99 protein-coding genes and 2 pseudogenes are annotated in these 101553 nt (G+C 67.3%); 29 read left to right on the top strand and 72 right to left on the bottom strand.

Annotated elements, in window-relative coordinates:
* Positions 1 to 274 (bottom strand): annotated as a pseudogene (locus A5694_RS25300) (hypothetical protein); the annotation flags it as partial.
* Here A5694_RS25300 and A5694_RS15065 point away from each other — a divergent pair.
* Both A5694_RS15065 and A5694_RS15060 read left to right on the top strand, forming a co-directional pair.
* Positions 158 to 595, top strand: a pseudogene (locus A5694_RS15065) (cytochrome P450); the annotation flags it as partial. The pseudogenes A5694_RS25300 and A5694_RS15065 sit on opposite strands and share 117 nt — an antisense overlap.
* 75 nt (positions 596 to 670) lie before the next feature.
* Positions 671 to 1879: a cytochrome P450 gene (locus A5694_RS15060; protein WP_064922615.1), complete on the top strand. Its 1209-nt coding sequence runs from the start codon at positions 671 to 673 to the stop codon at positions 1877 to 1879.
* An 88-nt stretch (positions 1880 to 1967) separates the two neighbouring features.
* Here A5694_RS15060 and A5694_RS15055 read toward each other — a convergent pair whose 3' ends face one another.
* A complete protein-coding gene (locus A5694_RS15055) occupies positions 1968 to 3524 on the bottom strand; it encodes an aldehyde dehydrogenase family protein (protein ID WP_064922614.1) in 1557 nt (518 codons plus the stop codon).
* Positions 3525 to 3581: 57 nt separating this feature from the next.
* Here A5694_RS15055 and A5694_RS15050 point away from each other — a divergent pair, with 57 nt between their 5' ends.
* Positions 3582 to 4796 carry a CaiB/BaiF CoA transferase family protein gene (locus A5694_RS15050; RefSeq protein WP_064922627.1) on the top strand — a complete coding sequence of 405 codons (1215 nt, stop codon included), beginning with the start codon at positions 3582 to 3584 and terminating at the stop codon, positions 4794 to 4796.
* Here A5694_RS15050 and A5694_RS15045 read toward each other — a convergent pair.
* The gene (locus A5694_RS15045) at positions 4793 to 5596 is read right to left on the bottom strand and encodes a thioesterase family protein (RefSeq protein WP_064922613.1); all 804 of its coding nucleotides are present in this window, start codon (positions 5594 to 5596) and stop codon (positions 4793 to 4795) included. The genes A5694_RS15050 and A5694_RS15045 overlap by 4 nt on opposite strands.
* Positions 5593 to 6612 (bottom strand): NAD-dependent epimerase/dehydratase family protein, encoded by a 1020-nt coding sequence (locus A5694_RS15040; RefSeq protein WP_064922612.1) that lies wholly within the window; start codon positions 6610 to 6612, stop codon positions 5593 to 5595. The genes A5694_RS15045 and A5694_RS15040 overlap by 4 nt, the downstream gene beginning before the upstream one ends.
* A gap of 111 nt (positions 6613 to 6723) precedes the next feature.
* On the opposite strand from A5694_RS15040, the gene A5694_RS15035 reads away from it, so the two are divergent.
* The 3 genes from A5694_RS15035 to A5694_RS15025 are packed head-to-tail and all read left to right on the top strand — an operon-like array spanning position 6724 to position 9537.
* Positions 6724 to 7149, top strand: coding sequence for a Zn-ribbon domain-containing OB-fold protein (locus A5694_RS15035; protein ID WP_064922611.1), 426 nt, complete (start codon positions 6724 to 6726; stop codon positions 7147 to 7149).
* Entirely contained in the window at positions 7146 to 8291 is a 1146-nt protein-coding gene (locus A5694_RS15030; protein WP_064922610.1) for a thiolase family protein, read from the top strand. The genes A5694_RS15035 and A5694_RS15030 overlap by 4 nt, the downstream gene beginning before the upstream one ends.
* A 16-nt stretch (positions 8292 to 8307) precedes the next feature.
* On the top strand, positions 8308 to 9537 hold the full coding sequence (locus tag A5694_RS15025) for an amidohydrolase family protein (RefSeq protein ID WP_064922609.1): 1230 nt from the start codon (positions 8308 to 8310) through the stop codon (positions 9535 to 9537).
* Between the two features lie 105 nt (positions 9538 to 9642).
* Here the strand turns inward: A5694_RS15025 and A5694_RS15020 are convergent, their stop codons facing one another.
* The 10 genes from A5694_RS15020 to A5694_RS14975 are packed head-to-tail and all read right to left on the bottom strand — an operon-like array spanning position 9643 to position 19335.
* Complete coding sequence (locus A5694_RS15020) at positions 9643 to 10137, bottom strand: nuclear transport factor 2 family protein (RefSeq protein ID WP_064922608.1); 495 nt, start codon at positions 10135 to 10137, stop codon at positions 9643 to 9645.
* A complete protein-coding gene (locus A5694_RS15015) occupies positions 10137 to 10559 on the bottom strand; it encodes a Zn-ribbon domain-containing OB-fold protein (RefSeq protein ID WP_064922607.1) in 423 nt (140 codons plus the stop codon). Before A5694_RS15015 ends, A5694_RS15020 begins: the two co-directional genes overlap by 1 nt.
* A 6-nt stretch (positions 10560 to 10565) precedes the next feature.
* Positions 10566 to 11774, bottom strand: a complete 1209-nt coding sequence (locus A5694_RS15010) for a thiolase family protein (protein ID WP_064922606.1) — start codon at positions 11772 to 11774, stop codon at positions 10566 to 10568.
* Between the two features lie 15 nt (positions 11775 to 11789).
* On the bottom strand, positions 11790 to 14015 hold the full coding sequence (locus A5694_RS15005) for an acyl-CoA dehydrogenase (protein ID WP_064922605.1): 2226 nt from the start codon (positions 14013 to 14015) through the stop codon (positions 11790 to 11792).
* Positions 14012 to 15019 (bottom strand): NAD-dependent epimerase/dehydratase family protein, encoded by a 1008-nt coding sequence (locus A5694_RS15000; RefSeq protein WP_064922604.1) that lies wholly within the window; start codon positions 15017 to 15019, stop codon positions 14012 to 14014. The genes A5694_RS15005 and A5694_RS15000 overlap by 4 nt, the downstream gene beginning before the upstream one ends.
* Before the next feature lie 12 nt (positions 15020 to 15031).
* Positions 15032 to 15472 (bottom strand): nuclear transport factor 2 family protein, encoded by a 441-nt coding sequence (locus tag A5694_RS14995; protein WP_064922603.1) that lies wholly within the window; start codon positions 15470 to 15472, stop codon positions 15032 to 15034.
* Positions 15469 to 16308 carry an IclR family transcriptional regulator gene (locus A5694_RS14990; protein WP_234787933.1) on the bottom strand — a complete coding sequence of 280 codons (840 nt, stop codon included), beginning with the start codon at positions 16306 to 16308 and terminating at the stop codon, positions 15469 to 15471. The genes A5694_RS14995 and A5694_RS14990 overlap by 4 nt, the downstream gene beginning before the upstream one ends.
* Before the next feature lie 58 nt (positions 16309 to 16366).
* Positions 16367 to 17200 (bottom strand): SDR family oxidoreductase, encoded by an 834-nt coding sequence (locus A5694_RS14985; RefSeq protein ID WP_064922602.1) that lies wholly within the window; start codon positions 17198 to 17200, stop codon positions 16367 to 16369.
* Positions 17201 to 17213: 13 nt separating this feature from the next.
* Positions 17214 to 18029, bottom strand: a complete 816-nt coding sequence (locus tag A5694_RS14980) for an SDR family NAD(P)-dependent oxidoreductase (protein ID WP_064922601.1) — start codon at positions 18027 to 18029, stop codon at positions 17214 to 17216.
* Between the two features lie 43 nt (positions 18030 to 18072).
* Positions 18073 to 19335, bottom strand: a complete 1263-nt coding sequence (locus tag A5694_RS14975) for an amidohydrolase family protein (protein ID WP_064922600.1) — start codon at positions 19333 to 19335, stop codon at positions 18073 to 18075.
* A 25-nt stretch (positions 19336 to 19360) separates the two neighbouring features.
* Between A5694_RS14975 and A5694_RS14970 the strand changes: the two genes are divergently transcribed.
* Positions 19361 to 20179 carry an AraC family transcriptional regulator gene (locus tag A5694_RS14970; RefSeq protein ID WP_064922599.1) on the top strand — a complete coding sequence of 273 codons (819 nt, stop codon included), beginning with the start codon at positions 19361 to 19363 and terminating at the stop codon, positions 20177 to 20179.
* Positions 20180 to 20298: 119 nt separating this feature from the next.
* Here A5694_RS14970 and A5694_RS14965 read toward each other — a convergent pair whose 3' ends face one another.
* The 9 genes from A5694_RS14965 to A5694_RS14925 all read right to left on the bottom strand — a co-directional run bounded on the left by A5694_RS14965 (position 20299) and on the right by A5694_RS14925 (position 29617).
* Positions 20299 to 21480 (bottom strand): acyl-CoA dehydrogenase family protein, encoded by a 1182-nt coding sequence (locus A5694_RS14965; RefSeq protein ID WP_064922598.1) that lies wholly within the window; start codon positions 21478 to 21480, stop codon positions 20299 to 20301.
* 12 nt (positions 21481 to 21492) lie between these two features.
* Positions 21493 to 22545, bottom strand: coding sequence for an acyl-CoA dehydrogenase family protein (locus A5694_RS14960; RefSeq protein ID WP_064922597.1), 1053 nt, complete (start codon positions 22543 to 22545; stop codon positions 21493 to 21495).
* Between the two features lie 13 nt (positions 22546 to 22558).
* Positions 22559 to 23377 (bottom strand): amidohydrolase family protein, encoded by an 819-nt coding sequence (locus A5694_RS14955; RefSeq protein ID WP_064922625.1) that lies wholly within the window; start codon positions 23375 to 23377, stop codon positions 22559 to 22561.
* Positions 23374 to 24996 carry an acyl-CoA synthetase gene (locus A5694_RS14950; RefSeq protein WP_064922596.1) on the bottom strand — a complete coding sequence of 541 codons (1623 nt, stop codon included), beginning with the start codon at positions 24994 to 24996 and terminating at the stop codon, positions 23374 to 23376. Before A5694_RS14950 ends, A5694_RS14955 begins: the two co-directional genes overlap by 4 nt.
* Before the next feature lie 12 nt (positions 24997 to 25008).
* Positions 25009 to 26208, bottom strand: coding sequence for an amidohydrolase family protein (locus A5694_RS14945; RefSeq protein WP_064922595.1), 1200 nt, complete (start codon positions 26206 to 26208; stop codon positions 25009 to 25011).
* 29 nt (positions 26209 to 26237) lie between these two features.
* Positions 26238 to 27056 carry an enoyl-CoA hydratase gene (locus A5694_RS14940; protein ID WP_064922624.1) on the bottom strand — a complete coding sequence of 273 codons (819 nt, stop codon included), beginning with the start codon at positions 27054 to 27056 and terminating at the stop codon, positions 26238 to 26240.
* Positions 27057 to 27236: 180 nt separating this feature from the next.
* Positions 27237 to 28034 carry an SDR family NAD(P)-dependent oxidoreductase gene (locus A5694_RS14935; protein WP_064922594.1) on the bottom strand — a complete coding sequence of 266 codons (798 nt, stop codon included), beginning with the start codon at positions 28032 to 28034 and terminating at the stop codon, positions 27237 to 27239.
* Positions 28035 to 28037: 3 nt separating this feature from the next.
* Positions 28038 to 28808 carry an SDR family oxidoreductase gene (locus A5694_RS14930; RefSeq protein ID WP_064922593.1) on the bottom strand — a complete coding sequence of 257 codons (771 nt, stop codon included), beginning with the start codon at positions 28806 to 28808 and terminating at the stop codon, positions 28038 to 28040.
* Between the two features lie 47 nt (positions 28809 to 28855).
* The gene (locus A5694_RS14925; protein ID WP_064922592.1) at positions 28856 to 29617 is read right to left on the bottom strand and encodes a crotonase/enoyl-CoA hydratase family protein; all 762 of its coding nucleotides are present in this window, start codon (positions 29615 to 29617) and stop codon (positions 28856 to 28858) included.
* A 151-nt stretch (positions 29618 to 29768) separates the two neighbouring features.
* On the opposite strand from A5694_RS14925, the gene A5694_RS14920 reads away from it, so the two are divergent.
* Positions 29769 to 30527, top strand: a complete 759-nt coding sequence (locus tag A5694_RS14920) for a TetR/AcrR family transcriptional regulator (protein WP_064922591.1) — start codon at positions 29769 to 29771, stop codon at positions 30525 to 30527.
* A 2-nt stretch (positions 30528 to 30529) separates the two neighbouring features.
* On the opposite strand, the gene A5694_RS14915 is transcribed toward A5694_RS14920, so the two are convergent.
* From A5694_RS14915 to A5694_RS14905, 3 genes are all read right to left on the bottom strand, one after another.
* Positions 30530 to 31705 (bottom strand): thiolase family protein, encoded by a 1176-nt coding sequence (locus A5694_RS14915; RefSeq protein WP_064922590.1) that lies wholly within the window; start codon positions 31703 to 31705, stop codon positions 30530 to 30532.
* 72 nt (positions 31706 to 31777) lie between these two features.
* Positions 31778 to 32656, bottom strand: coding sequence for an enoyl-CoA hydratase/isomerase family protein (locus tag A5694_RS14910; protein ID WP_064922589.1), 879 nt, complete (start codon positions 32654 to 32656; stop codon positions 31778 to 31780).
* A complete protein-coding gene (locus A5694_RS14905; protein ID WP_064922588.1) occupies positions 32653 to 33345 on the bottom strand; it encodes a hypothetical protein in 693 nt (230 codons plus the stop codon). The genes A5694_RS14910 and A5694_RS14905 overlap by 4 nt, the downstream gene beginning before the upstream one ends.
* 72 nt (positions 33346 to 33417) lie before the next feature.
* Here A5694_RS14905 and A5694_RS14900 point away from each other — a divergent pair, with 72 nt between their 5' ends.
* The 7 genes from A5694_RS14900 (at position 33418) to A5694_RS14870 (ending at position 41868) form a co-directional block, all read left to right on the top strand.
* Entirely contained in the window at positions 33418 to 34251 is an 834-nt protein-coding gene (locus A5694_RS14900; RefSeq protein WP_082952683.1) for an enoyl-CoA hydratase/isomerase family protein, read from the top strand.
* A gap of 17 nt (positions 34252 to 34268) precedes the next feature.
* Positions 34269 to 35075, top strand: a complete 807-nt coding sequence (locus A5694_RS14895) for an enoyl-CoA hydratase/isomerase family protein (RefSeq protein ID WP_064922587.1) — start codon at positions 34269 to 34271, stop codon at positions 35073 to 35075.
* Positions 35072 to 35863 carry an enoyl-CoA hydratase/isomerase family protein gene (locus tag A5694_RS14890; RefSeq protein WP_064922586.1) on the top strand — a complete coding sequence of 264 codons (792 nt, stop codon included), beginning with the start codon at positions 35072 to 35074 and terminating at the stop codon, positions 35861 to 35863. The genes A5694_RS14895 and A5694_RS14890 overlap by 4 nt, the downstream gene beginning before the upstream one ends.
* Positions 35863 to 37323, top strand: coding sequence for a class I adenylate-forming enzyme family protein (locus A5694_RS14885; protein ID WP_064922585.1), 1461 nt, complete (start codon positions 35863 to 35865; stop codon positions 37321 to 37323). The genes A5694_RS14890 and A5694_RS14885 overlap by 1 nt, the downstream gene beginning before the upstream one ends.
* Complete coding sequence (locus tag A5694_RS14880; RefSeq protein ID WP_064922584.1) at positions 37313 to 38845, top strand: class I adenylate-forming enzyme family protein; 1533 nt, start codon at positions 37313 to 37315, stop codon at positions 38843 to 38845. Before A5694_RS14885 ends, A5694_RS14880 begins: the two co-directional genes overlap by 11 nt.
* A complete protein-coding gene (locus A5694_RS14875) occupies positions 38838 to 40364 on the top strand; it encodes a class I adenylate-forming enzyme family protein (protein WP_064922583.1) in 1527 nt (508 codons plus the stop codon). Before A5694_RS14880 ends, A5694_RS14875 begins: the two co-directional genes overlap by 8 nt.
* Before the next feature lie 115 nt (positions 40365 to 40479).
* The gene (locus A5694_RS14870) at positions 40480 to 41868 is read left to right on the top strand and encodes an HNH endonuclease signature motif containing protein (RefSeq protein WP_064922582.1); all 1389 of its coding nucleotides are present in this window, start codon (positions 40480 to 40482) and stop codon (positions 41866 to 41868) included.
* A 167-nt stretch (positions 41869 to 42035) separates the two neighbouring features.
* Here A5694_RS14870 and A5694_RS14865 read toward each other — a convergent pair whose 3' ends face one another.
* The 4 genes from A5694_RS14865 to fabG are packed head-to-tail and all read right to left on the bottom strand — an operon-like array spanning position 42036 to position 45873.
* Positions 42036 to 42722 carry a GntR family transcriptional regulator gene (locus A5694_RS14865; protein ID WP_064922581.1) on the bottom strand — a complete coding sequence of 229 codons (687 nt, stop codon included), beginning with the start codon at positions 42720 to 42722 and terminating at the stop codon, positions 42036 to 42038.
* A 3-nt stretch (positions 42723 to 42725) separates the two neighbouring features.
* Positions 42726 to 43919: an acyl-CoA dehydrogenase family protein gene (locus A5694_RS14860; protein WP_064922580.1), complete on the bottom strand. Its 1194-nt coding sequence runs from the start codon at positions 43917 to 43919 to the stop codon at positions 42726 to 42728.
* Positions 43916 to 45136, bottom strand: a complete 1221-nt coding sequence (locus A5694_RS14855) for an acetyl-CoA C-acetyltransferase (RefSeq protein WP_064922579.1) — start codon at positions 45134 to 45136, stop codon at positions 43916 to 43918. Before A5694_RS14855 ends, A5694_RS14860 begins: the two co-directional genes overlap by 4 nt.
* Positions 45133 to 45873 (bottom strand): 3-oxoacyl-ACP reductase FabG, encoded by a 741-nt coding sequence (gene fabG / locus A5694_RS14850; RefSeq protein ID WP_064922622.1) that lies wholly within the window; start codon positions 45871 to 45873, stop codon positions 45133 to 45135. Before fabG ends, A5694_RS14855 begins: the two co-directional genes overlap by 4 nt.
* Positions 45874 to 45978: 105 nt before the next feature.
* Here fabG and A5694_RS14845 point away from each other — a divergent pair, with 105 nt between their 5' ends.
* Complete coding sequence (locus A5694_RS14845; protein WP_064922578.1) at positions 45979 to 47142, top strand: acyl-CoA dehydrogenase family protein; 1164 nt, start codon at positions 45979 to 45981, stop codon at positions 47140 to 47142.
* A 22-nt stretch (positions 47143 to 47164) separates the two neighbouring features.
* Complete coding sequence (locus A5694_RS14840) at positions 47165 to 47986, top strand: mycofactocin-coupled SDR family oxidoreductase (protein WP_064922577.1); 822 nt, start codon at positions 47165 to 47167, stop codon at positions 47984 to 47986.
* Positions 47987 to 47989: 3 nt separating this feature from the next.
* Here A5694_RS14840 and A5694_RS14835 read toward each other — a convergent pair whose 3' ends face one another.
* The 11 genes from A5694_RS14835 to A5694_RS14790 all read right to left on the bottom strand — a co-directional run bounded on the left by A5694_RS14835 (position 47990) and on the right by A5694_RS14790 (position 57598).
* Entirely contained in the window at positions 47990 to 48376 is a 387-nt protein-coding gene (locus tag A5694_RS14835; protein WP_064922576.1) for a hypothetical protein, read from the bottom strand.
* A gap of 15 nt (positions 48377 to 48391) precedes the next feature.
* Positions 48392 to 48997: a hypothetical protein gene (locus A5694_RS14830; protein ID WP_234786543.1), complete on the bottom strand. Its 606-nt coding sequence runs from the start codon at positions 48995 to 48997 to the stop codon at positions 48392 to 48394.
* Positions 48998 to 49083: 86 nt separating this feature from the next.
* Positions 49084 to 49212, bottom strand: coding sequence for a hypothetical protein (locus tag A5694_RS24960; protein ID WP_267887754.1), 129 nt, complete (start codon positions 49210 to 49212; stop codon positions 49084 to 49086).
* A gap of 15 nt (positions 49213 to 49227) precedes the next feature.
* Entirely contained in the window at positions 49228 to 50022 is a 795-nt protein-coding gene (locus A5694_RS14825; protein ID WP_064922574.1) for a CbbQ/NirQ/NorQ/GpvN family protein, read from the bottom strand.
* A gap of 16 nt (positions 50023 to 50038) precedes the next feature.
* Positions 50039 to 51547, bottom strand: coding sequence for a nitric oxide reductase activation protein NorD (locus A5694_RS14820; RefSeq protein WP_064922573.1), 1509 nt, complete (start codon positions 51545 to 51547; stop codon positions 50039 to 50041).
* A 140-nt stretch (positions 51548 to 51687) separates the two neighbouring features.
* A complete protein-coding gene (locus tag A5694_RS14815; RefSeq protein ID WP_064922572.1) occupies positions 51688 to 52386 on the bottom strand; it encodes a hypothetical protein in 699 nt (232 codons plus the stop codon).
* 78 nt (positions 52387 to 52464) lie between these two features.
* Positions 52465 to 53079, bottom strand: a complete 615-nt coding sequence (locus tag A5694_RS14810) for a TetR/AcrR family transcriptional regulator (RefSeq protein WP_064922571.1) — start codon at positions 53077 to 53079, stop codon at positions 52465 to 52467.
* Positions 53080 to 53167: 88 nt separating this feature from the next.
* On the bottom strand, positions 53168 to 53344 hold the full coding sequence (locus A5694_RS14805; RefSeq protein WP_064922570.1) for a (2Fe-2S)-binding protein: 177 nt from the start codon (positions 53342 to 53344) through the stop codon (positions 53168 to 53170).
* A 6-nt stretch (positions 53345 to 53350) separates the two neighbouring features.
* Positions 53351 to 54805, bottom strand: coding sequence for a FadD3 family acyl-CoA ligase (locus A5694_RS14800; protein ID WP_082952682.1), 1455 nt, complete (start codon positions 54803 to 54805; stop codon positions 53351 to 53353).
* Between the two features lies 1 nt (position 54806).
* Positions 54807 to 55997 carry an amidohydrolase family protein gene (locus A5694_RS14795; protein ID WP_064922569.1) on the bottom strand — a complete coding sequence of 397 codons (1191 nt, stop codon included), beginning with the start codon at positions 55995 to 55997 and terminating at the stop codon, positions 54807 to 54809.
* Between the two features lie 35 nt (positions 55998 to 56032).
* The gene (locus A5694_RS14790) at positions 56033 to 57598 is read right to left on the bottom strand and encodes an AMP-binding protein (RefSeq protein WP_064922568.1); all 1566 of its coding nucleotides are present in this window, start codon (positions 57596 to 57598) and stop codon (positions 56033 to 56035) included.
* 57 nt (positions 57599 to 57655) lie between these two features.
* On the opposite strand from A5694_RS14790, the gene A5694_RS14785 reads away from it, so the two are divergent.
* A complete protein-coding gene (locus A5694_RS14785; protein ID WP_064922567.1) occupies positions 57656 to 58378 on the top strand; it encodes an enoyl-CoA hydratase/isomerase family protein in 723 nt (240 codons plus the stop codon).
* Here the strand turns inward: A5694_RS14785 and A5694_RS14780 are convergent.
* Positions 58375 to 59022, bottom strand: a complete 648-nt coding sequence (locus A5694_RS14780; RefSeq protein WP_064922566.1) for a TetR/AcrR family transcriptional regulator — start codon at positions 59020 to 59022, stop codon at positions 58375 to 58377. The genes A5694_RS14785 and A5694_RS14780 overlap by 4 nt on opposite strands.
* Positions 59023 to 59162: 140 nt before the next feature.
* Here A5694_RS14780 and A5694_RS14775 point away from each other — a divergent pair, with 140 nt between their 5' ends.
* From A5694_RS14775 to A5694_RS14765, 3 genes are read left to right on the top strand one after another with little or no spacing between them, the layout of a single operon-like run.
* On the top strand, positions 59163 to 60461 hold the full coding sequence (locus tag A5694_RS14775) for a cytochrome P450 (RefSeq protein ID WP_064922565.1): 1299 nt from the start codon (positions 59163 to 59165) through the stop codon (positions 60459 to 60461).
* A 25-nt stretch (positions 60462 to 60486) separates the two neighbouring features.
* Positions 60487 to 61692 carry a cytochrome P450 gene (locus A5694_RS14770; protein WP_064922564.1) on the top strand — a complete coding sequence of 402 codons (1206 nt, stop codon included), beginning with the start codon at positions 60487 to 60489 and terminating at the stop codon, positions 61690 to 61692.
* Positions 61693 to 61748: 56 nt separating this feature from the next.
* Positions 61749 to 62588: a mycofactocin-coupled SDR family oxidoreductase gene (locus A5694_RS14765; protein WP_064922563.1), complete on the top strand. Its 840-nt coding sequence runs from the start codon at positions 61749 to 61751 to the stop codon at positions 62586 to 62588.
* Between the two features lie 28 nt (positions 62589 to 62616).
* Here A5694_RS14765 and A5694_RS14760 read toward each other — a convergent pair whose 3' ends face one another.
* The 10 genes from A5694_RS14760 to A5694_RS14715 all read right to left on the bottom strand — a co-directional run bounded on the left by A5694_RS14760 (position 62617) and on the right by A5694_RS14715 (position 73554).
* Positions 62617 to 65004 (bottom strand): CaiB/BaiF CoA transferase family protein, encoded by a 2388-nt coding sequence (locus A5694_RS14760; RefSeq protein ID WP_064922562.1) that lies wholly within the window; start codon positions 65002 to 65004, stop codon positions 62617 to 62619.
* A 3-nt stretch (positions 65005 to 65007) separates the two neighbouring features.
* Positions 65008 to 65973, bottom strand: a complete 966-nt coding sequence (locus tag A5694_RS14755) for an enoyl-CoA hydratase/isomerase family protein (RefSeq protein WP_064922561.1) — start codon at positions 65971 to 65973, stop codon at positions 65008 to 65010.
* Positions 65974 to 65988: 15 nt separating this feature from the next.
* Positions 65989 to 67110 carry a M24 family metallopeptidase gene (locus A5694_RS14750; RefSeq protein WP_064922620.1) on the bottom strand — a complete coding sequence of 374 codons (1122 nt, stop codon included), beginning with the start codon at positions 67108 to 67110 and terminating at the stop codon, positions 65989 to 65991.
* 2 nt (positions 67111 to 67112) lie between these two features.
* A complete protein-coding gene (locus tag A5694_RS14745) occupies positions 67113 to 68363 on the bottom strand; it encodes a M24 family metallopeptidase (RefSeq protein ID WP_064922560.1) in 1251 nt (416 codons plus the stop codon).
* Positions 68363 to 69535 (bottom strand): amidohydrolase family protein, encoded by a 1173-nt coding sequence (locus A5694_RS14740; protein ID WP_064922559.1) that lies wholly within the window; start codon positions 69533 to 69535, stop codon positions 68363 to 68365. Before A5694_RS14740 ends, A5694_RS14745 begins: the two co-directional genes overlap by 1 nt.
* 24 nt (positions 69536 to 69559) lie before the next feature.
* Positions 69560 to 70780 (bottom strand): cytochrome P450, encoded by a 1221-nt coding sequence (locus A5694_RS14735; protein WP_064922558.1) that lies wholly within the window; start codon positions 70778 to 70780, stop codon positions 69560 to 69562.
* A gap of 21 nt (positions 70781 to 70801) precedes the next feature.
* Positions 70802 to 70999 (bottom strand): ferredoxin, encoded by a 198-nt coding sequence (locus tag A5694_RS14730; protein ID WP_019736489.1) that lies wholly within the window; start codon positions 70997 to 70999, stop codon positions 70802 to 70804.
* Complete coding sequence (locus A5694_RS14725) at positions 70996 to 71679, bottom strand: TetR/AcrR family transcriptional regulator (RefSeq protein ID WP_019736490.1); 684 nt, start codon at positions 71677 to 71679, stop codon at positions 70996 to 70998. The genes A5694_RS14730 and A5694_RS14725 overlap by 4 nt, the downstream gene beginning before the upstream one ends.
* A gap of 17 nt (positions 71680 to 71696) precedes the next feature.
* The gene (locus A5694_RS14720; protein ID WP_064922557.1) at positions 71697 to 72521 is read right to left on the bottom strand and encodes an SDR family NAD(P)-dependent oxidoreductase; all 825 of its coding nucleotides are present in this window, start codon (positions 72519 to 72521) and stop codon (positions 71697 to 71699) included.
* Between the two features lie 112 nt (positions 72522 to 72633).
* Positions 72634 to 73554, bottom strand: a complete 921-nt coding sequence (locus A5694_RS14715; RefSeq protein ID WP_064922556.1) for a TIGR03619 family F420-dependent LLM class oxidoreductase — start codon at positions 73552 to 73554, stop codon at positions 72634 to 72636.
* A 52-nt stretch (positions 73555 to 73606) separates the two neighbouring features.
* Between A5694_RS14715 and A5694_RS14710 the strand changes: the two genes are divergently transcribed.
* The 3 genes from A5694_RS14710 to A5694_RS14700 are packed head-to-tail and all read left to right on the top strand — an operon-like array spanning position 73607 to position 76170.
* Entirely contained in the window at positions 73607 to 74218 is a 612-nt protein-coding gene (locus A5694_RS14710; protein WP_064922555.1) for a TetR/AcrR family transcriptional regulator, read from the top strand.
* Between the two features lie 36 nt (positions 74219 to 74254).
* Positions 74255 to 75739 (top strand): aldehyde dehydrogenase family protein, encoded by a 1485-nt coding sequence (locus A5694_RS14705; protein ID WP_064922554.1) that lies wholly within the window; start codon positions 74255 to 74257, stop codon positions 75737 to 75739.
* On the top strand, positions 75736 to 76170 hold the full coding sequence (locus A5694_RS14700; RefSeq protein WP_019736495.1) for a nuclear transport factor 2 family protein: 435 nt from the start codon (positions 75736 to 75738) through the stop codon (positions 76168 to 76170). Before A5694_RS14705 ends, A5694_RS14700 begins: the two co-directional genes overlap by 4 nt.
* 182 nt (positions 76171 to 76352) lie before the next feature.
* Here the strand turns inward: A5694_RS14700 and A5694_RS14695 are convergent, their stop codons facing one another.
* From A5694_RS14695 to A5694_RS14655, 9 genes are read right to left on the bottom strand one after another with little or no spacing between them, the layout of a single operon-like run.
* Positions 76353 to 77177, bottom strand: coding sequence for an alpha/beta fold hydrolase (locus A5694_RS14695; protein WP_019736496.1), 825 nt, complete (start codon positions 77175 to 77177; stop codon positions 76353 to 76355).
* 11 nt (positions 77178 to 77188) lie between these two features.
* Positions 77189 to 77947 carry an alpha/beta fold hydrolase gene (locus A5694_RS14690; RefSeq protein WP_019736497.1) on the bottom strand — a complete coding sequence of 253 codons (759 nt, stop codon included), beginning with the start codon at positions 77945 to 77947 and terminating at the stop codon, positions 77189 to 77191.
* A 20-nt stretch (positions 77948 to 77967) separates the two neighbouring features.
* Positions 77968 to 78957 (bottom strand): cyclase family protein, encoded by a 990-nt coding sequence (locus A5694_RS14685; RefSeq protein WP_064922618.1) that lies wholly within the window; start codon positions 78955 to 78957, stop codon positions 77968 to 77970.
* Positions 78945 to 79775, bottom strand: a complete 831-nt coding sequence (locus A5694_RS14680) for a coniferyl-alcohol dehydrogenase (RefSeq protein ID WP_064922553.1) — start codon at positions 79773 to 79775, stop codon at positions 78945 to 78947. The genes A5694_RS14685 and A5694_RS14680 overlap by 13 nt, the downstream gene beginning before the upstream one ends.
* Positions 79772 to 81082 (bottom strand): LLM class flavin-dependent oxidoreductase, encoded by a 1311-nt coding sequence (locus tag A5694_RS14675; RefSeq protein WP_064922552.1) that lies wholly within the window; start codon positions 81080 to 81082, stop codon positions 79772 to 79774. The genes A5694_RS14680 and A5694_RS14675 overlap by 4 nt, the downstream gene beginning before the upstream one ends.
* The gene (locus tag A5694_RS14670; RefSeq protein WP_064922551.1) at positions 81079 to 82815 is read right to left on the bottom strand and encodes an FAD-binding protein; all 1737 of its coding nucleotides are present in this window, start codon (positions 82813 to 82815) and stop codon (positions 81079 to 81081) included. The genes A5694_RS14675 and A5694_RS14670 overlap by 4 nt, the downstream gene beginning before the upstream one ends.
* The gene (locus A5694_RS14665) at positions 82812 to 83741 is read right to left on the bottom strand and encodes a 3-carboxyethylcatechol 2,3-dioxygenase (RefSeq protein WP_234787932.1); all 930 of its coding nucleotides are present in this window, start codon (positions 83739 to 83741) and stop codon (positions 82812 to 82814) included. Before A5694_RS14665 ends, A5694_RS14670 begins: the two co-directional genes overlap by 4 nt.
* Positions 83698 to 85380 (bottom strand): bifunctional 3-(3-hydroxy-phenyl)propionate/3-hydroxycinnamic acid hydroxylase, encoded by a 1683-nt coding sequence (locus A5694_RS14660; RefSeq protein WP_019736503.1) that lies wholly within the window; start codon positions 85378 to 85380, stop codon positions 83698 to 83700. Before A5694_RS14660 ends, A5694_RS14665 begins: the two co-directional genes overlap by 44 nt.
* Position 85381: 1 nt before the next feature.
* Entirely contained in the window at positions 85382 to 86245 is an 864-nt protein-coding gene (locus A5694_RS14655; RefSeq protein WP_019736504.1) for an alpha/beta fold hydrolase, read from the bottom strand.
* Between the two features lie 137 nt (positions 86246 to 86382).
* Between A5694_RS14655 and A5694_RS14650 the strand changes: the two genes are divergently transcribed.
* The 5 genes from A5694_RS14650 to A5694_RS14630 all read left to right on the top strand — a co-directional run bounded on the left by A5694_RS14650 (position 86383) and on the right by A5694_RS14630 (position 90885).
* Positions 86383 to 87084 (top strand): IclR family transcriptional regulator, encoded by a 702-nt coding sequence (locus tag A5694_RS14650; RefSeq protein ID WP_043336171.1) that lies wholly within the window; start codon positions 86383 to 86385, stop codon positions 87082 to 87084.
* 29 nt (positions 87085 to 87113) lie between these two features.
* Positions 87114 to 88736 (top strand): FAD-dependent oxidoreductase, encoded by a 1623-nt coding sequence (locus A5694_RS14645; protein WP_064922550.1) that lies wholly within the window; start codon positions 87114 to 87116, stop codon positions 88734 to 88736.
* A gap of 217 nt (positions 88737 to 88953) precedes the next feature.
* Complete coding sequence (locus tag A5694_RS14640) at positions 88954 to 89379, top strand: hypothetical protein (protein ID WP_234786590.1); 426 nt, start codon at positions 88954 to 88956, stop codon at positions 89377 to 89379.
* A gap of 85 nt (positions 89380 to 89464) precedes the next feature.
* The gene (locus tag A5694_RS14635) at positions 89465 to 90259 is read left to right on the top strand and encodes a VirB8/TrbF family protein (protein WP_064922548.1); all 795 of its coding nucleotides are present in this window, start codon (positions 89465 to 89467) and stop codon (positions 90257 to 90259) included.
* On the top strand, positions 90256 to 90885 hold the full coding sequence (locus A5694_RS14630; RefSeq protein ID WP_064922547.1) for a hypothetical protein: 630 nt from the start codon (positions 90256 to 90258) through the stop codon (positions 90883 to 90885). The genes A5694_RS14635 and A5694_RS14630 overlap by 4 nt, the downstream gene beginning before the upstream one ends.
* Positions 90886 to 90910: 25 nt before the next feature.
* Here A5694_RS14630 and A5694_RS14625 read toward each other — a convergent pair whose 3' ends face one another.
* From A5694_RS14625 to A5694_RS14575, 11 genes are all read right to left on the bottom strand, one after another.
* Positions 90911 to 91378, bottom strand: a complete 468-nt coding sequence (locus A5694_RS14625; RefSeq protein ID WP_064922546.1) for a hypothetical protein — start codon at positions 91376 to 91378, stop codon at positions 90911 to 90913.
* A gap of 33 nt (positions 91379 to 91411) precedes the next feature.
* Positions 91412 to 91831, bottom strand: coding sequence for a hypothetical protein (locus tag A5694_RS14620; protein ID WP_185746578.1), 420 nt, complete (start codon positions 91829 to 91831; stop codon positions 91412 to 91414).
* A gap of 17 nt (positions 91832 to 91848) precedes the next feature.
* Entirely contained in the window at positions 91849 to 92355 is a 507-nt protein-coding gene (locus tag A5694_RS14615) for a hypothetical protein (RefSeq protein WP_064922545.1), read from the bottom strand.
* 17 nt (positions 92356 to 92372) lie between these two features.
* The gene (locus A5694_RS14610; protein ID WP_064922544.1) at positions 92373 to 93917 is read right to left on the bottom strand and encodes an MCE family protein; all 1545 of its coding nucleotides are present in this window, start codon (positions 93915 to 93917) and stop codon (positions 92373 to 92375) included.
* A complete protein-coding gene (locus A5694_RS14605; RefSeq protein WP_064922543.1) occupies positions 93918 to 95078 on the bottom strand; it encodes an MCE family protein in 1161 nt (386 codons plus the stop codon).
* Complete coding sequence (locus A5694_RS14600; RefSeq protein WP_064922542.1) at positions 95075 to 96532, bottom strand: MCE family protein; 1458 nt, start codon at positions 96530 to 96532, stop codon at positions 95075 to 95077. Before A5694_RS14600 ends, A5694_RS14605 begins: the two co-directional genes overlap by 4 nt.
* The gene (locus A5694_RS14595) at positions 96529 to 97623 is read right to left on the bottom strand and encodes an MCE family protein (protein ID WP_064922541.1); all 1095 of its coding nucleotides are present in this window, start codon (positions 97621 to 97623) and stop codon (positions 96529 to 96531) included. Before A5694_RS14595 ends, A5694_RS14600 begins: the two co-directional genes overlap by 4 nt.
* A gap of 46 nt (positions 97624 to 97669) precedes the next feature.
* Positions 97670 to 98698, bottom strand: a complete 1029-nt coding sequence (locus A5694_RS14590; protein WP_064922540.1) for an MCE family protein — start codon at positions 98696 to 98698, stop codon at positions 97670 to 97672.
* Positions 98695 to 99996: an MCE family protein gene (locus A5694_RS14585; RefSeq protein WP_234786593.1), complete on the bottom strand. Its 1302-nt coding sequence runs from the start codon at positions 99994 to 99996 to the stop codon at positions 98695 to 98697. The genes A5694_RS14590 and A5694_RS14585 overlap by 4 nt, the downstream gene beginning before the upstream one ends.
* Before the next feature lie 21 nt (positions 99997 to 100017).
* The gene (locus tag A5694_RS14580) at positions 100018 to 101187 is read right to left on the bottom strand and encodes a thiolase C-terminal domain-containing protein (RefSeq protein WP_064922539.1); all 1170 of its coding nucleotides are present in this window, start codon (positions 101185 to 101187) and stop codon (positions 100018 to 100020) included.
* On the bottom strand, positions 101184 to 101553 hold a 370-nt coding region (locus tag A5694_RS14575; protein ID WP_207516016.1), incomplete at its 5' end, for a Zn-ribbon domain-containing OB-fold protein. The genes A5694_RS14580 and A5694_RS14575, both read right to left, overlap by 4 nt.

Raw genomic sequence — 101553 nt, 5'->3', positions numbered from 1 at the left:
ACTCCTCGACCGCGGCGTCGATCCGATTGTCGAAGTCGGCCAGCAGCCACGCGCGCTGCTCGGGGTGATCGACGAGGGCCTTGAACGCGTGCGTGGTGGCCTGCTTGGTGGTGTCGTTGCCGGCCGAACCGAGCAGCACCATGAACGAGCCCAGCTCCTCGTCGATCACCCCGAGCAGCGCGCGTGGCTGCTGGCCGACTTCGACAATCGGATCGACGCCGCGGTCGAGGAGTTCGTGCGGTGGGCGACACCGGTGATCGCTTTCGCGCGCCACGCGGTGGTCGACACCGAGGTGGCCGGGACCGCGATCAAGGCCGGCGAGAAGGTCGCGTTGTTCTACTGCTCGGCCAACCGCGACGAGACGGTGTTCGACCGTCCGCATGAATTCGACATCACCCGCGCCACCAATCCGCACCTGGGGTTCGGTGGCGGTGGAGCGCACTACTGCCTGGGCACGCACGTCGCCCGGATGGAGCTGCGGCACTTGTTCTACGAGCTGCTCACCCGGCTGCCGGAGGTCACGCTCGGCGAACCGGAGTACCTGCACAGCACGTTTGTGCACGGCATCAAGCGAATGCCGATCAGCCTCGCCTGACGCTGGCGCGATGCCCGCCCGATCATTTACTGTAATGCTTACAGTAAATTGCCCGAGCCAGACGGGAGACCAGCCGTGGAGAGCCAGGTCGACGACATCGCCGCCGCACTCGACAAGCCGGCCGGCTACCTCACGAACCCCTACCCCTACTTCGAGAGCAAACGCGCCCAAGCAGGGATCTTCCCCGGCACGGTCATGGACTACTCCAAGACCCCGGCGTCACTGCGGCCCGAGACGCAGTTCGCCGCCGTCTCTTTCGATGCCGTGAACCAGGTGTTCCGGGAAGCGGATTCGTTCAACTCGCACATCTACGACGTCACGATCGGGCTGTTCCTCGGGCCGACCATCCTGGCGATGGAGGGCGAGCCGCACCGCAAGCATCGCAATCTGGTGTCCTCGGCCTTCAAACGGAAGTCGTTGGTGCACTGGGAACCCGACGTGGTGCGGCCGATCTGCAACAGGCTGATCGACGAGTTCATCGAGGCGGGTTCTGCCGACCTGGTGGCCGGTTTCACCTTCGAGTTCCCCACCCGGGTCATCTCGAGACTGCTGGGGCTGCCCGAAGAGGATCTGCCGTGGTTCCGTCAACGGGCGATCGAGCTGATCAGCTACACCGTCAACTACCAGCGCGCGTTCTCCGCGTCGGCGGCATTGAAGGACTACTTCCTGGCGCAGATGGACAAGCGCAAGTCCCATCCGACCGAGGACATCATCGGTGACCTGGTCACCGCGGAGGTCGACGGCGAGAAGCTCAGCGACGAGGCGATCTACTCGTTCCTTCGCCTGCTGCTGCCGGCCGGACTGGAGACCACCTACCGCGCCACCAGCAACCTGCTCTACCTGCTACTGACGCACCCCGAACAGTTCGCCGCGCTGCAGGCCGACCACGACCTGATCAGCCCCGCGATCGAGGAGGGTCTGCGCTACGAGACACCACTGACCACCGTGCAGCGCACCGCGATCCGCGACACCGAGGTCGCCGGCGTCGCCATTCCGGCCGGCGCCGTCGTCGACGTCTGCATCGGATCGGCCAACCGCGACGAGGCCCGGTGGGAACGCGCGGAAGAGTTCGACATCTTCCGCAAGTGGATTCCGCACATCACGTTCGCCGCCGGCGAGCACACCTGCATGGGCCTGCATCTGGCTCGGATGGAGATGCGGGTGGCGATGGAGTGCCTGCTCGAGCGGCTCGGCGAGATCACGCTGGTGACCGACGACAATCCGCACATCTACGGTCAGCCGTTCCGCTCCCCGCGCTCGCTGCCGGTGACGTTCACGGCCTAACGCCCGCCGATTGTGCGGTTTCGTACGCGACTCACCGATGAGGGCGTACCAAACCGCACAGTCGATGACCGAACCGCGGAGGTTGCCTCTACGCCCCCCGCGGTTTCCGATAACCGATGGTCTTGGTCTCCAGGTACTGCGAGAACCCCTCGATCCCGCACTGCCGGCCCCAGCCGCTGTTCTTGTAGCCCCCGAACGGTGCATCGGCGCCGTAGTACATGCCGCCGTTGACGCCGATCGCCCCGGTGCGCACCCTGCGGGCCACGGCCATGGCCCGCTCGGCGGACGCCGAGACCACCGCGCCGGCCAGCCCGAAGGGGCTGTCGTTGGCGATGCGCACCGCCTCGTCGTCGTCGCCGAACGGCAGGATCACCAGCACCGGCCCGAACACCTCCTGTTGGGCGATGGCCGCGCGGTTGTCGACGCCGACGATCACCGTCGGTTGCACGTAGTGCCCGCCGCGCAGGTCCTGCGGCAGGTCGACGTATTCGCCACCACCGGTGGTGATCTCCGCCCCGTCAAGCCGGGCCTGCGCGATCACGTCGAGTACCCGCTGCTTCTGCTGCGCGCTGATCAGCGGGCCCACCAGGGTCTGCGGCAGCGCGGGGTCGCCCACCGGCACCGCCGCGAACGCCGCGGTCACCGCCTTGACCACCTCGTCGAACATGCAGGTGTGCACCAGCATCCGGGTGGTGGCAGCACAGGCCTGCCCGGCGTGCACGCACACCCCGACCGCGCCGGGGATGACCTTGGCCGGGTCGGCATCGTCAAGCACGATCAGCGCCGACTTGCCGCCCAGCTCAAGGAAAGTCCGCTTCATGGTGTCGGCGCTGCGCCGGGCCAGCAGCTTGCCGACGGCGGTCGAGCCGGTGAACGAGATCATGTCGACCCGCGGGTCGGTGCCCAACAGGCCGGCGACCTGATTGGATCCGGTGGGCACCACGTTGATCACCCCGGCGGGGATGTCGGTGTGCTCGGCGACGAGCCGCCCCAACCGGGTGGCGTTCCACGGCGTATGCGGGTCGGGCTTGAGCACAACGGTGTTACCGGCCGCCAGCGCCGGCCCCAGCTTGTTCAGGATCACCTCGACCGGGAAATTGGACGGGGTGATCGCCGCCACCACCCCGACCGGCTCCTTGACGACGGTGCGCACGTTGCGATCGCCGAACAGTCCGCCACCCTCGATCACCCGCTCCCACTCGAACTCGTCGATCAGCCGCTGCGGGTACCGCAGTGCGTCGGCCAGCGGCCAGTCCAGCTGTGCCAGTTGGGTAGTCATCACCGGGCAGCCCACTTCGGCGATCAGCTCGGTGCGTAGCTCTTCCTTCTCGGCCTCCAGCGCCGAGTGCAACTGCCGCAGGCAGTGTTTGCGCAGTTCGCGGTTGGTGGACCAGTCGGTGTCGTCGAAGGCGCGCCGGGCCGCGCCGATCGCCCAGCCCATGTCGATGTCATCGGCGGACGCGGTGGTTCCCAGCACCCGCCCGGTGGCGGGGCTGACATTGTCGAACTCCGCACCGGAGGCCGCTGCCACCAGCTTGCCGTCGATGAGCATGCGCGGCTCCGCCGTCGCAGCGGCCCGTTCGCCGATCTCAACACTGGTCGCCTCGACGTCGTCGGCGTCTTTAGGATGCCCAACGGTAACCATTACAGTAGAATACTCCAATGGGTCGGATGTCAGGAGCGCGCTGAGTTGATCAAGGTGATGGACGGCTTCCGGGTGCTCGAGGTCGCGCAGTTCACGTTCGTGCCCGCCGCCGGCGCGATCCTGGCCGACTGGGGCGCTGACGTCATCAAGGTGGAGCACCCGGTGCGCGGCGACACCCAGCGCGGGTTCATCCGGATGGGCGGCTTCGAACTCAACCCCGACCGGCACCCGCTGATCGAACACCCCAACCGCGGCAAACGGAGCGTCGGTATCGACGTCTCTTCACCCGAGGGCCAGCAGGTGCTCTACGAACTGGCCGCCACCGCCGACGTGTTCTTGACCAACTACCTTCCGCGGGCCCGGCAGAAGAACAAGTTCGACGTCGAGCACATCCGGCAGGCGAACCCGAACATCGTCTACGCCCGCGGCAGCGCCTACGGCGACAAGGGACCCGAACGCGACATCGGCGGGTTCGACGGCACGGCGTTCTGGACCCGCAGTGGCGTCGGCTACGCTCTGAGCCCCGAGGAACTCGGCGCACCACTGTCCCAGGGGATTCCGGCGTTCGGCGACTCGGTCGGCGGCATGAACATCGCCGGCGGTATCGCCGCGGCGTTGCTGCATCGCGAGCGCACCGGGGAGGCCCTTGAGGTCGATGTCTCGCTGTTGTCCACCGCGTGGTGGGCGGCCGGCGCCAGCGTCACCCAGGGTATGGAGACCGGCGAGGCCATGCGTGCGCTGATGCCGCAATCCGGTGGCTCACCGGCGAATCCGTTCCTGGGCAACTACGCCACCTCCGACGGCGGCACCATCAACCTGTGCATCGTCAGCCCGACCGGATACATTCGGGACACCTTCGAGCACTTGGGAATTCCTGAAGCCGCCGATGACCCCCGCTTCTGCGACGTGCTGCCGCTGATGGAGAACGCCGACGCGGCCAGCGAACTGATCGTCGCGGCGATCGGCGCCAAGCCCTTCGAGTACTGGCGCCAGCACCTCAAGACGATGAAAGGCCAATGGGCGCCGTTTCAGAGCCTGGTCGACCTGGGCTCGGACGAGCAGGCGATCGCCAACGACATGATCGTCGAAGTCGAAGCCGGTGACGGCGGCCCGGCGTTCAAGGTGGTCCGTGGCCCGGTCCAGTTCAACCACGAACCACTGGAGACCACCCGCGCCCCGCAGGCCTCCGAGCACACTGAGGTCGTGCTGATGGAGCTCGGAATGGACTGGGACCGTATCGAAAAGCTCAAGGAATCCGGCGCTATCGCCTAGCCGGCCGTCGAGTCTTCCCGCCGGTTGCCGGGGTCGAAGTTGAAATTCGCGATCGCGGTCGACACCCCGCTGCCGATCGGGCCGCGGGTGTCGAACAAGCTCGCACTTCCGGTCGCTACTCCGGCGTCGCTGTAATGGGTCAGCGCCGCCAACCCGATATAGGGCCCCACCGGTAGCCGGCTCAGGGCCAGGGTGTAGTCGGCGTTGATGAAGGCCAAGCCCTTGGTGCTGAAATTCGTCAACGAGGCGGTGACGTCGACGGCCATCGCCGCCCGCACGAAGGGCGTGAGCTCCTCGCCGTCGACGAGATCGCGGATCTCGCGGATCCAGGCGTATCGCGGTCCGGAGTGTTGCCACGGAAAGCGATCGCCGACGTCGCCGCCGTAGGCCCGGATGAACATCGGTACCGACTCGTCGAAGCGGGCCGGCTCCTCCGGGACCGGCGGAAGCGTTATCGCGGTGGTGAAGAAGTCACCGTCGGGCTGCACGCCGCGGCGCAGATACAACGCCGAGGCGCGGGCCACCAGCTCGCCGTCCTGCGTCATGGCGGCGTCCACGGCCCGCATCCGCGACCCGGTGCGGACCACCGCGGCGGTGACTCGCAGCGGCGCACTGGCCACCCGGCGCAGGATTTCGACGGTCAGCCGCGCCGGCTGCAAGTCGTCGCCGCCGACGTGCTGCTCGATGGCGCGGGCCAGTAGGCCGCCGACCACCTGGCCGCCCAGCGTCGGCCCCCACCCGCCGTGAGCGATGGCGTTCGGCACCAGGTCGTTGTCACGACGAACCACGAATGGGATCATGTCGTGCTGCGCTCCAGGTAGAACTTCGCGGCGCGGCGGATCGCATGCTCAGTCGGTTCCGGGTGCCAGCCCAGTTCCCGGGTTGCCTTGCTGTGATCGGCAGGAGAGGTCAATGCCATCAGGCGTGCCCCGGTCGCGGTGAAAGCGAAGTCACGGCGCAGCAGTGCTCCCACCGCGCCGACGAGGTGCCCCAGTAGGTGCACAACCGTCATCGGCACACCGATGCGCGGCGGTTGGGCTCCGACCGCTTCGGCTGCGATGGTGAACATCTCGCGCTGCGTCATGTACCGCTCGGAGATGATGTAGCGCTCACCGATCCGGCCGCGCTCCGCGGCCAGCAGCATTGCCCGGGCGGCGTCATCGATCCCGACCACCTCGGCGCCGACGCCGCGCACGTAGGCGGGCAGCTTGCCCAGCGCGGCGAGCTGAATGAGCATGCCTTGCCGCGGCTGCCAGTCCGGCGGCCCGTAGGGATTCGACACGTTCGCCACGACGGCCGGCAGGCCGCGGTCGGCGACATAGGACAGTACCAGCCGCTCGGCCTCGCGCCGTGAGGCGATGTAGCCCCCGCCCTGATCGGCCCAGTTGAACGGCGTTCGCTCGTCCACCGTTTCGCCGTTGCGGCCCACCGCGATGGTGCCGATGGTGCTCAAGAATACGAACCTGTTGAGGTCGGCCTGCGCCGCGACGTCCAGGACGTTGCGCAGCCCGTCGACGTTGGTCCGAAACAGCGGTGCGGGGTCGCGCAGTTCGGCCCGGGTGTCGACGACGCAGTAGTACACGACGTCCCGGTCGGCCATGGCGGCGGCGACCGCCTCGGTGTCGAAGATGTCGCCGTAGCGCCGCTCCACATCGAGCCCGTCGATCCCCTTGGTGGAGCTCGAACGGCGCAGCAACACGCGCACCTCGTCGCCGCGGGCGACCAACTGCCGGGTCACGCAGGCGCCGACGTTACCGCTGGCGCCCATGACCAGAGCTCGCCGCCCATTCGCCGCGGATCCGTTGTTCACTGTCATACCTGCAGCCTTCGCCGTGATCGCCGGTGCCCGGAAGCCCCGCTGGTCAACTGCGGCGATCATACTTTACTGTAAGCATTACAGTTAGCTGACCCGTTAGGCGGAGGCCCCATGCAGAAGGCGCTAGCACCCGACATCTCGACGTGGCCGGAAGAGAACCCCCAGTTGGTCGGCAGCCGCTGCGCGGCCTGCGACGCCACCGTCTTCCCGGCCCAGCCCCGTTGTCCGAAGTGCAGCGGCGATCAGATGGTCCGGGAGTTGCTCCCCCGCAGGGGAACTCTGGTGGCTTGGACCACCCAGGGCTTCCCACCCGGCCCACCGTATCTGGGCCCGGCAGGTAACGACTTCGTGCCGTTCGGCGTGGGGCTGGTGCAGCTCGGCGACGTCGTCCGGGTGGAGGGCCGGCTCACCGTGAACGATCCGGACAAGCTGCAGTTCGGTATGCCGGTGGAGCTGACCATGGTGCCGTTCGCCGCTGACGCTGACGGCAACGAGATCGTCACCTTCGCCTTCCGGCCGACGGGACAGCGCTCATGAACGACGTCGCCATCATCGGGGTCGGTCTGCACCCGTTCGGGCGCTTTGAAGGCAAGTCGGCGATGGAAATGGGCGTCGATGCCATCTTCGCCGCGGTCGCCGATGCCAGAGTGGCCTGGGCGGACATCGGCGCCGCCACCGGCGGCAGCTGGACGGTGGCGAACCCGGATGCGATCGTCGGCATGGTGGGTCTTTCGGGCATCCCGTTCACCAACGTGTTCAATGCCTGTGCCACCGCGGCCAGCGCAGCCAAGGTCTGCGCCGACGGGATCCGGCTCGGCGACTATGACATCGGGATCGCCGTCGGCCTGGACAAGCACCCGCGCGGGGCGTTCACCGAGGACCCGGCGCTGGTCGGCATGCCGCGCTGGTATGCCGAGAACGGCCAGTACCTGACCACCCAATTCTTCGGCATGAAAGCCAACCGGTACCTGCATGATCACGGCATCTCGCAGGCGACGTTGGCCAGGGTCGCAGCCAAGAACTTCCGCAACGGCGCGTTGAACCCGAATGCCTTCCGGCGCAAGCCGATTTCCGAAGAGGAGATCCTGAGCTCGCCGATGCTGAACTATCCGCTGACCCAGTACATGTTCTGCGCGCCGGACGAGGGCGCGGCCGCGGTCGTCATGTGCCGGGCCGATATCGCGCACCGCTACACCGACAAGCCGGTGTACCTGCGGGCGGTGGAGGTGCGCACCCGCCGCTACGGCGCCTATGAGGTCAATACCACGTTCGCGCCGGTCACCGAGGATGTCGCGCCGACGGTGTACGCCGCGCGTGCTGCGTTCGAAAAGGCCGGGGTGGCACCCGAAGACGTCGACGTGGTCCAACTGCAGGACACCGACGCCGGCGCGGAGATCATCCACATGGCCGAATGCGGTTTCTGCGCCGACGGCGACCAGGAGAAGCTGCTCGCCGAGGGTGCGACCGAGATCTCCGGCTCGCTGCCGGTCAACACCGATGGCGGGCTGATCGCCAACGGCGAGCCGATCGGCGCTTCCGGGCTGCGCCAGCTCCACGAGCTGGTGCGCCAGTTGCGCGGCGAGGCCGGTGACCGCCAGGTCCCCGGCGAACCCAAGGTCGGGTTCGCCCAGCTCTACGGCGCACCGGGCACCGCGGCGGCAACAATCCTGACCCGTTAGCGACAAGAGACCCCCAATGAGCCAGTTCAAAGACGCGCCGATCTTCGATGCCGACCAACACATGTACGAAACCCCCGAGGCGTTGACGAAGCACCTGCCGGAGAAGTATTCCCGGGCAGTCCAATTCGCCCAGATCGGCCGCCAGACCCGGATCATCATCAACAATCGCGTCAGCGACTTCATCCCGAATCCGACCTTCGAGCGGGTTGCCGCGCCGGGTGCGCACGAGAGGTTCTTCGCCGGTGAGAACACCGAGGGCCTGACCCTGCGCGAGATGCAGGGGCGTGCGATCGAGGCACCGGCAGCCACCCGCAACCCCGCTGACCGGGTGCAAGAACTGGACCGCCAGGGCGTGGTGGAGGCGCTGAACTACCCGACGCTGGCCAGCCTGGTGGAACACTCCGCAGCCGACGACCCGGAGCTCACCCTCGCGATCATTCACGCGCTGAATCAGTGGATGGCCGAGCACTGGAGCTACAACTACCACGGCCGGGTGTTCTCCACGCCGATCATCAACCTCTCCGAGGTCGACGCCGCCCAGCGCGAGCTGGACTACATCCTGTCCCAGGGCGCCGCGGTGGCGTTGATCAAACCCGGCCCGGTCAACGGTGTCCACGGCTGGCGCTCACCGGCGCTGCCGGAGTTCGATCCGTTCTGGCGCGACGTGGAGGCCGCCGGTCTACCCATCGTGCTGCATGCCAGTTTCCCGCCGCTCGATGACTACGTCGGCCGGTGGGAGCCGCCCTACACGCAGAATTTCATGACGCAGAGCGCTTTCCGCTGGATGGTGCTGGGACATCGGGAGATCGCCGATATGATCACCGCCCTGATCTGCCACGGCACCTTGACCCGATTTCCCAAGCTGCGCATCGCCAGCGTCGAGAACGGCAGCTCATGGATCGCGCCGCTGTTTCACGACTTCGGCGACCTGTACAAGAAGATGCCGCAGAACTTCCCCGAGCATCCCCACGACGTGTTCCGGCGCAACATCTGGGTCAGCCCGTTCTGGGAGGGCTGCATCTCCGATGTCGTCGAGACCGTCGGGTGGGACAAGGTGTTGTTCGGCTCGGACTACCCACACCCCGAAGGCCTGGCCGAGCCGAAGGGATTCTGGAAGTACGCCGAGGGCATGGACGTTCGGCGCACCTATGACTTCATGGGTGACAACGCCCGCCGATTCATGGGGCTGCCGATCACGAACCCGGATCCGGCGGCGGTCAATCCGCCGGCGCCGGCGAGTGTATGAGGTTTGCCCGCCTTATAGCGACACCGCCCGTCTATCCCCCACCACCACAGCAGTTGTCGCTACAAGCCGGGCACAACACCCTATGGTCCAGCAGGCGTCTGGACCTCATTTCATCAGCCGCTCGGCGACTCTGCCCACCACCGCGCGAATCCGCGGCGAGATATACACCGCCACCAGACCGTTGAACACGTCCTCGCGCAGCCGGGTCAGTGTCGAGGTCTTGATCCGCCACTCGCCGTCGACCTTCTCGTAGGTTTCGGTGTAGTGGCCGTAGCCGCGCAGGTTCACGCCCGGACCGAAGCGCACCACATCTTCCAGCGCCCACACCCCTTTGGCCGCCGTGGATGAGGTGAGCTCGATATCCGGCGCATGCACCTGATGCACGGTGGCCTGGGAGCGCAGGCTCTTGCGGGTGAACGCCACGAAATCATCAGCGCCCGCGATGATCTTCCCGCCGGCGCGAGAGGTGTCGCTGACGAAGTCGTCGGCGAAGAGGGCGCGCCAGGCGGTCCAGTCCTTGGTGTCCAGGTAGCGGCAGTAGCGGGACTTGAGCCGTTTGATCGCCTCGATCTCGAGCAGCACCGCAGCGTCGTCCGCCATCAAGCCACCTCGTGCGCGGGTTCGTAGCGCAGCATCGTCACATCGTGTTCGGGGTAGTCGCAGAACACCGGCCGCACCCGCATACCCACCACCAGCTCGTCGGGATCGACGTTGACCAGTTCGGTGGAGAACCGCGGCCCCTCATCCCATTCCACGATCGCCAGCAGTTGCGGGACGGCGTCGGCGAAATGCAGACCCACCGGCCGGCGGGCCACCGTGAAGGAATACAGCGTGCCCATTCCCGAGATCTCTCGCCATTCCAGGTCATCGGCCAGGGTGCGCGGCGCCCGCACCCGCGGGTAGAAAACGTAGCGATCGGTCGATGGCGAGTACTGGATCACGATGCGGTGGTCGGCAAGCGCATCCCAGAACGGTGCGGTGGTCGGTGTTTTGACCGGCATCGGGCGTTCGAAGGTGGTCATCGGCGTTCAGTCCCCTACCAGGATGAGGGTGGTCTGTTCGGACAGGATGCCGCCGTTTCCGGAGACGAAGGCCCGATTGCAGTCGGTGACCTGGGCTGCGCCGGCACGGCCCATGATCTGGCGGGCGGCGTCGCAGACGTGGTGCATGCCGCCGGCCAGACCGGCCTGCCCAAACCCGAGTTGGCCGCCGGCGGTGTTGAGTGGGAAGTCGCCGCGGAAGGTCAGGTCGTGGTCGGTGATGAACTGCATACCCTTGCCCTTTTCGCAGAATCCGGCATCCTCCAGGGACAGCAGCACCGTGATCGTGTAGCAGTCGTAGATGGAGACCATGTCCATGTCCGCGCGGGTCAGATTCGTCATCGCAAAAGCGGTATCGGCGGCCTCGCGGATCGGGGTCGCCAGCAGATCTGCGGCGTAGGTCGGGGTCTTGAACGGCACGTGCTCACCGAACCCCTTGATCCACACCGGACGATTGCGTGCTCGCCGCGCGATGTCGGCCGAGGCGATCACGACGGCGGCACCGCCGACGCAGGGCATCACGATCTCCAGCATGTGCAGGGGGTCGGCGATCACCGGGCTGGCCAGCACGTCGTCGATGCTCAGCGGGGTGTCGCGCCAGATGGCACCGTCGGTGTGGTTGGCGTTGACGCGTTGGTCGACGACGATCTTGGCCATGGCCCGCTCGTCGTAGCCGTAAACGGCACCGTAGCGGGTGGCCACCTGCCCGTAGGGTCCGTTCTGGCCGAGGTTGCCATACGGGATCTCGAATTCCGCCTGCGGAGAGCCGTATTGGTTGCTCGACGAGCCGAAGAACATCGCGTCGACCAGTGGTTTGGGCTTGCGCTCCGACATCGGGGTGATGTAGCGGGCCGGCAGCGCGCACAGCACCACATCGCAGATCCCGAGTTCGATCGCCGCCGCCGCGCGCCACACCATGGCGGCTGCGCTGGCACCGCCCAGGTCGACGATCTCAGCGAATCGGGCCGGCATCCCGAGGTATTCGGCGATGGTCGAGGGAACGAAGATCTCCGACTCGCCCAGGTGCGAGGTGACGATCCCGTTGACGAGTTCGCCCGGCAGTCCGGCGTCAGTCAGCGCGGCCGCACCCAGCTCGGCCCATTGTTCGAGGGTGAATGGGGCCACGGCGGCCTTGTTCATCCGTTCCGGGGGCAGCTCGACGTAGCCGACGATCGCGGCCTCTCCACGTAATCCCATGTGCGGTCCTCTATCTCACTTGCGGGGAAGGCCGAGGATCATCTGCGCGATGACGTTCAGCTGAATCTCGTTGGTGCCGCCGCCGATCAGCTCGGCGGGCGAGAGCAGATAGGGTTCGACGACGGCGGGGTCGGAATCGGCGGCCATCGCCAGGCGCCCGACGGTGGCCAGGGTGGCCCGGAAGGTGCGGCGCAGCAGGACGTTCATCGCGACCTTGGCGATGCTCGACGCCGCGCCGAGGCCCTGTCCGTCCAGCAGCCTGATCGTCTCACGCACCCCGAGCGCCTTGATCGCATTGGTGTAGGCGTCGAGCTCGCCCAACGCCCGCACCGCGTCGTCGCGCTGGTCACCGCCGGCGGCGGCGATGCACCGCAAGGCAATCGCTCGATCGTTCTCGACGTATCCGCTGATGGCTGACCGTTCCTCGGCCATGGTGGCGATGGCCAGCTGCCAGCCTTCGGTGGGCTCGCCGAGCAGCATCTCGTCGGGAACGAAGACGTCGGTGAGGAACACTTCGTTGAATTCAGCAGCCCCGGTGGCCATCACGATCGGCTGGATCTCGATGCCTGGCGAGCGCATGTCCACGATGAAGTAGCCGATGCCGCGATGTTTGGCTGCCGCGGGGTCGGTACGAGCCAGCAGTGCACCATAGTCGGCGCGCTGCGCCGCCGATGTCCAGATCTTGTGCCCGTTGATACGCCATCCGCCCTCGACCTTGACCGCGCGGGTGGTCAACGAGGCCAGGTCGGAGCCGGCGCCCGGCTCGGAAAACAGTTGGCACCAGGCAAGCTCGCCGCGTTGCGTCGGGGGAATCAATTGCTGCTGCAGGGCATCCGGTGCGGCACGTACCAGCGACGGCAGAATCCATTCGGCGATGCCCAGTGACGGCCGGACCAGCCCGGGCCGCTTGGCGAACTCTTCGATGATGATCAACTGCTGCAATGGGGAGGCATCCAGTCCCCACGGTGCGGGCCACTGCGGGGCGATCAGCCCGGCTTCGGCAATCAGTGTGCGTTGCGGGCCGGTTTGGAAGTGCGGGTAGTCGCCTTGGCGTCCCGGGCCGTCGTTGTCCAGCGCCGCGGCGGCATCGAGCGTCGCGACGACGCTCGCCCGGAACTCGGCTTCGGCACCGCCGAGGTCGACGGTGAAATCCCGCTGCTGCGTGGTCGCCAGCTCGCCGAGGCGCCGTGCCCAGCCGGTGGCGGCACCGATCGATGCGGCGACGCTGGTGGCGCGGCGCCAGTACAGATGCAGGTCGTGTTCCCAGGTGAATCCGATGGCGCCGAACATCGTCAAGGTGTCCAGGACGGCATCGGGGCACGGCGTGATCGCCGTCAGTGCCGCAGCAGCGGCGGCCATCTGATGCTGGTCGGGGGTGTCAGTGGCTGCACGGACCGCGTCCCAGGCGGCGGCGCTGGCCAGTTCGCTGTGCACCAGCAGCATCGCCGCCCGGTGTTGCAGTGCCTGGAAGGTGCCGATCGGTTTGCCGAACTGCTCGCGGGTGCGCAGGTGTGCGGTGGCCGCCTCGACGCACCACCCGGCGATCCCGGCGGAGACCGCCGCGGCGAGCCCGACGGCGAGCCATTCGGTGCGCCCGGGCTCGATACCGGTCAAGACGTCGGCTGCCGTTGCCGGGTAGCCGGTAAGTGTGAGGGTGCCCAGATCGGTGAGGAGATCGGTGCCCGCGACCGGATCCACCGACACCTGCGGCCGTGACAGGTCGATGGCCAGCCAGATCTCCGCACCATCCACGCGGTCGGCACCGACCAGCGCGACCCGCGCCGAGCAGGCACCCGAGACCAGGTCGGCGACACCGTCGATCAGCCACCCACCGTCTATCGGACGGGCGGTGAGCGTTGCATGCTGCGGCAGGACCACCGTCGCCGGCGCGCCGGCCGCCACTGCGCCCAGCAATGCCTCCCGGGCCGGCGTCGCCTGAGCGAGCAGCCCGACCGCGCCCGCGACGACCGTGGGCAGAAGCGGCCCCGGCAGGGACGCCTTGCCGGCAGCTTCCAACACGCACGCGGCATCGAGCAGCCCGCCGCCTTGCCCGCCACACGACTCGGGCAGATGGATGGCGTGAAAGCCGTTGGCCACCAGCTCTGGCCACCAGCCCGGCAGCTCTCCGGCGGCCAGCGCATCGAACGCTGTGCGGGTGTCGGCGATCGGTGCATGCCGGGCGGCGAACCGCCGCAGCGACTCGCCGACTTCGCGTTGTTCAAGGGTCAGTGCCACGCTCACGAGCTCTCCAGATTCTTCGTGCGCCCTCTGCTGCGGAAGAAGACAGCGGCTTCGGCCAAGGCCTCGGTGGTCGGCCGGGGTGCCCAGCCCAGTTCTCGCACCGCCTTGTCGTGACTCATCGGCGACATGATGTGCAGCAGTCGCATCGACAGCGGGGTCAGCGCCGTGTCGCGGCGCCGCAGCCGCGCGGCGAACTGGCCGATATGCCCCAGTGCCGACATCACCGTGACCGGAACACCGTATCGGGGTGGCTCGACATCGACTGCGGCACAGGCGGCACAGTAGATGTCGCGAGCGCTCATAAACCGTTCGGAGATGATGTAGCGTTCGCCGGGACGTCCATGCTGGCCGGCCAGGATCAGGGCGCGGGCCGCGTCGTCGATGCCGACGACCTCGGCTTGTGCACCGGAGACGTAGAACGGGAGCTTGCCGCGGACGGCCGCGGCGACCAGCCCACCGTGCGGGGTGGGCTGCCAATCGCCGGAGCCGTAGGTGTTGGCGACACACATCGCCACCGCAGGCAGGCCCTTGTCCCGGTGGTAGGCCAGTACCAGGTTCTCCGCCTGCACCCGGCTGCGGATGTAGTCACCGCCCACCTCCAGCCAGTTGTGGGCGGTGCGTTCATCGGCCAGGCCGTGATCGACGCGGCCGATGGTCCCGATCGAGCTGGTGAACACGAACCGGTCCAAGCCGGCTTCGACCGCGGCGTCGAGGACATGGCGCAGGCCCTCGACATTGGTGCGATACAACGGTTCCGGGTCGCGCAGCCAGGCTCGCGCATCGACCACGCAGTAGTAGACGACGTCACATCCGCTCATCGCCGCGCGCACCGCGTCCGCGTCGAAGATGTCTCCGTGGCGGATCTCGATGTCGAGGCCGTCGATGCCGCGCGTCGAGCTGGTGGCGCGGATCAGCACCCGGACGTCTTCGCCGGCGGCGACGAGTTGCCGGGTGACGTGGGAGCCGAGAAACCCGCTGGCCCCGATCACCAATTTCTTCAGCATTAGGAGTCCGCTCTAATCGGCTTGCGGGGCACGCAGATCGAAGCTGCTCAGCATGCGCGTCTGGGTGAAGATCCGTCGCGCGATGCGCCATCCCTGCGGTGACAGCACCAGCTCGTCGCGGTATTGGCCGACCGCATCCACCCACTGCTGGGGATCGGCGGCCAGAGCCTGCACGGTGTGCACATAGGTCACCGCGGTGGCACGGCCGGCGTTGGCCACATCGATGACCATGTTGTGCAGCATGTGCTTGGCGTCGCTCATCGCCTCATGCACCGTCGCCATGAACTCGGTGATGGATGCCGCATCAGACCACTGCCCGATCTCGCCGTAGTCGGCGACGACGTCGTCGGTGAAGCAGGTCCGAAACAGCGCCCAGTCCTTGGTGTCGATCGCGGTCGCATACCGCAGCAGCACCTCGCTGATGCCGGCTTTCGCGTCGGCGTGCTCGGTCATGCTGGATCCTTCCTTGCCGCCCATAATGATTCGATGCGTGTCGCGGTCTCCCGCACGGCCGCACCGAGGTCGCTGACCTCGGCCGGGGTCAGCGTCGCGAACGGGGACGCACCCACCGACATGGTGACGGTGCCGTCGGTGTCGTGGATCGCCGCGGCCACATTGGCGACCCGGTGCTCGGCGGGATCGAGCTCACCGGGCAGGTAGTCGACGACGGTCAGATCGGCGAAGGCACTGGCGAGCCGGGCGGTGATCTCGTCGGGCTCGCCCTCGGCGGCCAGTGCTTGCAGCGCCGAATAGACCCGGACATACTCGCGGCTCATCCGCTCGATCGCATAGCCGCGGCTGCGGACTTCGTCGAGCACCGCGCTCAGCCGTCGGCGCAGTCGCGGTGAGGGGGCGCCGAGCCCGCCCAACCACTCCCGTCTGACCTGCTCGCCCGCCTCGGCGACGAACTCCCGGCAGAACGGGGCCACGATCGGCATCCGGAACCCGACACTGACTTGCGGTGCGGCCAGCGACTCCCCAACGGTGTCGGTCACCACCACCGTCGGCCCCTGCCGAGCGCCCAGGATGACCTGCATGCCGACCGTGTCGGAGAGCCGCTGCAACTCCGGTCGGAACGCCTGCTTGTTCACCGGCCGGGTCAGCGCGGCGAGTGCGGGCCCCCACGAGTAACCGCCCGAGTGGCGATCGCGCACGATCCACTGCCGAGCCGCCAGGGTCGTGACGATGGCATGGCAGGTGCCGTGGCTGATATGCAGCAGCCTGGCGATCTCCGACAGCGAGAAGCCGCGATCGGGATCCGAGGCCAGCAGCTCCAGGATCCTGATCACCCGTTCGGTCGGGGGCGAAGAAACGGGAGTGCCAGGCACGCCGGTATTCGTGGTCATATCAAGCGTTTCCGGCGGCCAGTCGGGCACGCTCGCGCACCGAGGCGACCACCCCGCCGTCGTTGAGGATATCGGTCCCGGTGAGATAGCCTGCCGCGTCGCCCGCACAGAACGCCAGCAGTGCCGCCATCTCTTCGGGCTTGCCCCACCGTGGCACGGCGGCGTCGACAACCAGCGCCCCGGCACCGGCCCGCTCCTCGAGCCGGCCCATCTCGGTGTCGGTCGAGCCCGGCGACACCGAGACGATGCGCAGCCCGCGGCCGTTGAATCGTTCGGCCTGCGCGCTGCTGTACCAGCGGACGAACGCTTTGCTCACCGCGTAGGCGAAGCCCGAGCGCGCCTCTGCCGGAATCGGGTCGCACACACCTGCCATGGCAGCCAGGAAGGCGTGGGCATCGGTCAGCGCCAGCGGGAATTGTCCGGTCGGAATCAGTTCCTCCGGCAGCAGGTGCGCGGCCATCGATGCCACGTTGACAATGGCCGCTCCCTCGTCGGCGGCGTCATAGAACACTTCGTTGACGTTGACCGCCCCGACCGCGTTGGTTCGCATGATGTAGTCGGCGTCACCCATGCTCGGACTGACGCCCGCGGTGTGGATCACCGACGCAATCGGCCCGATGGCGGCCGCGGTGTCGAAGAGCTGTAAAACGGCATCCCGGTCCGTGACGTCACCGTGGACGAGCGTGACATCAACGTCTTTCAGCGCAGCGCCGGCGCTATCCAACCGGTCTTGCCGGACATCGCAGAGCACCACCACGTGGTCCCGGCCGACGATCCTGGCCGTGGCCGAACCTATCCCGCCCGCCCCGCCGGTGATCACCGATACCCGCGCCATGGCTCCTCCTGCCTCACTTGCCCATTGCGGCGTTGATCGCCTGCGCCATGAACGCCACCGCCTCGTTGCGGCCCAGTGAAGACAGCAGTTGCGCGGCGCCGGTGACCTGGTCACCGACGTACACCGTGGGCCCGTTGCCGAGGTTGTCCAGCGCTGCACGCACCGCTTGCTCGACCGGCTCTGCCCCGGCCGGAACCTGGTCTGTCGAGGTGATCTGACCGCGTTGGTACTCCAGCCGGCGCAGCGCCGGGGTGTCGGTCTTGCCGAGGATCAGGCCGATCACGTCGACGCCGGTGTGCTGCAGCTCGCTCCAGAGCGCCTCGGCGAATACCATGTCGAAGGCTTTGGACGCCCCGTAGGCCACCATGTTGGGGCCGCCGACGAATCCGGCGCCCGAGCCCACGACCACGATGGCGCCCGCGCCGCGTTGGACCATGGGCGGTGCCAGGGCATGGCAGAGTTGCATCGGTACGACGCAGTTGCGCTGCACCATGGCTTCGGCCGCCGAAATAGTGTTCGCCAAAAAGGGTTTGAAGTCCGGATCGGCGCCGGCGCAGTACACCAGAAAACCGACGGCCAAGCCCTCCACCGCCTGAAGCAGCGTGCGCGCCGCCTCGGGTTCAACGAGATCGACTGCCACCGTGCGCGTTTGGACTCGATACCGCGCTGCGATGCCGGCGGCGACTTCGTCGAGCAGCGCCTGCCGGCGCGCCACCAGCACCACGTTGAGCCCGCCCGCGGCCAAGGCATCAGCGAATGCGGCGCCCACCCCGTCGGAGGCGCCGACGATCAGCGCCCACGGCCCGTACCTGCCCACGCCCTGCGTCATATTGTCGAACGATACGTCGAATATTCGACGTGGGCAAGACCGCCTAGGCCTTGGCCAGTTGCTTCTCCGCATACCGCCGCGCCCACTCGGCACGCGACCGGATCGAGGTATCCACGTCGGTCGCGGTGGCCCGCAACGCCCCCACCGTCGCCTGTTCGCGAGGCGTGTGGGCGAACGGATCCCAGCTGAAGAACCGGGCCGAGTTCTCCCAGGTGATCTTGTTGATGTCGGAATCACTGGCGCCCACCGCATCGAGTTCGGCGAGCACCTGTTCGGGGGCATCCGGCCAGAAGCAGTCCGAGTGCGGGTAGTCGCACTCCCAGGCGATGTTGTCGATGCCGATCTCGTGGCGCAGCTTCAGCGACGTCTTGTCGGTGACGTAACAGGCCAGCGAGTGCTCCCGGAACACCTCCGAGGGCAGTTGAGAGCCGAAGTCGCGGCGCAACCACTTCTGGTTGGTGTAGTGCCGGTCGCTGCGGTCCAGGTAGAACGGGATCCAGCCGATGCCGCCCTCGGAGAACGCGAACTTCAGGTCCGGGTAGTTGCGCATTGCCGGGCCCCACAGCAGATCCTGGGCGCACATCGCCGAGATCTGGGTGGCCAGGATGATCAGGTTGTCGATGGGGGCGTTCGGGGCCATGCTGATCGCCCCGAACCCGGTGCCGATGTGTAGGCACATCACCACGTTGCACTCCGAGAGCGTGGTGAACACCGGCCCCCAGTACTCCTCGTCGTGGTAGCTGGGCAGCCCTTCCAGGTGCGGCAGTTCGGGCATGGTGACCGCTCGGCAGCCCTTGGCCGCCACCCGGCGGATCTCGGCGCACATCGCTTCGGGATTCCAGGTCGGCAGGATTGCGATCGGGATGAACCGGCCCGGATACGAGCCCGCCCACTCATCGATGTGCCAGTCGTTGTAGGCGGACACCATTACCAACGTGACGTTCTCGCGAGTCATATTGAGATGCCGCGCGGAGAATCCGGTGAAGGTCGGAAAGCACATCGAGGCCAAGATGCCATTGCGGCTCATGTCCCGAACCCGCTCGTGCACGTCGTAGACCCCGGGACGCATCTCGGCGAAACCGGCGGGGTCCCGGCCCCATTCCTCGGCCGGCCAAGAGACCACGGCGTTGAGCCCGCTGACGCCTTGCGGCCGGCCCTGATACATCCACTGGTCGACGCCCTTGTCATCGGTGACGACGATCGGGGCCTCCGCCTTGTACTTGGCCGGCACATGGCGCAGGAACATGTCGGGCGGCTCCACCACGTGGTCGTCGATGCTGACCAGGATCAAGTCGTCGATGTTCATGCCTCTACTAGTACCCTGGAAAGTCATGACCGTCTCCGCGCGTTCGGCCACAGATTTTGCAGAACCGGCCAACATCGATCTGCGCCGGGGTGGCCGTGCCCGGGCCGGCAGCTACCTCTACGAGGGCCGGCACCTGATCACCGGGTGGCACTCCCACGACATGCACCAGATCGAGTACGCGGTCGGTGGGGTCGTCGAAGTAGAGACCGCCGCGGCGCACTACCTGTTGCCCCCGCAGCAAGCAGCCTGGATTCCGGCCGGGCTGGAGCATCAGGCCACCATGCGGCCCGAAGTCCGTACCGTGGCAGTGATGTTCGACCCCGAGTTGGTGCGGCACGCCGGAGACCGGGCGCGCATTTTGACCGTCTCACCGCTGATCCGGGAGATGATGCTGCATTCGCTGCGCTGGCCGATCGAGCGGGCGTGCGGCGATACGGTCTCCGACGACTTCTTTCGCACCCTGGGCCATCTGGTCGCCGACGCGCTGGACCACGAGGCACCGCTGAGCCTGCCTACCTCCGATCACCCGATCGTCGGGGCGGCGATGGACTACACCAAGGCGCACCTGGCATCAGTGACCGCGGCGCAGGTGAGCCACGCCGTCGCGGTCTCCGAGCGCACCCTGCGCCGCCAATTCGAAGCGGTGATCGGCATGTCGTGGCGGACCTATCTGCTGCATGCCCGGATGCTTCAGGCGATGGCGTTGTTGGCCGCACCCGATCAAGGGGTGCAACAGACCGCGACCGCCGTCGGTTTCGACAGTCTGAGCGCCTTCACCCGGGCGTTCACCAAATTCGCCGGCGAGGCGCCGTCGAGCTACCACCGCAGGATCACGGCGGTTTAGCCGCATCAACCCGGCGGTTTAGCGAGGCTCGACGCAGGAGAGCCGAAGCTGAAACCGCCGCATCAACCCGGCGGTTTAGCGAGGCTCGACGCAGGAGAGCCGAAGCTGGAACCGCCGCATCAACCCGACGTCTTGACCACCGGCGGCGAATAGTTCGGCTTGCCCAAGCCCAGTACGTACTGGGCGATCATGTTGCGGAACACCTCCAGGGTGCCACCGTAGATGCCGACCAGCGGGGCAAAGCGGTAGACGTAGTCCGACGCCCCGTTGTCTATGGAACCGTCGGTGCCGATCGGCAGCGCCGACGCGCTGCCCAGCAGATCCATCAGATCCGGTGAGATATCGCGCATCGCCTGAGCAAGCGCGACCCGGCCGAAGATGGATGGCGCCGACAGTGACGCCTCCACCCGCGCCGCGGCGCGTCCCAGCCGGTAGGCGACTGAGCGGTCGTCGATGCGCCCCGATGTCTCGACGACCGCGCCCGCTTTGTCGACGGCCTCCGCCATGAAGTTCGCCTGGTGCATCATGATCGAGACGTCTTGCAGCCCATCGGGATCAGCCGCGACGGCGCCGTGCTCGACGTTGAGCGGTTCGCGCAGTACGGTCCAGCCGCCGTTGACCTCTCCCAGCCGGTATTTGTCGTCGACCCGCACGTCGCTGTAGTAGACGATGTTGGTGCGGTCGCCGTCGACGGTGCGCAATCCCTGGATCTCGATGCCGGGCGTGTCCAGCGGCACCAGGAACATGGTCAGGCTCTGGTGTTTCTTCGCCTCGGGATCGGTGTTGGTGATCAAGAAGACGTACTGGCAGTTGTGCGCGCCGGTGGTGAACATCTTGGAGCCGTTGATGACCCAGTGGTCGCCGTCGCGCACCGCGCGGGTCTTGCACGTCGCGACGTCGGAGCCGCCCTCGGGCTCGGTGTAACCCAGGCAGAGCCGGATGTGACCGCTGAACACACCGGGCAGGATCTCCTCACATAGTTCAGGAGAGCCGAACGACGCCACCGAACGGGCCACCATCGCGGTGGTTCCCCAGGTCACCCACGGTACGTGCGCGCGGCGCTTCTCCAACTCCCAGATGCGCCGGCGCACCCGGGAAAAGCCGCCGTCCGCTTCGGGTTTCCACTCCGCCTCCAAGTAGCCCGCGGCGCCCAGCGCCAGGTGCACGCCTTCGTCGAAGTTGTCGCCGGTCTCGCGGTCGCGGCGTTTGACCTCCTCGGTCACGTGGGTGGCCAGGAAGGCGCGTACCTCCTCGAGGAAGGCCTGGTCGTCGTCGGTCAATTGCGGTCGTGAGAAGTCCATGATGCTCCAGTTCTAAACGGCTGCGCGGTCGGCGGTTTCGCGGCCGGCGACGATCTCGGCGATGCGGCAGGCGCTGGCGCCGGGATCGCCGCCGGCCAGTGGCCAGCCGCGGGCCCGCACCAGGTACGCCGTGGCAGCGGCTTCCGCCGAAACACCGAGGCCACCTTGGATGTGCACCGCCATGGTGGCGGCCTTGGCGGCTTCCTCGGTCATGAAGACGAACGCCGACGCCGCCAGCTCCGGCCGCTCGTCGGGTTCGTTGTCCATGAACCATCCGGCCCGATAGGCAAGATTGCGCCCGCTCGCAACCGTGATCGCCATGTTCGCCAGCGGGTGAGAGATGGCCTGCAGGGTCCCGATCGGCACCCCGAGGGTGTAGCGGGTCTTGGCGAATTCCGCGGCGATGGTCATGGTCTGCTCCACCATGCCCACCAGCGCGGCGGCGGTCAGCAGTCGCCATTCATCCAGTGCCCGCTGGTATTCGGCCAGTGCGGAGCCCCCGCTGGCCAGCACTGTCCGGGCGTCGACGGCGGCCGGGTCGATCCAGGCCATCGGCAGCCGGCCGATGTTGTCCACTTTCGTGGGTCGGGTGACGAACGTCAGGCGAACGATGTCGTCACCGTCGCGGACGATGATCGCATCGGCGATCGAACCGGTGGGCAACAGACGCGGCCCGTCGGCCGCGTCCTGGTGCGGGTCGAACGCGGCCAGGTGGCTACCGCTCACGACGTCCGCGTCCACCGCGCCAAGACGCGCCAGCAGCCGCGCCGCGCACACGTGATCGATCCACGGCACCGGCGCCAGTGACCGGCCGATCTCTTCGGCGACCAGAATGAGATCCACCAGGGTGGCGCCGTCGCCGCCGACCGATTCCGGCAGCGCCATCGTGGTCGCGCCCATCGCGCACAGCCGCTCCCACAGGTTCTTGTCGAACCCGGATTCCTCAGCGACGCGGACGGTTTCGATATCGCAGTGGGTCGCAAAGAACTGCTTATAGGCGGCTTGTAGCGCCTGATGGTCCTCGGTCAGGCTGTAGTCCAACCTGCGCAGTTCGAAACGATCCATTCGTCATTGCTCCTTAGTGGTCACCGAAGAAGAAATCGCGGGCGTTGTTGTAGAGGTAGTTGTCCATCACATCGGCCGGCAGATTCAGGCCCAGCGCTTCGGGCACGACCCGGTTCATCGGCAGCACCGGCCAGTCCGAGGCGAAGATGATCTTGTCGGCGCCGCGAGTGCGCATGAAGTGCAATAGGGCTTCCGGCAACCGTTTCGGCGACCAAGCCGACGTCATCAGCCGCAGGTTGCGGTACTTGATCAGCATCCGGATCGCGACGTCCCACCACGGGTCGGCGCCGTGGATCATGCACAGCCGCAGTTCCGGGAAGCGCACGCAGACCCGGTCGAGGTGTATCGGGTTCTGCACCTCACCGGGGATCGGCGGTCCCGGAATGCCGGTGTTGACGCACAGCGGCAGATCCAGCTCGGCGCACTTGGCATACAGCGGGTAGTAGACAGCATCACTGGGCGGGTACTGGCCGTCGCCCCAGAAGCTCGGCCCCACCACGGCGTAGACCACCGGCAGGTCCTTGACGACGGCGCTGAGGTCGCGAAGTGCCGGAACCGGACGCAGCAGGTTCACCCCGCCCATCGCCAGCACGAACCGGTCCGGCCTGGCCTCTACGAACTTTCGCGCGGTCACCGACGGTGTGGCCAGGTTGTCCATCAGCACGGCCTTGGTCACACCGTTGGCGTCCATCTCCTCGAGCAGCGCCGACATGTCGGCGGGCTCGAACATCGACTTCGGACCCTTGAAGTAGTCGTCCCGCGTCTTGGCCATCCAGGCGGGCTGTTCGCGTTCGCCGAAGTGAACATTGACCAGACAATCGATCGCTCTCATGAGTTTGCGCATACCTCTTCACCCACTTGGCTTTTCGCCCACCGGTAATCGGCCTTGCCGTTGCCCAGCCGACGGACCTCCGGCACGACGACGAACTCCTTGGGCACCTTGAACCCTGCCAGGGACGTCCTGCAATGCGCCGCGAGCAGATCGCCGTTGACGTCGGCTCCGGTGCGCAGCGCCACCAGCGCGGCCAGCTCTTCGCCCCACCGATCACTGGGCCGGCCCACCACCAGCGCATCCGCCACCGCTGGGTGGGCTCGCAACACTTCTTCGACCTCCTCGACGAACACCTTCTCCCCACCGGTGTTGACCACCAGGGCGTCGCGGCCGAGCAATCGCAGCGTGCCGTCTTCCTCGACGGTGGCCCGATCACCGGAGATCACCACCCGCACACCGTCGATCTGGGCGAAGGTGCGCTGGGTGGCCTCGGCGTCGTTGAAGTAGCCGAGCGGGATCCGCCCCGTCCGCACCACCCAACCGATCTCGGGTTCGCCGGGTTTCAGGAATCGAGCGAGGTCCTCGGAGACCACGGCTCCGCCGGTTCGCAGCTCGAACGTGTCGCGCCGCGCCGCGCGCTGGCTGCGGCCGAACCCCATGTTGCCGGTCTCCGAGGAGCCATACCCGTTGATCAGAGTGATCTGCGGAAGATGCTCGAGCAGTGCCGCCTGATATTTCGGGTTGGTGGCAGCACCGCCGGTCCCGATGGCGTAAAGCGAAGGCAGGCCGTAGACTCCCCTGCCGAGCTCTTCCACCAGCGGTGCCGCGTAGGCGTCACCCACCATCGTCATCAACCCGACCTGTTCGCGCTCAACGGTTTCCAGCACCGAACGCGGGTCGAATCTGGTTCGGGTGTCGTTGAGGATCACGGTCTGTCCGCTCAGGATTGCCGAGAACGCGGTCCACATCCCGGCCGCGTGCATCAGCGGCGACAGCGCGAACCAGGGCGAACCCGCGGTGCTCACCTTCTGGTGGATCTCCGCGGCGGAGGCGTGGTCGGCGCCGACCATCGAGGAGACGTAGATGTCGCTCTGCCGCCACAGCACGCCCTTGGGGCGACCGGTGGTGCCGCCGGTGCAGATCATCAGCAGGTCGTCCGGGGACGCCAATAGGTCCCGATCGGTGTCCCCCTGCGCCAGTGCCTCATCGAGCGGTACCGCGCCGGGGAGGTCGGGGATGGTACTGCCGTCATCGACGCAGATCCGCAGGTCGATTCCGGCCGCAGCGACGATGTCGGCGAACTTTGCCCCCAGTGCCCGGTGGTAGATGATGCCGCGGGGCCCGAGATAGCGGAGCAGGTCGGCGATTTCGGCCGGTGCGTAGTAGAAGTTGACGTTGACCGGTACGGTGCGCGCTTTGAGGCAGCCGATCACCATGTCGGGGTACAGGTCGTTGTGCATCAGCAGCGCGACCCGGTCCTGTCCACATTCCCAGTTGCGCAGCTCCGCGCGCTCACGCCGGGCGCCCAGGCCGCGGCCGGCCAGGAAGTTGGCCAGCCGGCGGGTGCGCTCCGCTGATTCGGCGAACGTGCTGCGCCGGTCCCCGCAAACCGTCATGGTCCGGTCGGGAACGGCCACGGCGATCTCGTCGAGGACCGCGCCGATGGTCCACTCGCTCATAAAGGCAGCGACCTAGGCTGCCGACGCGACGGTGACGCCCAGCAGGTCCAAGGCGTTGTCGCGCATGATCTTGCGGATGTCACCAGCGCTGAACGCCGAAAGCTCCTCGGTGAACGCCACCGGATCTTCCAGTCCCTCGCCATGCGGCCAGTCCGAGCCGAACAGAATCTTGTCGACACCGATGGTCTCCGCTAGCAGCGGCAGGTCATCCTCGTAGTACGGGGCGATCCAGACGTTGTTGCGCAGCTGCTCGACGGGGTCTTCGGCGAAGTGCCGCGGCTGGCTGTTGGCGGCCTTCTTGAGCCGTTTGATCAACCGGTGCACGAAGTACGAGCCGTTCTCGATGCTGGCCACCTTCAGGTTCGGGTGTCGGCTGAACACCTGGTGCACGATCATCGATGCCATCGTGTCGTGGATGGCGCGGTCATCGAGCAGAACCGTGTCCAGCGGATCCTTGGCGCCGAATCCCTCAAAGGTCGATTGGCCGCCCCACATCGCCGCGATGTGCAGATAGCCGCTGTCGGACAAGTGGAATCCGACCGGCACCCCGGCTTCGGCCAACCGCGCCCACACCGGATCATGGCTGGGATCGCCCAGTGAGCGCGGCTTGACCACACCGGGCACCGGCGCGGGCCGCACCAGCACCATCTTGGCGCCCTTGGCCAGAACCTGGTCGACTTCGGCCACCGCGGCGACGGGATCGGCGAGCGAGATGATCGGCGCCGCGATGATCCGGTGGTCGGGCCGGTCGAAACCCCAGTCCTCGTCGAGCCACAGGTTGAAGGCATGCACCGAGGCCATCGTCGCTTCGATGTCGTGTTTGAGAGCCTCTTCGACGCCGCAGGCGAAAGTCGGCAACATGAACACGGTTTCGATGCCCTGAGTGTCCATCACCGTCACCCGGGCGTCGCGATTCTGGTACTCGGGGTGTTGGGCCAGCCGCTCGACCTTCATCAGCGACGCCGGGTCGACGCCCTCGGGGATCTCGCCGCGGAACAGCAGGTCCAAGCAGCCGGGCACGATGATCGGGTCGAACGTCGGGTTGGGGATGAAGTGGTTGACTTTGTCGCCGATCACCGCCTGGGTGCGCTTGCCGTCGGTGAGCATCTGCACACCGCGGCGCTTGAACTTCTTGTCCAGGTGTCGGGTGAACGAGTCCAGCGGCTCGTAGTAGTGGTTGTCGACGTCGATCGCTCGGTAGTCCAGCGTCATTAGCGTGATCCTCTCCCTGCGTTAGTCATTCACGTCAGCGGCGGGAAGTTCGGCGGCCGCTTCTGGAGAAAACTCGTGATGCCCTCGATGAGGTCGGGCCGTGTCAGCGATTCGTACATCAACTTCTCGGCACGCGCGCTCACCGCGGCGACGTCATCGAGCGCGTCGCGGTAGGCCTGCGCCTTGATCACCGCCAGTGATGCCGGTGAGCAGTTCGCGGCGAGGTCATCGGCGTATTCCAGGGCGCGTTCCAACACTGTGTCGGGAGGCGTGACGTGGTTGACCAGCCCGAGTTCGCGGGCCTCCTCGGCCAGGAAGGTTCGCCCGCTCAACAGCAGATCCATCGCCGCACCCCAGCCGGCGAGCCGCGGCAGAATCCAGGTGATCCCGTATTCGGCGATCAATCCGCGGCGGGTGAACGCGGTGGCGAACTTGGCTCCGGCCGCCGCGAACCGGATGTCGCACATCAGCGCATGGGTCAGCCCGATGCCGACACAGGCGCCGTTGATCGCGGCGATGACGGGTTTGCGCAATTCGGTCAGGAAATGCGGGTGACGCTCCCCGACTACTTGAGCCACATCGGTTTTGGCGGCGTCCGGACCCGTCTCGCCGGAGTTTGGTACGGGTCCCAGGTTCGCGCCGGCACAGAAACCGCGCCCGCTGCCGGTCACCACGATCGCCCGCACCGCCGGGTCGGCCTCGGCGCGGTCGATCGCCGCGTAGAAGCCGGCCGCGATGTCGGGCCCCCACGAGTTGAGTCGCTGCGGACGGTTGAAGGTGATCACCGCGACGCCGCCCCGCACCTCGGAGAGCACCGCAGCGTCATCCGGGGCGCCGGTGTCAGCCAGCGTGCCGTCCTCGGCAGCGGTCACGACCCCGCACCTCCTCGCCTCGGATCAACTCGGCCGCCGTAAGAAGCCCGGCTGGAATCTCTCTTACTGTATACCTTTCGGTAGCGCGTTCCGCAACCCTCGCGCGTCCGGCGAGAACAGCTAAGTCAGCAGGTCAGGCGCGGATTTTTGGGCGAGTCAGAGGAAATCGGAGCCGCCGTCGACATTGACGTTGGTTCCGGTCATATAGGAGTTGCGGCGCGAGGCCAGAAAGGCCGCAACCGATCCGACCTCGTCCGGCAGCCCGGCCCGCGGCAGGTGCGCCGGATGACCGAAGTGCTCGGTGATGGCTTCCATCAATCGGTACGGGTCATCCCCATCAACACCGACCGAGCGGGCCCAGCCGACCAGCGCCTCGGAAGCCACACTGCCCGGAGAGATCACGTTGACCAGGATCTCATCGGGAGCCAGCAGCAGCGACAGGTTCTTCGAGATGCTGTTGACCATCGTCTTGGCGGCGGTGTAGGCGGCCAGCACCGTGCTTTGGCGCTGGGTCGAATGCGCCGAGAAATTGACGATCCGGGCCCATTCGGCCTTGCGCAGCAAGGGAAGTGCGGCGCGTACGGTGTGCACCATCCCCATCGCGCCCTGGTCGACGGCCCGGCGCCACTGCTCGTCGGTGAGTTCGTCGAAGGTGCCCCGTACGTCGGGTCCGGCCGCGTTGATGAGGATGTTGAGCTCGCCGCCCCAGCGCCTCCCCAGCTCGGCGAAGACCTCCTGCACGCGCCGCTCGTCGCTGGCGTCGGCGACCAAGCCGACCGCGTCGGGGCTGCCGCGCCGGGTCAGGTCGTCGGTCGCACGGTCGAGGTCGGCGGCCGAGCGCGCCACGACGGCGACCCGCGCACCGTCGTCGGCCAGGCAGCGGGCAGTGGCCAGCCCCATCCCGCGTCCGCCGCCGACGACGACGGCGGTCGCGTCCTGCAGGCCCAGGTCCACGTGTCAGCGCGGCTGGAATCGTTGCGCACCGTCGATGCGCACGACTTCGCCGTTGATGTAGGTGTTCTCCAACAGGTGCTGGGCCAGGCTGGCGTACTCGTCGGGTGTGCCGAGCCGCTTGGGGAACGGCACCGTTTCGGAGAATTTCGCCAGCATCGCGTCGGTGGCGCGTTCCATCGCCGGCGTCCGGATGGTGCCCGGCGCAATGCTGTTCAACCGGATCCCGACCGAGCTGAGATCCCGGGCGCCGCACAGGGTCAACCCGATCACCCCGCCTTTGGCGGCCGCGTACGCGGACTGGCCGATCTGCCCCTCGATGCCGGCGATCGACGACGTCATCACGATCGCGCCACGCTCACCGCCTGAGCCGGGCTCGGTGGTGGCGATCTTGGCCGCCGCCAGCCGCAGCACGTTATAGGTGCCGGTCAGATACAGCGCGATGGTCTTGGTGAAGCCCTCCATCGGGGCGGGGCTGCCGTCGCGGGCGACGATCTTGTCCGCCACGCCGAAGCCGCCGTGGGCGATCACCGCGTAACGCAGGGTCCCCAGTTCGTCGGCCTTGGCCAGCGCCGCCTGCACGTCGTCGTCGTTGAGCACATCGGTGCGCACGTAGACGGCCTTGTTGCCCAGCTCGTCGGCCAGCTTGGTGGCCTTCTCGTCGGCGACGTCGGCGATGACGACCGCCGCACCGGCTTCGTGGAGCCGACGGACCGTGGCCTCACCGAGACCACCAGCGCCTCCGGTCACCAGAACCACTTCACCTGCGAAAGACATGACTACTCCTCACTTTCGATCAACGAGTTCGGGCTGTGGGGCCGGGATCAGGACCCGGTCCAGTTGGGGGCGCGCTTCTCGGCAAAGGCAATGGCACCTTCCTTCGCGTCGTTGGACGCGAACACCGGAGCAATCAGCTCGCCCTGCTTCTGCCACATCTGGTCGGCGGACCAGTCCGCGGACTTGACCATGATGTCCTTGGTCACCGCCACCGCGAGCGGTCCGTTGGCCGTGATCCGCTCGGCCAACTCGAGCGCCCCGTTCAGCGCCTCGCCCGGTTCGGTCAGCACATTGACGAAGCCCCACGACTCCCCTTGCTCGGCGGTGAAACTCTCACCGGTGAGCGCCAATTCGAGTGCCTTCTGGTAGGGGATCCGGTGCGGCAACCGCAACAGGCCGCCGCCGGCCGCCACCAGGCCTCGCTTCACCTCGGGAATGCCGAACTTCGCACCCTTGGCGGCCACCACCAGGTCGGTGGCCAGTACCAGCTCGGTGCCGCCGGCGACCGCGTGACCCTCCACAGCGGAGATGAGCGGCTTGCGCGGCGGGCGCTCGGTGAAGCCAAGGCCCCGCCCTGGGACATACGCCAGTTCTCCGGCTGCGAACGCCTTGAGATCCATTCCCGCGCAGAAGTTTCCGCCGGCTCCGGTCAGCACCGCCAGCGACAGTTCCGGCGTGTCATCGAGTTCGTCGCAGGCGGCAGCCAAGCCTTCGGCGACCGCCTTGTTGGCCGCGTTGCGGGCCTCCGGACGATTGATCGTGATGATCAGGGTTCGTCCCCGACGTTCGGTGAGCACTTCATCTGGCACGGGCAACCCCTCCAGCGGTGTGACAAGTTATACCAAAATGCTTACCATATGCTTTACGGTAAGAGAAGCTCAATACCGGGTGGCAACGACGCGCACCGGTAGGTTTGACGGCGACAAACCGGCCGCGCATCCAGAACTGGAGGTACCCGCAGTGGCAAAGCAGCCTGTCGCCGAGAAGCGTCAGCGGCGCGAACGCGGATCGATCAACCCCGACGACATCATCGACGGCGCGTTCGAGCTCGCCGAACAGATCGGGGTCGACAATCTGAGCATGCCGTTGCTCGGCAAGCACCTCGGTGTCGGGGTGACAAGCATCTACTGGTATTTCCGCAAGAAGGACGACCTGCTCAATGCCATGACCAGCCGCGCCTTGCGGCAGTATGTGTTCGCCACCCCCTACGTAGAGGCCAAGGACTGGCGGCAGACCTTGCGCAACCACGCCCACACCATGCGCGCGACGTTCTTGGGCAACCCGATCCTGTGCGACCTCATCCTGATTCGGGCCGCCCTGAGTCCGCGCGCCGCGCAGCTGGGTGTCCAAGAAGTCGAGCGGGCGATCGCCAGCCTGGTGGAGGCGGGGTTGTCGCCGCAGGATGCCTTCGACACCTACTCCACGATCTCGGTTCATATTCGCGGATCGGTGGTGCTGCGTCGTCTCTACGAGAAGAACCGGGCCTCGGACGCCGAGGGCCCCTCGGACTTCGAGGAAGCGCTCGTCATCGACCCCGAGGTGACCCCGCTGCTGGCCCAGACCACTGAGCAGGGTCATCGGATCGGCGCGGCCGACGACGCCAACTTCGAGTACGGGCTCAACTGCATCCTCGACCACGCCGAGCGACTGATCGAGCAGAACAGCAAACCGGCGCGGCGTCGCGGTAGCACCTCGGCCAAATCCTCGAAGGGCCGCTAGGGCTAGACCTCGATCACCACGGCGCCGCCCTGGCCGCCGCCGGCGCACATCGCCGCCACGCCGATCCCGCCGCCGCGCCGCTGCAGCTCATAGGCCAACGTGGTCACCATCCGCGCTCCGGAGGCAGCAATCGGGTGGCCGAGGCTGCATCCGCTGCCGGAGAAGTTCACCAGCTCCTCGTCCAGGCCGTACTCGCGGCACGCCGCGATCGGCACCGACGCGAAGGCCTCGTTGATCTCCCACAACGCCACGTCCCCCGGGGACAGCCCCGCCCGCTGCAACACCTTGCCGATCACCTTGACCGCTCCCAGGCCGGTGTCGCGAGGGGCGACGCCGGCCGACGCCCAGGCTTTGATGGTGCCCATGACGTTGAGTCCCCGGGCCTGCGCGTAGTCGGCGTCGACGAGTGCGACCGCGGCCGCGGCGTCGTTGGTGCCGCTGCTGTTGCCGGCGGTGATCGAGAAGCCTTCGATCTCGGGGTGCAGGACCTTCAACCCGGCCAGCTTCTCCACTGTGGTGTCGCGGCGGGGATGCTCGTCCACGCTGAACTCGGTCACCGTGCCGTCGGGCAATTGCACCTTCAGCGGCACGATCTCGTCGGTGAACTTGCCCGCGTCGATCGCGGCGATCGCCCGCTGGTGCGACCGGGCCGCCCACACGTCCATCTCCTCGCGGCTGATGCCGGCCGCCTGAGCGGTGTTCCAACCCACCGTGATCGACATGTCGCGGGTGGGAGCGTCCACCGTCTCGGGGTGGGTCGGAGGCATCCACGGCTCGGCGAAGGTGAGCTCGGGGCCGGGGATGCGCATCTTCATCACCGGCAGCATCGACAGGGTCTGCACCCCACCGGCGATCAGCACCCGTTCCATCCCGGAACCGATCTGCGCGGCGGCGTTGCCGATCGCGGTCAGGCTGCCGGCGCAGTGCCGGTTGACCGCCTGGCCGGGCACCGACTCCATCCCGCAGGCGGCTGCGGCGAAGCGCGCCATATCGCCACCGCCATAGTGGGATTCGGCGAAGATCATGTCGTCGATGTCCGCGGGCGCGATCCCGGCCCGGCGGATCACCTCGGGCACCACCGTGGTGATCAGCGTCTCCGCGGAGGTGTTGGCCAGCGTTCCTTTGAATGAGCGTCCGATGGCCGTGCGAACGGCACCGACGATGACAGGCGTAGGCATGCTTTGACCTTACATTATTCGTTCTTTTTGTAAAGGTGCCGGTGGGCGGCAGGTTGGCGTCCCGGAAGCCGCTCAGGGCTCCGGCACGTGAAAGTGCTCATCACGCAGCCGGAACGCCTCCTTGGTGCCGTGCTGCGCCCGCGTCTTGACGAAGTTGAACTCCCCCGGCGCGAACTGCAGGTTGGTGCCGTAGGCGTGAAACAGATAGCTGGCCACCTCTTCGCCCTGATAGGCCTGGCTCTGCTCGACGAGCCGGAACGCCTCCTTGGCGATGACGACACCGTCGGCCGGCATCTTGGCCGCCTTGGCCGCCCAGTACCGCGCCCGTGCCGTCACCGCCGCGGGATCGCAGGTCTCGGTGAACACGCCCAGATGTTCGACCGCGGCGGCTTCGATGATGTCGCCGGTCAACAGCAGTCGTCGCGCCAGCACCGGGCCGAGGCGATGGAAGAACATGTGCAGGCTGCCCAGGGCCGGGCCCAGGAAGCGGGTGGCCGGCATGCCGATCCGGGTGTTGCGGGCGATCACCGAGATGTCGGTCATCAGCGCCATCTCGAAGCCGCCCCCCAGGGCGTAGCCGCTGATCTCGCCCACCGTGACCTTCGGAAACCCCATCAGGTTGTGGTAGAAACCGAACGACTTGCGGTCGACGGTGAGCCGGCGACGCTGGCTCGGCCGGCCCTTGGCCGCCGCGCCAGCCGCCTGGCCGCCCTCGCCGTACCAGCCGTAGGCGTTGTTCATGTCCGCGCCCGCGCTGAAGACGCCCTCGGCGCCCCGCAGCAGCACCACCACGACGTCGTCGTCCTCGGCGACGCGGTCCAGGTAGCGGGCGATCGCATCCCGCATCGCGGCGTCGTAGGAATTACGCCGCCCTGGATTGTTCAGCGTGATGGTGGCGATCCGCCCGTCGGGATCGACATCGAAGAGCACGCGGCCGTCGGTATCGCTCATGGCTGGGACTCCTCACTGGGCCGTCTGCGGCCGAATCGGTTGGCGCTCACCTGCTCCGGCGGCATTGCCGCGGTGGTGACTTCGCCGGTGCACAGCACCTCGCCGCGGTGGAGCAGTCGCGCGGTGGAGGTGATGCCGCGCTCGACCTCGGTTCGCACGATGTCGAAGTTCAGCTCGGTGAGAATGGGCGTCGGGCGGCGGTAGGTGACCAGCAGCGAGCGGGTGCGACCGGCCAAACCCGCTGCGCAGCTCTGATGCTGGGTCACGCAATCGAAGAACACGCCGAGAAAGCCGCCGTGCACCAGTCCGGGAGGGCCTTCGTACACCAGCGGGAAAGCGACTCGCCCCGAGGCGGTTTCGGCGGCAAGGTGGTCGAATCGGTACTCCGGGAAGCAGGGGTTGAACGCCCCGACGTCGAAAGCATGGGTGAGGTAGACCCGACCGCCGCGCTCGGACCGCAGGCGCGGTATCGGGTCAGCCGGGGCGTGGGCCGCCAGCTGCCGCTCCCAATCGGCGCAGCGTTCCAGCATGTCGTCCACTACCGGGTGCGGGTGCTCGAGCGCAAGCAGCAGGCCCGCTAACCGGCGGATGGCGCCGGCCGCCGCCACGGTCTGCTCCAGCGGCGGCTCGCCGAAGCGCGCGCCGCCAGCTGAAACCGCTGAGCTCGCCGAACCGTCCGCCATCGGCATCTCCCTGTCGAATCCGCGTCGAATCGCGCAATCGTATAGCCTACTGTAGCCCTCACGATATACGGTTGAGCGGTGGACACCACAGTGGCCGAGTCCCCCGATTCCGGGCCCGGCGCCGACGGCTCAGTGACGGCGGTGCGCGACGGCGCGCTGCTCCGGCTCACCCTTGTTCGCCCCGATCACCGGAATGCGCTCAGCCCACCGATGACCGAGACGCTGATCGGCGCCCTGACCGAAGCGGCCCGTGATGATGCCCTGCGCGCAATCCACATCCAAGGCGCCGGTGCCGACTTCTGCGCGGGAGCCGATTGGGTCGCCACCAACTCGACCGGCGCGCGGCCCCGCACCGGTGACCTGGTGCGGCGCATCCCGCACGCCGCGCACCGGGTGATCGAACTGCTGCACACCATCCAGTTGCCGGTGGTGTGCAGTGTCCGCGGGTGGGCGGTGGGGCTGGGCTGCAATCTGGCGCTGGCCGCCGATTTCACCGTCGCCGCAACCGACGCCGTGTTCTGGGAACCGTTCCTGGCGCGCGGATTCAGCCCCGACTCGGGAGCCACCTGGTTGCTGCCGCGCCTGGTCGGGCTGGCCCGGGCCAGACGGATGTTGCTGCTCGGCGAGAAGCTCAGCGGTGCCATGGCGCAGGACTGGGGGCTGATCCATCAGGCCGTGGATTCCGCGCAGGTCGACTCAATCACCGAAGAGCTGCTGGCGCGCCTGGCCGACGGGCCCACGGTCGCGATCGGACTGACCAAGCAAGGACTGCACTACGGGCAACACGCGACGCTGCCCCAAGCCATGACGCAGGAGCTGTTCAACCTTGAACTCAGCTGCCGCTCCGCGGATTTCAAAGAGGGACTGGCCGCGTTCACCCAGCGGCGTCCGCCGGATTTCACCGGCCGCTGAACAGAAGGGAATCGGCTATGCCGACGTTCGACACCATCACCTATGAGCTCGACGGGCACACCGCGACGATCACGCTGAACCGCCCCGAGGCGCTCAACGCGCTGAGCCCGCACATGGTCACCGAGCTGCGGGCCGCCTACGCCGAGGCCGAGAACGACGACCGGGTGTGGCTGCTGATCGTGACCGGGACCGGGCGGGCGTTCTGCACCGGCGCCGACGTCAAGGCGATCCCCGGTGACGGCAAGGTGGTCAACGAGCGGCCGTACCTGTCCACCTACGAGCAGTGGGAGGCCCCGCAGGAGGGCACGCCGCCATTTCGGACGATGGCCAAGCCGGTCTTGGCCGCGATCAACGGAATATGTTGCGGCGCAGGCCTGGACTGGGTGACCACCGGTGACATCGTCATCGCCTCCGAGCATGCCACCTTCTTCGACCCGCACGTCTCGATCGGGCTGGTCGCCGGCCGTGAGGTAGTGCGGTTAGCCCGAGTGCTGCCCCGGTCGGTCGCGCTGCGCATGGCGATGATGGGCAAACACGAGCGGATGGACGCCCAGCGTGCCTACCAGCTCGGGATGATCAGCGAGGTGGTCGAGCACGACCGCCTGCTGGAGCGCGCGCACGAGATCGCCGGCGTCCTCAACTCCAATGCGCCGCTGGCGGTGCGCGGCACCCGGCTGGCGATCCTCAAGGGCCTCGACCTGCCGCTGCACGAGGCCGAGATGCTCGCCGAATCGTTTCGGGAACGCAACCTGCACACCGAGGACTCGCTGGAGGGCCCCAAAGCGTTCGTCGAGAAGCGCGCACCGGAGTGGCAGTGCCGATGAAACCGCTGAATTTCGAGACCATCCTGCTCGACGTCGATCGCACCGATCGCGTCGCCACGATCACGCTGAACCGGCCGGATCGGCTCAACGCCTTCAACCGCACCATGTGCGAGGAGATGGTCGCCGCGTGGCGCATCGTCAAACTCGACACCGACGTCAACGCCGTCGTGCTGCGTTCCGCCGGTGACCGGGCCTTCAGCGCCGGACTGGACATCAAGGCCTCCTACGGGCAGCCCGACAACGTCTGGAATCACGAGGATCCCGGTGAGGCGCTCAGTCCCAAGTGGCAGAAGATGTTCAAGCCGGTGGTCTGCGCGGTGCAGGGCATGTGCACCGCGGGCGCGTTCTACTTCGTCAACGAATCCGACGTGGTGATCTGCTCGCAGAGCGCAACGTTCTTCGACTCCCACGTCTCGGCCGGGCTGGTCTGCGCGCTGGAGCCGATCGGGTTGATGCGCCGCATCGGGTTGGGCGAGACCCTGCGGATTGCGCTGATGGGCAACGACGAGCGAGTCAGCGCCGACACCGCGCTGCGCATCGGACTGGTCTCGGAAGTGACAGCTCCCGAACACCTTTGGGCGCGCGCACATGAGATCGCGGCCACCATTGCGGCAAAGCCGCCGTCGGCGACCCAGGGCACGGTCAAGGCCGTCTGGGAGTCATTGGACAAGCCCTACCGCGCCGCCTTGGACCAGGGCCTGATCTACACTCGGCTGGGCAATCCCCTCGGCAAGGCCGAGCTCGACGCGCGCTCACCCCGCCCGGTGACCGAACCGCGGATCCGCTGATGGCGCACCCGCTCAGCGCACGGATCGCCGCGGTGCTCGCCCTGCAGCCCGACGCGCCGGCGGTCGAGTACGCCGGCCAGTGGTTTTCCTGGGCGCAGGTCGGCGTCATGGCCCGGCGCATCGCGGAATTGACCTGCGGCGGCAAGGTCGGGATCCTGCTGCGCAACCGTCCCCCGCACCTGGGCGCGCTGCTCGGGGTGCTGCTGGGCGGGGGGTGCGTGGTGGTCATCAATCCCGCGCGCGGGGATGACCGCACCCGTGCGGACATCGCCGCACTGAAACTGCCGCTGATTATCGGCGAGCCCGACGATCTGGCCGCGCTGGTCACGGCCGCACCGCACACCACGACGGTGGCCATCTCCGACCTCGATGCCGAACCCCAGGTGGCCCCGGCCGCAATCCCCGGCCTGCAAGCCGGCTCGGAACCCAGCCGTCCCGGCGTGGCGGTGTGGATGCTCACCAGCGGCACCACCGGACCGCCCAAGCGCGTCGACCTGAGCTACGACATGCTGGCGCACAGCGTGCTCGGCCCGGCACCGGCCGAGCTGCGGCGCGGTATCGCGATCGTGAACGCACCGCTGGTGCACATCGGCGGGGTGTTCCGGGTGCTGCAGAGTGTCGCCGAGGCGAGATCCTTCGTGCTGCTGGACCGCTTCGAGCTGGACCGCTGGGCCGATGCGGTGCGCAAGTATCGGCCGCGTGCGGTGTCCCTGGTGCCCGCGGCGCTGCGGATGGTGCTGCACTCGACGCTGGGCCGCGAGGACCTGTCCAGCATCCGTGCGGTCACCTCGGGTACCGCACCGCTGTCGGCCGACGACGCCGATGCGTTCACCGAGAAGTTCGGCATCCCGGTACTCACCTCGTACGCGGCAACCGAATTCGGGGGCGGAGTGGCCGGGTGGACGCTCGTGGACTACCGGCGGTTCTGGCGGGACAAGCGCGGCAGCGTCGGCCGGGCCAGCCTGGGGGCGCAACTGCGGGTGGTCGGCGACGACGGTGTTCCGCTGAGACCCGATGAGCCTGGCCTGCTCGAGGTCAAGCCGGGTCAGCTCGGTCCCGACACGGCCTGGATGCGCACCACTGACCTGGCGCGCATCGACGCCGACGGCTTCCTGTGGATCCTGGGCCGGGCGGATCAGGCCATCATCCGCGGCGGGTTCAAAGTGATGCCCGACGACGTCCGGGCCGCACTCGAGGCCCATCCGGCGGTCAGAGGTGCTGCCGTGGTGGGGCGTGCGGATGACCGCCTGGGCCAGACCCCCGTCGCCGCAGTCGAGCTGCGGGCCGGTGCTGCCACCGACGCCGAGACACTGGTCGATTTCCTGAGCACCCGCCTGGCGCGCTACGAGATTCCCACCGACATCGCCATCGTCGACGACCTCCCACGAACGCCCTCGGGCAAGGCCGACCTGGGCGCGGTGCGGGCCCTGATCGGAGCGCCAGGACAGCATGGCCGCTGACGCGCTCGACACTCTGCCGGAAGTCCTGGCCGCCCAGGCCCGTTCGCGCGGCCCTCACCCCCTGCTGATCTGCGACACCGAGCGGATCAGCTACGCCGACGCCGAGCAGCGCTCCGCGGTCTTGGCCGGACACCTCATTGCGCTCGGGGCCGGCAGGGGCACCCATGTCGGGCTGTTGTATCCCAACGGTGCGGCCTTCGTGGTAGGCATGTTTGCGGCAGCCCGCATCGGCGCGGTGGTGGTGCCGTTCCCCACCTTCGCCACCGCGCCGGAGCTGCGCCGCCAACTGGCCCACAGCGATGTGCAGATCCTGCTGGCCGCCGAAACGTACCGGTCCCACGACTATCGCCGGCGCCTCAGCGAAGCGCTCTCCGACGCCGACATCGCCGGCGCGGCACCGTTGTTCAGCGCCCATACCCCGCAGCTGCGCCACGTGGCGTTCGACGCCGATGCGGTCGGCATTGACGTTCCGGCCACGCTGAAAGCCCTCGAAACCGATGTCGACGGCAGCGATCCGCTGGCCATCGTCTACACCTCCGGGTCGTCCGGCGCGCCCAAGGGGGTGATACATACCCATGCCGGTCTGCTCGGCCACCAACGCAACCTCAACGAGCTCCGCCGGCTCACCGCATCCGACATCTTGTTCTGCAATTCACCGTTCTTCTGGATCGGGGGCTTCGCCTTCGCACTGCTGGCCACCATGCTGGCCGGATCGACGCTGCTGTGCTCCAACGCCACCGACCCCGGCGCCACGCTGGATCTGCTGGAGGTTGAAAAGCCCACCGTGACCAATGGTTTCGTCAGCGGGATTTCTGCGTTGGCGCAGCATCCCAGTATGGCCCGTCGGGACCTGTCGTCACTGCGCCGCGGCAACCTGTACCCGCTCATGGCACCCGAGACCCGTCCCACCGACCCGGAGCTGCGGCACAACATGCTGGGGTCGACCGAGACCGGCGGCCCGGTGCTGCTCAGCGAGGACGACACCGACCAGCCCGAGCACCGGCGCGGCAGCTACGGCCGACCGGCGCCCGGGTTCGAGTGCCGCGTCGAGGCCGGTGAGTTGTTGGTGCGCGGGCGCTACCTGATGCAGCGCTACCACAAGCGCAGCCAGGAGGAGTCCTTCGACGCCGACGGCTGGTTACACACCGGGGACCTGGTCCGCGTGGACGCAGACGGCTTCTACTACTACCTGGGCCGGCGGGACGCGCTGATCAAGACCGCCGGTGCCACTGTGTCACCGGCCGAGGTGGAACGCGCCATCGCGAAGGTGACCGGCGGCACCGTCGCCCACGTGGTCGCTATCCCCGACGCCGACCGCGGACAGCTGGTGGCCGCCGTCCTCGAGTGCGACACCGAGATCGACGAACAATCGCTGCGCGAACGGCTGAAAGCGCAGCTGTCGGTGTACAAGATCCCCCGCCTGTTCGCCACGATGCCGGCCGCCGAGGTCCCGCTGTTGTCCAGCGGCAAGGTTGACCGGCACCGGCTGGCGCAGCTGTTTTCGCGGAGCTCCGATGTCTGACACCGTCGACGCCCTGGTCCGCGCCCGCGCGGCCGCCTTCCGGGACAAGCCTGCGGTGATCGATCCCGTCGACCGGATCGGCTACGCCGACCTCGACGCGTCCTCACGCGACCTGGCGGCGGTCTTGGTGGCGGCCGGCGTCGGCAAGGGCACCCGGGTCGGGCTGATCATGCCCAACGGCGTCGACTGGGTGCGGACCGCCATCGCGCTGACCCGCATCGGAGCGGTGCTGGTTCCGCTGAGCACGCTGTTGACCGCACCCGAGCTGACCGCGCAGCTTCGCGTCGCCGCGGTGCAATTCCTGGTCAGTGTGGAGGAATTCCGCCGGCGCCGTTACCTCGACGGCCTCGAGGCAGCGCAAGCCGAACTGCCTGCGCTGCAACGCCTCTGGACCGCTGACCGGTTGGCGTCGACCACGCCCGAGGCCGATCCGGCACGGATCGTCGACGCACTGGCCGCAGCCGTCACGCCCAGCGACCCGCTGGTGATCATGTTCACCTCCGGCAGCAGCGGCCCGCCGAAGGGCGTACTGCATTCGCACGGCAGCGCCTTGGGCGCCGTCCGCGCCGGGCTGGCGGCCCGTTGCATCAACGCCGACACCCGGCTGTATCTGCCGATGCCGTTCTTCTGGGTCGGCGGTTTCGGCGGCGGTGTGCTGTCGGCGCTGCTGGCCGGGGCGACGCTGGTCACCGAACCGATCCCAAAACCGGACACCACGTTGCGGCTGCTGGAAACCGAACGGGTGACGCTGTTTCGGGGCTGGCCCGATCAGGCTGAGGCACTGGCCCGCCACCGCGGCGGCGCCGATCTGTCGGCGCTGCGGCCCGGAAGCCTGGAGGCACTGCTTGCTCCGGAGTTGCGCTCCGCACCCGGGGCGCGGGCCAACCTGTTCGGGATGACCGAGTCGTTCGGCCCGTACTGCGGCTACCCGGCCGACACCGACATGCCACCATCGGCCTGGGGTAGCTGCGGAAAGCCGTTCGCCGGCATGGAGGTTCGGATTGTCGACCCCGAGACCGGTGTGCCGGTGCCGCCCGGGGCGATCGGGACGATCCAACTGCGCGGACCGCACATCCTGCGCGGCATCTGCCGCCGCAGCCGCGAAGACACCTTCACCGTCGACGGCTTCTACCCCACCGGCGATCTGGGCCGCCTCGACGACGACGGATTCCTGTTCTACCACGGCCGATCCGACGACATGTTCAAGGTCAGCGGCGCCACCGTGTACCCGAGTGAGGTGGAGAAGGCACTACGGGCCATCGACGGTGTCGAGGCCGCCTTCGTGACCAACGTGTCCGACGGCGACCGGGACCGGGTGGGGGCGGCCGTGGCCTGCGATGCGCTGACCGTCGAGCAGTTGCGCGCGAAGGCCAGTGAACTCCTGAGCCCGTTCAAGGTGCCATCGGTGTGGCTGTTGGTCTCGGGTCCCGAGGACGTTCCGCGCGGGCCGACCGGCAAGATCGACAAGGCCCGCCTGCGGGAGATGCTGACCGAATCAACTGCCGAAACGCCCAGGTGAGCGCGAGCCCCCATCGGGCACCGGCCCGGTTCGCGGTTATCCCCAATTGCCGGTCTATCCACAATTGACCCGCGGATGGAGGTCCTATCGCTCATCTGTTCGATAGCGTGACGTCATGTCGATCAGCGATGAGGTCTTGCTCCCGCAGGAGGCCGCGCGTGCCGCTGTCCGCGCTGATCTGGACCTCGTCGATGCCGCTTACGCGCGGATGCGGGCCGCCGACACCGACATGGTGGGCAATGCGTTTCGTATCGAGGTCGCCGAACGGCTGGAAACCCAGCACCGGGTCAACCGCGGCTTGTCCTACCGCATGTTCGGAGAGATCGAGCAACCTATCGACAGCTTGGGCGAAGCCGAACTGCCACCGCACACCAGCGCCCGTGATGCCCTTCGGCAGCGGTTACGGATCACGCGCGGCGAAGTCCGGCGCCGCTTCGCCCTCGCCGCGCGCATTCGGCGCCGCCGCAGCCTCACCGGCCCCACTCTGCCACCCGCCCTACCCGAACTGGCCGCCGCCATCGAGAACGGTGAGCTCGGTGAAGACCACATCACCACCATCACCAAAGCCCTCGACCACCTACCTGCCAAGGCCACCAGCGCGGACCACGAACAGGCCGAACACCTCTTGGTCGCCAACGCCCGCCGCCAGGACTCCCCGTTCGTGGCCGCCGTCGGGCGCAGCATCGCCGACACCATCGCCGAACGCCTCGGCCACTACAGCGACGTCGACCGCGCACGGCGGCGCACCCTGAGTCTGGGTCCCCAACAGCACGATGGCATGAGTCGCGTTTCGGGCTGCATCGACCCCGAAACCCGGGCCTACCTCGAAGCCGTCATTGCCGCTGTGCGGCCGGGGCACCACCTACCCGACGCCGACACACCGGACCTGCGCAACGAAGGCCAGCGCGCTCACGACGCCCTCAAGATCGCACTGCGCCACGCCATCGAATCCGAAAAGCTGGGCACCCACCGCGGTACCCCCGTCACCGTCATCGTCTCCACCACCCTGACCGAACTCGACCAAGCGGTCCACGCCACCAAGGACCTCTCCGTCGCCATGCCGGCGGCGGCACGTACCGGCGGCGGCTCTCGGCTGCCCATGCGTGACCTCATCCGTATGGCCGCCAACTCGATTCACTACCTTGCGGTGTTCGATGACCACTCCAACCGCCCGCTGTACCTGGGACGCAGCAAACGTATCGCCACCGCCGACCACCGCATCATCTGCCACGCACGAGATCGGGGCTGCACGAGACCGAACTGCACCCAACCGGGGTACCGCTGCGAGGTACACCATTGTCCCGGCTGGGCCGGTGGTGGACGCACCGATGCCGACGCCCTCTGGTTCGCGTGCCCTCACGATCACGCCGGCGAAACCAACGGCCGCTATACCACCACGCCCCATAACGGACGCCTCGCATGGAGCGACGGTAGTGGCCCACCTGAGATCAACCACGCCCACCACCCCGAGGAACTCCTCAACGACCCCGACGGAGTTCCCTAGCGGCGCCGAGATGGTCAGCCGTTCCGCGGATCTCGCGTACGGACTGTCACTGCGAGGCTACGGTGCGGTGCATTGTGCGTCGGCCGCCCGACTGGCCGATGACACCGTCGTCGCCGCATCCGGTCACCAATACCTACTGTCGGCATGACCGAGCTGGGCATAGCAACTTACGACACCGGGCGGTCTTGATCCACCACACCGCGTTCGACGAGGTGATCGATCATCGGCGCCGCCCCGGCGGCCAGGTGGTCAGCCATCGCGGCGCGCGCCAGCTGCTCATCCCGCTTGGCCAGTGCCGCCAACACCGCGCGGTGGTGCCGGATCGACTTCGCCGGCCACCCCGCGACCGTGGGAAACACCGATTCTGGTGCGTAGCGGGTGATCTGGTACATCAGCTGAGCGAGTTTGGGTGAGTCGGCCGCGACGTTGATGGCGCGATGGAACTCGTGGTTGAGCCGGACCGCGGCCGCTTCGTCATCACCGGCGTAGGCGGACTCGAGTTGGTCCTGGATCTCTTCGAGCTCGCGCAACTGGTCATCGGTGATATTGGCCGCCGCCCGCGCCGCGAGCTCACCGCCGATGTGCGCCTGGACATCGGAGACATCGGTGATATCGCGCCGGGTCACCGGAAGCACCACGAAGCCGCGGTGCGGCTGCTGGTCGAGCAACCCTTCGGCGCGCAGCCCGAACAGCGCCTCACGCACCGGCGTCACGCTGACACCCAGCTCGGCCGCCAGTTGGTCCAGCCGCACGTACTCCCCGGCGGCATAGTCCCCGTTGAAGATCCGCTTGCGGACGAAACGGGCCACCTCCTCGGAGAGCTGTGACCGCGCCGGGAAGTCGGGGGCACTCACTTGTCAGACCCGGTAGTCGGCAAGCAGCCGCTTGCTGATGATCTGCTTCTGGATCTCACTGGTGCCCTCACCGATGAGCAGGAACGGGGCGTCGCGCATCAGCCGTTCGATCTCGTACTCCTTGGAGTAGCCGTAGCCGCCGTGAATCCGGAAACTCTGCTGGGTGACCTCCGCGCAGAATTCGCTGGCGAGGTACTTGGCCATCCCGGCGGCGACGTCGTTGCGCTCCCCGGAATCCTTGAGCCGGGCCGCATTGACCATCATCAGGTGTGCCGCTTCGACTTTGGTGGCCATCTCGGCGAGCTCGAAGGCGATCGCCTGGTGCTCGGCGATCGGCTTACCGAAGGTCTCGCGCTGCTGGGCGTAGCGCACCGCAAGCTCGAACGCCCGGATGCCCACCCCGCACGCCCGCGCCGACACATTGACCCGGCCGACTTCGATGCCATCCATCATCTGGAAAAAACCCTGCCCCGGCACCCCACCCAGGACGTCGTCGGCGGCGGCAGCGTACCCGTCGAAGATCAGCTCGGTGGTGTCGATGCCCTTGTAGCCGAGTTTGTCGATCTTTCCCGGGATCACTAGTCCCGGCAGGACTTCGCCGAAGCCGACTGGCTTTTCGACCAGGAAGGCGGTCAGGTTCCGATGTGCTCGCTCGGCTCCCTCTTCGGTGCGCACCAGCACCGCGATCAGGGTGGAGCTACCGCCGTTAGTCAGCCACATCTTCTGGCCGTTGATGGTGTATCCGCCGTCGGCCTCCCGGGTGGCACGGGTGCGGATCGCCGCGACATCCGAACCCAATTCGGGCTCGGACATGGAGAACGCGCCCCGGGTCTCGCCGGTGGCCATCCGCGGCAGGAAGCGCTGTTTCTGCTCGACGGTGCCGTGCTGGCGCAGCATGTAGGCGACGATGAAATGGGTGTTCAGCACGCCGGAGACACTCATCCAGCCGCGAGCCAGCTCCTCGACGCAGAGCGCGTAGGTGAGCAGTGATTCGCCGAGTCCGCCGTATTCCTCGGGGATCATCAGCCCGAACAGGCCCATCTCGCGCATCGCGTCGACGATGGCCTGCGGATAGGTGTCGGTGCGCTCCAACTCGGCCGCCGCCGGAATGACTTCCTTGTCGACGAATCGGCGGACAGTGGCCAGGATTTCGGTCTGGAACTCGGTGAGACCGAGGGTTTGGGCGAGTCGTGTCATGGGCCGACCCTTTCGAAGATTGCGGCCAGCCCCTGACCGCCGCCGATGCACATCGTTTCCAGCCCGTAGCGGGCACCGCGCCGGTTGAGCTCGCGGGCCAGCGTGGCCAGCATCCGCCCGCCGGTGGCGCCGACCGGATGCCCCAGCGAGATTCCGGAACCATGCACGTTGGTCCGGTCCCGGTCGGCGTCGCCGAATCTCCACTCGGCCATCACGGCCAGCGCCTGGGCGGCGAACGCCTCGTTGAGTTCGATGAGGTCGATGTCGGCCAGACGAAGCCCGGCCTTCTGTAGAGCGACGTCGGTGGCCGGCACCGGACCGATACCCATGATGTTCGGCGGGACTCCGGCAACGCCCCACGACACCAGCCGCACCAACGGTGTCAGGCCCAGCTGCTCGGCCTTCTCCCGCGTGGTCACCACGCACATCGACGCGGCGTCGTTCTGGCCGCTGGAGTTGCCGGCCGTGACAGTGGCCTCTGGATCCTCCTTGCCGAGAACGGGTTTGAGCTTGCTCAGCGACTCCACCGAGGTGTCGGCCCGCGGGTGCTCATCGGTGTCGATGCGTTCCTCGCCGGCGCGGGTGCGCACGGTGACAGCGATGATCTCCTCGGCGAGCACGCCGGCCCGCTGAGCGGCCACGGCGCGCCGGTGCGAGGTCACCGCCAACTCGTCTTGGTCCTCGCGAGAGATGCCGTACTCCCGGCGCAGGTTCTCGGCGGTCTCAAGCATGCCGCCCGGCACCGGGTGGTGCCGGCCGCCCGCGGTCGTGCGGCCGCGAGCAAGCCCGTCGTGCACCCGGATACCGCCGCGGGCCCCGCCCCAGCGCATGTCGGTGGAGTAGAACGGCACGTTGCTCATGCTCTCGGCGCCGCCGGCAATCACCACCTCGCAGTCGCCGCTGCGGACCTGGAGGCAAGCCTGCAGCATCGCTTGCAATCCCGAACCGCAGCGGCGGTCGACCTGCATACCCGGAACCGTTACCGGCAGACCGGAATCCAACGCGACGACCCGTCCGATGGCCGGCGCCTCACTGCTGGGATAGCAGTGCCCCAGCACTACGTCGTCGATGTCGTCGGCGGGCAGCCCGGTACGGTCCAGGAGACCCTTCAGCGCGGCGACCCCGAGCTCGACGGCGGTCAGCGAGGCGAACATCCCGCCGTAGCGACCGATCGGAGTACGGACCGGTTCGCAGATCACCGCTTCCCGGGCACTCACAGGTGCCTGCCGCCGGTCACTTCCAGCACCGTTCCGGTCATATACGACGACAGGTCCGAGGCCAAAAACAGCGCGACGCTGGCGACCTCCTCGGGCTCACCGGCCCGGCCCAAGGGCACCTCGGCCACCTTGGAATCCCAGATGCGTTGCGGCATCGCCTCGGTCATCGCCGAGCGGATCAGGCCGGGCTGGATCGCGTTCACCCGCACGCCCAGGTACGCCAGCTCCTTGCTGGCGGCCTTGGTCATGCCGACGATGCCGGCTTTGGCCGCCGAGTAATTCGTCTGGCCCACCATGCCGACCTTGCCGGAGATCGAGGACATGTTGACGATCGCGCCGCGCTTCTGCTCGCGCATGATCGCCGCCGCCGCACGCAGCCCGTTCCAGGTGCCCTTGAGGTGTACGGAGATGACCTGATCGAACTGCTCTTCGGTCATTTTGCGCATGGTGGCGTCGCGGGTGATGCCCGCGTTGTTCACCATGATGTCCAACCCGCCGAACGTCTCCACCGCGGCGGCCACCAACGCGTCGACCTCGGCGGAGCTGGTGACATCGCAGCGCACCGCCCGGGCCACATCGGATCCACCCAACTGGGCGACGGCCTCCTCGGTGGCCGCCAGGTTCACGTCACCGAGCACCACCCGGGCGCCTTCGGCGATGAATCGCTGCGCGATGGCGAAACCCAGCCCCTGGGCGCCGCCGGTGACGACCGCCGTTTGACCGGTCAGCAAGGACACTGACATCACCCGCCTTCTCTGAGATGTTTCGAGCATCATATTTCATATATGATCGTCGGCGGCAACCGGTCGTTCCGTGTCGGAGGTAGAGGAGAAGCGGCGTCGATGAGTGAAGTCAGCGACGAGGATTTCGCCGAAATCCTGGCCCAGACCCGCCATTTCGTCCGCACGTCCGTGGTACCGCGCGAGGCCGAGATCCTCGCCGACGACCGGGTCCCCGACGACCTGCGCGAGCGGGCCAAGACCATGGGCCTGTTCGGCTACGCCATCCCGCAGCAGTGGGGCGGGCTGGGGCTGGATCTGCGTCAGGACGTCGAGCTGGCCATGGAGTTGGGCTACACCTCGCTGGCGGTGCGCTCGATGTTCGGCACCAATAACGGCATCGCCGGTCAGGTCTTGGTCGGGTTCGGCACCGAGGAACAGAAATCGCGGTGGCTGGCACCGATCGCCACCGGTGACGTCGTCGCCTCCTTCGCGCTCACCGAGCCCGGTGCCGGCTCCAACCCGGCCGGGCTGCTCACCAAGGCGGTCCGCGACGGTTCGCACTGGGTGATCACCGGCCAGAAGCGGTTCATCACCAACGCGCCGACAGCCAATCTGTTCATCGTCTTCGCGCGCACCCGGCCGGCCGACGACCAGGGCGCCGGTATCGCGGTCTTCCTGGTTCCCGCCGACGCCGCCGGCGTCGAAGTCGGGGCCAAGGACGCCAAGATGGGTCAAGAGGGCGCCTGGACTGCCGATGTCGGTTTCACCGGGGTGCGCGTTTCCGACGCGGCGCTGGTCGGGGGCAGTGAAGACCTCGGCTACCGGGCGGCACTGACCTCGCTGGCGCGTGGCCGGGTACATATCGCCGCCCTGGCGGTGGGCGCCGCGCAGCGTGCCCTCGACGAGTCGGTGGCCTACGCCGCCGCGGCCACCCAGGGCGGTACCCCGATCGGGAATTTTCAACTGGTGCAAGCAATGCTTGCCGATCAGCAGACCGGGGTGCTGGCCGGCCGGGCCATGGTGCGCGACGCGGCGCGCATGTGGGTCACCGAAGAGGATCGGCGGATCGCCCCGTCGGCGGCCAAACTGTTCTGCACCGAGATGGCCGGCAAGGTCGCCGATCTGGCGGTGCAGATCCACGGCGGCACCGGCTATATGCGCGGGGTGCCGGTCGAGCGCATCTACCGCGATGTCCGGCTGCTGCGCCTGTATGAGGGCACCAGCGAGATCCAGCGGCTGATCATCGGCTCGGGGCTGGTCAAAGCGGCGCAACGCCAAGCGTGAAACATCTACGGAGGGAACAGGAATGACGGGACGACTGACCGGCAAGGTCGCGTTCATCACCGGCGCGGCGCGTGGCCAGGGTCGCGCGCACGCGGTGCGGATGGCTGCCGAGGGCGCCGACATCATCGCGATCGACGTCGCCGGCAAACTCCCGGGCTGCGTGCCGTACAACCCGGCGACGCCTGAGGACCTGGCCGAAACGGTGCGGCTGGTCCAGGGCAGCGGCCGGCGCATCGTGTCCGCCGTCGTCGACACCCGCGACTATGACGGCTTGCGGGAGGCCGTCGCCGACGCGGTGAACACGCTGGGGCGGCTGGACATCATCGTCGCCAACGCCGGGGTCGCTGCCCCGCAGGCCTGGGATGCGATCACCCCGGCGGACTTTCGCGATGTCCTGGACATCAATGTGACGGGCACCTGGAACACCGTGATGGCCGGCGCGCAGCAGATCATCGACGGGGGCCGCGGCGGCTCGATCATCTTGATCAGCTCCGCGGCCGGCATCAAGATGCAGCCGTTCATGGTGCACTACACGGCCAGCAAGCATGCCGTCACCGGGATGGCCCGCGCGTTCGCCGCCGAACTGGGCAAGCACGGGATCCGGGTCAACAGCGTGCATCCCGGCCCGGTCAACACCGACATGGGCACCGGCGACATGGTCAGCGCGCTGGGTCAGGCCATGGAGACCAATCCGCAGTTGTCAAACATGCTCACGCCGTTCCTGCCCATCTGGGTGGCCGAACCCGAGGACATCGCCGGGACGGTGTGCTGGCTGGCCAGCGATGACTCGCGCAATGTCACCGCCGCCGCGGTTCCGGTCGATCAGGGCTGCACCCAGTACTGAGGCCTATTTCGCGTCGCGGGCAAGCCGCTCGTCGTGAATGCGCACCAGTTCACGGAAACCCAGCCGGTGGTACTTGGGCACCGGCTGAATCCCCCACTCGTCCTGCGCGGTGTCCTTGCCCTCGGCGCCTTCGGGCGGACCCAACGGCGGGTAGGGGAACTTGCACTCCAGGGTGTCATCGGAGAAGCGGGTCTTGAGCAGTTCACTGCAGATCTGGGTGAGGCTCAACGTCGGGTAGCCGTAGTAGACCGCCATGAACGGCAGGGTGAAGGCCCCCTCGATGACCAATGCCACCAGGCACACCAGCGTGGCGCGCTTGATCCACTTGTGCATCCGCGCGTAGTACGGCGTGGTGCCCGGGGGCAGCTGATCGGTGACGGCACTGTCCATCGTTGTGCTCCTTAGTCAGTCGGAGAAGATTTCGCGGTTGACGGTGTGCAGATACGGGATGGCCAAAAACGGTGTGATGTAGAAGATGTCGTAGATCCACCAGCCGATCACCGGGAACACCACGCCGGCATAGCGCACATCGGCGTACATCGTCATGTTGAACACGTAGCCGATCCAGATCACCACGCCCATCCAGCAGGTCACCACCATCCACTGATGACCCCACCGCTTCATCTGCAAAAAGCCGATCGCCGCGGCGCAGCGCATCGCGAACACGGTCAGGATCAGGCCGGCCACCCAGGCCTTCTCGCCGGGGCCCGCGGAGCCGCCGATCCACAGTTCGTTGTAGTGCCAGAAGTATCCGGCGTCGAACATCGCGCCCCAGCCGACCATCAACACCCGGTTGATCAGGGTGTGGTTGGCAACCAGATCCAGTGCCCAGCCGAGGCTGTTGAGCGCACCGTCGATGAGCACCAGGTAGCCGATCAAGGTGACGATCATCGGCCGGACGGCCAAGCCGGCGTGCAGTGCGTGCCGCTGTAGCCAGACGCCACGCAGGAAGATCGGCAGCCCGATGATGCCGGGCACCCACATGCCCATCAGCGCGGCACCGGCGATCATCCAGCGGTCGGCGCGCCACTGGGCGGCCCGGGATTGCTCCTGATGCTCCTCGAGGCCGAGGAACTCCGCGGTGGAACCGCTCGCAGTCACAACAGCCACCAACCGCGAGCGAAGGACATGTACAGCTGAATGCCGAACATGATGAGCAGATAGCCGTAGATGAAGACCTGGAAGGCGATCAGCGCTCTCTTGCGTTTCTGCTCTTGTGAGTCCATGGACGACTTCCCTTCCTAGAGCGGATTTTTCGGCGGAGCGAACAGGCTGGCCGCGACCTCACGCAGCCCGTCGTGGATCCCGCCGTCGGTGCTCAGCGGCGCCAGGATGCACGCTTCGGCGGCCTCCATCTCGCCGGCTCCGTCGGCGACCAGCTGCGCCGCAGTGACCAGCGCGCGGGTGGACGGCGGCTCGAAGTGGAAAGCGTGGTCGGCGGTGCGCAGTGATGTGGCGCAAGCGACGAGCCGGTCGGCGACCGCTGCGTCGACGCCGGTCTCGGCGACGATCACCTGAGCTTCGCGCTGAGCCGGCAAGTAGTCCATCGCGAGCGTGACGAAGCGCTGCCGAAAGGACGGCTTGAGGTCCTTGAGCGAACTCCGGTAGGCCGGGTTGTAGGAACAGACCAGCATGAAGCTGTCGGGGGCGGTGACCACTTCGCCCGCGCGGTCCAGGTACAGACAGCGCCGGTGATCGGTCAGCGAATGCAGGATGGCCAACGAGTCGTGCCGCGCCTCGACGACTTCGTCGAGGTAGCAGATCGCGCCCGTCTTGACCGCTTTGGTCAGCGGTCCATCGGTCCACACCACGTCACCGCCGGCGACCATGAAACGGCCGACCAGGTCCGAGCTGGTCAGGTCGTCGTGGCAGCTGATGGTGACCACCGGACGCCCCAACAACACACCCATGTGCTCGACCAGCCGGGTCTTGCCGCACCCCGTCGGCCCGGTGAGCATCACCGGCATGCGCCTGCGGTAGGCCCGCTCGAACAGCTGCACTTCGTTGCCGTTGGCCAGATAGATATCGCTTGTCATCGGTGCCTCCGTCCGGTCATGCGGCGACCAGCTCGCGGTGTACGTGGGCCAGCACTCGGGGAAGGTCCTCGATGCGCCGGATGCGCTGGGAGCAGCGCGCTCCGAACACCTCCGGCAGGGGATCGACGCGGACCGGCCCGACGCCGACGTAGTAGACGTGGACGCCGGCCTCGTTGGCCTCTTCGACCGCGTGCGCCACATCCGCCCAGGCGTAGCGGCCTTCGTAGCCTTCGTCGGACATCAGTCCGTCGCCGATCACGATCAGCAGCCGCCGCCCGGACGGTTGCGCGACCAGCCGGCTGGTCAGGTGACGCAGCGGCGCGCCCAGGCGGGTGTAGCCGCCGGTCGGCAGACCGAGGTCGCTGGGGGCCACGAACCGTCGGTCGGGGAAGTCCTTGAGGCAGTGCACGGCCACGTGGTGGCGGGTGTTGCCGGTGAACGCGAAGACCCCGTGCCGCTGACGTGCGCGCGTCATCGCCGCCGACAAAGCGTCCGCGCAGGCCAGTTCCAGGCGGAAGAGCCGACCACCGTGCACGCCCAGCGATGAGCTCGCGTCGAGCAGCAGCGCGGTCGTGACGTCGCGGCCCGCGGGAAGCAATTCGCGGAAGATCCGCGGTTCGTCGGCTTCGCCGGTCAGCGCGTCGAGGTGATAGCTGACGTAGGCGTCGACGTCGAGGGCGGATCCGTCCGGCAGGCCGTTGGTCATCGCCCGAAGGGTGTGCTGTTCGAACCACTTCCGCAGATCCGGCCGGGCGGCGGCGGGTTCGCGGCGGCGCGCGACCCAGGCGTGCTCGACGACGGCGACGTGCCCGGGCAGGAAGCTGCCGCTGTGCATATTCCATTCCGGGTACGGGATGCCCGGCCGCCGCTCGGCGCTGGTGTGGCGATCGTCGTCGTCCGGTCGGCTCGGCGGCGGCAGATTGGGGTTGCGCACCCCGCCGTCACCGCCGACCGGAACGGAATAGGCTCGCGGCCGGCGCTTCTGGGTGCTCGACCACGGCATCCGCCCCAGTCGGCGCACCGAGTCGGCGAGAGTTTCCGGCGCCGTCCAACCCCGCGGCAACGTTCCCACCAAGGGGTGCCAGTCCAGCTTCCGCCGGGACCGCGCCAATTCGATAGCGCGATCGAACATCTCGGACGCCGCCAGGTCGGGGTCCGCCGGATCAAGATCCCCCAGCACCCGCTGCATCTCGGTCATCAGACCGGGCCACCGGTCGGCCACCCACCCCAGTGCCACCTGGGCCTCTACGTAGGTCAGGGCCCGCAGTTCGCGGGCCGACAGGTCGGCCAGCCGGTAGCCGGCGAGGCGCTCCTTGGAGGGTGAGCATTGCAGTGCCACACCGCAAGTCAGCGTCCGGCGGGTCCAGCCCGCTTCTCCCGGGTGCGGCACCTCGACGGTGGACAACGTCGCGCTCACGCCGAATCCGCGTTCGGCCCCGGTGATCAGCCGTGCGCCCTCGCGGCGCCGATCGCTCAATGCGATCGCCGTCAGTGCGCAGCTGCTCTCCAGCTCCAACGGGTGCATGGCGCCTTGAGCCCGCTCAGAACGTTCCGATGCTGGAGAACATCCAGTACCAGAACGCGATGATCAAACAGGTGCCGCCCCACGCGGCGACGTAGCGCAGAATCTCCCAGAGCCAAGTCATCCGATCGTCCTATCGTTGGTCAATCCGAGAAGATTTCGCGGTTGACGGTGTGCAGATACGGGATGGCCAAAAACGGTGTGATGTAGAAGATGTCGTAGATCCACCAGCCGATCACCGGGAACACCACGCCGGCATAGCGCACATCGGCGTACATCGTCATGTTGAACACGTAGCCGATCCAGATCACCACGCCCATCCAGCAGGTCACCACCATCCACTGATGACCCCACCGCTTCATCTGCAAGAAACCGATCGCCGCCGCGATCCGCATGGTGAACACGGTGAAGATGAGGCCCACCTCCCAGCCCTTCTCACCGGGGCCGGCCGCACCGCCGACCCATAGCTCGTTGAAGTGCCAGAAGTATCCGGCGTCGAACATCGCGCCCCACCCGTTGAGCAGCACTCGCGCCAGCAGGGTGTGATGGCCCACCAGATCCAGCGCCCAGCCCACGGCATTGATCGCGGCATCGATGATGACCAGATAGCCCAGCAGGGTGACCAGCATCGGCCGTACCGTCAGCCCGTCATGCTGTGCCCGCCGCAGCAGCCAGATCCCGCGCAGGAATAGCGGCAGGCCGAACACCCCGGCGGCCGCCGTGCCGATGAGCATGCCGCCGGAGATGAGCCACCGGTCGGCGCGACGCTGGGCGGCCCGAGACAGTTCCAGATGCTCGTCGAGGCCGAGCCCGTCGTGCGGATGCTGCGCTGCGATAGCCAATCGCCATCTCCCTTATCGTGCCGAGAACCGCCTATGACGGTAGGCACCTCACTGACTGAAGTCAATGACTTTTTGGGATCAGCGTGCGGCCCGCAAGCCCCGCATCGTCCGGGTCAGGTAGTCGTTGACCAGCTCCGGCCGGGTCGGCCAGTCGTGGGTGGTGATCAACAGTGCGTACAGGCCGAGCAGGAAGAACACCGCACTGTTCATGGCGACGACGTCGTCGTCGACCTCGCCGCGCTCCCGCGCGCCCTCGATCCGCTCGGCGACCAGCACGATCAGCGGGTGGTGTTCCCCGCCCTCCGCTGAGGGTCGGGTCGGCGAGAAATGCAAGGCCAGAAAATCCCGGAACAACGCCTCACCCAGGCGGGTTTCCAAGTCCATCACCATGCGCGCCGCTTCGGCCAGATCCTCCGAGAGCTCGTGACGCGTGGTGAGATACCTGCGGAACTGCTTGGCTATCCGTTCTTCTTCACGGCGCTCGAGCTCGAGCAGCACATGCTCCTTGGTGGGAAAGTGGAAGAAGAATGTGCCGTGCGCCACGCCGGCGGCGGCGACGATCGCACCGACGTCGGCCTGAGCCATCCCGGTTCGCTTGAACTCAGCGGTTGCCGCGCCCAACAGGCGCTCGCGCGTCTGCAGGCGCTTGGCTTCGCGCGCCGTCATCTTGCCCGACTTGCTCGCTACCGCCATGCCTGATCCCTCTTGCTGCCTGCCGTGACCATCCGCCGGCCATGACAGTACCGCCTGTGCGCAGGCATCCGGACTGCGATGACTTAAGTCAGTAACGAGGACCGGTCGGTGTCCGCGTGATCAGCGCGCGAATGTTGTTCTTGCAGCGTCCGCAGACGGTGCCCGCACCGGTGCGTTCGCCGACCAGCTTGGTGCTCGAGGCGCCGTCCTCGACGGCGTCGATCACCTGCTGACTGGTCACCCCGGCACACAGGCAGACGTACATGACGCCTCACGCCCCGGGCGCGGTCCCCAGTCGGGCCTTGTCCACCTTGCCGGTGGCGTTCAGCGGCAAGCGGTCCACGAACGACACGAACCGCGGGGCCTTGAAGCCGGCCATCCGGTCTCGGCACCAAGCGATCAGCTCCGATTCGGACGTGTGCGCGTGGGCGGGGTCTTTGACCACGAACGCCTTGCCCACCTGGCCGAGGCGCTCATCGGGCACGCCGATCACCGCGACCTGTGCCACGGCGGGATGTTCCAGCAAGAAGCCCTCGATCTCGGCGGGATAGGCGTTGAAGCCGCCGACGATGAACATGTCCTTCTTGCGTCCGACGATCCGCAGCCGACCGGCGCAGTCCAGTGTGCCGACGTCCCCGGTGTGCAGCCATCCCTGCGCGTCGATCGCCTCGGCGGTCGCCTGCGGGTCATCGAGGTAGCCGGCCATCACGTTGTAACCGCGCACCAAGACCTCGCCATCATCGGCGATTTGCAACTCGATGTCCTGGCAGGCCAGACCGGCCGTGGTCGCGATGTCCTCGAATGAGTCACCGCGGCGCGAGGCCGTCACCGTGCCGGCTTCGGTGAGCCCGTAGCCGGTCATGATGGACTGGAACGGCAATTCGCTGCGGATCCGGCGCACCAGATCCACCGGGATGTCCGCGGCGCCGGTGACCGCCGCGCGCAACGATGACAGGTCACGCTCCGACGGCGCGTCCAACAGCGACTGATACAGCGTCGGCGGTCCCGGAAGCATGGTGATGCGTTCGGTTTCAATGAGTTCCAGCACGGCATCGACGTCGAAGACGCGGACCGGAAACATCGTGGCTCCCCGGATGCACGCGGCGATGCAGCCGGCCTTGTAGCCGAAGGTGTGGAAGAACGGATTGACCATGAGATAGCGGTCGCCCTCCCGCAGATCGGCTAGGTCGCACCATTCGGCGTAGAGCCGCAGATTCTGCCGATGGCTCATCATCACGCCCCTGGGCCGGCCGGTCGTACCCGAGGTGAAGATGATGTCGGCGATATCATCACCGTCGACCGTGCGCTGCATGGGCGAACCGGAACCCAGGAAGCCTGATTTGAGGTCGATCACCGGAATGCCGGGCGGCGCAGTGAAATCCAGTCCCAGGAAACCCTTTTCGACCAGCACTAGCTTGGCTCCACTGCGCCGGATGACGTCGTCTGCCTCGGCCGCCTTGAATCGGGTGTTGACCGGGACCAGTACTCCCCCGGCGGTCAGCAGCCCGAAAGCCGCGATGATCCACTCCGCCGAGTTGGGCGCCCAGATCGCCGCCCGGTCACCTCTGCCGATACCGGCATCGGCGAAGGCTCCTGCGGCGCACAAGATCCGGTCAGCCAGCTGCGCGAAGGTGAGCCGTAACGGACCGTCGGCGATCGCTTCGGCATCTCCGAAGCGATCGCCGACGCTCAAGACCATCTCGGGAATGGTCTGCCAGCGGGTCACCCTAAACGGTGACGAGGCGACCGAGGTTGCCGCCCATGATCTTGGCCTGGTCTTCGACCGGAAGGTGCTGCAGCGCCGTCACATAGTGGGTCGGTTCGGCAAGACCCTCCGGGTGCGGCCAGTCGGAGCCGTAGAGCACCTGGTCCACACCGATCAGGTTGATCAGGTCGTCGATGCCCTCTTCGTAGAACGGGCTGACGTAGATGCGGTTCTTGATCTCCTCCATGGGGTTGCCCACGAAGGCTTCCGGCGCCTTCTTGTACACCTCGGCCATGGAGTCCAACAGCGGGAACATCCACTTCGAGCCGGCCTCGACGATGCCCACCTTGAGCTTCGGGTGCCGGAACAGCGCACCGTGAATCACCCAGGAGGCCACCGCGTCCTGGATCGGGCGCCACTCGTTGAGGATCGCCATGGCGTTGGTCTGGAACGGCAGCATCTCCTGGGCGGCACCGTCCCACTCGGAGGTGTAACGCGAGTAGCCGCTGTCGGACGAGTGCATGCCCACGAAGACGTCGTACTCGACGCACTTCTCCCAGAACGGGTCGAACTCGGGCAGCGCGAAGGACCGCGGCCCACGGAAACCGGGCACCGGCGCCGGGCGGATCAAGATCGCGCGAGCGCCGCGCTTGACCACCCAGTCCAGCTCCTCGATGGCCTTCTCGACGATGGGCAGGGTGATCACCGGCGTGGTGAAGATCCGGTTCTTGTAGTTGAAGCCCCAGACCTCGTCCAGCCACTGGTTGAGCGAGTGGATGATGACGTGGATCGCGACCGGGTCGTCGCGCAACCGCTCCTCGATCAGGCTGGCCAGGGTCGGGAACATCAGCGAGCGGTCGACGCCGAGCTCATCCATCAGCTCCAGGCGCGGCCCCGGCTCGAAGAACGCCGGAATCGACTTCATCGGCTCGCCGAACAGCTCACGCTTGCTCTTGCCCTCGGGGTTGCCGAATTTGAAGTACTCCTCCCAGGCGCCCGGCTTGGCCACCACCGAGAAGGTGGGATTGGGGATGTACTCGCTGATCTGGCCGCGGATGGCGATTTTGGTGCGCCCGTTGATCTCCACGTACTGGACGATGTCCTTGTACTCCTTGGGCAAGTACTTGGTCATCGCCTCCGGCGGCTCATACAGGTGGTTGTCGGCGTCGAACAACGGGAAAGGAATCTCGACGCGGTGTGACAGTTGACCCATGAAATGCTCCTTTTCAGCTTGTGAGAATCATATTCTCACAAGCGTGTCGGTGCAACCTTGTCGGCCAGGTGCTGGCGCACCACGTACTTCTGCACCTTGCCGCTGGCGGTGCGCGGGAAATCGCCGACCTCGTGCAGCTCCTCGGGCCATTTCTGCGGCGCCACGCCGGTGCGCTCGAAATGGGCCCGCAGCTCCGGCATGGTCGGCAATGCGCACCCGGGTCTGAGGCGAACGACCGCCGCAGCCCGCTCTCCCAGTCGGGCGTCGGGCACCGCGACCACTACCGCCTCGGCGACGGCCGGCAGTGCCAACAGCACCTCTTCGACCTCGACGGCGCTGATGTTCTCGCCGCCGCGGATGATCACGTCGGCCTTGCGGTCGGTGATGGTCAGATAGCCGTCGGCATCGAGCACACCGACGTCGCCGGTGTGATACCAGCCGTCGGCGTCGAACGCCGCCTCGGTCAAGGCGTCGTCGGTGTAGCCAAGGCACAGGTCCGGGCCGCGGCTCAGGATCTCGCCGTCGGCGGCCAACCGGATCTCCACACCGGGCCGCGCGTCGCCGTCGGTGAACAGTCGCTTGTCCTCCGGGGCGTCCGGCCGTGAACCGGTGATCGACGGGTGTTCGGTGCTGCCGTAGGACCGGAAGACGAAGATCCCCAGATCCGCCAACCGGCGGGTGACCGCGGCGGGCACCGTCGATCCGCCCAAGCCGACGTGGCGGATATGGCGCAGGTGTTCGGCGGTGAAATCCGGATGGTCGAGCAGGCTGGTGACGAAATACGGTGGCCCGCCGCCGATCGACACGCCCTCATCGGCCATCAAGGCCAGCACCGCCGCAGGATCCCACGTATCGGCGAGGTCGATCGGCGCGCCCTCCAGTACCGGGATCAGAAACGCTCCCAGCATGCCGATGAAGTGCCCGACCGGGGTTGCGGTCAGCTGCCGGCCCCGGTCTTTGGGGTAATTGGCGAGCAGCTGGCGCGTCTCGAAGCACAGCGTCTGGTGAGAATGGATGACTCCCTTGGGGTTTCGCGTCGTTCCGGAGGTGTAGGCGATCAGCGCCGGTGCGCCCGGATCGGTGGCGAGCGTCCCGGCCATCGGCTCGGCGGCCAGCAGATCCTCGAAGTTCGGTCCGGTGACGGGCGCGCCCACTATCCCCACTATCGGAACATCGCCCACGAGTTCGGGCGCAAACCTCATCCGCCCGAACTCATCGGCGCTGATGAACACCTGCGGCTTGCTGGCAGCCAGGATGTAGCCCACTTCCTTGGGCCCGTAGAAGTGCACGATCGGCACCACCACCGCCCCCAGGAAAGCCGCCGCCCAGAAGGTCGCGGCGGCCTCCATCCAGTTGGGCAGCTGAAACGCCACCACGTCACCGGGGCCGACGCCGCGGGCAGATAGCCCGGCCGCCAAGCGGCGCGCGGTGCGCTCCACCTCACCGAAGGTGCCGAGCCATGGGCGGACCGCCGAGTGCACCTCGAATCGGCCGTCCGGCGTTGCGGCGAGACACGAAGTGAGCAGGTCACCGAGGGTCTCTTGGGTCCACCAGCCGTTGGCCTCGTAGCGCCGCGCCAAGTCGTCCGGAATCTTTCGCATGACGCCCGTGATGTTATTCTCCTAATCCGAGAATGCCAATATCTTCATTGGAGAGTCATGGTTGATGTCGAGCTGGATGAAGGATTGGCGGTCATCACGATCGATCGTCCCCAGGCACGCAACGCGATCGCGCCGGAGACGATGGATCAGCTGGATCGTGCGCTTGACGCAGTAGCCGCGGCACGGGCGCTGGTCATCACCGGCGGCGGCGACCGCGCCTTCGTCTCCGGCGGTGATCTCAAGCAACTCGCGGCCATCCGAACCGAGCCCGAGGCGCAAGTCATGGCGTGGCGGATGCGCTTGTTGTGCGACCGGATCGCGGCTTTCCCGGCACCGGTGATCGCGGCGCTGAACGGCCACGCACTCGGCGGCGGGGCCGAGGTGGCGGTTGCCGCCGATATCCGGATCGCCGCCGCCGACGTCAAGATCGCCTTCAACCAGGTTTCGCTGGCGATCATGCCGGCCTGGGGCGGCGCCGAGCGGCTTGCCGCACTGGTCGGCCACAGTCAGGCGCTGTTGCTGGCCGGCACCGGAACCATGCTCGACGCCGCAGCGGCCGAACGGATCGGGCTGGTGAACCGGGTGGTGCCCCGGGAGTCGTTTGAGGCCGAATGGCGCGGGCTGGCACGGTCGTTGGCCAATCCGTCGGCCGGTGAGATCAAGCGGGTGCTCGCCGGAGCGTCGGCCGACGAGGCGGTGGCGGCGTTCGCTCGGCTGTGGGTCGCCGACGAGCACTGGGCGGCCGCCGATCGGCTGCAGCAGAACCGGGCGCAACGCTAGTGCGGCGCGTGCCCCGACGACACCGCGACGCCGGTCCGCGGGGCTCCCGGTTCGCCCTCGAGACGGTGCAGCCAGCGCTCGACGAACTCCACCGTCTCGGCGTGGCCGAGGGTCATGCCCAGCGCCTCGTGCTCGATGATCAGCATCCGCGACGCGCTGGTCATCAGCACCATCAGCACCGTCGCGGGAAACTCCTCGGCGTCGATGCCGTAGCGCGCCAGCAGCCCGGCCACCGCGTCGATCTGTTCGGCGCGAAGCCGCTCGGCGTAGGTCGCGATCTCCGCCCGCAGGGCCTCACGCTGGTTGGCCAGCGCGATGAACTGCATCGTCAGCGCCGTCCATGCCGAGTCGGTGTTGAATCGCCACAGCGCCCACAACGGCTGCGGCGACGCGAGTGCCGCGGCCTGTTCGATCAGCCCCTGGTCGCCACGTCGGCGGAACATCGACAGGAACAGGTCGTCCATGGTCCGGAAGTAGTAGTGCACGAGTTGGTGTTTGAGGCCGGCCTGCTCGGCCACCCGGCGGGAGCTCACCGCGCCGTGACCGGCGGTCAGCAACAGCTGTTCTGCGGCATCGAGCAGCAGGGTCCGGTTCTTCGCATCCGGGGCGCCAATTCTGCGCTGCCCCTTAGCCGATTCGGCCATACCGTGCGCTCCGCATCGTCGTCATCCACCTTTACATGTCCGGCGGCCATAGTAATGCCGCGCCAACCCTTGACCCCCGGTCCCACCCATGCTAAGCAGATGCTCAGCACCTGTCAGCCCATTCTGCAGAGAGGTCCACGTTGACCGACTTCGACACCATCGACTTCTTCACCGACCAGTCTTTGATTCCCGACCCGCACCCGTACTTCGATTACTTGCGGGCCCAGAGCCCGGTCACCCCGCTGAACGTCTACGGCGTGGTCGCGGTGACCGGTCATGAAGAAGCGAACGAGATCTACCGCGACTCCGACACCTACTCCAACCTGGTCGCGGTCGGCGGACCGTTCCCGCCGCTGCCGTTCACCCCCGAGGGCGACGACATCAGCGAGCAGATCGAGGCGCACCGCCACCTGATGCCGATGTGCGAGCACATGGTCACCATGGACCCGCCGACGCACACCAAGGCCCGGTCGTTGCTGAGCCGGCTGCTCACCCCCAAGCGGCTCAAGGAGAACCAGGACTTCATGTGGCAGTTGGCCGATCGCCAGCTGGACTACTTCATCGACAGCGGCAGCTGCGAATTCCTGACCTCCTACGCCAGGCCTTTTGCGCTGCTGGTGATCGCCGACCTGCTCGGTGTCCCCGACGAAGATCGGCCGGTGTTCCAAGAGGTGCTGGGCGCGCCGCAGCCTGGTGCGCGCATCGGCGCGCTCGATCACGAAGAACTGGCCCACGACCCGCTGGCTTGGCTGGACGACAAGTTCAGCCGTTACCTGTCCGACCGCCGCGAGACGCCGCGCGGTGACGTGCTGACCGACCTGGCCACCGCCACCTACGAGGACGGGTCGATCCCCGAGATCGCCGACGTGGTCAAAAGCGCCACCTTCCTGTTCGCCGCCGGGCAGGAGACCACCACCAAGCTCCTCAGCGCGGCGTTGCGGTTCCTGGCCGAGGACCCCGCCCTGGTGGACCAGTTGCGCGCGGACCGCAGCAAGATCCCGAACTTCCTCGAAGAGACCCTGCGGATGGAAAGCCCGGTCAAGACCGACCCCCGACTGGTGCGCAAGACCACCACCCTGGGCGGGGTCGAGCTGAAGGCCGGCACCGTCGTGGTGGTGTTCCCCGGGGCGATCAACCGCGATCCCCGCAAGTTCGACAACCCGCACGAGTTCCGCATCGACCGGCCCAATGTGCGTGAGCACCTGGCGTTCGCCCGCGGCAGCCACACCTGTCCGGGCTCTCCCCTGGCCCGCGCCGAGAGCCGGATCTCGCTGGAACGCATCTTGGACCGGATGACTGACATCCGGCTCGACGAGTCGCAGCACGGCCCGGCCGGTGATCGCCGATTCACCTTCGAGCCGACGTTCATCCTGCGCGGCCTGACCGAACTGCACCTGGAATTCACCCCGGTAACGGCTCCCGTCCCCGCCGGCCTCTGACCGCAGCGACCAAGGACGGATAACCATGACGGTGACAACCACCAGCGCAGCGCACTACGACCCGTACAACGTCGAACTCAACAACGATCCGTACCCGATGTTTCGCCGGCTGCGCGAAGAGGCGCCGCTGTACTACAACGAAGAGCACGACTTCTACGCGTTGAGCCGGTTCGATGACGTGCACGCCGCGTTCGCCGACTACCAGACGTTCAGCTCGGCCAAGGGCGCCGTTCTGGAGATCATCAAGTCCGGCATGCAGATTCCGCCGGGGATCCTGATATTCGAGGACCCGCCGATCCACGACATCCACCGCAACCTGATGTCGGGGATGTTCAGCCCACGCCGGATGAACGCGCTGGAATCGCAGATCCGGGAGTACTGTGCGCGCTGCCTGGACCCGCTGGTGGGCACCGGGCGGTTCGACTTCGTCAACGACCTCGGGGCCCAGATGCCGATGCGGGTGATCGGGATGCTGCTGGGTATCCCCGAAGACGACCAGAAGCGCGTCACCGAGCACGGCGATGCCACCATTCGCACCGCGCCCGGTCAGAAGATGACCGACAACCCCGACGGGCCGATCGCCACCGGCGACGTGTTCGCCGACTACATCGACTGGCGGGCGAAGCATCCCTCCGACGACCTGATCACCGAGCTGATGAACGCTGAGTTCGAGGACGAGACCGGCACCCGGCGGAAGATGGGTCGGGAGGAACTGCACCTGTTTCTCACCGTGCTGGCGACCGCGGGCAGTGAGACCACCACCCGGTTGATCGGCTGGAGCGGCAAGGTGCTGGCCGAGCACCCCGACCAGCGGGCGGAGATGGCGGCCAACCCGGCCCTGATCCCGCGGGCGGTCGAGGAGCTGGTCCGCTTCGAGCCGCCGGCACCACACGCAGCCCGTTACGTCACCCGCGACGTGGAGTACTACGGCCAGACCGTGCCGGAAGGCTCGGCGATGCTGCTGCTGATCGGTGCCGCCAATCGGGACCACCGCCGGTTCCCGCCGGACGGCGACGTGTTCGACATCCACCGGGAACGCCGGCCGCACCTGGGCTTCGGCCACGGCACCCATTTCTGTGTCGGCAACGCGCTGGCCCGGTTGGAGGCGCGGATCGCCCTCGAGGAGATCCTGAAGCGCTTCCCCGAGTGGGAGGTCGATCTGTCGGCGACGCAGATCTCCCCGACGTCGACGGTGCGGGGCTGGGTCTCCATGCCGGCGATCATTCCGTGAGTTGATCCCCCTATGTACCCCAAGGTTTTCCGGTAATTGAAAGAAGTGAGGTTTCCATGGCTGGACGTGTTGAAGGCAAGGTCGCATTCATCACCGGGGCGGCTCACGGTCAGGGCCGCAGCCACGCGGTCCGGTTGGCCGAGGAGGGCGCCGACATCATCGCGATCGATGTCTGTAAGCCGATCGTCGAGAACTCGCCCATTCCCCCGGCCACCCCGGAGGAACTGGCCGAGACCGCCGATCTGGTCAAGGCGCGCAACCGCCGGATTTTCACCGCGCAAGTCGACGTGCGCGACTTCGATGGGCTCAAGGCGGCAGTGGACGCCGGAGTCGAGGAGCTGGGCGGCCTGGACATCATCGTCGCCAACGCCGGCATCGGCAACGGTGGCGACACCCTGGACCAGTGCAGCGAACACGACTGGCAGGAGATGATCGACATCAACCTGTCGGGCGTGTGGAAGACGGTCAAAGCCGGTGTGCCGCACCTGATTTCTGGAGGCAAGGGTGGTTCGATCATCCTGACCAGCTCGGTCGGCGGGTTGAAGGCCTATCCGCACTGCGGCAACTACGTCGCCGCCAAGCACGGCGTGGTGGGCCTGATGCGCTCGTTCGCCGTCGAGTTGGGCCAGCACATGATCCGGGTCAACACGGTGCACCCCACCCATGTCAGCACCGGAATGATCATGAACGAGGGCACCTGGAAGATGTTCCGCCCCGACCTGGAGAACCCGGGTCCCGACGACATGGCCCCGATCTGCCAGATGTTCCACACCCTGCCGATTCCGTGGGTGGATGCGGTGGACATCAGCAACGCTGTGCTGTTCCTGGCCTCTGACGAGGCGCGGTACGTCACCGGCGTCACGCTGCCGGTCGATGCCGGAAGCTGCCTGAAGTAGCGCGAGCAGGCCCGCCCTGGGCGCTGACTCAACGAGTAGGTGCGCTGCCGATCACGCCGTGCGCCTCCAGCGCCGCGATCTCGGCGTCGGACAGGCCCAGCTCGCACAGCAATTCGTGGTTGTGCTCGCCGAGCAACGGAGCCGGCCGGCGATGGAATCGATTGGGCCCGTGTGTCGACCGCACTGGCAGGGTGCTGTGCCGCACCGCCGGGTTGACCGGATGAGTGACCACTTCGAAGAAACCCCGGTAGCACAGCTGCGGCAACTCGGCCTGCCGGTGCGGCTGCACCGCCTTGGCCACCGGGACCCCTAGGGGCCACAGCAGTTCGACGATCTCGTCACCCCCGCGTTCGGCGCACCAGGCACCGAGGTGGACGTCGATGAGGTCGTGCTGGGCGCGGCGCCCGGCGACACTCGCCAGCTCCGGCTGCATCGCCCAGCCCGGTCGGCCCAGCGCGTCGCGGAGCGCCTCCCACTGTCCGTCGGTCGCGATCGCAATCGCCACCCAGCAGTCCAGCCGGCCGAATTCGTCGATATCGGCGGTGCGGTAGAGGTTTTGCGGGGCGGCAGTCGGCCCGCGGTTGCCGTCGCGTTGCAGCAGCGCTCCGTAGGCCGAATATTCGATCACCTGCTCGGCGGCGATGTTGAGTGCGGCATCGACCATCGCCGCTTCCACCAACACACCCTGCCCGGTGCGGTTGCGGTGTTCCAGGGCCAGCAGCAGCGCGTTGAGCGCGTGGACTCCGGCGTTCGGGTCACCGATCGAGTACGGCTCGTAGGGGTTGCGTTCGGGGAAACCGGTCAGCCAGCTCACCCCGGATGCGGCCTCGATGACATAGGCGAACGCCGGGTTGTCTCGCCAGGGACCGTCCAGCCCGAAACCGGGCATTCGCAGCATGATTGCAGTGGGTTGCACCGCACGGACGGTGTCGAAGTCCAACCCGATCTGCTCGAGGACCCGCGGGGTGAAGTTCTCCACGATCACGTCGGCGGTCGCGATCAGCTTCCGCAGCACCTCGCGGCCCGCCTCGTGCTGCAGGTCGACGGTGAGGCCCCTTTTGTTGGTGTTCAGCGCCGAAAAGATCGGCGAGCGTTCCCACCATTGCGGTTCGCTGACCGGGATCCCGGCGATCAAGCGGGTTCCATCCGGTCTGCGGGTCGACTCCACATGGATGACGTCGGCGCCGAGCATCCCCAGCGGATGCGTGCAGCTCGGGCCGGCCCAGAACGTGGTCAGGTCGAGCACCCGTAGGCCGCTGAACGGCAGGACTTCCGGCCGGTCCTGAGCCGGCGCCGGGCGGGCCGGCATCACCGACATCTGGTAGGCCTCGGTGTGTTCACCGAGACGTGGTGCGGGCTGCGGCGGGCGAAGCGAGGCGGGGGTCAGCCGGTAGGGATGGCCCGGCTGGGTGAAGCCGTCGCGGGGGTTGGTGACGAAAGAGCTGCGGTACTGGAAGTGGTCGAGCTCGGTGACATTGGCGCCGTTGGCAACCGGGGCGTTCGGGATCCGGAACGCAGTGGCCAGGTCGCGGATCTCCTCGACCGTCTGCTCTTTCACCCAGGCGTAGATCGCCTCGGCCTTCTCGTTGGCCTGCTGGGTGATCGACAGCGGCGAGTCCTCGTCGATCCACTCTGGGTGTCCGGTCATCGCGCACAGATCGAACCACTGCTGAGCGGTGCCGCACCCGACGTCGACAAGACCGTCTTTGGCGCTGGCGATTCCGGGGACCGTGACCTTGCGGGCGTCGCGCCAAGGCCGGCCGAGCATCTCGAAGTAGCTGACCGGGTAGTAGGTCAGACCCAGGATCTGAGTCTCCAGCATCGACAGGTCCAGTAGATCCCCGACCGCGCCGTTGCGTCGCGCGTACCACGAGGCCAGTGTCATCGCGCTCGCGTACGCGCCGGCGAGGTACTCGCCGACTTGTCCGCCGACGAAAGCCGGAGGCAGGTCGGGTGATCCGCGGCCGATCCCGAAGATCCCGCCCGACCAGGCCTGCAGGGTGAACTCGGTGGCGGCACGGTCGCGCCACGGCCCGTCGAGCCCGAACGGGGTGATCGCGGTGACGATCAGGTGCGGGTGGTCGCGGCGCATCCGTTCGGGGGCGAAGCGTTCGGCCACCGCCGAGCCGCGTGACCACACCACCGCATCCGCCCCGGCCAGCAGGGCGCCGACGAAATCGTCGTCGGAGTCGGCTGGATCGGTGACGACACTGTGTTTGCCGCCGGCCAAGAAGCTGAACAATGCGCCATCCGCGCCGGTGGCGGCCCCGGATGCCGACCAGTACCGCAGGGGATCCCCCTGTGGCGGCTCGACTTTGATGACCTCAGCGCCGCCGTCGGACAGCAACTTGGTGCAGTAGGCGCCGGCGATTCCGGTGGACACATCGACGACGGTGAAACCGTCCAGCGGCAGCACGGGCTAGTTGTCCTCGTCGCGGCTGGACTTGCTCAGCCGGAAATCGGGCGGGAACCTCGCATCGTTGTCCTTGACCGCGCCGGACAGCCCGGAATCGATGGCGTCGTCGAGCATCAGGTCGTCGGAGTCCGGTGCCACCCCCGAGCCCATCGACTCGAAGAACGCCGACAACAGGCTGCCCATGTACTCGCCCTGATGCTGCTTGTACACCTCGAAGAACATCTTCTGCATGAACACCGTGTCGACCGGGCGGTTACGCGCGCAGGCCAGCGCGTACTTGTCGACCTCGGCTTCGAGCTCATCGCGGGGCACCACCTTGTTGAGGAAGTTGCACTTCTCCATGTCCGCGGCGGTGAAAGGGCGTCCGGTGAAAACCATTTCGGAGAACTTGCGCAGCCCCATCATCTGCACCCAGGTCCACATCCGTGGCCCCCAGCCGTAGTAGCGGAACGACGGGTGGCCGAACAGCGCATCGTCGGACGAGATCACCAGATCGGCGTCGGCGGCCTGGTAGAAGTGCCAGCCATAGCAGTACCCCTTGGCTTCCACGATGCTGATCTTCTTCAGCTCCTGCAGCGGCCGGTTACCGGCCTGCACGTTGGCATACCAGGCACTGATGGTGGCGCCGTTGCGGAAGGTGCCCTGGGGCGGATAGGTGACATCCATGCCTTCCAAACGCAGTTCCGCCAAGCGCTTTTCGGGCTCGTCAACACCTTCCATGAACTCCGGCAGGTCAGCTCCGCTGCCCAGGTTATCGCCGACACCGCGGATCACCACCACCTTGACGTCGTTGTCGACGCTGGCCCCGCGCAGCAGGTCCGCGTAGCGCAATCGTGCCGCCGACGTGGGCGCGTTGAGGTATTCCGGCCGGTCGAAGGTGATCGTGGCGATCTTGGTGGCCGGGTCCTTGTGGTAGCGGATGATCTCGTCGGCGGAAGGCCGTGGCGATGAACCTGGTGTGCCAGACATTGGCGATCTGCTCCTTCAGCAACCGGTGGCGAACGGGCTGGTGGTCAAGACTTCGTGGCCACCGTCGGTGATCAGCACCGCCTCCCGCCCGAAGACCGCGCCCACGCCGGGCTCGAACACATAACCGGTGACCGATAGCACCATCCCGGGCTCCAGCCGCTCGGCGGCGGCGGTGTTGCGAAGCTGAGGCGACACCACCGGCGGATCGAATCCCAGTCCCAGGCCGTGAGCTACCGGCACCGGCGGCAGGGGTTCGCCGGCGTCGGCGTAGGCGGACAGCAATTCACTGCACGTCGCGCCGGGCCGGCAGGCACCAGCCAGCCTCTCCCACAACGTGTCCCATCGCTGGTACAGCCCAGCGGCGCCGGGAACAGTACCGACCGGGTAGGTGCGTCCCACTTCGGCGACGTAGCCGCCGGCCAGCACGCCCGCCGAGAACGCCACCAGGTCACCGGTGTGCACCCGCCCGTCGCCGACCGCGCGCCGCCACGGGTGTTCCCGCGAGGTCACCCAGGCAACGTCCTGGTTGGCCGGGGTGCTGACCCCACCTGCTGTCATCGCCTCCATCAGCACCCCGGTCAACGTCTGTTCGCTGACGCCGTCTTGCAGGGCGCCCACCGCCGCCGCCAGCGCCGACTCGGCCACCGCGACCGAGGACCGCAGCGCCGCCACTTCCTCAGCGGTCTTGATCGCCCGGGCCGCCCGCATGGCCAGCTCGCCATCGACCAAGTCCGCGTTGGGAAACGCCATCGGCAGCAGCTGGGCGAACAAAGGTGACATGGCGTCGGTTCCGACCCGCCGCGCGGTGCCGGCTCCTTCGATACGCGCCAGCGCCGCAATGGTGTTGGTCGGATTCCAGGAGATCCCGTACAGATTGTCGTGCGGGATGTCCTCCGGAATCCCCTCATCCCAGGTACTGAGCAGATGGATGGCACCGGTTTCGCGCACCAGCACACAGGTGGGGCCGAACGGGCGGGTGCCCGCCACCCATAGCTGCGGCGCCCCGGTGACATAACGGACATTGGCCTGCCGGCCCAGCACCAGTACGTCGAGATCGTGGGCTTCCATCTGCGCCAGCGCCCGCTCACGGCGCCCACCGCGCAGTGCGAGGCGGTCCGGCAGAACCTCAGTCGTCATCGTCATGATCCTTCGCCATAGGGGGCATAGGGGTAGTCGCTCAACGAGATCCAGCCGTCCTCGGTGACGACGACCACCTCTTCACCCCGGTACCCGCCGGTGCCGTCCTCCCACACCACCGGCTCGAGCACCAGGACCATGCCCGGCTCGAACACGAAGTTGTTGTCGAACTCATCGCCCAAGTCGGTGCCGATCATCGGCATCTCGGCGGCGTTCACGCCGATACCGTGGCCGAGGTAGAAGTGCGGCAGCCAGGGCCGGGTGCCATCGCCGTTCGCGGCGATGGCCGCGCGGGCCAGATCGCCGGAGGTCACCCCGGCCCGCAGCACCCCGCGCACGGCGTCGAGGATCTCCCGCCAGCGCCGGTACTGCGCCTGCTGCCGAGGTGTCGGATCGGCGCCGGTGACCCAAGTCCGACCGAAGTCCGAGCAGTATCCCCCGTAGGTTATCGACACGTCGGTCCACAGCACGTCACCGGCCGTCAGCTCGCGCTCGGTGGTCAGCAGCGGTAGCGCCAGGTCACCGTGGGTGGTCCACACCCCAGAGGCCCTGCTGTCGGGCATCACCTGCCAGATCGGCTCCAACATGCTGGCGCTGGCACCTAATTCGAATGCGTGCCGCAGGAATTGGGCCGACAGATCCATCTGGCGGATACCGGGCGCCAGCGCCGCCTGCACGTCGACCATGGCCTCATCGGTGATCCGGCACGCGGTACGGATGCAGGCCAGCTCATCGGGGGTCTTGATCACCTTGGCCGCACTGACCACCTGCGCCGCATCCACCGGCCGGCCGCCGGGAAACAGCAGCTGCTGGGCGCGGCGCATCGCACCGGTGTACTCGTCGATGCCGACCACCGCGTTGCCGGGAATCAACTCGCCGAGCACCCGGGCGAAATGCTCTACGCCTTCGTCGAATTCGAGATAAACCGGACCGTGCACATGATCGGCGGGCAGGTCGGACTCCCCGGATGCACCTTCCCGGAACGGCAGAAACAGATGCGGCCATTCGTCGTCGGCCAGCACGACGGCCACCGGCCGCTCGACGTGGGACAACCCGGCATCACCGAGGCGCCAACTGGTCCCGGTGGCGTAGGTGACGGCATTGTTGCCCAGCAGGACCAGGGCGTCGACGCCCCGGTCCGCCATCGCCGCGCGGAGCCGGGTGCCGGTTTCCCGGCGCAGCCTCGCCCGGTCGACGACGTCGGGGATCGCGATGCTGCCGGCGGCTTGCGACACCGAGGCCAACGCACCCATCACACCCCCAGGAACGCTTTGATATTGCCGCTCACCACTTTCGCCGCATCCTGCGGTCCGAGTGCTTCGACGACATGGGCCAACGACTTCTCCGAATAGCCGAAAGTGCTCTCGTTGTGCGGGTAGTCCGACGACCACATCACCTTGTCCACCCCGATCCGGTCGATCAGCCGCAGACCCAGCGGATCGACCATGAACGATGCGCTCATGTTGGTGTCCCAGTAGTGCTGGATCGGATGCTGTAGCTGGTGGTTGAACATGTGCTGGTAGGAGGCGAGCAGGTGTTCGGCGTCCTGCAGCGCCGACGGCACCCAGGCGATGCCACCTTCGAACCAGCCGACCCGCAGGCCCGGGTTGTGGTCGAGGATGCCGCCGAAGATGTACTTGGAGAACATCTCCCGGAACGAGTCGACATTGATCATCATGCCCACGACGACGCTGTTGACCTCACACGGGGTTTTCGGCGGCGTCTCGCCGATGTGGTGGGTCACCGGCAGCCCGGCGGCCTCGATCTCGTCCCACACCGGGCGCATCGCGGTGCTGGAGTAGTCGATCACCCCGCCGTCGTCGTCTTTGCCGGGGTTGAGCGGCAACAGGAAGGTCTTGAGTCCCAGGGATTTCAGCTCGGCCAGGGTGCGGCGAGTGCCGGCCGGATCCCACCAGTTGATCAGGCCCACCCCGTAGAAGTGGCCATTCGACCGCTCCTGCAGCTCGGCCATGTGCTCGTTGTAGATGCGGAATACTCGCTCGCGCAGCTCTTTGTCGGGGAAATGAAACAATGCCAGTACAGCGTTCGGAAACGCCAATTCCTTGTCGACGCCGTCGGTGGCCAATTCCTGGATGCGGGCCTCGATGTTGCTGCTGGCGGCGCCGGCCAGGTCGTCGTACTGCATCAGCACCGCCGAGAAGTCACCCGGCAAAAAGGTCTGCCCCTTGCGCCCGACCATGTATGCGCCGTCTTCGTACCAGATCCGCGGCGCCTTGTCGCGCAGCTCCTCGGGGAACTTCTGATAAAAGATGTCGTCGGCCAGTGAGATGTGGTTGTCGGCGGAGAACACCTCAGTTCCTGGGGGCAGGCCGACGTCACGGCGGGCTTGGCCGCGACGATCCTTGGGTGCACCGTATCCGCCCGGCGGATAGAACTCAGCGGTTCGCGTTGCGCTCGTTGACATGTCGATCCACTCCAATCGGGCGGGTTACCAGGTGACCGGGAGCTCGTAGACGCCATAGGCGAGTCGGTCGTTTTTGAACGGGATCTCGTCGATGCCCACCGCCAGTTTCAGCGTCGGGATGCGCCGGAACAGGGTGCGGAAGGCGATCACCATCTCGGCGCGGGCCAGCTGCTGCCCGACGCACTGGTGCGGCCCGAATCCGAACGCCATGTGCTGGCGGGCCGGCCGGAACAGGTCCAGCACCTCTGGCTCCGGGAAGACCGACGCGTCCCAGTTGGCCGGCGCCAGGTCGATGATGATGCCCTCGCCGGCCCGGATCGTCTCACCGGCGATCTCGATATCGTCCAGCGCAACCCGGCGCTGGCCGGTGTGGATGATCGACAGGTAGCGCAACAATTCCTCGACGGCGTTGGCGATCGCGGCATCGTCGTCGGCGCGGAACACCGCGGTCTTCTCGGCGATCTTGTCAGGCTCGTGCAGCAGCGCCACGATGCCCAGGCCGATCATGTTCGCGGTGGTCTCGTGGCCGGCGATCAGCATCCCGGTGCCGAGTTGGGTGGCCTCGCGTATCGACAGCTCCCCGTTTTGCACTCGCTGGCCCAGCGCGGAGACCATGTCGTCGGCCGGCTCGGCCATCCTGGTCTCCAGTAGCCGGACCAGGTACTTCGACAGTTCGCTGGCGCCCTCGGCGAGGTCGTCGGAGGTGGCGTTGCGGTCCACGCCCATGGTGGCGTGCTGCTGGAAGAACGCGTGGTCCTCATACGGAACGCCGAGCAGTTCGCTGATCACCAGAGACGGAATCGGCAGCGCGAATCCTTCGATCAGGTCGGCCGGTTGCGGGCCGGCCAGGATCGCGTCGAGGTGTTCGTCGGTGATCCGTTGCGCGACCGGGGTCAGCGCCTCGACACGTTTCATGGTCAGGGCCGGGGACAGGATCCGCCGGTAGCGGATGTGCTCGGCGCCGTCGGTGGTGAACACCGACTTGGGGCGGTGATCGACGCTGGCGCGCATCATCTCGTTCCAGTGCGGGAAGCCGGGCTGGTGATCATCGACGCTGACCCGCGGATCGGAGAACAACGCCCGCACCGCTTCGTATCCGGTGACCAGCCAGGGGGTGCTGCCGTCCCAGATCCGCACCCGGCTCAGCGGCCGCTCGGCGGCCAGCGCCATGGTCTCCGGCGGCGGGGCGAACGGACACCGGCCGTCCCTGCTCATCGGGTACTCCGGCGTTGCGGTGGCCGCCATAGTGGATGCGTCGGTCACGCTTTACTCCTCAACGACTGTGATGGCTCGGGACGGACAGACGGCGGCCGCTTGGCGAACGGCTTCGGCGAGTTCTTCCGGGGGGTTCTCGTCGAGCACGACCACGACGCCGTCTTCGTCGCGCTGGTCGAAAACCCGGGGGGCCAGTCCGACGCACTGGCCCGAGGAGGCGCAGATGTTCTGGTCGGCGGTGACTTTCACGCCGCACCTCCGGTAACCGGGGCCCGCCACAATCCGACGATGGCGTCGATGAGGTTCGAGCTGGCTTGTTGCCAGTTGGTTCGCGCTTTGCCGCCGGCGGCCAACGTGCGTTCCCAGTCGGCGCAGGTGTGCATCAGCAGGTTGCGGGCCATCACGTTGCGGGCGGCCCGGACGTCGGCCGGCAGGTCCGGGAGGCAACGGCTGATCTCGTCGACCACCTTGACCAGCGACGGTGAACTCAGCGCATCCTTGACGACGATGTTGTGGTAGGCCGGATCTGCCATCACCTGTGCGGCGAATCGCGCGTACCAGGTCGGATTGCCCAGCGCGGCAAGGTGATCGGTCAGCGGTCGGACCAGACACGACACCCAGTCCCGCAATTCGGTGGAATCGGCCGCCGCAGCCACCATCTCTTCGCGCAGGCGCTCGACGGGCAAGCGGTGGCGGCGTTCGATCTCGCGGACGAGGTCGGTCTTGGTGCCGAAGTGGTAGCCGACCGCGGCGTTGTTGCCCTGGCCGGCGGCTTCGCTCACCTGGCGGTTGGACACCGCGAACACCCCATGTTCGGCGAACAGCCGTTCGGCGGCGGTCAAGATGGCTTCCCGGGTGGAGTTCGCCCGTTCGGCCCGCACAGCCCTATCAGCGGTGGTCACCGGGTCAGTCAACCGCGAGGCGGCCATTAAGTCAAGCGATTGATTTAATTCGGCTCGGCCGGCTTCGCGCGGCGGCGAATCGCCTTACCGGCGACCGTCCCACCGTCGACCGGCAGCACGACGCCGGTGACATAGCGGGATCGTTCACCAGCGAGATACAGCGCGGCTTCGGCGACATCGTCGGCGGTGCCTTCGCGCTTCAGCGGCCGATCGGCGCGCATCGTCTCGCGGATCGCCGCTTCATAGCGCGCGACGGCCTCGGAGTCCAGATTCGCCGCAGCCGACGACGCCACGAACGGTGTCGGGATGTTGCCGGGGGCGATGGCATTGACCCGGATGTCATAGTGCGCCAATTCGATTGCGGCAGACTTGGTGAACTGGATGACCGCGGCCTTGGAGGCGCGATAGGTCATCACCCCGCCGCCAGCCTGGATGCCGCCGATCGAGGTCAAGTTGATGATCGCCCCGCCGCCGGCTTTGGACATCTGCCGGGCGGCATCGCGGGTACCGGCCATCACGCCGAGCACGTTGACCGCCATGATGCGATGGAAATCGGCCAGGTCGTCGTCGAGGAAGCGGTTGTGCATGGTTCCCGAGACACCGGCGTTGTTGACCATGATGTCCAGCCCGCCGAACGTTTCGACGGCGAACTCGACCAGCGCGCCGACCTGTTGCGGGTCGGCGACATCGGCGGCCCGGAACGTCGCCTCGGCACCGAGCTCCGCCGCGAGCGCCTCGCCGCGCTCGGGATCCAGATCGGCGATGACCACTCGTGCCCCCTCGGCGAGAAAACGTTCCGCGATGCCGCGGCCGAGACCCGATGCTCCCCCGGTGACGATCGCCGTCTTGCCCGCCAGCTCGTTGCCCATCGACCACCCTCCGCCCGGAACATCACAGCGGTTCGACTCAACCCGCTTCAGCCCGCTCAGTCAAGCGACTGAATTAATTCGGGACCCGCCTACGGTTTGAGCGCCGGCGCCATCACCGGACCTTCGGTTTGATCTCCTCGATCACCCACTGGGCATAGTCGAGGTATTCGTCGACGCCGCGCACCGCCGGCAGCGGTACCGAACTCACCGTGACCCCCTGCTCGCCCAGCCAACTCAGCCGGTCGATGATCTCCTGGCCGCTCATGCCAGAGCGGGCGTGCGGGTCGTGGCGGCGGACGTGGCCTTCGCCGACGCGCGTGGTCGCCATTCCGTGCACCACGTCGAAGGCGCGCCCGTCGTACTCCGGCTGGGATTTGATGAAGTCCACCCGCTCGGCGATCTGCTCCGGCGGCGTCAGGAAACTCCACCACCCCGAGGCGAACTTGGCGGCCCGGCGCAACGCCGCATCGGCGTCGCCGCCGATCCAAATCGGAAGATGGGGCCGCTGCACCGGTTTCGGCTCGAACGCCACGTCGCTGAAGGAGACGTAGCGACCCTCGAACCGCGGCGACTCGCAGGTCCACAGCTCGATGATCGCCGCCAGAAACTCATCGGCGATCCGTCCGCGCTCACCGAATGGCACGCCGAGTACCTCGAATTCGCGTTGGAGCCATCCCACCCCGAACGTCACCATCATCCGGCCGCCGCTGAGCCAGTCGGCGGTGGCGAGTGCTTTGGCGAGCACGATCGGCTGGTGCAGCGGCAGCACCGTGACGCAGGAGTTGAGCATGATCCGCTCGGTGGCACCGGCCAGGTAGGCCTGGGCGATCGTCGACTGGAAGTAGTGCGGCCCGGAGAGCTCGACGTGCTCGGCCGGGATGACGATGTGCTCGGGGACCGCGATCATGTCGTAGCCCAACTCATCGGCGCGCTTGGCCATCCGGGTCTGCTCGGCTCCGGTGACCCCGGCCTCCCAGGGCTGCATCATCGCTTTCAACCGCAGCATGTGGGGCAGGCCGAACACCAGCTTCATTCGCGCGACTCTACAACAGTAGAGAAGGCTGCAGACTAGACTCGGTCGAACCATGCGACGAAAGCCCAATCCAGATCAGCGCCGGCGGGAACTCTGCGACGCCGCCATCCGGCTGCTTGCCGATGACGGCGTGAAAGGGGTCAGCCATCTCAAGGTCGACCGCAAGGCCGGTGTTCCGGACGGGACCACCTCGTTCTACTTCCGCACCCGGTCAGCACTGCTGCAGGCGGTCGCGGTCAGGGTTTCCGAGCTGGACCTCAAAGACCTGACCGCGGCGACCCGGTCCCAGCCGTCCGCCGACACCGGCGAACCGTCCGGGTTGGCCACCCTGGTGATGCGCTCGACAACCGGTGCGCGGCTGATCCGCACCAAGGCCCGCTATGAACTCGCGCTGCAGGCCGTGCGTGATCCCTTGCTCGACGAGGCATTCCGCAGCTATGGCGACCAGTTCCACGCTCTGATCCGCGACGTGGTGCTGCGATTGCAGCCCGGCGAGCCGGACGACGCACTGGCCGACCGGCAGGCCTATGTCGTGATGATGTTCATCAGTGGCGTGCTGCAGGCGTTCGCCAGCGGGGATCGCAGGATCGGCAGCGCCGAGGAACTGGACGCGCTCATCTCGGGCATTGTCGCCGGAATCGGCTCTTCCTTCTCTCTACGTTAATAGAGTAGCGTTACCCGGCATACGGAAGGATCTGCTATGACTGCGGTGCAAGGAGATTCGGGGGTGCTGGCCGGCGAGTCCCGCATGCTGGTCGACGGCGAGCTCGCCGGAACCAGCAGCGGAGCGACGTTCGACGTCGTGCATCCGGCCAGCGAAGAGGTGGTCGGAACCGCCGCCGACGGCACGGTCGACGACATGGCGCGCGCAGTCGGCGCGGCCCGCCGCGCGTTCGACACCAGCGACTGGTCCCGCGATGTGGAGTTCCGCCACCACTGCCTGATGCAGCTGCACGCCGCACTCGAGGACGAGAAGGAGCGGCTGCGCCGCATCCTGATCACCGAGGTGGGTTGCCCGATCACCGTCACCGGCAGCCAGATCGAGAGTCCGATCGCCGAGGTGAAACACTGGGCCGATCACGCCCGCGCCTTCGACTACCTGGTGGACACCGGGCTGCACGACACCCCGCTGGGCCCGGCGCGCCGCAAGCTGCACTACGAGCCGCTCGGCGTGGTCGGCGCGATCACCCCGTGGAATGTGCCGCTGTATCTCAACATCGCCGAGACCGTGCCGGCGTTGATGGCCGGTAACACCGTCGTGCTCAAGCCGGCCCAGCTCACCCCGTGGTCGGGCAGCGAATTGGGCCGGATCGTGGCCGAACGTACCGATATTCCCGCCGGGGTGTTCAACGTCGTCACCTCGAACGCCAACGAAGTCGGTGCGGCGTTGTCGGCGGATCCCCGCGTCGACATGATCACCTTCACCGGTTCCACCGCGACCGGCCGGGCCATCCTGGCCGCGAGCGCACCGACGGTGAAGAAGACGCTGTTGGAACTCGGCGGTAAATCCGCACACATCGTGCTCGACGACGCCGACTTCAATTCGGCGCTGCCGATGGCCGCGATGATGGCCTGTGTGATGTCGGGCCAGAGCTGTGTCCTGCCGTCGCGAATCCTGTTGCCCCGCAGTCGCTATGAGGAGGGCCTGGCGGTGCTGAAGGCGTCGATGGAGAACTTCCCGATGGGCGACCCGTGGACGCCCGGCAATATGCAGGGCCCACAGATCAGCCAGACGCAGCGGCGCAAGGTGCTGGGGCTGATCGCCTCCGGCCTGGATTCGGGCGCACGGCTGGTCACCGGCGGCGGCATCCCGGAACAGCTGCCCACCGGTTACTACGTGCAGCCGACCCTGCTGGCCGACGTCGATCCGGACAGCAAGATCGCGCAGGAGGAGATCTTCGGCCCGGTACTGACCGTCACGCCGTATGACACCGACGACGACGCGGTCGCGATCGCCAACAACTCGATCTACGGGCTCTCCGGTGAGGTCAGCAGCGCCGACGTGGACCGGGCGATGGCGGTGGCGACCCGGATGCGCACCGGCAACGTCAGCATCAACGGCAAGAGCCACTTCGGTATCGACAGCCCGTTCGGCGGCACCAAGCAGAGCGGCCTGGGATACCGCAACGGCACAGTCGGTTTCACCGAATACCTGCACATCAAGACCATCGGGATGCCGGCATGACGGTGCCGATCGAGGATCAGCTGGAGATCTCCGCGCTGCTGTATCGCTACGCCCGCGCCGTCGACACCAAGGACTGGGCGCTGTACCGGTCGGTGTTCACCGACGATGCCCTGATCGACTACACCTCGGCCGGCGCCATCTGCGGCACCCGCGACGAAGTGACCGATTGGTTGGCCGTCGGCTTTACCGCGATCCCGATGTCGATGCACTACATCACCAACATCGAGATCCTGGAACACGCCGGTGATTCGGCGACCGTGCGGGCCATGTTCTACAACCCGATGCAGCTGCCGAGCATGGCCGACTTGAGCTGCTGCGGCGGCTATTACCACCACGAGCTGGTGCGCACGGCCGAGGGCTGGCGTAGCCGCAACCTGCGCGAGGAGAACGTCTGGTTCACCAATCCGCCGGGCCGCCAAGCCGTCGGTTGACCAACGGCGCTGAATACCCGACCACCCAAGCGACCCCCACCTGCGGTCGAGCCCTACCCCGGCCCCACCGGCGAACTCACCGAACACCACCGAACACCAACTAAGTGCAATGTTTCGATCGCATTGCCTGCGACAATCGGATCGAGCAAATCTACGGTCCGGCACGCACCGACGGGGGCCGGTCAACCGGCTAGGAAGTCCAGCAGCAATCCGTTGACCTGCTCGGCCTGCTCGATCTGCGGGCAGTGCCCGGCGTCGTCGACGACGACCGCCCGGCCACCCGGAATCCGGTCGGCGATCTGTTTCGCCCAGCCCCGCGGTAGCAGCTTGTCGCAGCCGCCCTCGATCACCAGCGCCGGCACCGAAATCCGGTCGTAGCGCCGGTCGCTCGACGCGGGCGGGGGCGGCTCGGCGCCAGGCCGGCGAAACCTCGCTGCGGCAACCGCCTCCCAGGCGCCGGGCGCGGTGCTGCAGGCATACCGGCGCTGCACATAGTCCTCGTCGGCGGGATAGGCCGGGTCGTGGAACAGCGCCTCGACGATGCGGCGCATCGCGGCCGGCGTGGCGTCATAGTCGTAGAGCGCGGCCATGTGCTGGTTCTGCTGGATCTCGCCGCCGCCGCAGATGGCGACCAGTCGGCGCACCGGCAACAGCGGCGCCGCCGAAGTGGTGTCGACCAGCAGCATGATCGCACCCATGGAATTGCCCACGAAGTCCGCCGATTCGACGCCGAGGGTGGCGCAGAACCGCGCGACGTGGCGGATCCGCATACCTCGGCCGTCGTTGAAGTCGATGACCTTGGCCGACTCCCCGAATCCGAGCAGGTCCGGCGCGAGCACCCGATAGCGCTGCGCCAGTGCGGTGATATTGCGTTCCCAACCGATTTCGGCGCCGGCGCCGAACTCTCCGCCGTGCAGCAGGACCACGGCAGGCCGAGCCGGATCGCCGGCTTCGAGGTAGGAGGTGCTCAGCCCGTCCACCAGGACGGTCTTGCGCGCGACCAGCAACGTCGGCTCCTTTAGTTCGGGATCAGCGGGCCGATCGGGCGGGTGGTGGTGGCGTGCACCAGCAGCTCGGCCAGTTCGGCGGGTCGGCTCAGAAACGGCGAGTGTGACGCGTCGATGGTCAGCGGTTCCACACCGAGCCGCCGGCAGACCAGGTCGGCCAGCCAGCGCGGATAGGCGCGGTCCTGTTCGCAGCGGATGAAGCTGCGGCCGATGTCGGCCGCCCAGAAGTTGCGCACCGACACCGGCGCCACCGTGGTGTCGCCGAACCGTTCCGGCCCCAGCCGTTCGAAGGCCCACCGCACGGTGTCGTCATCGCAGTCGTGGTAGAAGTACTGCCGGGCACCGTCGATGTTCGCGAAGGTCATCGCGCCGTCGTCGGCGAAGTGCAGATGCGACAGCATGTCAGCGGCGGCGGTGTCGAAGAACTCGGCTCCCTCGCTGCCCATCGTCATCGCATCGGTGTAGCTGTGCCCCTCCCGGGGCAGGGCCGCCGCCAGGTAGACGATGTGGCTCGCCAGCTCCGGTGCGCTGTCGGCGCCCAGCGTCGCATCGAAACCACCGCCGGAGTGGCCCACCAGGACGTCGCCGTGCTGCAGCACCGCCGCCACCGCCTCCCTCCGGTTGGCCAGGGTCGATTCCTCGTCGAGCCGGGCGCCATGACCGGGGAGGTCGATCGCGATGCCGGTATGGCCGATCCTCTCCAGCTCGGCGACGGTCCGGCTCCAGCACCAACCGGCGTGAAACCCACCGTGGACAAATACGAATCGCATGATGAGCTCCTCGCCCGTGGCTACTTGATCGCGATCGGGTTCACCGGCGACCCCACCCCACCGGTCACCCGCAACGGTGGCGCCACCAATTGGAATTCGTAGACCCCGTCGGCGGCGCAATCGGCGGCCAGTGCGCCCAGATCCCAGTACTCCCCCAGCATCATTCCCATGTCCCGCAGGCACAGCATGTGCAGCGGCAGGAAGGTGCCCTCGACGCCGGACACCGGGTTCTCGACCATGAGGTTGTCGGCGGCCACCGCGGCGACGTCATGGGAGTGCAGCCACACCGCACACCGCCAATCCAGCCCGGCGCCCGGTTCAGCGCCGTCACCGGTTTGGGTAAACCGTGTCCACCACCCGGTTCGGACCAACACGATGTCGCCGGGGCCGACCGTGACCTGCTGGGCGCGTGCCACCTCGTCGAGCTCGTCGGGGGTGATCGGGGTGCCCAGCGGCAGGAAGGTGTCCACACCGCGGTGGGCGACCACGTCCAGCAGCACCCCGCGAGAGGTGATGCCCTTGCCGTCGACTTTGTCGATACCGCAGTGATAGGCGCCCAGGCTGGTCACCGAATTCGCCGGGAAGCCGTTGTAGAGCTTTTCGTCGTAGTAGACGTGCGACAGCGCGTCCCACTGGGTCGCCGCCTGCAGCGGCATGACGATCATGTCGTCGTTGAAGCGGAACGGGTTGTCAGTGAAGAATTCGCTCAACTGCTGCGCCACCACGTTGCGGTGCCAGTCCGGGCCGTAGCGCGCCAGCGTGCTCACATCGCCGCCATCGACGGTCATCACGTGAATCGGATTGTGCCGGAACTGGAAGGCGCCCTGCGGGCCCGACGAGCCGAAGTCCACCCCAAGCGGGAAGACTTTGCCGTGCCGCACCAGCGCGGCGGCCTCGGCGACCTTCTCCGGCGTGATCAGGTTCAGCGTGCCCAGCTCGTCGTCGTCGCCCCAGCGCCCCCAGTTGCGCACCGCCTCGCCGACGCGGCGGAACTCGGTCAGGCCGGCCACGGACACCCTCCGTTCGCAAACATGGCGGCCGTTCGGCCGGCGAGGTTACCGCCGTCGACCCAGAGCACCTGACCGGTGACGTAGCCGGCTGCCGAGCTGTTGAGAAACACCAGCGGTGCGGCCTGTTCGCCCGGGCTGGCCACCCGCCCCAGCGGTTTGGGAATCTCATCGAGATAGCCCTGACCGTAGCTGCTGCGCAATTGGTCGAGGATCGGTGTTTCGGTGACTCCCGGTGCGGTGCAGTTGATCCGGATACCGCGACTCGCCAGCCGATCGGCGGTGAGCATGACGTAGAGGATCACCGCCTCCTTCGAGAGCCGGTAGCCGCCGTCGGCGAGCGCGTCGGGATGCGCCCGGCACCACTGCAATCCGCCGGCCACGCCTGCGGAGTTCAACAGGCCGGCCGTAGTCTGGGCATTCTCCCGGTAGGCTGCGGCCGCCAGCGACGAGACGTTGGCGATGCCCGATCCTGCCGGCATCGCCGGCAACAGTGCCTCGGTGAGGTGGCGCATGCCGAGAAAGTTGATGGCCACCACGCGTTGCGGATCCCCAATGCCCGACGACACGCCGGCGACGTTGAACAGCGCATCGACGGGCGCCCGAATAGCCTCGACTGCCCGGTCGATCGATGACGGATCAGCCAGATCCAGCGGGTGGAACTCGTCGACGTGCACCGCGGGCTCGGTCTGGTCCAGGCCGGTAACGGTCGCCCCGAGCTCACCGAGCTGTCGCACCAGCTCGGCACCGATTCCCGACGCGCAGCCGGTGACCACGGCCCGTCGACCGTCGTAGCGCCACAGCCCGGGGGATGCGGTCATTGCTGACCGCGGTTCCGCTCTTCCTTCGCGCGCTGCGCGGCCTGGACCCGACCCTCATTGATTTCGGCCATGGCCTCGGGGATCTCGGTGGCGGTGAACTTGTCGCGGCCGGTCGGCAGACCACCGAACGAGTAACCCTCATCGAACTCGGGTGCGGTGGATTTCGGCCGCCGGGCCTCCAGCTTCTCCAGCACGGGCGCAAGCCTCTTGGCCTTGTCGGCCACCGCCTTCTCGTCGCGTTCGATGAACTCCGGCAAGACCTGCCTACCCATCAGTTCGATGGCCTCCATGGTCGCTTCGTGGCTGCGCGGATTCAGCAGCAGGATAATCTCGTCGACGCCACTTTCCTCGTAGCCGCGCAGGAATTCCCGCACCATCTCCGGAGTACCGATCGCGCCGCGGCCGGGGCCGTAAGCCAGCGTCGGGTCCTTCTCGACTTCGTCTAGGTAGCGTTCCCACACCCCGGTCCGGCCGGGCGTGTGCTGACCGGTCATGTAGTAGTGCATGATCCCGAACGAGAAGAAGCCGCCGCCCTTCCCGAGCCGGTCGAGGGCCTGTGCTTCGGTGGGAGCCACCATCATCGACAGGTCACCGCCGATCGCCAGGATGTTGGGGTTCACCTGCGGGGTGACCGGGACACCGTTCTCTTCGAGTTCTTTGTAGTAGCCATTGACCCGCTCGGCCAGCGGGCCGGGCCCGGTGTAGGCGAAACTCAGGGCGCCGATGCACTTCTCGGCGGCCATCTGGATCGATGCCGGCCGGGTGCACGCCACCCAGACCGGCGGGTGCGGCCGCTGCAGCGGTTTGGGGACGACATTGCGGGCCGGCATCTGCACGTGTTCGCCGCGAAATCCGGTGAACGGCTCCTCCGTCATGCAGCGGATCGACACCTCGAGGGCTTCCTCCCATTGGGCGCGTTTGTCGGCGGGGTCGATGCCGAAGCCGCCGAGCTCGCCGACCGAGGACGACTCACCGGTGCCGAACTCGACGCGCCCGTTGGAGAGCAGATCCAGGGTGGCGACGCGCTCGGCCACCCGCGCCGGGTGGTTCACCACCGGCGGCAGGTGCATGATGCCGAAACCGAGTCGGATGTCCTTGGTCCGCTGACTGGCGGCGGCCAGGAAGATCTCCGGCGCAGTGGAGTGGCAGTACTCCTCGAGGAAATGATGCTCGGTCAGCCACACCGTCGAGAACCCGGCCTTGTCGGCCGCCTCCACCTCGTCGAGGCCGTCCTGGAACAGCACATGCTCATCGTCATCGGACCACGGACGCGGCAGCGCGAATTCGTAGAACAGTGAGATCTTCACGGGTTACCTCCTGATTGGTTGGGAGTCTGCGCGCCGAGCGTTCGACGACTGTCTGAAATATGTTGGGCTGCCACATAACCGAAGGTCATCGCCGGGCCGATAGTGGCTCCGGCTCCGGCGTAGCTGCGGCCCATCACCGGCGACGCGGTGTTGCCCACCGCGTAGAGGCCCTCGATCACCGAGTCGTCGGCACGCAGCACCCGGGCGTGCTCATCGGTGCGCAGGCCACCGGAGGTACCGAGGTCGCCGAGGATGATCTGGAACGCGTAGTAGGGCGGCTTGCCCAGCGGATACAGGTTGGGGTTGGGCAGGGTGGGATCGCCGTAGTAGTTGTCATAGACGCTGTCGCCGCGGTTGAAGTCGTCGTCGTGGCCGGCTTCCGCGAACTCGTTGAACCGTTCCGCGGTGCGCCGCAGCCGCTCGGGTGGCACCCCGATCGCAGTGGCCAGCTCCTCGAAGGTGTTCGCCGCCTTGACCACACCGGAGTCCAGCCAGGACTGCGGCACCCGGCGCCCGGTCGGCACCGGCGCGCCGGGTACCTTCGGGATCGGCAGGTGCCCGGCGACGACGTAGCGATGGAAGGATCGTTGGTCGGTGATCAGCCAGCAGGGGATGTGGGTGGTGCCGGATTGCTGGCCGGCGATCATGGCGTGCGCGAAGTCCATGTAGGGCGCCGCCTCGTTGACGAACCGCTCCCCGTTGCCGTTGACGATGAACTGCGACGGCATCATGCGTTCGTTGAGCATGAACTGCAGGCGGCCGTCGGGCCAGCACAGCGCGGGGAACCACCACGCCTCGTCGAGCAGCTCGGTGGCGGCTCCGACACGCTCGCCGGCGCGGATGCCGTCACCGGTAGCCAGCGGGTTGCCGAAGCTCCAATCATGTTCCAGCACCGGTTGATACTGCTTGCGCCAGGCCATGTCATGGTCGAACCCGCCGCTGGCCAGGATGACACCGTGACGGGCGGTGATGCGCTGTGATGCCCTGTGGCGTTGCACCACGGCCCCGGTGACCGCACCCGAGCCGTCGGTGACGAGTTCGGTCATCGGGGTGTCGAGCCACAGTGGGATGTCGCGTTCGAGCATGGCCAGCCGCAGCCGCGCCGCCAGTGATTGTCCGATGGCGGCCATCCGGTCCCCGAACACCCTGGCGCGGAACATCCGCCACAACAGTTTGACCAGCACGCCTTTGCCGCGCCACGACTGGCGCACCTGGTAGAAGAGCCGGAGGTCCTTGGGCCCCAGCCAGATTCCTTTGGGCGCCAACGCCAGCGGGGCCAGCAGGTGCTGCTCCTCGTCGCCGAGTTTGCGCAGGTCGATGGCCGGGACGTTGATGGTGCTACCCAGCTCCGACCCGCCCGGAAGTTCCGGGTAGTAGTCGGCGTAGCCGGGTTTCCAGACGAATTCGAACCAGTTACTGGTCTGCTCCAGGAACTCCATCATCCGCGGTGCGGCATCGACGTATTGACGCAAGCGCGCCTCATCGACCAGGCCGTCGGTGATGGCGCGCAGGTAGGTGACGACACCCTCGGGGTCCGGGGCGTAGCCCTCGCGGCGCTGCGCCGGCGCACCGGGCACCCAGATACCGCCGCCGGACAAGGCGGTTGATCCGCCGAAGTACGCCGACTTCTCCACCACCAGGGTGTCCAGCCCGCGGGCGTCGGCGGCCAGCGCTGCGGTCATACCGCCGCCGCCGGATCCGATCACCAGCACGTCGACGATGTGATCGGTCATCGGCTGACCCCCGCAGGTATTGCGGTGCGGATGGCGAAGCCCGCGATCAGCTCCGGGGCCGGGCGGTAGTAACGGTCGACCGTGCGGTAGCCGCCCTGGGCCGCCAAGGCGGCGAACGCTGCTGTCCAGGTTCGGATTTCGTGCGCCGAGCCCCCGCCCGATTCGGTGATGAACGAGTTCGACCAGCCGCAGAGGTCATCGAGCCGGCCGCTGTCCAGGATCGACAGGAACCGTTGGTCGAAGTCCGGGTTCAGCGGGGCCAGCTCGTTCACGCCGGCCGCGAAGTCGCGCGCCGCCGCGATGACCGTGTCCTGGCGGGCCTGCCGCTGCTCGGCGCTCATCGCAGTGCCGTGCACAAGCCGGTCTCGGATCGCCGGCGGCGCAGTCGCCAGCGTGGGGATCGGCGGATCATGCGACAGCCCACCGGATCCCAACACCAGCACCCGCAGATCCAGGCTGGCCAGGAATTCACCGACCGCGGTCCCCAGGGCGCGGGCACGGTGGATCGGCCCCAGCGGGGCGGCGACGGCGTTGATGAAGATCGGGATCACCGGGCATGCGGTGGCATCACCGAACAGCCGCTCCAGTGGCTGCACCATGGCGTGATCGACCTCCATACCGGCCGACACGGCCACATCCACACCATGATCCAGCACCGCCGCGGCGCAGTCAGCGGCCAGATCCGCGGCGACGTTCAGCGGGCCGGAATACGTGCCGTAGTCCCCGACCCCCCGCGCGGAGGTGCCGATGCAGAACGGCGGCATCAGCCGCAGGAAGAAGCCGTTGTAGTGGTCCGGCGCGAACACCACCGTCAGCTGGGGGTCGAAGCCGGCGACGAACGCCGCGGCCTGAGCGATCGCGGCCTCGACGTCGTCCATCAACTCAGGGGGCGGTCCCGGCAGATTCAGCAGCGGGCTGTGGGACATGCAGCACAGGGCCAGTGCCATCGCGGTGATCACCCCCTTCCGCGATGAGACCCAGAACGTCGAAGAGCCGGGCACTGACCTCCGCTGCGCGCTGGGCGATGCACGCCGCGGCGATGCAGCGGTCTGGGCGCAGGAACAGCACCGACTCGCTGTGTCGGTCGAACCAGGACTTCAGCTCTCCGGTGCGGTCACCGACGATGGTGACCTCGGGGTCGTCTTCGCTGCCGGGCGGGGTCCAGTGCAGCTGGGTCGATGGCCGAACGGCGATGAAGCTGGCGCCCAGCGCTTTCCACCGCCCGAAGGCGGCTTCCCCGAGCAGGACCCGGGGGTTGTTGTTCCAGGCCAGCACGGCGAATCCGGTGCCGATCACGTCGTCGAGGAGCAGCTCGGTCCCGGTGCGGGTGTCGACGCGGGGCTGAATGAACAGCGTTCCCACCGGCGAGTCCGGCCGGCGGGGCTGGTCGTGGACAACCGCGCCGTGGTCGTAGCGCGGCATCGGCTTGAACCGCATTTCCAGCACGTAGCGCTTGAGCGTGGGCACCGCCGAGGCGGCACGGATCGCCCGGTCGCGCATGGCGGCGACGCGGCGATTGGTCGGGGAGATCACCCGGCCCACCATCGTGGACAGGTCGATCATGGCTCGGGCATGCTTGCGCCGTTCGCTGTCATAGCTGTCCAGCAAACTCGGCTGCGCCTGCCCGCCGACCACGGCGGCGAGCTTCCACCCGAGGTTCATCGCATCGCGGATCCCACTGTTGTAGCCCTGCCCCTGCCAGACCGGCATCAGATGTGCGGCGTCGCCGGCCAGCAGCAGCCGGCCGCGGCGAAATGCGCCGGCGATCCGGGAATGGTGGGTGTAGACCCGGTGCCGGATCACATCGACGTCGTGCGGATGCGGCACGAAGGGGGCCAGCATCGCCGCGACGAATTCCGGGTCTTCGGCCTGCTCGTCGGTTTCGTCGGCGTGGATCATGAACTCGAAGCGCCGGATCCCGTGTGCGATCGAGATGGAGGCGTACGGGCGCGCCGGGTCGGCTCCGACCTCGCTGTTGGGGTGCCCGAGCGGATCGTTGGCGACATCGACGACCAGCCAACGGGTCGAGGACGTGGTGCCCTCGAAGGACACGCCCATCAACCGGCGGGTGGCGCTGCGTCCCCCGTCGCACCCGACCAGATAGCGCGCATTCACCTCAGCACTGCCCAGCTGCACTGTGACGCCGTCCGGTTTCTCAGTGCACCCGGTCATCGGACGCCCCCACAGCACCCGAACATGGTCGAAGCGCTCCAGGCCGCGCAGCAGTTCGGCGTCGACCAGCGGTTGCACGAAGCCGTTGCGCTTGGGCCAGCCGAAACAGGCGTCGGCGGGTGCCATCTCGGCCAGCAACCGTCGCCTGCCGTCGAAGAACCGCAGGATCTGATTCGGAACCGTATGCGGCAGGACGGCATCGATCAGGCCGATCGCCTGGAATGTACGCAATGACTCGTCGTCGAGCCCGACCCCCCGGGGATAGTCGATGAGTGTGTCGCGTTCCTCGATGACCAGGGTGCGGATCCCTTGCAGCCCGAGGATATTGGCCAGGGTCAGGCCGACCGGACCGGCCCCGACCACGACGACGTCGACATCATTGAGCGCAGTCACCTCAGCGCCCCAGCAGGAAATCCAGGTGCAGGCGGTTGAAGGTCGCGGGGTCCTCGTACTGGGGCCAGTGGCCGCAGCCGGGCATCAGCTCGAACCGGGCGCCGGGGATCATCGAAGCGATCCGCTTGCCCTCCTCGACGTCGGCCGTCGGGTCGTCACTGGTCCAGACCACCAGCGTCGGCGCGGTGATCTTGCCGTATTCCTCGGGTCCCAGCAGGTTGCGGGCCCGGATCTGCGGATCCTGCAGCGCCATGATGTCGCGCATCGCGTCGACGAATCCGGGCAGGCGGTAGATCCGCTGCCGGCTTGCCACGATGTCGTCGTAGTCCTTGGACTTGTCGGCCATCAGCCACTTGATGCGGGCCTGGACGGTGTCCCAACTGGGGTCCTCCACGGCGGCCATCGACAAGGTGATGATCCGCTTCATCACCTCCGGGTCGGCCTGGGAGCCGCCGGCGGTGTTGAGCACCAGGCGATCGACCCGGTCCGGGTGGTCGATCGCGGCACGCGCGGCCACCCAGCCGCCGAGCGATTCGCCGCTGATGCTGGCCTGATCGGCGCCGATCGTGTCCAGTACGGCGGTCAGGTGCGCGACGTAGTGCGGGATCTCCAGTGGATGGCCGGGCTTGGCGGTGTAGCCGTGACCGAGCATGTCGATCGAGAAGGTCCAGAAGTGCTCGGCGTGCGCGGCCAGATTGCGGACGTAGGCCTCGGCGTGGCCGCCGGAGCCGTGCAGCAGCACCAGCACCGGCTTGGCCGGATCACCGGCCCGGAGGTAGCGGGTGCGGACACCGCCCGCATCGAGATAGCCCTGCTCGAACGCAACGCCCTGGAGATCGCTCCAGATGCTCTCGAACTCCGGCACCGGCCACCTCTTTCCCTACAGCGCGGAAATATGATTCTCATTTTTCAGCATATTTAACGTGCTTTTATCGCACATCGATGTACGTTATATTGAAGAGCATCACTCTCGGATGGGTGGATGTCAAGGAGGCCGTGGGGATGACCAAGCCGAAGCCCGGCGCTGCCGCCGACACCGCGCCCGGGTCGCAAACTCTGGCCCGCGGCCTGGCCGCACTGCAGGCGGTGGCCGCCACGCCCGAGGGCTTGACGATCCAGCAGATCGCCGACCAGATCGGTGTGCACCGGACCATCGCCTACCGCTTGTTGAACACGCTGACCAGCTACCGGCTGGTGGCCAAGGGCGAAGACGGCCGGTTCCGCTCGGCAGCCGCCCTGGCCGTCCTGGGCGCCTCGTTCGACAACAATCTGCGCCAGCTGGCCCTGCCGACCCTGCGGGTGCTCGCCGACGAACTCGGGACCACGGTCTCGCTGCTGGTGGCCGAGGGCGACGAGCAGGTGGCCGTCGCGGTCATCGTGCCCACCCAGGTCGGCTACCAACTGGCGTTCCACGAGGGCAGTCGTCATCCGCTCAGCCTCGGCGCGGCTGGGATCGCACTACTGGCCGCCATGCCGCGACGCCCGGACGAACGCGACATCGTTCCGCAGACCCGAGAGCGCGGCTGGGTGATCACCCACGGCGAGATCGAGCCCGGGACCTTCGGGCTGGCGGTACCGGTCCGCCGCCGCCCGCCTGCACCGCCCACCTGCATCAACTTGATCTCGCACCGCGAGGACGTCGTGCTGCGGGGCCGCGATGCCGTACTGGCGGCGGCCGACCGGCTGTCCGGGATCCTCAGCTGAAATCTCCTGCCCCCGAAAGGAAGACGTCAATGCCGGCCGGTGCGCGAGTCTGGGACGACACTGTCGACGTGGTAGTGCTGGGCACCGGCGCCGCCGGGCTCACCGCGGCGCTCACCGCGGCGGTCAACGGCGCGTCGGTCGCCGTATATGAGAAGGCTGCGACCGTGGGAGGCACCACCGCGGTCTCCGGCGGTATCGCCTGGATCCCCGCGCACAACCGGGTTCCCGGCTTGACCGTCGACGCCGCGCTGGACTATCTGCGGGCGCAGTCGTTCGGCGCGATGGACGACGAACTGGTCGCGACTTTCGTGCGAACCGGCCAGGAGATGGTCGACTTCGTCGAAAAGCACAGCGACGTCCGCTTCGAGGTGGCCTCGGGCTTCCCCGACTACAAGCCGGAGCTGCCCGGTGGGCGGCCGTCCGGGGGACGCTCGCTGAGCCCGCTGCCCTATGACCTGACCGGGCTGGGTGACTGGGCGGACCGGATCACTGCGTTCCCGGCCGACTACAGCAACGTGGGTTTCGACGCCGAGACCCGCGCCCGGCTGCACGCCGACATCGAGGACGCCGCCGACGGCGATCTGTGCGTGGCCGGCACCGCGCTCATCGCCGGGCTGCTCAAGGGGCTGCTGGATGCCGGCGTGACGCCGGCGACGAGCTGTCGCGGCGTCGAACTGCTGGCCGGCGAACACGGCATCGCCGGTGTGCGGGTCGACGGTGGCGGGACCTCGCGCCGGGTGCGTGCCCGGCGGGGCGTGATCCTGGCCAATGGCGGGTTCGAATGGGACACCGCCCTGGTGGAGGCGTTTCTGCGCGGCCCCATGCACGGCGCGGTGTCACCGCCGACCAACACCGGCGACGCCCTGCGCATGGCGATGGCGCACGGCGCCGACCTGGCCAACATGGGCGAAGCGTGGTGGGTACCGATCGTCCGGATCCCCGGTGACACCATCGATGGCGAACAGCGCAGCCGCAGTGTGCGATTGGAGCGCACCCGGCCACGCAGCATCATCGTCAACCGGTCCGGGCGCCGGTTCGTCAACGAGGCCTGTGACTACAACTCGATGGCCGGCGCCTTCCACTACCTGGAGCCGCGCGGCGGCTACGTCAACGATCCCGCGTGGATCGTCTTCGACTCGGTGCACCTCAAGCGCTACGGATTCCTCGGCGTCGAACCCGGCGGCAGCGCACCGGACTGGTTCTGCGAATCGCCCGACCTGCCCAGCCTGGCCGCCAGGACCGGCATCGATGCCGGCGGTCTGCAACGGACGGTTGCGGCCTGGAACCGCGATGTGGCCGCGGGTGCGGACCCGGAGTTCGGGCGGGGCGCCAGCGCCTACGACGGCTACTGGGGCGACGATCACGCCGACACCCCGGCCGGTCGCACCCTCGGCCCGCTCGACGCCGCCCCGTACTACGCCGTGCCGCTGTCGGTGGGGGCGATGGGCACCAAGGGCGGCCCGCGCACCGACCACGACGGCCGCGTTCTGCACGTCAGCGGGGGGCCGATCGCGGGTTTGTTCGCCGCGGGCAATGCGATGGCCGGGGCGACCGGCCGTGCTTACGGCGGGGCGGGCGGCACCATCGGCCCCGCGATGGTCTTCGGGTTTCGCGCCGGACGAGCGGCGGCCACCAGGGCTCCGGAGATCTGAGCAACGGCGCCGGCACGGCTGCGCCCAACGTGCACGCACGGCGATTTTTCCCGCGATTTTTCGCACTGACTACACGCTCGGCGCGGCCCGGAAGGCTGATTCGCCGCCGGCGCTGCGCTCGTCCAGCGCCAAACCGACGGAAATGTTATTCTTCCTGGCAAAGAATTCGGATCTTTGGCAGTGCCGCTCCGGCCGGCGCGCAGCAGTGGAGGAGTCCGTGAGAACCCTGTTGACGCAGTCGTTGCTGGGTGGCGTTGCGCTCGTGGCTGCGCTGGCGACAGCGACGCCGGCGGGCGCCGACGATCCGGCACCGCACCGGGTCCGTTACTTGGTCAGTGCGACACAAACCGCGCAGGCGCTGGTCTACTACCGCGAGGTTCAGCCGCCCAACTTCGGCGAGTACAGCCACAATCCGTACCAGTACAGCCCGCGTGCCGATGTCACCGTCGGACCGAACCAGCCGTGGATATTCGAGACGACGCTGGCCGACCCGCAGGACTGGGCGATGGTGGTGGTGTCGCTGCCCGGGATGCATCCCGAGCTGGCCTCGCCCGGGTTCGTCTGCGAACTGCGCGTCGACGACGTCGTCGTTGCCACCGACGCGGGCACCAAGGGCGCGCTCTGCTCGCTGCGCACCTGGTGAGGGGCCCTGGTGCTACCGTTTCGAAGCGGTCTTGCGAGGGTGCCTGAACTCGTGGGAGCTGGGTGGACATCGGACAGGAGGGCGTATGCCGTCGCGTGATCCGGCGAAACCGGACGGCCGCGGAAAGCACGCCGCCAAGCGCGCATCGAAGGACGCGCTGACGCTGGCCGAAGCGGAGGCGAAGGCCGCCGAGGCGGCGGCGGAGTTGGCCCGCGCCCGCGCGGAGCTGCTCAAGGCTCAGCGGGGGGCCGAGCCCGAATCCACCGACGCGGTTGAGCCGGAGGCCGCACCGGACGTCGAACCCGCGGACACCGAAGCCGGTGAGCCGGCCTCGGGCGCCGATGCGGGTGCCGTCGAGGAACCGGCTGAGCAGCCCGGCAAGGTCGTGGGCATCTGGAGGCGGCTGCGGTGGGTGGCCGCGACGCTGGCCGTGCTCACGATCGGGGCGTTTCTCGCCGTCGATGTGCTGATGCTGTCCCATCATCGCGATGTCGCCCAGCGCCAACGTCAATCCGCCGAGTACGCCGCGGCCGCACGTCAGGGCGTGGTGACGCTGATGACGCTGAATTACGAAACCGTCGATGACAACGTCAAGGCGATCCTGGACAACTCGACCGGCGAGTTCAAGAAGGACTTCGAAGCCCACGCCGGCGACTTCACCAAGGTGGCCCGCGAGTCGAAAACCGTCACCACGGTCGACACCGCGGTCGCGGGGGTGGAGTCGATGTCGGACAACGAGGCGGTGGTGCTGGTCGCGGCCAACACCAAGGTCACCAATACCGCCGGAGCCAAAGAGGAACCGCGTAGCTGGCGCCTAACCGTGCACCTGGCCCGGGAAGGCGACCAGGTCAAGATGTCGAAGGTGGACTTCGCAGCATGAGCGAATCCGACAAGGATGACCCGACACCCGAGGCGGCCCGGGACGAATCGGTGACTGCCGAGACGGACGACGCCCCGGAGCGTGGCGAGCCGTCGGCGGAGCAGTCACCGACCGAGCAACCCCACGCCGGCCCGACGGTCTCAACGGCGCGCTGGGTCGCGGCCACGCTGGGCGGGCTGCTGTTGGCGTCGGCGGCACTGGCCGGCTGGCTGTACTTCGGGGTGCTTCGGGCCGATCAGCAACTCGGGCCCGCGGCCGAGCAGGCCGTGATGGCTGCCGCCGCCGACGGCGCGGTCGCGGTGTTGACGTATGCGCCCAAGACGATGGAGCAGGATTTCGCGGCCGCCGAGAGCCACCTCACCGGCGACTTCCTCTCGCACTACACCGATTTCACCCAGAAGGTCGTTACCCCGGCGGTCAAGGAGAAAGAAGTACAGACGGTGGCCGCGGTGGTTCGCAAGGGCATCGTGTCTTTGCATCCCAGCTCCGCCGAGGTGCTGATCTATCTCAACCAGACCACGATCAGCAAGACCAACCCGGACGGCTCGTTCGCGATGAGCAGCGTCAAGGTCGGCTTGGAGAAGCACGGCGACCGCTGGCTGATCTCTTCATTCGACCCGGTGTAGCCGACCGGGTGCGCAGACCGCGGCGCTACATGCGCACCAGGGCGAAGGTCCAGGTGTTCACCCCGCCCGGGCCATTCATACAGCCCACGTCGAAATGTGATTCGACGACCCCGGTCAGCGTGTTCGCATCCCAGGTGTAGGTGTCGCGCGTCGGCATCGAGGGCCCGAACGGACAGTTCAGGCCGTTAGGGTAATCCGAGGTGAACGAGTACTGGCCGTCGACCAGTCTGGCGGTCCCGCCGTAGTATCCACGGCCGAAGAAATGCGGCCGGTCGATCGCACTCACCGTCACGCAACCGGCCGGCAGGTCATCGAACTTGCCCATCGTCTCGCAGGGGTAGGCCGCCCACACCCAGGTGGCATCCGTCCACCGGTTGCTCAGGACCTCATAGTTGCCGTAGCGCATGTCGGCTGCGGCCACCGGCGCCACGGCTGTGGCAACGGCTGCCGCGGCCAGCGCGCCGAGCGCCACACCGACAGTGGTTCGTATCATGGGTGAACTCCCTCGACCAGAAGCGTTGTCCTGCTACAGATCACCGCGACGCCACAACGTTTCGCCGTCGGCGACGCAGGTCAGGAAAAGCCCATCCGGCGCCTGCGCCACCTCGCCGTCGTAGGAGTCACATTTGCTGCCCTCCTCCTTGATGCCGTGCATCTCCGGCGACCGGAACCAGCGCGGTTCGTAGCGTCGCGGCGACGCGCAGTACACCAGCCGGCCCGGCAGGGTCGACGGCCCTGCGACCGCAGACCCGAAGACGAAATATGTGGTGTTGGAGCATGGCGCACCCAGCACGACATTGGGCATGATTCCGGGAGTGCACGCCGGGACGTCGCACATCGGCACGTACGGGTCGGCAGCCGTCGGCGCAGCCGAGGTCACCGCGGCTGCCGCCCCGGCGGCGACAGCTGCCGCCGCGAACGCCATCATCACCCGGGTGTCCTGCATGGTTTCTTCCCTCACACCTAGAGCCGCTGCACGCTCAGCGGCATCAGGATCACCGTGGGCTGGTTGCGTCCGCACGCCCCGGAGACGCCGATCGTCCGGTCGTAGCCGACCAGCAGGTCGATATTGCGTTTGTCGTACTGGCCGTTGAGGTCGCTGCCCTGGAACTGGTAGCGCTGCCGGCCAGGCGACGTGGTGCCATCCGGGCAGGTCTGCCAGTTCTCGTGGAACCGGTCGACGATCCAACGCGAGGTGCGGAATTCCAGCGGAGCGGTCCAGCCCTGGTCGCTGCTCACCTGTCCGGTACAGACATGCGCATTCTCGCAACTGGAGCTGAACATCCACACCGACGAGACGGTGGCCTCGTTCATGAAGACCTCGTTGGTCTTGGCCCAGTCCCCCTTCGAGATGACCCGGTAGGGGCCGTTGAGCTCGAAGCCCAGGCCCGCCTGCGCCGGCGGTGCGGGTGTCGCCGCTACGACCAGTCCGAAAGCCGCTGTGGCGACAAATAATTCACGTGCGCGCATACGTCCTCCTTCGGCACTCAAGATGGCATCAAGTCGGTCCACGACTTGGGTCCGGAACCGGGCACCAGGTTGGTTTGCTGCTCGTAGCGCCCGTCGGGGGTCATGTACTTGCCGGTGTTCGGGTCGTAGGGCACCACGGCGACCGAGGGCGTCTGGTCAGCACTCCCGTCGTGCCCGGCGAACGGCGGCGGCGGCGCCGGCACCACCGGCCGCGGGGAATCGGGCGGCGTGCCCGACGGGGTGGCCCACGGCGGCAGCGGGGTGCCCACGACGGGAGCGAAGAGCCGGTCACTGAAGTCGACGCGGTCATCGACCGGGATGCCCTGCTTGAGCAGGTTCGGGTCGAACGCCCCGGGGCCGGTGAGGTGCTGCCGCATCGCGATCGGGACGAACCCTTTGGGGTCGTCGCAGAGTTCGACGGTCGGCGCGCGCTTGCCCGGGTGCTCGATACAGGGGAAGTTGCGGGCGCCGCGCACCGATACCGGTGAATCCTGCGGCAGTTTGCAGTACAGACCGTCGGGGGTGTCGATCGTGGTCGTGTCGGCCGGCGAACGCCAGGATGACGGCGGCAGGAACCCGACGGTGCAGGGATTCGGGTCACCGAAGGTGAGCGTGAAGTCGCCCTGCGGCAGCCCGGTCGGGTTGTTCTTGGGCAGACCGAATGACTGCTGGGCCGCAATGTATCCGGGCAGCAGCACCATCAACTGCTCCAGCGATGGGTTGTAGACCATCAGCACCTGCCCGAGAGTGTGCAGGTTGGCCAGCAGGATCGGCAGCGTCGGCTTGAGATCCTGCATCAGGCCCGAGACTTCGTCGGCGAATCCGGGGCCGCGTTGCAGGATCGCGCGCAGCTGTGGGTCGTTGGCGGCTACCTGTTCGGAGATCCCGGCCATACTGCGCGCCCAGGTCCGGATCGCATCAGTGCTTCGTTCCTGGGAGTCCAGCAGTGGCGCACCGTCGTCGACCAGCCTGCGTACCTTGTCCGAGACCCGGTTGGCGTCGCCGCTGATGGTGGTCGCCGAGTCGAGCAGTGACTGGAAGTCGTAGCCGGCACCGTCGAACGCCTGGAAGGTCTCGTCGAGCAGATTGCTGAGCTTGTCCTTCGGGATCGAGTCGACCAGGGCACTGACCTGATCGAGCATCGGACCGACCTGTTGGGGCACTTGGGTGTCGGAGGCCGCGATCACCGAACCGTTCTGCAGGTACGGACCGCCGTCGCTGCGCGGCTGCAGGTCGACATACTGTTCGCCGATCGCCGACACGCTGCGGACCGCGGCCACCAGGTCGGCCGGAATCTTCGGCGACCGATCCAGCGACAGCGTGGCACGCACACCGTTGCCGGTCAGCGCGACATCGGTGACCGTGCCGACCTGCACCCCGTTGTAGGTGACGTTGGAGAATCGGTAAAGCCCCCCGGTTTCGGGCAGGTCCAGCTTGACCACCACCCGGCCGATCCCGAGCATGGTCGGCACCTGCATGTAGCCGAAAAGCATGGCTGCCACGCCGATCACCGACGCCACCAGGAACAGGATCAGCTGAATCCGGACAAAGCGTGTCAGCATCTAGCCACCGCCTCCCGAGGCCACCGCTCCCGGCGGGGCCTGACCCGATGACCGCAGAATCGGCTCTTGCAGCGGATCGTAGGAATAGTTCAGGTACCAGGGATCACCCGGCGCCGGAACCAGTTTTGCGTCCTCGTCGCCCCACTGCGTGCCGGCGAACATGGCCCGCTTGAGTCGCGGTTTGGTGAGGTCGAAGACGGCGAACAGGTTCAAGAAATCGCCCCGCACGGCGCGCTCGATCGCGTTGGGGCCGTAGGGGAAGGCCGAGGCGTAAGCCACTGCCGAGTTGAGCTCCGGTCCGATGTCGGCCAGCGAACGCAACGCCGGTTCGATGTGGATGAGGTCGGAGACCAGTTGATGCCCGGAGTCGTTGACCAGACCGGCCGATAGGTCGCTGAACTGCCCCAGCTTGGTCATCGCCGTGACGAACTTGGGGCGCTCCCTGATCAAGACGTCGATGGCCGGGGGGATCTTGTTCAGCGCACGGTTGATGGTGTCGCGCTGCCCGGCAAAAGTCGTGGCCGCCCGGTTCATCTCGCCGATGGCCTCGACGATATTGTCCCGCTGCCGGTCCAGCGCGCCGGTGAAGTTGTCCAGCCGGACGATCAGATCGCGAATGTCGGCTTCGCGTCCCGCCATGGAGGCGCTGAAGTTGTGGATGATGTCACCGATCTGACCGAGCCCGCCCCCGTTGACCAGCACCGCCAGCGACGAGAGGGTCTGCTCGGTGGACGGATAGGTCGACGAGTCGCTCAAACCGATGGTGGCCCCCGACATCAGCCGCCCCGTCGGCGCCTGCCCGATCGGCGGATTGAGCGCTAGGTGCATCGAACCGAGCAGGCTGGTCTGCCCGACGGTCGCCACCGCATTGGCCGGGACTTCGACGCCGGGGTTGACTGCGATGTCGACGTTGGCATGCCAGTTGCTGACGGTCATCTTGCCGACGCTGCCGATCACCACGTCGGAGAGCATCACCGGCGAATTGGATTCCAGTGTCCCGACATTGGCCAGCTGGACCGTGAAATGCTGCGCCCCGGCTCCGCGGCCCTGAACACCCGGCAGAGCCATCGAGTTGAGCCCACCGAAGGCGCAGCCGGTCGCAGTGCAGCAGACCAGGAAGGCGACCGCCGCGCCACGCCGCAGTGAGTGCAGACCGATCATGGCGTGGGTCCCCCTTCTGCGGGCAGCGGTCCCGGCGGTCCGGGCGGCGGGCCGGGTAGCGGCGGGCCGCCCGGCAGCAGCATTCCGTCGAACGTGGTCGGGCTCGGCAGCGGCACCCCGGGGATCAGCGGCGGTGTCGCTGCGGCGGGCAGTCCGTCCGGTGCCAAGGAGCCGCGTGGTTGTAGCGGATCCGTCCAGCCCGGGGGCGGGGGGACGTCACCGTGCAATCCGGTGTAGGCCGAGATCGACGGCTCCTGTTCGGGCAGGTTGCCCGGGTGCTCCGCGTGCGGCATCAACGCCGGGTCGGTGTAGATCAACTTCTCCGGGCTGGCCGCCTTGGTCAGATATGGGGATATCGGCAACGGGAGCCCGTTGAAATTCAGCAGCCGCAGGGCCGGCCCGAGGTATTGCTCGCACAACTTGCCGGTCTCGGTCGACGTCGCGTTGCCGATCGCGCCGGTCATCGTGCAGATCGCTTGAACCGGGTTGCTGAAGTTGGCAAACGCGAACGAACCCACCGGGGTCCCGCTGGACACGTTGTACATGTTGAGCGTATTGGCGATCGCGTTCGGGGTGATATGCAAGATGTTGCGGATCGCGTTCTTCGAATCAACCAGCGTCTGGCTGACATTGGCCACACCCTTCAGCGCCTCGGCGGTTTCGGCGCGGCTGCCCGCCACGAAATCCCGCACCGTGTCGATCGCGCCGGCGAAATCGGTGAGAGCTGCATCCAAGTTGGATCGGCTGTCGTTGACCACGCTCGTCAAGGTGGCGAGCCGGGATTCGAACACCACGATCTGCTGATCGCTGTCGCGCAGCGCAGTCACGAAGGTCTGCAGGCCCGAGATGATGTCGACGATGTTGCCGCTACCCTCGGCGAAGATCCGGGCCATGCCGGACAGCTGCGCCAACGTCTCACGCAGCTTGGCGCCGTTGCCGTCCATCGCGTTGGCCGCACTGTCGATGAAGCGCGACGCCGATGTTCCCGAGACGCCGCTGCGCGGCCCCAATTCGGCGGCAAGCCGATTCAACTGGGTCTTGACCTCGTCCCACTCGACCGGGACCGCGGTGTGCTCTCGCGGGATCACTGCGCCATCAGGCAAGGTCGGTCCGTCACCGCGATGGTAGGCGGGCGTCAACTGAACGAACCGCGCCGCCACCAGGTTGGGCGCGACGATGACAGCTTTCGCGTCGGCCGGGACCGGCACCTTGCGGTCGACCCGCAGGGTGAATTTCGCCTGCGTACCCTGCGGTTCGATGCGGTCGATGGTGCCGACCTTCACCCCGGCGACCCGGACCTCGTCACCGGGATAGATCGCGGTCGCCGAGGAGAAGTACGCGGTGATCCGGGTCGGTTTCAAGATGGTTTGGCGGACCAGGATGCCCGCACCCGCCAGCAGCAGCAGTGCCACGAGGGCGGCCGCCGCCATCTGCAGAGGTTTACGAGTCTTCATCGGGGCGGCAAGTCTCCTGGTTGCGGAATCCCGTTGATCGGGAACGGCAGTTCGGCACGCGGCCCGGCATTGTCCGGCGGTTGCCCAGCATCGACGCCGCGCCGGAAGCCAAAGATGTAGTCCATGAACGGCTGAAGCAGCTGCGGCAGGAAGATGTTCGGCACGTAAGCGCTGTAGTAGGCCCCGTTGGACACCGTCTCGCCTTGGGTGAGTTCGTATTTCGCCAGGCCGGGCAGCGCCTTGGCGAGGTTGTCCCGGTTCTTCTCCAGGATCTTGTTCAGCTCGATGATCTTGTCGAGCGTCGGTTTGAGCTGTTCGTTGTTCTGGGCGACCAGTTCGGACAGCTGCCGCGACACCGCCGACGTGCTCACCAGTAGGTTGACGATTGCTTGCCGTCGGGTGTTGAGCACTTCGACAAGGCTGTCGGCGTCCAGGATCAGCGAATTGATCTGCTTGCTGCGTTCGGAGAGCACACCGGTGAGATCCGCGGCCGACTTCAGCAGGTCGGCAAGGCCTTCGTTGCGGCTGTTCACCGCCCGGGACAGCCGGCTCAGTCCGTCGAACGTCGGCCCCAACTGCGGAGCAATCTGGTCGATGGTGTCCGAGAGGGTGTCCAGCGACCGGTTCAGCGACTCGGTGTCGGTGCCGGCGGTATTGGAGGTCAGTTCGCCGACGACGTCGACCAATGAGTACGGCGACGACGTACGCGTGAGCGGGATGGCCTCGAGCGGACGCATCTTGCCGCTGCCGGCCGGCTCCACGGTCAGCACTCGCTCGCCGAGCAGCGACCCGGTGCGGATGTGCGCGGTGGTCTGCGATCCCAGCGGGTACTTGCCGGCCAAGGTGAACGTCACCAATGCGTCGCCGTTGTCGAGGGCGACATCGGTGACCGAGCCGACCTTGATCCCCGACAGCGTGACGTCGGCACCGGTGCTCAGGCCACCGGCTTCGGCGAACCGGGCCTGGTAGCGCACGCAGGTGGCCCACTGGATCAACTGCTCGGGCTGCAGCCCGATCGCGACCACGAAGGCCACGACCACAATGCCGATCAAGCCCATCCTGCTCAGATGGCCGCCGCGATACTTCAGCATCAGCGGGCCCCCCGCCGTGCCGGCGCGGGACCGGGCAGCGTGCTGCTCACTCGGTGTCGCTGCATCGGCCCTCCTCCGCTTTGATCCACGGGAACACCGCGGTGCGTCCCTGGGTGTCGCTGACCCGGATCTGGACCGCGCAGAGGTAGTACTGGATGAACCCGCCGTAAGCGCCGAGCCGGATGGCCTTGCGGTAGTTCTCCGGCGCCTTCTGCAACGACATGTCCAGGCCGGCCAGGTCGGCGTTGATCGCGGTGGTCAACCGATCGACCTGAGTGATGGTGTGGGTCAACGGATCCCGCGCGTTGCCGAGCAGATCGGCCAGCGACGCCGTGCCGCGGTCCAGTGCCGTCACCGCGGTCCCGATCGGGTCGCGGTCGGCCGCCAGCCCGGCGACCAGCTTGCCGAGCCGGTCGATCGCCCCGGAGAACCGCTTGTCGCCGTTGGACAAAGTGGCCAGCGTCGTGCGCAGTTGGTCGATCAGGGACTCGATCACCTGGTTGTTGTCGGCCAGGGAGGTCGAGAACGACGACGTCCGCGACATCAGTGAGTCGATGGTGCCGCCTTGGCCCTGCATGATCTGGATCAACGAGGCCGTGAGCGAGTTGACGTCGGTGGGATTGAGTCCACGGATCACCGGCTTGAGGCCGTTGAGCAACAGGTCCAGATCCAGTGCGGGCGCAGTCCGCTCCAGCGGGATCTCCGAACCCACCGGCAACAGCCGGGTCGAGCCCGGCCCGTCCGTCAGTTCCAGATAGCGGTCACCGACCAGGTTCAGGTAACGCACCGAGGCCTGTGTGCCGGTGGTGAGCGGAATGTTCCGGTCGGCCCGGAATTTGACCAGCACCGTGCCGTCCGGACGCAGGGAGACGCGACCGACCGTGCCGACCCGGACTCCGGCCACCCGCACGCTGTCGCCGGCCTTGAGCCGGGAGGCGTCGGAGAAGACCGCCTGGTAGCCCGCCGTCGGTCCGGTCCGGACCTCGGCGAAGATCGCGAACAGAAATATCGTGGCCAGCACCATCACCGCGGCGTAGATGCCGAACTTGACCAGGGGTCCCAGTTCTCTTCTCATCCCGGCATCCCCACCTGGGCGCTGTTGCGAGGCGGCCCACCGATCGGTCCGAACAGCGCCTGCTTGAGGCCATCGGAGTTGAGCAGGATGCCCTGGTTGCCGTATTCGTACGGGTTCGCTCCGGTGTCGGCGATCAACGCGGGCACCCGGTATTCCGGCGGTACGTCGGGCAGGCCCAGTTCGGTGCAGTAGGAACGGTCGGAGCGGGCCGCCACCTTCGGCAGATGATCGGGGTAGCGGTAGCGTTCCTTGGCCAAGGTGAAGCTGGCCGTGATGATGATGCCGGGCACATGGAACGGCACGGACTTGGCGAACGGCACCAAGCCGCCGATCGAGCAGCCGAGTTCCTCGTGGTATTTATCCAACAGTTGCGCGGTCGGCTCCAGCACGTGCGTCAGGTCGGTCAGGGCCTGCCGGTTCTCGCCCAGCACCTCGTTGCCGGTATCGGCAAGACCGATCGCGGCCATCAGGAAGGTGTCCAGGCTGTTCTGCTCGGCCACGATGCTCTCACTCATGGTGTTGGTGGCGCCCAGCGCGGCGGTGAGATCGGGCGCCGCGTCGGCGTAAGACCGGAACACCGGTGCCATGGTGGCGGCCTCGTGTTCCAGGGTGCCCAGGCTGGGCTCGATCTCGGCCAGCAGCTTGTCGAAGTCGGTGAGCGCCTGCCCCAACTTCTGCCCGCGTCCGTTGAACGCGGTCGAGACCGCACTCAGGGTCTCGTTCAGCTTCTTCGGATCGATCTTGTCCAACACCCGCACCAGTTGCTGGAACACCGTGTTGATCTCGACGGTGACATGCTCGCCCGCCAGCACCTGGCCGGCATGCAGCCTGGTTGCATCCGGATCCGGCGGCGCCACCAACTCGACCGACTTAGCGCCGAACACGGTCGAGGAGGCGATCCGGGCGGTGACGTTCGCCGGAATCAACCGCAGTTGCTCCGGTTGCATCTCCAGCCGCAGGACCGCGGTGCCGTCCGGTTGAGGATCGATGGCCCCGACCTTGCCCACCTGAACCCCGCGCAGTTTGACCTTGGCGTCGGGATACATCACCAGACCGGCCCGCTGCGAGACCACCGTGACCGGCACCGTGCCGGTGAAGCTGCCGCGGAACAAGCCGATCGCCAGCCCGACGACCACCGCGATCGTCACGATCGTCACCAGCCCGACCAGGGGCCGCAGGTAGGCCGGCTGCTCCCGGCGCTGACCGACGGCCCGACGTCTCCGCGCGGTGGAACCCCGCTGGTCCGAGTCGTCGACTTGTCGTCCCAACGGTGGATCTGCGGTCGCCCCGAGAACCATTACCCCGCCGTCACCCTGCCGTCAGCGTGATCCATCGCCGCCCCCTTCCACGATGGTGACCGCCGATACCGCAGTCGGACCGCCGATGTTGTGCGCCAAGCCGATCCGGGCGCCATCGACCTGATTGACCGCCGTACCGCGCAACTGCTCGAAGAGTTCTACGCACTGTGCCACACCGGTGGCACCCGGGGGGTGGCCTTTGCATTTCAAACCGCCACTGGGGTTCACCGGCAGCGCGCCCCCGACGCTGGTCACCCCGGTTTCCAGCAGTTTGTAAGCCTCGAACCGTTCCGCGAACCCGAGATCTTCGTAGCTGATCAGTTCCACCCCGGTGAAATAGTCGTGCACTTCGGCGACGTCGATGTCGGCCGGCGTCAATCCGGCCATGGCGAACGCCTGCTTGGCGGCGCGCACCGTCGCCGGAAACGTCGTCATGTCGCGCTTGTGCTGGTGCATCACCGAGTCCAGGCCCAGCCCGACCCCGCGAATCCACACCGGTCGATCGGTGAAGCGGTCGACCACGTCTTCGGCGGCGAGCACCAAAGCGGCCGCGCCGTCGCTCTGCGGCGCGCAGTCATAGACGCCGAACGGCGACACCACCATGGGGGCTTCGAGGGCTTGTTCCAGGGTGATCTCGAAGCGCAGCCGAGCCTTGGGGTTGGCCACTCCGTGCCGGTGGTTCTTCACCGCCACCATCGCCAGATGTTCCCGGGTGGCGGGCGATTCGTGCAGATAGCGCTGCAGATGCAAGGCGAAACCGGCGGGGGCCACCAAGCCGAGCGGATAGTCCCACGCCATGTTGCCCACCGCCCCCTCCCAGGCCCACAGCATGTCCTTGGTGGCGATCTCACGGAGTTTGTCCGCGCCGATGACCAGGGCGACGTCGAGCGCGCCGGAGGCTACCGCGAACAGTGCGTTGCGGACCGCGTCGTTGCCGGTGGCGCAGGAGTTCTCCACCCGGGTGACGGGCAGGTCCGGCAGCCCCAGTGTGTCGGCCAGGATCCCGGACGGAAAGCCGTCGGTGGTGCCCAGCGCCCCGAACCAGGCCGCCTGGACATCGGTCTTGGCCAGTCCCTTGTCGACGGTCGCGGCGCACTCGGCGAAAGCCATCGGCAACAGGTCCTTGATGCCCAGCGCGAAATGCTCCCGGAATGGCGTCATCCCGGCGCCGACAATCGCCACGCGTCTCATGCGACCGCCTCCGGTTGATCCGCCGGGTCGAACGGCTCGAAGGCGTAGCCGTAGTCGGGCACCCCGGAGCGCACCGCGATCCGGCGCAGCACCAGCCGGCCGCGGTCGCCGATCCAGGCGCTGCCGGCCGGGGCTCCGGTCACCTTCACCAGGGCCCGGACCGCGACGTCATCGAGCTCGACGATCACCAGCGAGTAGGGCGTCCGCAGACCCGGGACCGGCAGGTGCACGCTGACCTCGGTGTAGACGGTGCCGGTGCGAGGGAGTTCCACCAGCTCGTAGTCGGTGCTCAGCGTGCTGTCCGCGCCGACCCGGTAGCGCGGCGGGAAGTCGAGTTCGTCGCTGTCGGGGTGCTTGCCCGCCTCC

The organism is Mycolicibacter sinensis (assembly GCF_001667945.1).
GTDB lineage: Bacteria > Actinomycetota > Actinomycetes > Mycobacteriales > Mycobacteriaceae > Mycobacterium > Mycobacterium sinense_B.
Note: the sequence above shows the minus strand (reverse complement) of the source record. Positions and strands in the feature narration are given on the sequence as shown.

Excerpts from the sequence above, each read along its gene's own strand:
- A5694_RS14840 (WP_064922577.1), top strand. The coding sequence starts at position 47,165 with ATGACGGGACGACTGACCGGCAAGGTCGCGTTCATCACCGGCGCGGCG.
- A5694_RS14755 (WP_064922561.1), bottom strand. The coding sequence starts at position 65,973 with ATGTCTGGCACACCAGGTTCATCGCCACGGCCTTCCGCCGACGAGATC.
- A5694_RS15025 (WP_064922609.1), top strand. The coding sequence starts at position 8,308 with ATGAGCCAGTTCAAAGACGCGCCGATCTTCGATGCCGACCAACACATG.
- A5694_RS14705 (WP_064922554.1), top strand. The coding sequence starts at position 74,255 with ATGACTGCGGTGCAAGGAGATTCGGGGGTGCTGGCCGGCGAGTCCCGC.
- A5694_RS14645 (WP_064922550.1), top strand. The coding sequence starts at position 87,114 with ATGCCGGCCGGTGCGCGAGTCTGGGACGACACTGTCGACGTGGTAGTG.
- A5694_RS14905 (WP_064922588.1), bottom strand. The coding sequence starts at position 33,345 with ATGCCGATGGCGGACGGTTCGGCGAGCTCAGCGGTTTCAGCTGGCGGC.
- A5694_RS14830 (WP_234786543.1), bottom strand. The coding sequence starts at position 48,997 with ATGATCGCCGGTGCCGCGCTGATGGGCATGTGGGTGCCCGGCATCATC.
- A5694_RS14795 (WP_064922569.1), bottom strand. The coding sequence starts at position 55,997 with ATGGGTCAACTGTCACACCGCGTCGAGATTCCTTTCCCGTTGTTCGAC.
- A5694_RS14720 (WP_064922557.1), bottom strand. The coding sequence starts at position 72,521 with ATGGGCAACGAGCTGGCGGGCAAGACGGCGATCGTCACCGGGGGAGCA.
- A5694_RS14980 (WP_064922601.1), bottom strand. The coding sequence starts at position 18,029 with ATGACGCAGGGCGTGGGCAGGTACGGGCCGTGGGCGCTGATCGTCGGC.
- A5694_RS14785 (WP_064922567.1), top strand. The coding sequence starts at position 57,656 with ATGGTTGATGTCGAGCTGGATGAAGGATTGGCGGTCATCACGATCGAT.
- A5694_RS14725 (WP_019736490.1), bottom strand. The coding sequence starts at position 71,679 with ATGGCCGCCTCGCGGTTGACTGACCCGGTGACCACCGCTGATAGGGCT.
- A5694_RS14930 (WP_064922593.1), bottom strand. The coding sequence starts at position 28,808 with ATGTCTTTCGCAGGTGAAGTGGTTCTGGTGACCGGAGGCGCTGGTGGT.
- A5694_RS15020 (WP_064922608.1), bottom strand. The coding sequence starts at position 10,137 with ATGGCGGACGACGCTGCGGTGCTGCTCGAGATCGAGGCGATCAAACGG.
- A5694_RS14700 (WP_019736495.1), top strand. The coding sequence starts at position 75,736 with ATGACGGTGCCGATCGAGGATCAGCTGGAGATCTCCGCGCTGCTGTAT.
- A5694_RS14615 (WP_064922545.1), bottom strand. The coding sequence starts at position 92,355 with ATGCGCGCACGTGAATTATTTGTCGCCACAGCGGCTTTCGGACTGGTC.
- A5694_RS14745 (WP_064922560.1), bottom strand. The coding sequence starts at position 68,363 with ATGGGTGCGTTGGCCTCGGTGTCGCAAGCCGCCGGCAGCATCGCGATC.
- A5694_RS14790 (WP_064922568.1), bottom strand. The coding sequence starts at position 57,598 with ATGCGAAAGATTCCGGACGACTTGGCGCGGCGCTACGAGGCCAACGGC.
- A5694_RS14670 (WP_064922551.1), bottom strand. The coding sequence starts at position 82,815 with ATGACCGATCACATCGTCGACGTGCTGGTGATCGGATCCGGCGGCGGC.
- A5694_RS14835 (WP_064922576.1), bottom strand. The coding sequence starts at position 48,376 with ATGGACAGTGCCGTCACCGATCAGCTGCCCCCGGGCACCACGCCGTAC.
- A5694_RS14595 (WP_064922541.1), bottom strand. The coding sequence starts at position 97,623 with ATGCTGAAGTATCGCGGCGGCCATCTGAGCAGGATGGGCTTGATCGGC.
- A5694_RS14975 (WP_064922600.1), bottom strand. The coding sequence starts at position 19,335 with ATGAACATCGACGACTTGATCCTGGTCAGCATCGACGACCACGTGGTG.
- A5694_RS14715 (WP_064922556.1), bottom strand. The coding sequence starts at position 73,554 with ATGAAGCTGGTGTTCGGCCTGCCCCACATGCTGCGGTTGAAAGCGATG.
- A5694_RS14620 (WP_185746578.1), bottom strand. The coding sequence starts at position 91,831 with ATGCAGGACACCCGGGTGATGATGGCGTTCGCGGCGGCAGCTGTCGCC.
- A5694_RS14770 (WP_064922564.1), top strand. The coding sequence starts at position 60,487 with ATGACGGTGACAACCACCAGCGCAGCGCACTACGACCCGTACAACGTC.
- A5694_RS14820 (WP_064922573.1), bottom strand. The coding sequence starts at position 51,547 with ATGCACCCGTTGGAGCTGGAGAGCAGCTGCGCACTGACGGCGATCGCA.
- A5694_RS14965 (WP_064922598.1), bottom strand. The coding sequence starts at position 21,480 with ATGGACTTCTCACGACCGCAATTGACCGACGACGACCAGGCCTTCCTC.
- A5694_RS14605 (WP_064922543.1), bottom strand. The coding sequence starts at position 95,078 with ATGATCGGTCTGCACTCACTGCGGCGTGGCGCGGCGGTCGCCTTCCTG.
- A5694_RS14585 (WP_234786593.1), bottom strand. The coding sequence starts at position 99,996 with ATGGTTCTCGGGGCGACCGCAGATCCACCGTTGGGACGACAAGTCGAC.
- A5694_RS14955 (WP_064922625.1), bottom strand. The coding sequence starts at position 23,377 with ATGAGAGCGATCGATTGTCTGGTCAATGTTCACTTCGGCGAACGCGAA.
- A5694_RS14625 (WP_064922546.1), bottom strand. The coding sequence starts at position 91,378 with ATGATACGAACCACTGTCGGTGTGGCGCTCGGCGCGCTGGCCGCGGCA.
- A5694_RS14590 (WP_064922540.1), bottom strand. The coding sequence starts at position 98,698 with ATGAGAAGAGAACTGGGACCCCTGGTCAAGTTCGGCATCTACGCCGCG.
- A5694_RS14740 (WP_064922559.1), bottom strand. The coding sequence starts at position 69,535 with ATGTCAACGAGCGCAACGCGAACCGCTGAGTTCTATCCGCCGGGCGGA.
- A5694_RS14650 (WP_043336171.1), top strand. The coding sequence starts at position 86,383 with ATGACCAAGCCGAAGCCCGGCGCTGCCGCCGACACCGCGCCCGGGTCG.
- A5694_RS14690 (WP_019736497.1), bottom strand. The coding sequence starts at position 77,947 with ATGCGATTCGTATTTGTCCACGGTGGGTTTCACGCCGGTTGGTGCTGG.
- A5694_RS14945 (WP_064922595.1), bottom strand. The coding sequence starts at position 26,208 with ATGACGCTGGACTACCGAGCGATCGACGTCGACAACCACTACTACGAG.
- A5694_RS14890 (WP_064922586.1), top strand. The coding sequence starts at position 35,072 with ATGAAACCGCTGAATTTCGAGACCATCCTGCTCGACGTCGATCGCACC.
- A5694_RS14970 (WP_064922599.1), top strand. The coding sequence starts at position 19,361 with ATGACCGTCTCCGCGCGTTCGGCCACAGATTTTGCAGAACCGGCCAAC.
- A5694_RS14985 (WP_064922602.1), bottom strand. The coding sequence starts at position 17,200 with ATGGCGCGGGTATCGGTGATCACCGGCGGGGCGGGCGGGATAGGTTCG.
- A5694_RS14960 (WP_064922597.1), bottom strand. The coding sequence starts at position 22,545 with ATGGATCGTTTCGAACTGCGCAGGTTGGACTACAGCCTGACCGAGGAC.
- A5694_RS14735 (WP_064922558.1), bottom strand. The coding sequence starts at position 70,780 with ATGGCGGCCACCGCAACGCCGGAGTACCCGATGAGCAGGGACGGCCGG.
- A5694_RS14860 (WP_064922580.1), bottom strand. The coding sequence starts at position 43,919 with ATGACACGACTCGCCCAAACCCTCGGTCTCACCGAGTTCCAGACCGAA.
- A5694_RS14765 (WP_064922563.1), top strand. The coding sequence starts at position 61,749 with ATGGCTGGACGTGTTGAAGGCAAGGTCGCATTCATCACCGGGGCGGCT.
- A5694_RS15040 (WP_064922612.1), bottom strand. The coding sequence starts at position 6,612 with ATGACAGTGAACAACGGATCCGCGGCGAATGGGCGGCGAGCTCTGGTC.
- A5694_RS15015 (WP_064922607.1), bottom strand. The coding sequence starts at position 10,559 with ATGACCACCTTCGAACGCCCGATGCCGGTCAAAACACCGACCACCGCA.
- A5694_RS14680 (WP_064922553.1), bottom strand. The coding sequence starts at position 79,775 with ATGACCGCATCCCCCGGGCTGTGGCGCTACGACGGTCGACGGGCCGTG.
- A5694_RS14870 (WP_064922582.1), top strand. The coding sequence starts at position 40,480 with ATGTCGATCAGCGATGAGGTCTTGCTCCCGCAGGAGGCCGCGCGTGCC.
- A5694_RS15045 (WP_064922613.1), bottom strand. The coding sequence starts at position 5,596 with ATGATCCCATTCGTGGTTCGTCGTGACAACGACCTGGTGCCGAACGCC.
- A5694_RS14710 (WP_064922555.1), top strand. The coding sequence starts at position 73,607 with ATGCGACGAAAGCCCAATCCAGATCAGCGCCGGCGGGAACTCTGCGAC.
- A5694_RS14915 (WP_064922590.1), bottom strand. The coding sequence starts at position 31,705 with ATGCCTACGCCTGTCATCGTCGGTGCCGTTCGCACGGCCATCGGACGC.
- A5694_RS14610 (WP_064922544.1), bottom strand. The coding sequence starts at position 93,917 with ATGCTGACACGCTTTGTCCGGATTCAGCTGATCCTGTTCCTGGTGGCG.
- A5694_RS14995 (WP_064922603.1), bottom strand. The coding sequence starts at position 15,472 with ATGACCGAGCACGCCGACGCGAAAGCCGGCATCAGCGAGGTGCTGCTG.
- A5694_RS14810 (WP_064922571.1), bottom strand. The coding sequence starts at position 53,079 with ATGGCGGTAGCGAGCAAGTCGGGCAAGATGACGGCGCGCGAAGCCAAG.
- A5694_RS14580 (WP_064922539.1), bottom strand. The coding sequence starts at position 101,187 with ATGAGACGCGTGGCGATTGTCGGCGCCGGGATGACGCCATTCCGGGAG.
- A5694_RS14635 (WP_064922548.1), top strand. The coding sequence starts at position 89,465 with ATGCCGTCGCGTGATCCGGCGAAACCGGACGGCCGCGGAAAGCACGCC.
- A5694_RS14950 (WP_064922596.1), bottom strand. The coding sequence starts at position 24,996 with ATGAGCGAGTGGACCATCGGCGCGGTCCTCGACGAGATCGCCGTGGCC.
- A5694_RS14600 (WP_064922542.1), bottom strand. The coding sequence starts at position 96,532 with ATGAAGACTCGTAAACCTCTGCAGATGGCGGCGGCCGCCCTCGTGGCA.
- A5694_RS14910 (WP_064922589.1), bottom strand. The coding sequence starts at position 32,656 with ATGAGCGATACCGACGGCCGCGTGCTCTTCGATGTCGATCCCGACGGG.
- A5694_RS14880 (WP_064922584.1), top strand. The coding sequence starts at position 37,313 with ATGGCCGCTGACGCGCTCGACACTCTGCCGGAAGTCCTGGCCGCCCAG.
- A5694_RS14805 (WP_064922570.1), bottom strand. The coding sequence starts at position 53,344 with ATGTACGTCTGCCTGTGTGCCGGGGTGACCAGTCAGCAGGTGATCGAC.
- A5694_RS14780 (WP_064922566.1), bottom strand. The coding sequence starts at position 59,022 with ATGGCCGAATCGGCTAAGGGGCAGCGCAGAATTGGCGCCCCGGATGCG.
- A5694_RS24960 (WP_267887754.1), bottom strand. The coding sequence starts at position 49,212 with ATGGACTCACAAGAGCAGAAACGCAAGAGAGCGCTGATCGCCTTCCAG.
- A5694_RS15030 (WP_064922610.1), top strand. The coding sequence starts at position 7,146 with ATGAACGACGTCGCCATCATCGGGGTCGGTCTGCACCCGTTCGGGCGC.
- A5694_RS14665 (WP_234787932.1), bottom strand. The coding sequence starts at position 83,741 with ATGTCCCACAGCCCGCTGCTGAATCTGCCGGGACCGCCCCCTGAGTTG.
- A5694_RS15000 (WP_064922604.1), bottom strand. The coding sequence starts at position 15,019 with ATGCTGAAGAAATTGGTGATCGGGGCCAGCGGGTTTCTCGGCTCCCAC.
- A5694_RS15010 (WP_064922606.1), bottom strand. The coding sequence starts at position 11,774 with ATGGGATTACGTGGAGAGGCCGCGATCGTCGGCTACGTCGAGCTGCCC.
- A5694_RS15035 (WP_064922611.1), top strand. The coding sequence starts at position 6,724 with ATGCAGAAGGCGCTAGCACCCGACATCTCGACGTGGCCGGAAGAGAAC.
- A5694_RS14895 (WP_064922587.1), top strand. The coding sequence starts at position 34,269 with ATGCCGACGTTCGACACCATCACCTATGAGCTCGACGGGCACACCGCG.
- A5694_RS15055 (WP_064922614.1), bottom strand. The coding sequence starts at position 3,524 with ATGGTTACCGTTGGGCATCCTAAAGACGCCGACGACGTCGAGGCGACC.
- A5694_RS14875 (WP_064922583.1), top strand. The coding sequence starts at position 38,838 with ATGTCTGACACCGTCGACGCCCTGGTCCGCGCCCGCGCGGCCGCCTTC.
- A5694_RS14750 (WP_064922620.1), bottom strand. The coding sequence starts at position 67,110 with ATGACGACTGAGGTTCTGCCGGACCGCCTCGCACTGCGCGGTGGGCGC.
- A5694_RS14825 (WP_064922574.1), bottom strand. The coding sequence starts at position 50,022 with ATGACAAGCGATATCTATCTGGCCAACGGCAACGAAGTGCAGCTGTTC.
- A5694_RS14845 (WP_064922578.1), top strand. The coding sequence starts at position 45,979 with ATGAGTGAAGTCAGCGACGAGGATTTCGCCGAAATCCTGGCCCAGACC.
- A5694_RS14630 (WP_064922547.1), top strand. The coding sequence starts at position 90,256 with ATGAGCGAATCCGACAAGGATGACCCGACACCCGAGGCGGCCCGGGAC.
- A5694_RS14885 (WP_064922585.1), top strand. The coding sequence starts at position 35,863 with ATGGCGCACCCGCTCAGCGCACGGATCGCCGCGGTGCTCGCCCTGCAG.
- A5694_RS15050 (WP_064922627.1), top strand. The coding sequence starts at position 3,582 with ATGGACGGCTTCCGGGTGCTCGAGGTCGCGCAGTTCACGTTCGTGCCC.